This is a genomic window from Spartobacteria bacterium UBA695 (assembly GCA_002298145.1).
Lineage (GTDB): Bacteria > Verrucomicrobiota > Verrucomicrobiia > Chthoniobacterales > Chthoniobacteraceae > UBA695.
This window is the reverse complement of record DBMP01000023.1, coordinates 115,343-218,008: the sequence shown is the minus strand read 5'-3', so window position 1 is coordinate 218,008 and position 102,666 is coordinate 115,343. Positions and strand designations below refer to the sequence as shown.

Genomic DNA, 102,666 nt, shown 5'->3' with positions numbered 1-102,666 from the left:
CGCCTCGGGCCGAAATAGCTCTCATCGATTTCGACTTCACCGGCAAAGGGTCTGAATTCCTTGATGCTCAGAACCAGCAAACGCTGGCGCAAAAGGCCGTAGATGCGGCTCACGCTCTGGCGGCGAATCCCCAGCAAGGCCGACGTTTTGAGTACGCAAATGTCGTGAGCGAAATGATGCAAAATCGCCCTAAATTTCCTCTCGGAAATGTGCGCATGCTCGATATATCTGTTTTTCATTGTCCGCTAGCACTTTACGTTTATGGATTCGTGCTAAAGCGGACATTACCCTCAGAGATTCCCAGACAAGGGGCGTTACGAATCTGGAGATTCGTAACGAGGGAACGAGGAAATGAGGGGGTGCCCGGGGGCCCCTTTAAATCTCGAAATCGAGCCCGAGGAAGTCCTGCACGAAGGCGTTGGCCGGTTCGGTCTGGATTTTCTTGGGCGCGCCGATTTGCTGGATGGAGCCGTGGTTGAGGATGACCACTTCGTCGGCGACCTCGAAGGCTTCTTCCTGGTCGTGGGTTACAAAGAGGCTCGTGATGTGCGTTTCGTTGTGGAACCGGCGCAGCCAGGCGCGGAGTTCCTTGCGCACTTTGGCGTCGAGCGCGCCGAAGGGTTCGTCCAAAAGCAGCACGTGCGGCTCGATGGCCAGCGCCCGGGCGAGCGCCACGCGCTGCCGCTGGCCGCCGGAGAGCTGGGAGGGGAAGCGCTTGGCCAAGTCCTCCAGCTGGATTAACTGCAAGAGGCAGTGGACGCGTTCGCGGATTTCGTCCTTGGAGGGACGGGTCGCCCGCGGGCGCACTTCGAGGCCAAAGGCGATGTTGTCGAACACGCTCAGGTGCTGAAAGAGGGCGTAGTGCTGGAAGACGAACCCGGCGCGGCGTTCGTAGGCGCTGTGCTCCGTGACGTCTTTGTCGTTGAAAAAGACGCGCCCGGAGTCGGCGAATTCCAGCCCGGCGATGACCCGCAGGAGCGTGGTTTTTCCGGAGCCGCTGGGGCCGAGGAGGGCGACGAGTTTGCCGGTATGGACCTCCAGGGAGACGTCCTTGAGCGCGGTGAAATCTTCGAAGTTCTTGTTCAGTCCATCAATGCGGATGCTCATAAAACAAAGAGTCGGGTTGCAAAAAAAGTCGGGTTTAGGAAGGCCGCCCTCCGGCGCGCCATTCGATGTAGGTTTTGAGCGCCAGCGTGGCCAGGCCCAGGAGCGAGAGGAGCGAGGCGAGGGCGAAGGCTGCGGCAAACGAGTATTCGTTGTAGAGGATCTCGATCTGGAGCGGGATGGTGTTGGTAAGGCCCCGGATGTGCCCAGAGACGACGGAGACGGCGCCGAATTCGCCCATGGCGCGGGCGTTGGAGAGGATGACGGAGTAGAGCAGGCCCCACTTGATTTTTGGGATCGTGACGCGGAAAAAGACCTGCCAGCCGTGTGCGCCCAGGGTGAGGGCGGCTTCTTCCTCGGCGACGCCCTGGTTCTGCATGAGGGGGATCAGGCCGCGCGCTACGAACGGGAAGGTGACAAAGACGGTGGCGATGATGATGCCCGGCGTGGCGTAGACGATCTTGATATGGTGCGCGATGAGCCACGGCGAGAAGGGGGACTGGGTGCCAAAGAGCAGCACGTAGATCAGGCCGCCGATGACCGGGGAAACCCACAGGGGCAGGTCGATGAGCGTGGAAAGGAACTGTCTGCCGCGGAAACTAAAGCGTGTGATGGCCCAGGCGGCGGCGAGGCCGAAGACGGTGTTGAGCGGCACGGCGATCGCGGCGGTCACGAGCGTCAGCTTGATGGCGCTCCAGGCGATCGGGTCGGAGAGGGCTTTGAAGTAGTATTCGGTCCCCTTCCGGAAGGCCTCTACGAAAACGGTCACTAGCGGCAGGACCAGGAAGGCGGCGAAAAAGAGGACGGTGATGACGATGAGCGTCCAACGGATGAAGGGCCCTTCCTCCGTGGCTCGGCGGGGCCGGACGGCGGGGCGGACGGCGGGGCGGATTAGGGTTAAATCTGGTACGACTCCGGCCATAGACTAAAGCGAAGAGGAATTAAAGCGCCGCGTGTTCCACCACTGGATGGCGTTGACGAAAGCGAGGATGAGAAAGGAGGCCAGCAGCATGACGAGGCCGATGCCCGCCGCGCCCTGGTAGTCGTACTGTTCGAGCTTGGCGATGATGAGCAGCGGGGTGATCTCTGTTTTGAACGGAATATTACCCGATATGAAGACCACTGAGCCGTATTCGCCCACGGCGCGGCCAAAGGAGAGGGTGATGCCGGTGATGAGCGCGGGCAGCGCAGCCGGGAAGATGACGCGCCGGAAGGTCTGGAAGCGGCTTGCGCCCAGGAGCGCGGCGGCTTCCTCCACGTCGTTGGTCAGCGCAGCGAGCACCGGCTGGAGCGTCCTCACGACGAAGGGAAAGCCGATGAACACCAGCGCGATCAAGATGCCCAGGCGGTTGAAGGCCACGGCGATGCCGAGTTTCGCAAGCGGGGCGCCGACCCAGCCGTTGGGCGCGTAAAGCGCGGTGAGCGCGATACCGGCCACGGCGGTCGGCAGGGCAAAGGGCAGGTCGATGAGCGAATCAATGACCCGCCGCCCCGGAAAACGGTAGCGTGTGAGGACCCATGCGGTGATGAAGCCGAACACGCCGTTGATGAGCGAGGCCACCAGCGCCGTCCCGAAGCTGAGCTGATACGATACGATGAGCCGATGGGAGGTGACTACCCCCCAGACGTGCGCCCACGTTCCGTTGAAGGCGCGGGCTGTCAACGCGACGAACGGGATCAGCACGATCAGCGTCAGATAGATCACGGAATAGCCGAGCGTGAGCCGGAATCCGGGAAGAATGCGTCGTTTCATTCAGCTTTCGGGATGGGGCGCTAACGGCTCCGAATTACTTGGCGTAGATCTGGTCGAAGGTGCCGCCGTCGGCGAAGTGCGTGGCTTGGGCTTTTTTCCAGCCGCCAAAGACGTCGTCGATGGTCACGAGCGAGACTTTGCCAAACTGGCTGGCATATTTCGCGGCGACCTTGGGATCGCGCGGGCGGTAGAAATTCTTGCCCGCGATGTCCTGGCCTTCTTCGGAGTAGAGGTAATTTAGGTAGGCCTTGGCGAGATCCTCTGTCTTGTGGCGTTTGGCCACGACGTCGACCACGGCGACGGGCGGCTCGGCGAGGATGCTGATGGACGGGGTGACGATCTCAAACTTCTCGGGCCCAAATTCCTTCAGGGCGAGGTAGGCTTCGTTTTCCCATGCTATGAGGACGTCGCCCAGGCCGCGCTGAACGAAGGTCGTCGTCGCGCCGCGGGCGCCGGAGTCGAGCACCGGGGCGTTCTTGTAGATTTTACCGATGAAGTCCTTCACCTTGGCTTCGTCCTTGTTGAGCTTCTGCTCGGCGTAGGCCCATGCGCCCAGGTAGTTCCAGCGAGCGCCGCCGGAGGTCTTCGGGTTGGGCGTGATCACTGCGATGCCCGGTTTGGCAAGGTCGTCCCAGTCTTTGATGCCCTTCGGGTTGCCCTTGCGAACCAGGAAGACGATGGTGGAGGTGTAGGGCGAGCTGTTTTCCGGGAAGGCTTTCTGCCAGTCGTCGGGAAGGAGCTTTTTCTCGGCCAGCGCGTCGATGTCGTAGGCGAGGGCGAGGGTGACGACGTCCGCCTCAAGGCCATCGAGTACGGAGCGGGCTTGCTTGCCCGAGCCGCCGTGGGATTGGTTGACGGTGACGTCCTGGCCGGTCTTGGATTTCCAATACTTGGCAAAGGCCGCGTTGTATTCCGTGTAAAGCTCCCGCGTGGGGTCGTAGGAGACGTTGAGAAGTTCCGCTCCGCTCGCAAGGCCGATCGAGGCCAGGAGCGCCAACACTGCTGCGATTTTCTTCATGGGTGTGGTCGGGTGAATGTTCGGTTGTTGTTTTGAAATGTTCACAAACCCGATAGAGTTTGTCGATAAGTAATATCTACTGGCTGAGTGGGGGATTGGTCAATTCAAATTAGCGGAAATTTTTGAGGAATTTCAAGGCGCTGGGGTGGAGTAAGTTATGGTGTATTTGTTAGCTATAGATAGGAATTAAAACGGACGTTCTACTTAAACTCGATTGACAAAATGGGGTTTGTAGCTAGCCTCGGTTTTATGACTCAACCAGCCTCACCGTCCTCTCCTTCGGCGAACGAATTGTTGAAGCTCGCCAGCCCGACGCTGGCTGGCAACATTGCGGCAACCCTTGCCGACGGGACGGCGGAGCGTTTTTCGGACGATGACACCCAGTTCCTGAAATTCCACGGCATCTATCAAGAGGATGACCGCGATCTGCGCAAGACGGGCAAGAAGTACATTATGCTCATCCGCATCCGGATGCCGGGCGGGGTGATCTCCCCGGCGCAGTACTTGGAGCTGGACCGGCTCTCGGATGTCTACGCGAACCAGACGCTGCGGATTACCTCGCGCCAGACGATCCAGTTTCACGGGGTGCTCAAGTCGAACCTCGGGGCGACGATCAAGGGGATTAACGAGACGCTTCTTACCACGCTGGCCACCTGCGGCGATGTGGTGCGTAACATCACGGTGCCTGCGTCGCCGGGGATCGGGGCCGTGGGCCGGGAGCTGCTGGCGCAGGCGAATGCGTTGGCGGATTTTCTTTCGCCCGCGACGCCCGCGTATCACTCGATCTGGATCGACGGCACGGAGCTGAACCTCAAGAGCGAGGAAAAGAGCAAAGACTTTATTGATCCGCTTTACGGCAAGACTTACCTGCCGCGCAAATTCAAATTCGGCTTCGCGCTGCCGCCTTCCAACGATACCGACGTGCTGACGAATGATGTCGGGCTCATTGCGATTGTGGAGGAGGGCAAACTCGTCGGGTACAACCTCACGGCGGGCGGCGGCATGGGGCGCAGCCATAATAACCCCGCGACGTTCCCGCGCCTGGGGGATGTGATTGGGTTTGTTACTCCGGAGCAGTTGCAGCAGGTGGCGCTGGCGGCGGTGACGGTTCACCGCGACTTCGGCGACCGCTCCAACCGCAAGCATGCCCGGCTCAAGTACCTGCTGGCCGAGCGGGGCGTGGAGTGGTTCCGCGCCGAGGTGGAGAAACGCTCGGGTGTGACGCTCGGGGCGGCCAGGCCCTTCCAGTTTACCAGCGTGAGCGATCCCTTTGGCTGGCACACGCAGCCCGACGGCCGGAAATTCCTGGGCCTCTCGGTGGCCACGGGGCGGATCAAAGACACCGAAAGCCAGAAGCTCAAAACGGCGCTGCGCGTGGTGGTGGAGCGCTTCCAGCCGGAAATCCGCTTTACGCCGGGCAACAACCTCATTTTGGCGAATATCGCTCCGGAGAACGAGGCGGCCCTCACGGTGGTCCTAAAAGAGCACGGGGCGATCCTGCCCGAGCAGGTCTCGGCGGTGCGCCGGGCTTCGACGGCTTGCGTCTCGCTGCCGACCTGCGGCCTCGCCTTGGCGGAAAGCGAACGCGCCTTCCCGACCTTGATCGGCTATGCCGAAACGGCGCTGGCGGAAGCGGGGATCCCCGGCGAGGAGATTATCATCCGCACCTCCGGCTGCCCGAACGGCTGCTCGCGCCCGTATGTGGCGGAGATCGGCCTTGTGGGCAAGGCTCCGGGCAAATACCAGCTCTACCTCGGCGGTAATGCCACCGGCACACGACTCAACCGGGTCTATAAAGACGTCATTAAGGCCGATGAACTCCCGGGGGAATTCCGGGCGCTCTTTACTCGCTTCGCCCAGGAGCGCGAGGCGGGCGAACGCTTCGGTGACTGGGCCAACCGCATCCTTTTTGCATAATATCCAATCCTAGTAATGAGTTCTAACCAGCAGCTCTCAGAATGGAACGAAGCTTTGCGTTCCAAGTCGCCGCTCGAAATCATCCAATGGGCCATTGCCCGAGGGGGTGGGCGCGCGATTGTATCCACTAATTTCAGGCCCTACGAAGCCGTCATCCTTCACCTCGCCACGCAGGCTCAGGCGGACATCCCCGTCCTATGGGTGGACCACGGCTTTAACCGCCCGGCCACCTACCGCCACGCCGAGGTGCTCCGCGATTCGCTCGGGCTGAATATTAAAGCATATCTGCCCGCGATCACCGCGGCGCACTACGAGGCGGTCTACGGCAAGCTGCCGAGCCTCGATGATGAGGAGGGCTTGAAAAAATTCAGCGCGCTCATGAAGCTGGAGCCCTTCCAGCGCGGCATGCGCGAACTGGCTCCGGCGGTCTGGATTACGGCGTTGCGCAAGGTACAGAACCCGAACCGGGCCGGGCTCGACATCGTTTCTGCCGACCCGAACTTCGGCACGCTGAAAGTCAGCCCTGTTTTTTATTACACCGATGCGGAGATGGAAGCCTACCTCTCCGCTCATCATCTTCCCAATGAATGGGATTACTTCGACCCCGCCAAGGCCGATGAAAAGCGCGAATGCGGCCTGCACGCCGCATGGGGAGGAAAGGCCGTCCAGTCATGAGTCCGATACCAGAAAAGAAAAACTACCACATCGATCACCTTCAGTATCTCGAAACGGAAGCCATCCACGTTATGCGCGAGGTGGCGGCGGAGTTCGAGCGCCCGGCGCTCCTTTTCTCCGGCGGCAAGGACTCGATCTGCCTCCTGCGCCTGGCGGAGAAAGCCTTTCGCCCGGCGGCCATCCCGATGCCCTTTCTCAATATCGACACCGGGCACCATTTCCCGGAGCTCAACGAATTCCGCGACCGTCGCGCCGCCGAGCTGGGCGCGAAGCTGGTGGTGCGCCGGGTGGAGGACGCCATCGCGAAGGGCATCGCCGTTCCCTCGCCGGGGGAGGTGAGCCGCAACCGGCTGCAAATCCCGACGCTGCTGGCCGCCATCGAGGAGTTTCAATTCGACTGCTGCATTGGCGGGGCCCGCCGCGATGAGGAGAAGGCCCGCGCCAAGGAGCGTTTCTTTAGCTTCCGCGACGCCTTCGGCCAGTGGGACCCGAAGAACCAGCGCCCGGAAATCTGGAACCTTTACAACACGCGCGTCAACCAGGGCGAGAGCATGCGCGCCTTCCCGCTCAGCAACTGGACGGAGATGGATGTCTGGGAATACGTCCGGCGCGAAAAGCTGGAGGTGCCCAATATCTATTTCAGCCACAAGCGCTGCTGCGTGCGCCGCGGCGGCCAATGGCTGCCAGTCAATCACCTCGTCCCGCCGAAGCCGAACGAGGAGGTCCAGGAACTCGTGGTGCGCGTTCGGACCATCGGCGACATCATTAGCACCGGCTGCGTCGAATCCCCGGCCGAGACGATCGATGACATCCTTGCCGAGATCGCCGCCGCCCGCGTCACCGAACGCGGCTCCCGCGCCGATGACAAATCCTCCGAAGCCGCCATGGAGGATCGCAAAAAAGCCGGATATTTTTAGAAAAACAGCCCATGTCTCTTTCCACCATTGAACACCCCGTTGATCTGCTCCGCTTCAATACTTGCGGCAGCGTTGACGACGGAAAATCAACCCTCATCGGCCGCCTGCTCTACGACTCGAAGTCGCTGATGGAGGACCAAATCGCCGCGCTGAAACGCTCCGCCGATATCACCGGCGGCGGCAAGATCAACCTGGCCAACCTCACCGACGGCCTGCGCGCCGAGCGGGAGCAGGGGATCACCATTGACGTGGCCTACCGCTACTTCGCCACGCCGAAGCGCAAGTTCATCATTGCTGATACGCCCGGGCACGTGCAGTACACCCGCAACATGGTCACGGGCGCCTCCTCGGCGAACCTCTCCATCGTGCTCGTGGACGCGCGCCAGGGGGTCATCGAGCAGAGCCGCCGTCATACGTCGATTGCCTCGCTGCTGCGCATCCCGCATTTGATCGTGGCCGTCAACAAGATGGACTTGGTGGAATGGAGCCAGGAGCGGTTCCGGGAGATTCGCGATGAGTTCGAGAAATTCCTGCCGCGCCTCAACATCAAGGACGTCCGGTTTATCCCCATCAGCGCGCTCGACGGCGACAATGTCGTGAGGCCCTCCAAGCACATGCCGTGGTACGAGGGGCCGACGCTGCTCGATCACCTGGAGGCCGTCCACATCGGCAGCGACTGGAACCTCGAGGGCTTCCGGCTTCCCGTGCAGTGGGTTAACCGGCCAGAGAACCCGAGCGACCCCACGTTGCACGATTTCCGCGGCTTCAGCGGGCAGATCGCGGGTGGCGTGGTGCGCGTGGGCCAGCGGGTGATCCACTTGCCGAGCCTGCTTTGCAGCCGCGTGAAGGCGATCCACGGCAGCGATGGCGAGGTGGAGGAGGCCTTCTGCCCGCAGTCGGTGACGGTGGTGCTGGAGGATGACCTGGATATTAGCCGGGGCGATATGCTGGCGGATCTCGAATCGGCTCCCGGGCTCAGCTCGGAGTTCCACGCGAAAATCTGCTGGATGCACCAGCGCCCGCTCGTACCGGGCCGCCGCTACTTGCTCAAGCACACGACGCAGACCGTGCAGGCGATGGTCACCGGCATCGAGAACCGGCTCAGCTTCACGGATCTGGAGCGGATTCCCGCGCCCTCGGAACTGGCGCTCAATGACATCGGCGAGATTCACCTCAAGACGGCTAAGCCGCTCTATTTCGACGGCTACGCGAACAACCGCCTCACCGGCTCTTTCATTCTGATCGAGCAGGGGACCAACGCGACCGCCGCCGCGGGGATGCTCTTTCCTCCGAACGAACTGGTGAAGCCGGAATACGACGATTTCGCCATCTGAGGCGGAATCATCCCACCGGCCCAACCCTAAAAATAGAGATTTGACAACGAGTACCCCTAGCGCCTAATATTTCGTTGTTTGGCGAAATAACGATTTATGCGCGATTTTATGACCCTGGCTAAAGCGTTGGCAGATCCCAATCGGGTGCGGGTTCTCCTCGCGTTGCGACGCGGCGAGCTTTGTGTTTGCCAGATCACCGAACTCTTCGGTTTCGCGCCCTCCACGGTTTCCAAGCATCTTTCCATTCTACACAACGCCGGGCTGATTTTGTCACGCAAGTCGGAACGATGGGTTTACTACCGGCTGCCAGACGCAACCGCGCCTGTTGCTGTCCGCGAGGCACTCGCCTGGGTTCACCAATCGCTCGGCCAATGCGCCGAAGCCGAGGCGGATGTTAAGAAACTGGACAAGATTTTGAAAACCGAACGCTCGGTCATTTGCCGCCGCCAGATAAGTACAAAAACTCTACTATGAAAACTCCATCGACCCACCCGCAAAGCCACTTCATTCGCAAAACGGTGCGCGAGGGCTACGCGAAGATTGCCCGCAAAACTTCCACCGGCGGGTGCGGCGGAGGGGGCGTTTCCTGCTGTGGCTCCGCGCCTCAGGCCGCCGACAAGCTGGCTGCGGAACTAGGCTACACGGTCGAGGAACTCGCGGCCCTGCCCGAAGGCGCGAACATGGGGCTCTCCTGCGGCAATCCCGCCGCGCTCGCTGCGCTCAAACCGGGCGAAACCGTCCTTGATCTCGGCAGCGGCGGCGGCTTCGACGTCTTCATCGCCGGTCGCAAAGTCGAGGCCACCGGATGCGCCATCGGCGTGGATATGACGCCGGAAATGCTCGGCAAGGCCCGCGCCAACATCGCCCATTACCTGAAGGAGACCGGCTTGGACAACGTCGAGTTCCGCCTCGGCGAAATCGAGCATCTGCCCGTCGCCGACCAGAGCGTGGACGCCATTATTTCCAACTGCGTCATCAACCTCTCGCCCGATAAAGCGCAGGTCTGGCGCGAAATCGCCCGCGTCCTAAAGCCCGGCGGCCGGGTGGCCGTCTCCGACATGGCGCTGCTCAAGCCGCTGCCGCCGGAGGTCTTGAAAATCGTCGAGGCGCTGATCGGCTGCGTTGCGGGCGCGGTACTTGTAAGCGAGACCGAGCGCTATGCGCGCGAAGCGGGCTTGACGGAGATCGTGCTTCAATCCAAGCCCGTTTACATCGATGCGATGAGCCATTTTAAAGACCCGCTTTACCAGAAAATTGCCGAAAGTTTGCCTGCGGGCGCCAAGACATCGGACTATATCACCAGTCTCGAAGTCCGGGCGCGCAAGCCGGTATCAGCGGTGGGCTATTCTGCCGCCGTGGATGAACTGGTGGCCGTCGGCGCTGCCATCGCGGCGAACTGCGAGCCATGCTTGAAGCACCACTACCACCAGGCGCAGCAACTTGGCGTCTCAAAAGCGGACATCGCGCATGCGGCCAAAACCGGTGCAGCCGTGAAAGACTCGCCCCATCAGGCCATCCTGCGGTTGGCAGACCGGCTGACCGGGGCGGGATTGGGTAAAGCCGCTGATGTCAGTGATCCGTGCTGCGGTTCAAAAACTTGCGGGTAATATTCTATCCTATCGGCTCCGCGGAGGGGCCTGAGAGGGGCTCGGGCGGGGCGGAGGGTGTTGCCTCGGCTGCTTCGCGCCAGTATTTGTGCGCCATCCAGGCGGTGACGGCCTGTACGACGATAATGAGGCCGATGCACCCGGCCCAGCCGGTCCATTTCCAGATGAAGCCGGGCAGGATCGAGCCGGTGCAGCCGCCGAGGTAGTAGAAGGCGACGTAGAGCCCCGAGGCGGAGGAGCGCGCTTGCTTGGCCGCCCGGCCGACGAAGCTGGAGGCCGAAGCTTGGCTGGTAAAGGCGCTTGAGGCCAGGATGGCCAGGCCGAGCACGATGACGGGCAGCGAGGGGACGAGCGTCAGGAGGCCGCCAAAGGCGAGGGCCCCGGCGGCCCGCATGAGCGCCCGGCGATGGCCGATCCGGTCCAAGATGCGGCCCGCCACCGGGGTGATTACGGCCCCGATCAGGTAGACGCCGAAGACCGAGGCGAGCGCCGTGGGGCCGAGGTGAAACGGGGCGTCGGCGAGGTGAAAATTAATGTAGGTGAACGCGCCGACCAGCGAGAAGAGGCAGTTGAAGCCGACGCCGTAGGTGGCCAGTAAGCGGGGGTTGCGCAGATGGCTGCGCATGGATTTAAGCGAAGCGCCGATGCTGTTTTGGCGGACGAATTTCTCCGATGCCGGGAGTAGCCACCACGTTAGCAGGGCGCCCGCGAGGGCCAGCGCGCCGATGACTTCGAAGGCGAGCGGCCATTCCCAGCGGGAGACGATGAGGCCGGTGAGGAAGCGCCCAGAAAAGCCGCCCACGACGGTGCCGGTGACGTAGATGGCCATGGTGGAGCCGGTGAGGTGGCGCGGGGTCTCCTCGCTGATGTAGGCCATGGTTACCGCGATGATCCCGGGGATGAAAATCCCCTGGCAGAAGCGCCAGAAAATGAGCTGGCCGAGGCTGTGCGAGAACCCGGCGAGGAGCGTCGGGATGGCCGCGCCGAGCAGCGCTGCTACGATGACGCGTTTGCGCCCGAGGGTGTCGGCGATGAGGCCCTCGATGGGGGCCAGCAGCGCGATGGCGAGCACGGGGGCCGTGACGGTGAGGCTGACGGCTACTTCGCTGGTGTGGAAGATTTCACGGAACCGGGGCAGCATCGGCTGCGTGGCGTAGAGGGTGATGAATGCGGAAAAGCCGGTGACGAAAAGGGCAAATAAAAGTCCCGCTCGGCTGGTCTGGCCGGGCTTGTGGCTGGTGCGATGGGGACCACGCTTGGAGGTCGTGGTTTTTTTAACGTTCATGAGTTGCTCAATCTACCACCGGGAGGCATTTTCACTCCAATAGATTAAACTGGAGGCTGTGATCACTTTTCGTTATCACTGGAAGGCATGGAGCTTCGCTATTTGAGGTATTTTGTCGCCGTGGCGCAGGAGCTGCATTTTGGCCGCGCGGCGCAGCGTGTCGGCATCGTTCAGCCTGCGCTTAGCCAGCAGATCAAGGCGCTGGAGGAGGAGCTTGGGACGCCGCTTCTGCGCCGCAATAAGCGTCGTGTGGAGCTGACCCCGGCGGGCCGGGTGTTTCTGGGCGAGGCCCGCAAGACGCTGGCTCAGGCGGAGCAGGCTGTGCAGGCGGCACGGCAGGCGGGTAGGGGGGAGACGGGGCATCTGGCCATCGGGTTTGTGAGCTCGGCGGCCTACGGCCAGTTGATCAACGCCTTCCGGGTGATGCGCACGCGCTTCCCTGGGGTGACGCTGAGTTTGCAGGATCTCACCAGCGAGGAGCAGGTGGGGGACCTCCAGGCGCAACGGCTCGACGTGGGGCTGGTGCGGCCGCCGGTTCAAAACGCCGAGGCGCTGGCGATGCGCATTCTCTGGCGCGAGCCGCTCATGGTGGCGCTTTCGCAGCGGCATCGGCTGGCGCGGGAAAAGGCGATTCCGCTCGCCGCGCTCAAGGACGAGCCGTTCCTCCAGGTTCCGAGGGAGCTTGCGCCCGGGTTTTACGACCAGATTTTGCAACATTGCGCCCGGGCGGGATTCGTTCCGGTGGTTTTTCAGGAGGCTCGCACGTTCCAGACGATCATCAACCTCATTGCCGCCGGGATGGGGCTCGCGCTCGTCCCGGAGTCGCTGCGGGAACTCCGGCACCGCGGGGTGGTCTACCGGCCGCTGAAGGCTCCCGCGCCAACAAGCGAGCTGGCCGCGCTTTGGCGGCGCGAAGACACCTCTCCGGTGCTCCAGCATTTCCTGGAAATACTCTGGCAAATCGCCGCCCTCAAGCCGCCGGGCGCGAGGCGTTAACCGGTTTTTAAGGCCCGTTCGGGTAAAAAATAAAAGCAATATAGGTAAAGAAATTAGCAATATTCATACTTGTCATTGAGAACGAGTCTCAATATCAAAGTGCGCATGAAAAAACACCTGACCTGCTGTGGGCGCTCGGAAAGGCCGCTCACGCTGACCAATGCGCGCTGTAGCAGACCGCTGCGCGTGATCCGGATCAGCTCCAGCTCGCCCGCTTCGTTGCGGCTCAAGGAGCTGGGGCTTTGCGAAGCGGCTGAGATCCGCAAGCTCGTGGACGGCAATGCGCTCATCTGCTCCATCCAGGGGACCCGGCTCGCCATCGGGCGCAGCCTGGGAACCCACATCGAGGTCGAGGAGGTGCTCGCATGAGTGCTGAATTACTGAGCCAACTGGCCCCCGGGGACAAGGCCCGTATCGCGGGGTTCAGCCTCCCGGGCGAATCGCTTTCGCGGCTTTTCGAAATGGGCCTCACCACTGGAGCCGCCGTGGAGGTGGTCCGGTTCGCGCCGCTGGGCGACCCGATTGACATCAAAGTTCGCGGCTACCATCTCTCGCTGCGCAAACGCGAGGCGGCGGGCATTCAAATCGAAAGAATCTAGGTTTTATGGATCATCCCCAAGTCTCAGAAACGCCCCGCGCCGTCGCCGCATCGTCCGTGCGGCACATTGCCATCGCGGGCAACCCGAACTGCGGCAAGAGCACGATTTTCAACGCGCTTACCGGCCTGCGCCAGAAAGTTGGCAACTATCCCGGCGTGACGGTGGAGCGCAAGACCGGCCGCTTCTTTGGTACCCATGGCGAGCCGATGGTGCTGGTGGATCTGCCCGGCAGCTACAGCCTGCAAGTCCACTCGGCTGACGAGGCCGTCGCCCGCGACGTGCTGCTCGGGCGCACCGATATGCCCCGGCCCGAGGCGGTGGTCGTGGTGGTGGACGCCTCCAACCTGGAGCGCAATCTTTACCTGGCCGCGCAGCTGCTGGATCTCCAGATCCCGATGGTCCTGGCGCTCAACATGGTTGACGTGGCCGAGCAGAACGGCACCCGCATTGATAAGGCGGCGCTCGAACGGGAGTTCGGCGTGCCGGTCGTCCCGATGGTGGCATCCAAGGGGATCGGGTTGCTGGAGCTCAAGCAGACGCTTTCCCGGGAGGTGCTGCCCGCCCCCGATAAGCGGCCGCCGGTTCCCGAGGCGATTGAGAAGGAGGCCCAGGCTCTTGCCAAACGGCTTCGCGCCGACCAGGGCTCGCCGTTCTCGGAGGCGCTCCTCCTTTTGACGTTGCAGGAGAGCGGGCTGGAGGAGCTGGCCCGGCACGAACCGGCGATCCTGACGCCTACGATGGAGGCGCTGGCTCGCCTGCGGGCAGCCGGGGTCGAGCCGCTGGCGACTTTGGTCGAGGCGCGCTACGAGTGGATCGGCGAGCTTTGTTCGCGGGTGGTCCATCAGGAGGGGGAGGTGTCGAAGCTGACGCTTTCCGACCGGATCGACTTGATTGTGACGCATCGCGTCTGGGGTTGGGTGGCCTTCCTGGGGGTGATGGCGATCATGTTTTTCTGCATTTTCACCGTGGCGCAGTACCCGATGGAGTGGATCGAGGGGGGCTTTGGGTGGCTTGGCGAGCAAGCGAAGGCGCTGATCCCGGAAGGGCATTTCCAGAGTTTGGTTACCGATGGCGTGATCGCCGGTGTGGGCGGGGTGGTGGTCTTTTTGCCGCAGATTTTGATCCTCTACTTTTTCCTCGGGTTGCTGGAGGACAGCGGCTACATGGCGCGCGCTGCGTTTATGATGGACCGGGTGATGTCGTCGGTGGGGCTGCACGGAAAATCGTTTATTCCGCTGCTGAGTTCCTTCGCCTGTGCCATTCCGGGCATCATGGCTTCGCGTACGATTGAGAACCGCAAGGATCGCCTGGTGACGATCCTGGTGGCTCCGCTGATGAGCTGCCCGGCGCGGTTGCCGGTCTACGCGCTGATGATCGCGGTGATGATGCCGGTTGCCTCGGCGGCGGCCAAGGCGGGCATCATGCTTTCGATGTATGTCCTGGGGGCGGTGACGGCGTTCTTGATGGCCTGGATCTTCAAGAAGACGCTGCTCAAAAGCGAAAAGCCGATGCTGCTTCTGGAGCTGCCGCCTTATCGGATGCCTGCTCTGAAGTCGATCGGGCTGCGGATGTGGGAGCGCTCGGGGATCTTCCTTCGCCGCGCGGGAACGGTCATCCTTTCCTTTTCGGTCATCCTGTGGGCGCTGCTGAAGTTCCCTGAACCGGTGAACCCCGAAACCAGCAAAGCCGACGCGATTTCGCAAAGCTACGGGGGCCAACTGGGGCACTTCATCGAACCGGTCATCCGGCCGCTGGGGTATGACTGGAAGATCGGCATCGGCATCATCGGGTCGTTTGCGGCTCGCGAGGTGTTCGTCGGCACGATGGCGATTGTCTACAACCTCGAAAGCGAGGATGAAGCGCCCGCCAAGGCCGAGGACGGCGGGAAGCCCAAAGACGAGGCCAAGCCCGCGGCGGAAGCCAAGGACGGAGCCGAGGCAAAAGCGGCCGGTGAGGGCGAAAGTGTGGACAAGGAGGAGAAGGAAAAGGATGAAGTTCGCGATGCCATGCTGGCCGAGAAACACGCCGACGGCACGCCGGTCTTTACGCCGCTGGTCTGCGTGAGCCTCATGGTCTACTACGTCCTGGCCATGCAATGCCTGGCGACGGTGGCCGTCGTGCGCCGCGAGACGAACTCCTGGCGCTGGCCGCTCTTCATGGTCGGCTATATGTCAGTGCTCGCCTGGGGCGCTTCGTTTGTCATTTATCAAGCTGGGCGGCTGCTCGGTTTTTAGTAAGTTTCAGTAATCGTTTCTATGTACCCAAAAAACAACCTCCTCAACGCTGTTCTGTTGGCTGGAATGGCGCTTACTTCCATTGCCAATGCGGGAGAAACTGCGCCTCCAGAGCCGGAAGCGGCGAAGTGTGCGCTGACCCTGGGCGGCTTGTCATTCCCGGTTTCCTATACCGGGGAAACTTTCGGTAATGTTTCTGGCGGCTATCGGCGCGGCGCGATTTACGAGGGCCTCCTCAATATCGGCGTGCAGGGCGACCTGGAGAAGCTGCTGGGCTGGCAGGGCGGCAGCTTCCTGGTCAGCGGGATCAATACCCACGGCTCCAGCCTTACGGATAAGTATACCCGGGACTTTAATGCCGTCAGCAATATCGATGCTTACGATACCACGCGGCTCTACGAGGCCTGGTTCCAGCAGGACATCGGCCAGTGGTCGATCCGGCTTGGGCAGATCCTGGCCGACGCGGAGTTCTTTGTTTCCGATAGTGGTGCGGTGTTTATTAACGGTGCCTTCGGGGCGATTCCGCTCATCAGTCAGAACTACGGGGCCCCGGTTTATCCGGTGGCGGCTCCGGGGGCTCGCGTGCGCTATACGTTCAATGATTCCTTCTCCGTGCAGGCCGGAATTTTTGACGGCAGCGCTGGGGACCAGGGCAGCGATAACAAGTACGGCACGCACTGGAAGTGGAACGGCAACGACGGGGCGCTCGCCATTGCCGAGGGCGCTTACACGACCAAGCTGGGTTCGGAAGGGCTGCCGGGCACCTACAAGGTGGGGGCGTTTTACTTCCGCTCGGACGAGACGGACCTCTTTCCCAAGGAAGGGCGTCGCTCAAGTGGCGGCGGCTATTTCATCGCCGATCAGCAGGTGTGGCGCGAAACCGGCACGGAGGACCAGGGGCTGAACGCCTTTCTGCGGATCGGCGGAGCGCCCAGCGACCGGGCTCTGGTGCCGTTTTATTTTGACGCCGGTGTGAACTACAAAGGACTGATCCCGGGCCGCGATAGCGACATCACGGCGCTCGGGCTCAGCTATACGCACATCAGCTCCGACGCTCGCGATGACGAAGGTGCGGCGCTGGAACGGCATCACGAGACTATTGTAGAGCTGACGTACAAAGTCCAGGCCACCGAGTGGCTGACGGTGCAGCCGGATATCCAGTACATCTTTAACCCCGGAGCCTCCGAGAAGCAGGATAACGCGCTCGTGGCCGGGCTGCGGTTTAATGTCAGCTTTTAGTTGAAGGACAGGCCATAGCAAGCAAACACAGACTGCCGCCGTACTTAGCAGAGTGCGGCGGCAGATTTGTGAAGACCGATAGGCACAGGCTGGAAGCTAAATGATCCGATGCGTTTCGTGACCCTCAACGTAGATGGCGCTCAGCGGGCGCGACGGGCAGAGGTTCTCGCACGCGCCGCAGCCGATGCACCGCTCGGGGTTGACCACGGGGAATTTGAGCGATTTTTCGTTCGCCGCGTCGGTAAGCACCATCTGGATGGCACCCACCGGGCAGTGCCGAGCGCAGTTGTCGCACCGGACGCCCTCTTTGGTGACCAGGCAGCGGTCTTTGACCCAGACGGCGTTGCCGAGCTGCGTGGCTGATTTCTGTTCGCGCGTGATGGGCCGGATGGCTCCCGTGGGGCAGACTTTGGAACACCGGGTGCATTCCGGGCGGCAGTAGCCCCGCTCGAAGGACATCTCCACCTGCGTCAGGTGGGCCGGGTCCGAGGAGGGGCGCAGGACTTGGTTGGGGCAGAGCGAAATGCAGAGCTGGCAGCCGGTGCAATGCCGGGAGAGGTTCCGGTGGCCTTGCGAGCCGGGCGGGGCGATGAATGTGGCGCGTTTGGGCGCTTTTTTCTCCTCGATGAAGGCCAGGCCGCCGTCGACTTGGTTGGCTTTCACTGTCGCCCCGAGGGCAAACAGCGCACTGATCGACAGAAATTTTTTCCGGGAAATCCCCGATTGGCTGCGAATGGGTTCCATAAAATTTCTAGCGGTTAACGGTTGATGCGGGCTGGTTCTTGTGGCCAAAGCCGAGCGCGCCCTGCGGGCAGACTCCCACGCAGTTCATGCAGGCCACGCAGCGGCTGGTGTCGATCTGATGCGCCCGGGCGTCGATGCAGGAGGCCTTGCAACCGCGCTCGCAAATGCGGCAGCCGTTGCACTTCGAGACGTTGACGACGGGCTTGAGCAGGGCGAAGCGGCTTAAAAAACCGAGCACCGTTCCCACCGGGCAGACGGTGTTGCAATAGGTGCGCCCGTTGCGCCAGGCCAGGAAGCCGACGATGCCCAGGGTCCCGAGCGCCACGGCGAAGGTCGCCACGCCCCGGATCCAGATATCCACGGTGATGTAGTCGAAGCTGTTGGCCTGGATGGCACGGGCGGCAAGCAGGTTATTGCCCCAGCGGTAGAGCGGAGAGAGGAGGTTCGTAGCCATGCGGCCGTAGGAGCCGTAGGGGTCCAGCAGCGCGACCAGCGGCGCGAGCCCGGCGAAAAACGCGATGACGCAGAGCGCCAACAGGGTGTAACGCAGGACGTTGAGTGGCGGGAGGTAGGTGTAGCGTTTCTTTTTGCCCTGGACCTTCCGGGAGATCCACGCCACGGCGTCCTGGAATACCCCGAGGGGGCAGAGGACCGAGCAGTAGACGCGGCCCAAAAGCAGCGTGACGATGAGCAGGGCCGCGAGGACGGCGAAGTTCGCGGCGAAAAGGGCGGGGACGAATTGAATCCTGGAGAGCCAGCCGAAGTTGACCCGCGCGGTTCCCGTGAAATCGAGGAAAAGCAGCGTGATCAGGATGAAAGAGACCGCGGCGAGCAGGATGCGGATGATGCGCAATAGACGATTCATTAACGATTCCTCTTCAGTTGTTCAACGAACTGGTCGATCTTCCGCAGCTCTCGCGGGATGGCGATGCCCTGGGGACAGGCCGGGACGCATTTGCCGCAGCCGATGCAGTGATTGGCCTGCCGGAGCTTGGGGACGCTGCGATCCATGCCCAGCAGGAAGGCCTGGCGGGCTTGTCGGTAGTTCTGGTCCTGGGCCTGGGAGGGGAAGTTCCCCTCGTTGAGGCACTTGTTGTAATGCATGAAGAGGCCCGGGATGTTGACGCCGTAAGGGCAGGGCATGCAGTACTGGCAGTTGGTGCAGTTGATGTTCTTGAATTCGAGCATCGTCTTGGCCACGCCGACGAGCATTTGCTGCTCCTTGTCGGAGAGGGGGACGAGGGGCGAATAGGTGCGCAGGTTGTCCTGCAAGTGCTCCATGTAGGACATACCGCTCAGGACGGTCAGGACGTCGGGGAAGGAGCCTGCGAAGCGGAATGCCCACGAAGCAAAGCTGGCGTCGGGGTTGGTCTGCTTCATGAGGGCCTGGGCGACGTGGTTGGGGCTGGCGAGGCGGCCGCCCAGGAGCGGCTCCATGATGAGCGCCGGGACTTTCAGTTTCTCCAGCACTTCGTACTGGTAGCGGGCGTCCACGTTGCTGCGGCCTTTATCCTGTGTGATGTCCCAGTCAAAGTAGTTGAGCTGGATGAGGACGAAATCCCACTTCACGCCGGATTCGAACATCATGTAGTCGAAGAATTCCTTTTTGCCGTGGAACGACCAGCCGAGGTTGCGGATGCGCCCGGCCTCGCGTTCTTTGAGCATGAAGTCGAGCATGCCGTTGTCGAGGTAGCGCTTCTTGTAGGTGGCGAAGTCCCCCACGGCGTGGATCATGTAATAGTCGAAGGTGTCGACCTTGAGGAGTTCCATCGAGCGGCGGTAGATGGCCAGGGATGCCTCCTGGCTCGGCTCGGTCTGGTTGGAGAGTTTGGTGGAAACGAAGAACTTGTCGCGCGGGTGGCGGCTGAGCGCGATGCCGAGGGCGGCCTCGGAGAGTCCCTCGCAGTAGCGGGGCGAGGTGTCGAAGTAGTTGACGCCATGTGCGATGGCGTAATCGATGAGGCGGTTGGTCTCTTCCTGGTCGATCTCGTTGCCTTTGCCGGAGGGGGAGTGCTCCTTGGAGAGGCGCGGCAGGCGCATGGCTCCGTAGCCGAGGAGCGAGACTTTGTCGCCGGTTTTGGGGTTGATCCGATAGGTCATCCGGTCGGTCGGCACGTCGCCCGCGGGTTTGTGGCTCGGGGCCTGGGCGGCTTGTTTCCCCTTGCAGGCGGCCAGAAAGGCCGAAAAAGCCAGGGCTCCGCCGCCCAGCTTGTTCAGGAATTGCCGCCGGTCCAGACCGTCAGATTGGGGACTGCTGTTCATAGGTGGAAAGTCTCACAAAAATCCGTTCACAGAAGGGATTGGCCCCATGAACGGATTTTCTTCTTATACGGCAGATATCGCGGCAAAGATACTAAGAATTCGCCGCGAGGCTCCGCCGCAAAGAGGCGATCGACTCGAAACGGGCACAATACGAGCCAGTTACGGAGCGCGCGATTTCTGCCGGAGGGGGCCTTTAAAGCCGGATTGGCCCGGGCGGGTGCTTGCAATCCCGCTTTCCGGCGGGCAAAGTACTGCGCCCATCCCAAAGCCGTGAAGAAAGCCGTTCTGATTCAGAAGATTATTGCCAGCCTCGACGCCGAACTCGCCCTCTATGCCCAATCCGCCCGCGCGGCCCATGAGGAGGCGACGCACGAGCAAAGTAAGGCCGAGAATAAATACGATACGCGGGGGCTGGAGGCCTCCTACCTCGCGCACGGTCAGTCCCGCCAGGCGGCGGAGACGCTCCGGGCCCGGGAGGAATACGCCGCGATGGAGCCAAAGGACTTCCGGCCCGGCGCGGGTATTGACGTCGGGGCGGTGGTGGAGCTGGAGGAGGGAGGCGAGGCGGAGTTCTATTTTATCGGACCCCGGGCGGGGGGCCGGGAGATTGTGCACGAAAAGAAGACTTTCCTGGTGATTACGCCGCAGTCGCCGCTCGGCAGCCAGCTCCTTGGGCGCAAGGCGGGGGAGCAACTGACGCTTGAGATTGGCCGGGCGCGCCGCGCCTTGCGGATTGCGAGCGTGCTATAGGGTTTGGCGCCTTTTTGCCCGCCACGGATAAACAAGAGCGTGCGCGGGGAGGGAAAAGAGGCCACAATGCCCTTTTTCCCATGGCTTCTTCGCTTTCCAATTCTCTTTCGCCCAATGCTGCGGCTCCCAGCGCCGATGTTTTGCTGGAGCACTTCCTGGCGGGCATCGCGCGCAAGGGGTTGACGCTTTACCCGGCGCAGGAGGAGGCTCTCCTGGAGGTCTTTGAGGGGCATCATGTGATCCTCAATACGCCTACGGGATCGGGAAAATCGCTGGTTGCCGGGGCGCTCCATTTCCTGGCGCTCGCGCAGGGGCGGCGCTCGGTCTATACCTGCCCGGTCAAGGCGCTTGTTAATGAAAAGTGGCGCGCGCTGTGCCGGGAATTCGGCCCGGAAAACGTGGGCCTGAGCACCGGCGACGCCACGGTGAACCGCGACGCGCCCATTCTCTGCTGCACGGCGGAGATTCTGGCCAATATGGCCCTGCGCGAGGGGGCCGCCGCCCGGGTGGACGATGTGGTGATGGACGAGTTCCACTACTACTCGGACCGCGAACGGGGCGTGGCCTGGCAGGTGCCGCTGCTCACGCTGCCGCAAACGCGCTTTCTGCTGATGTCGGCGACGCTGGGCGATACCGCTTTTTTCGAAGAGGAGCTGACCCGGCGCACGGGGCGGCCCGCGGTGACGGTGGCTTCGTCGGTGAGGCCGGTGCCGCTGGAGTTCTCCTACAGCCAGACGCCGCTCTCGCAGACGCTGGAGAACCTCGTCACGGAGGGAAAAGGGCCGGTGTACGTTGTCCATTTCACGCAGTTGGAGGCGGCGCAAAGCGCACAGGATTTTACGAGCATCAACGTCTGTACGCGCGAGGAAAAGGCGGCCATCGCGCAGGCGCTGGAGGGGACGAAATTCCAGAGCCCCTACGGTCCGGAGGTGAAAAAATGGCTGCGCCACGGCATCGGGCTCCATCACGCGGGGCTGTTGCCGAAATACCGTCTGCTGGTCGAGCGGCTGGCTCAAGGCGGGCTCCTCAAGGTGATCTGCGGCACGGACACGCTCGGCGTCGGCATTAACGTTCCCATTCGCACGGTGCTCTTTACCAAGCTCTGCAAGTATAGCGGGCAGAAGACGGGCATTCTTACCGCGCGGGATTTTCACCAAATCGCCGGGCGGGCGGGCCGGAAGGGCTTTGATGATCTCGGCTGGGTCGTGGCGCAGGCCCCGCAGCATGCCATCGAGAATCTGCTGCTGGAGGCGAAGGGGAAAAAATTCGTCAAACGCAAGCCGCCGGAGAAACATTACGTCAACTGGGACAAGACGACCTTTGAACGCTTGATCGGCGCACCGCCCGAGCGGCTGGTGAGTCAGTTCCAGGTGAGCCACGGAATGTTACTCAATGTGCTGAGCCGCCCCACGGATGGCTGCGCCGCGATGCGGGAGCTGATCACGGAATGCCACGATTCGGCCCGGGCAAAGAAGGACCACACGCGGCGTGCGTGGCAGCTTTTTCGCTCGCTCGTGGAGCGGAAGATTATTGAGTTCATTCCGCGCACGGAGGCGGGGGCGAAGGTGCGCGTGAACGCTGCGTTGCAGGACGATTTTTCGATGAATGAGGCGCTTTCGCTCTATCTCCACGAGACGCTGCCGCAGTTGGATCGCCAAGCGCCTGACTACGCGGCGCGGGTGCTGACGCTGGTGGAGTCGATCCTCGAAAACCCGGACGCGATCTTGCGCAAGCAGCTCGACCGGGTGAAAGGTGACGCGCTCGCCGACATGAAGGCGCAGGGGATGGAGTACGACCAACGCATGGAGGAACTGGAAAAGCTGGAGTACCCGAAGCCGGACCGCGAATTCGTCTACTCCACTTTCAACGCCTTTGCCGACCGGCACCCGTGGGTGGGGCAGGAGAATATCCGGCCCAAGTCGATCGCGCGGGAGATGTTCGAGGATTTCCGCTCCTTTGCTGATTACATCAAGCTCTATGAATTGCAGCGGGCCGAGGGGGTGCTGCTGCGTTATCTTTCCAACGTGGAGAAGGTGCTGGCGCAGACGGTCCCCGACTTTGCGAAGAACGACGAACTGCGCGACATGGAGCTCTACTTGAGCGCGATGATCCGGCAGGTTGATTCCAGCCTGCTTGACGAATGGGAGCGGATGCGCGATCCGGATTACCAGCCGGGCGAGACCGCTGAAGTGCGCCCGCCGGGAGCCGACGAGGCCGCGCGCGATATTACGCGGGATAAAACGGCCTTTACGGCGGCCATCCGGCACCAGGTCTTCAGCTTCCTGCGCGCCTGGACCAACGGCGACGACGAGGCGGCGCTGGCGATGCTCGTCGCGCCCGAGGTGGTGGCGGATGCGGAGCCTTGGACCGCCGAGCGGCTGGCCGGGGCCCTGGAGGGCTACCACGCATCGGGGCACCGTTTTCTACGGCTCGACCCCGAGGCGCGTAACCTTCGGCACACCTATATTGCTCCCTCCGAGGACGGGTGCCAGTGGACCGTGGCTCAGATGCTCGTGGACCCGGATGAGCTCAACGACTGGGTGGCGGAATTCACTGTCGACCTCGCGGCTTCGCGCGACGCCGGTGCGCCGGTGCTGCGGCTTGGGAAGCTGGCTGCGCTGAATCCTTAAGCTAAGGCTAAGCCATGGGCGTCACCGAGGCCTTCTGAAAAGCCGTTTCCTTCCGGCTCCAGCGCTGCCAGCAGGCTGGGTCGGTTAGCGCCTCGTGCAGGGCCGAGCCCAGTTCGTAAACCGTGCCGTCGTACCCAAAGTATTCATAGACTGCGCCATGCAGGCCCATGGCTTCTGTCAATTCCGTGAATAGCTCGCGGCTGTGGGCACCGGGAAATTCCAGGTCGTCCGGGTGGTCATACGTAAACTGGCAGGCGGCGAGGTCCTGCGAGTGATGCCTGCGGCAGGTATGGGGGCGCACGCTATAGACACTGCACCAGCCCTCCCGCGAGAGGGGACACGCGACGTTTCGCGTGGCGTGTTCAAAGACCGTCATCCCGGTTACCAACTCCGCGTGTGTGGCCAAGCGCCCGAGTAGTTCATCAAGCTGGGGCGGTGGCAATTCCTTGCGCAAGGTCTCCGCGATCAAGAAAACTTCCGGCGCGTAAACGTCCACCCGCAGCCAGCAACAAAGAGAGCACCCGGCGCGGCATACCAATGAAAGGCCCTCTTTTTCAATCCGTGATTGATTGAGCTGATCATACGCCCCAAGCGCCCGTTGTAATGCGGAGTGAAATGCTCCGGATGACTTGGCGCAAGCGAGGTCGTCGGCGAGTTGGGTGATTGATGCTGAATTGGCGGAAGGCTCGGTGTCCACGGATCTCCCAGCCTAGCGCACATTTCGCCGCAGGAGAACCCCGTTTCTGCGTTGGCGGCTAATTACTCCTTCGCCCTGCGGGTTAAGGCCCACCGCACGAACGGCATCGGCATTGTGGCGGCGAGAGATAGCACGGCGGAGATGTACCAGCCCGGGACGACGCGGGCGCGGTCTCCGGCGACGGCGGCCAGGGCATCCCGCACTACTTTCTGGGCGGGTGTCTTAAAAAACGGAGGCGGGTTGAGCGACTTCGTTTTTTCATGCCTCCGGGAGGCGACCTCCTTAAACTCTGTTGGCACTGGGCCCGGACAGACGGCGGTCACGCGAATGCCGGTACCGCGCAGTTCGCACCGGAGCGCTTCCGAGAGGCTAGTGACATAGGCTTTCGATGCGGCATATACTGCCGTCTTGGGCACTGGAAGGAATCCGGCGATCGAGGAGACGTTGAGAATGGCGGCGCTCGGCTGTTTGCGCAAAGCCGGTAAGGCCGCAAGGGTAAGCTTTGTCAGGGCGCGGATATTGACTTCCAGCATTTGGTCGACGCGTTCCCACTCGCTACGCGCGAACTCGCCGTCATCCCCTAATCCTGCGTTATTGATCAAAAAGCTAAGCGGGGTATCCATCGCCGAGAGCCAGGCGATCAGTCGATCGAGGTCCCCGGGATTGGCCAAGTCCACTTGTCGACAATGAATCGTCAACCCGGGCCGGAGGAGCTCACATCGAAGCGCCTCGAGACGTTCCAAGCGACGGGCGACAAGAATCAGAACGGAGGCGCTCGGAGCAAGTTGCCGCGCGAACTCCATGCCGAGGCCGGACGATGCGCCGGTTATCAGGCAACAATTTTCCGTGGAATGCATTTGGTTGTCACATCGTGGTTCATGGGTTCCATGGACGCGTTGTAAAATGCCGTATTAAGGTAACGGGGGAACTCTGTGTCCATGGAGGGGTGGGGGTGGGGGAGTTGTTTGCGCTGCGGGTGGTTTCTCCGGAGGCCTTACAGAGTGGCACTCTGAAGGTTGGCTGTTTTTTTATCCGGTGGGGCGGGGTAGGCGCGGAATATGCTTCGCAGGCGCTCCCCAAAAACCATGTCTACTGGAATGCCCTGCCGTCCCGCTGTTTCCCCCTGAAGCAGCCCTGGCGCAAGCCGCCTCGCCGATGTCCCTCTCGCCCATATTAACCTATACTCCCGAACAGATCGCGAATCTGACGGTGACGGAGCTTCAGAGCCTGTCCGCGACGGAGTTTGCGATGCTGCTGTCGTCGCAGATTGCTGCGTTGACGCCGACGGAGATCGGGGCGTTGACCACTACGGAGGTCAGCGGGATGGATACGACGCAGATTGATGTTCTCTCGACGACCCAGGTGGACGCTCTGGAGACGACTGAGATGCAGGCGCTCTCGACGACGCAGTTTGTCTCCTTCAGCATTACGCAGCTGTCTATTCTAAGCAGCGCCCAAGTGGAAGTTTTGGCCGCGGATAAGTTTGCGTCTCTGGAAGCGGATCAGATCGCGGGCCTTACGAGTACCGATATTGGCGAACTGACGCCGACTCAAATTGCCGCGCTGACGCCGACGGAGATCGCGGCATTGACACCGACGGAGATCATGGGCCTGTCCTCGGAGCAGATGGAGGTGTTGACGCTCGATCAGTTGGCGGCGCTGACGACTTCGCAGTGTGGCGTGCTTAATTCCACTCAGATGCGGCATTTATTGCCTACCCAGCTGGCGGTGTTGGCGGCCACGCAGGTCGCGGCGCTGAGCGTCACCGGGATCAGCGGATTGGCGGATACCCAGGTGGCGGCGTTGACGCTTACGGAGCTGGGGGCGCTCTCCGCGGCTCAGATCGGGGCGATTTCCACCTGGGCCATTTCCGGACTGACGCCGACGGAGATTGCGGTGCTCTCGACGGTGCAAATCCAGGGGCTTAGCAGCACGGCCATCGGCTGCCTTACGGATTCGCAAATCGATGCGTTGCAGGCCACGCAGCTGGGCGCGCTTTCCACGCTTCAATGTGAAGGGTTCACCAGCGGGGCTGTTGGCAACCTGGACGCGACTCAACTTGCCGGGCTGCTGGCCACGCAGATTGCCAACCTTACCACGACGGCTGTGCGCGGGTTCCTGGGCACCCAGCTGGGCGTGTTGACGGCCACGCAGATGAAAGGCTTTACGAGCACGGAGATCGGGGCGCTGACGACGACGGCCATCAGCGGCCTTACCGCCACCCAGCTCACGGCGTTAAGCGGTACGCAGATGCTCGGCTTCAATAGTTCGGATGTCGCCGTCCTGACGCTGAGCCAGATCGCGGCGATGACCTCCGAGCAAATTGGCGGCCTCAACACGACGGCGGTGGCTGGCCTTTCCTCGACGCAGATTGCCGCGCTGACCACCCGGCAGATGCGGGGCTTCAGCAGCGTCGAGGTGGGGGCGTTGACGATCTCGCAAATGGATCAGTTTACCTCGGAGCAGCTCGCTATGCTGACGGTCACGGCCATGGCGGGCTGGACGACCACGGGGGTCCATGAACTGAGTGCGACGCAGCTTTCGGGGCTTACCGCGACGCAGCTTGCGGGGATCGGCTCGAAGTCGCTCGCCGGGTTGACGGAAACGCAGATCGAGGGCTTGACCACGGCGCAGCTTTCCGGCTTTACCTCGACTCAGTTCGGCGGGCTGACCACGACGGCGCTCGATGGGTTAAACGGAACGCAGGTGGCGGCGATTTCCACCACGCAGATGATGGGGATCACCAGCACTCAGATTAAGGGGCTGGAAAGCCAGCTGGTGGCCCTCTTTTCCACGACGCAGCTCGCGATGCTGACGACGACCCAATGCCAGGGGTGGTCGTCCACGAGCATCAGCGGCCTGACGACGACGCAGCTCGCGGTCTTGACGGCGACGCAACTCGGGCAGCTTCCCTCGGGCGCGATGGCGGGGCTGAATTCCACGCAGCTTGCCGCGCTGACGACTACCCAGCTTCGCGGGCTCTCCGGGGCGGATATCGGCGCGCTGGCCGAGACGCAGCTCGACGCTCTGGCGCTAACGCAGCTTGCTTCGCTGACCACTACGCAGATGCGCTCCATGACGAGCACGCAGGTGAGCAATCTTTCCTTTTCGCAGCTGGGGGCACTGACCTCCACCGAGCTGGGTGCGTTGAATGTATCGGCGGTGGCGGCGCTGGTTGATACGCAGGTGGCGGCGCTGACCACGACGCAAATCGCGGGCTTCACGAGCACGGAGATCGGGGCGCTTACCACGGATGCGCTGGGCGCTTTGACGGCCGCGAAGCTTCAGGCGTTGACGACGACGCAGATTCAGGGCCTGACCAGCAGCGGCGTTGGATCGCTTTCGGTCACCGCGTTCGCGGCGTTGAGCGGTGTGCAGATCGCGGCGTTGACCACCCGCCAAATCAAGGGCCTGAGCGGCGAGGAGATCGACAGCCTCACGGCGACGCAACTGGCGGCGCTGACTTCCACGCAGATTAACGTGTTGACCTCCACTCAGCTCGGGGACTTCTCCGCGATGCAGCTCTCGATGCTGACCTCCACGCAGGTCAAGGGGCTCTTAACGATTACGGGCATTGACGCGCTGACCTCCACGCAGGTCGCGGCTTTGACGACGACGCAAATCCGCACGCTCAACTGGACGGGCGTTGGCGAGCTGACGGCCACGCAGCTCGAGGCGATGTCCTCCACGCAGCTCAGCGCGATAACGGCCACGGCGGCGGCTGGATTCTCGGAAGACCAAATTGCGGTGCTGACGTCCACGCAAATCCAGGGGTTCGCCAAGGTGGCGATGGCGGGGCTGACGACGACGGCGCTTGATGCGTTAACGGTGGATGACATCGGCGTGCTGACGGCCACGCAAATCCAGGGCATCACCAGCACGGGGATCAACTCTTGGACGACGACCCAGGTGGCGGCGCTTTCGGAAACCCAGCTGGCGGCGCTGACCTCGACGCAAATCAAGGGGCTGACGGCGGACCAAATCGACATTCTCTCCGGCACGCAGTTGGCGGCGCTGACCTCCACGCAGATCGGTGCGTTGACCACGACGCAGTTGGACGAATTTTCTGAAGCGCAGGTCGGGGAGTGGACGACGACGCAAATCCGAGGGCTTACCAGCACCGAAATCCGGAGTCTCGATGACACGCAGGTATCGGCTTTGACGGCCACGCAACTCGCGGTCATGGCGGCCACGCAGATCCGGGGCTTTAGCGCCACGCAGGTTGGGGAATTGACGGAGGAGCAGCTCTCGGCGCTGACTTCCACGCAGCTTGGCGGGCTGGCTGCTTCGTCGGTGAGCGGATTGAGCGAGACGCAGATTGCTCTTTTAAGCGCGACGCAGGTTCAGGGGCTGGTCAGTTCGGGCCTGGGGCAGTTGAGTACCGCGGCGGTGGCGGCCCTTTCCGGGGAGCAACTGGAAGCGCTGACGACTACGCAGCTCAAAGGGCTTAGCAGCACGGGCGTCGGGGCGCTTTCTGTCGCGCAGTTGGAAGAGCTGAACTCGACGCAATTGGCGGCCTTTACTACTACGCAGATCAAGGGTTTGAGCGAGGATCAGCTCGCCAGCCTGACGGGAACCCGCCTGGCGGCGTTGACTTCGACGGAGCTGAGCGCGCTGACAACGACGCAAGTGGGGCAGCTGTCCGAGGAGCAGCTATCCGGCTTGAGCATCACGCAGATCCAGGGCCTGACGAGCACTGGGCTTGGCGCGCTTTCCGAAGCCCAGGTGGCGGCGCTTTCGACCACGCAAGTTGCCGCGCTGAGAACGACGCAGATTTCCGGGCTCACCGGTACGGAGGTTGCAAACCTGAAGGCGGCTCAGCTCTCCGTTTTGAGTTCCACGCAGCTCTGGGCGCTGACCACGACGGCCTTGGGCGGCCTGACTGATACGGAGGTGACGCAGCTTACTACCACGCAGATCCGGGGCCTTACCAGTACGGCGGTGGCGGCCCTGGCTGATGCAAAATACGCGGTGCTTTCGGCGGCACAAATCGGGGCGTTGACCCCCGCGCAGGTCAAGGGGCTCAATAGTACTATCGTGGGCGAATTAAACACCATGCAGGTCTCGGCGCTGTCATCGTCGCAACTCGGGGCCATGGCGGCTTCGGCGCTGCGCGGGTTGAGCGATACGCAGGTGGCTGCATTGACGACGACGCAAATTCGGGGGCTCACCAGCGCGGGGTTTGCGGCGATGACGACGACGGCGGTTGCGGAGTTGTCGTCGAGCCAGTTGGCCGCGCTGAGCACGACTCAGCTTCAAGGCATCACCAGCTCGGGCATTGGATCGTTGTCTCAAGAGCAGCTCGCGGGACTGACGGTGACGGAAATTGGCGTGTTGACGACGGCCCAGATGAAAGGACTTACCGAGGAGCAGCTCGGGTACTTGACGGCGACTCAGTGGGGGGCGTTTTCTTCCACGGCGCTGGGGGCGTTGACCTCGACTCAGGTAGGCGAGATTGCCGGAACGCGCCTGGCCGCGCTCTCCACGACGCAGATTCAGGGCATTGCCAGCAGCGGCATCGGCGCGTTGAACGATACGCAGCTTGGCGAGCTGAATTCGACGCTGCTGGCGGCGTTGACGGTGACGCAGGTCGCGGGATTGACGAGCACGGAGATCCAAAAACTGACGGTCGCGCAAATCAGCGCCTTGACCTCCACGCAACTCGGCGCGCTGACCACGACAGCCCTCGGGAGCCTTTCCACAACGCAGTTGGGTGCCCTGAACGCGACGCAGGTGAGGGGACTGACCAGCACCGGCCTTGCTGCGCTGACCACGACGGCGGTGGAGGCGCTTTCGACGACGCAGCTCGCGGTGCTGACGGGGACGCAGATCAAGGGATTGACGAGCACGGCTATTCAAGTGCTGTCAGCGGCCCAGCTTGCGACGTTGACGGCAACGCAAATCGGTGCGTTGACGATGACACAGGTCAAGGGGCTTACGGAGGACCAGTTTGGCTTGCTTACGACGACTCAGTTTGCGGCGTTGACGTCCACGGAGATTCGCGGTTTGACTGCCACGCAGATCGGGCTGCTGACGCTGACGCAGCTTGGGTCCCTGACGGTGACGCAACTAAAGGGCCTGACCAGCGACGGCATTGGCGCGCTGGCGGCGACCCAGCTTGCGGTGCTCGGGACGGCCCAGCTTTCCGTGCTCACGACGACGCAACTCGGCGGCCTGACGAGCACGGAGGCGGCCGATTTGAGTCTGGAGCAGCTTGGCGCGCTGAGCTCCACGCAGCTTGGCGGCTTGACGGTGACGGCGCTGGGCGGGTTGACCAATGCGCAAATCGAGGCGCTGACGGCGACGCAAGTTCAAGGGTTTTCCAGTACCTCGATCGCGGCTTTGAGTGACGCCCAGTTCGAGGCGCTTGCATCCAGTCAGATCGGCGCGTTGACGACGACGCAAATGACGGGGCTGACTTCGACGCAGGTCGGGGAGTTGACCTCGCGGCAGCTTGGCGCGCTGAGTTCCACGCAGCTCGGGGCGCTGACTGCCACGGCGCTGTGCGGGCTCACCGACGCGCAGGCTGAACTGCTGACCACGGCGCAGGTCCAGGGCTTTACCAGCACCGGGCTGGGTGCGCTGACAACTACTGTGATCGCGGAGCTTCCCTCGGGGCTGTTGAGCATCCTGAGCACGACCCAGCTCCAAGGCCTTACGAGCACGGGCATCGGGGCGTTGACGACGACGCAGATCAAGACGTTGACGCCCCTGCAAATCGCTTCGCTGACGACGGCGCAAGTAACGGGGCTAACTGAAGATCAGTTCCAGAATTTGACCTCCGCGCAGCTCACCTCGCTGACGGCCACGGAATTGGGCGGCTTGACGACGGCTCAGGTGGGCTGGTTTACCGGGACGCAGCTCGCGGCCTTGGGCACGGCGCAGGTGCAAGGGTTGACCAGCGAGGGGCTGGGCGCGCTGGCCAATACGCAGCTTGCAGCGTTGAGCGTCACGCAGCTTGCGGCGCTTTCCGCGACGCAAATGAGCGGGCTGACCTCGGCGCAGGTCGGCGGCATTACAACGACGCAGCTGGCAGGCCTCTCTTCCACTCAACTCGGGGCGCTGACCGCCACGGCTGTTGCGGGATTACTCGATACGCAGGTGAATGCTCTGAGCGCAACGCAGTTGAAGGGTCTTACCAGTACGGGCCTTGCGGCGCTGACAACTACGGCCGTGGCAGAGCTTTCCGCTACGCAGCTTGGGGCGCTCTCGACGACGCAGGTTCAGGGGGTGACGAGTTCCGGCATTGGAGCGTTGAAAACGAGCCAGCTTGTCGGCTTAACGGCCACGCAGATTTCCGCGCTAACGACTACGCAGATCAGTGGGTTTACCGAAGCGCAGTTTGGTGTTTTGACGACCACGCAACTGGCGGCGTTGACCTCGACGGCATTGAGCGCGTTGACGATGACGCAGGTCGGTGACTTGACCGCCATGCAGCTTGCGGCCTTGAGTTCCACGCAGGTCAAGGGCCTCAGCAGCACGGGCATCGGTGTGCTGACCGAAACCCAGGTGGCGGCGCTGGCGTCCACGCAGATTGGCGCGTTGACGACGACCCAGGTGAGCGGCCTTACCTCCACGGAGCTGAGCGAACTGACGGTGACGCAGGTGCAGGGGCTGACGTCCACGCAGCTCGGCGCGCTGACGACCACGGCGATGGGCAGCCTCACTTCTACGCAGATTGCCGTGCTGACGGCGACTCAGCTGCGGGGCCTTACCAGCGCCGGGCTGGCGGCGCTTACCACGACGGCGGTCGATGCCTTGAGCGCCAGCCAGCTTGCGGTGTTCACGGTTAGCCAGATCAAGGGCCTGACGGGAACCGCCTTGGGGACGCTGACGGCCACGCAGCTTGCGGCCTTGTCCACGACGCAATTCGCGGCGCTAGAGAGCACGCAGATGACGGGCCTGACGGCTACGCAGCTTGCCTCGCTGACGGCGGCGCAACTGACCGCGATGTCCTCGACCGCCATCGGGGCGCTGACGACTACGCAATTCCGCCAACTCGACGTCGCGCAGGTGGCCGCGTTGACGATCACGCAGATCAAGGGGCTGGGCAGCTCGTGCATCGGGGCGCTGACGACGACCCAGCTTGGTGCGTTGACGGCAACGCAGCTTGCGGCGCTGACGACGACGCAGGCGCAGGGCTTCACGAGCACGGGCATGGGCGCGCTCACGACAGTCCAGATTGCCGCGTTGGATACGACGCAGCTCGCGGCGCTCTCCACTGCGGCGATCCGCGGATTAAGTGCCACGGAATTGGACGCGCTCTCCTCGGTTCAATGGGCTGCGCTGACGGCCACCCTGGTTGGCGCGCTGGAATCCACGCAGCTCTCTTCGCTTGATTCCACCCAGATTTCCTTGCTGACGACGACCGAGATTTCGGGATTACTGGATACCCAGATCGCTGCTATGGCGCTCACGCAGCTTGCCGCGCTATCCACGAGCCAAGTGGCGGCGCTGACTTCCACGGCGATGGGCGGCTTCACGATTACCCAGCTCGACGCCTTGACGTTCGCCCAGTTTACGGCGCTGACTTCCACGGCCATCGGCAGCCTCAGTGACCGTCAGATCGCGGGCTTGACGACGATCGACGTCGCGAGCCTGACCTCCACGCAGCTTGACGGCCTGACGCCGACTCAGATGGGGGATCTGACGGCTAATCAAATTGCGGTGCTAACGCTCGCTCAACTTACGACGCTCAGCACGACGGCTCTCGGCAGCCTGACTTCCACGCAAATCTCCGCGTTCCTTACGACGCAGTTGGGCGTCCTGAATATCACGCAGATTTCTGCCATTTCCACCACGGGGGTCGGCGGACTGACGGTGGACGAGATTGGCGCGCTGAGCACCCGGCAGATCGGCGCGCTGACGGCGGCCCAGGCGGGTGCGTTGGCTACCACGCAGTTGAAGGCGCTGAGCGCTTCGCAAATGGCGGCCTTGAGCACCACGGGCATCGGCGGTTTGACGAGCACGCAGGTCGCGGCGATGGCATTGACGCAGATTGAAGAGCTTTCTGCAAGCCAGGTTGCGGCGTTCTCCGCGAGCGCGGTTCCCGGTCTTTCCACGACTGCTTTGGCGGTGTTGACTGCCACGCAGTTGGGGGCGCTGACGGCCGCCGAGTTTGGCGGGCTCACGAGCACGCAAATCGCCGCATTGGCACCGGAACGGCTCGGTCTGGTGACCACGATGCAACTTGCAGCGCTTTCCACCACGGGGATTACCGGGTTGACTGCGGCGCAGTTGCAGACGCTGAGCACCACGCAGCTCTCGGCGCTGACGGAGACGCTGTTTGGGGCGTTGACGGAAACGCAAATCCAGTCTCTGTCGGTCACGCAGATTGCTGGACTCAGTAATACCCAAATCAGCGGCATGGCTTCCACTCAGGTCTCGGCGCTAACGGCGGCTCAGTTGGGCGCTTTATCGGATACGCAGTTGGTCGCGATATCGGTTGCTGGTGCGGACGGGTTCACAACGACGGAAATGGCGGCGTTGACCGCGGTGCAGATCGCGGCGTTGACGACGACTTTGGTAGCGAGTCTCTGCGATACGCAAATCGCCGCGCTAACTGCGACGCAAATTTCCAACCTAACGACTACGCAGCTTCGAAGCCTGGATACAGAGGCCTTTGCGGCGCTGACGGCGTCGCAGATTAGTGCGCTGACGACTACGCAAGTGGCCGGGCTTACGACGACGGAAATGGGCGTTTTGACCACCGCGGCTGCCGCTGCGTTGACGACGGCCCAGGTGGCTGCTCTTTCCTCGTCTCAAATCGCCGCGATTGATTCCACGGCGATCAGCGTTTTGACTGCCAGCGAACTTGCGGCGCTGACGACGCGCCAGCTGGCGGCGTTGACTTCGGCGCAATTTGGCGCGTTGACGACCACTCAGCTTTCGTCGTTTACGGCTGCCCAATGGGGCGTGGTGACGAGTACTGAACTCGGCGGTATGAGCGATAGCCAGCTCGCCTCGCTGAGCACCACGCAGCTTGCGGCGTTGAATACGACGCAGGTTGCCGCGCTCTCTACGACGGCTTTCAGCGGCTTGACGGCGACGCAACTGGGGGCGCTCTCCGCGGCGCAGCTTGGGGCGTTGACGTCCACAGAGCTCGGTTCGTTGAACACGACGCAGCTTGGCGCTTTGACGACTTCGCAGCTTGCTTCGCTGACGACGACGCAAATTCAGGGGCTTCCGACTACGGGCATCGCGATCCTCGCGGCCACGCAATTGCAGGCGCTGACCACGGATCAAATCGCGGCGTTGACGACGACGCAAATTGCCAGCTTGAATGCCACGACGGTCGCGGCATTGGCCACGAGTCAACTTGCCGCGCTGACGATTTCTCAAATGGCCGCGCTCTCGACGACGGGTGTGAGCAACTTGACGACGAGCGAACTTGCGGCGCTGACTACGAAACAACTTGCGGCGCTGACCTCGACGCAGGTCGGCGCGCTGACGACAAAACAGGTGGCTACGCTGACATCCACGCAGTTGACCTGCCTTACGACGGGGGAGATTGCCGGGATGACTTCGACGCAGGTTTCCACATTGACGACCACGCAGCTGGCGGCGTTGACGACACAGCAAATCGCCGCGTTTTCCGCCACGGCGATCAAGGGAATGAGCGAGACCCAGTTTGAATCGCTATCGAGCACGGCTTTCAGGGCGCTGACTGCCACGGAGCTTGGCGGCTTGACGACCACGCAGGTTCAGGCGCTCTCTACGACGCTGCTGAATGCGTTGACGACAACGCAACTACAAGGCCTGACCACAACGGAGATTGGTGCGCTGACTATCACGCAGATTGCGGCATTGAGTACGACTCAGCTACTATCGCTGAAGACCACGGAGATCGCGGGGCTGACATCGAGCCAGGTTTCCGCTTTGTCCAAGGAGCAGCTTGCGGCATTCACGACGACGCAGATTGCCGCGCTTTCCACGACGGGCGCGACTGGTTTGACGGCCACGCAGTTTGCCTCGCTTACCGGGAAGCAGCTCGCCGCATTGACGCAAGAGCAAGTGGGGGCGTTGACGACGACGCAGGTCTCGGCGCTAACGACGACGGAACTAGGTAATCTGACGACGACCGAAATCGCTGGGTTGGTTTCGACCCAGGTCGGGCAGTTGAGTTCCACGCAACTTGGCGCATTGACGACGGACCAGGTCGCCGCGCTTTCCACTAACGGGGTATACGGTCTGACTGATAAACAGATCGGGTACCTCTCCGATGATCAATTTGCGGCGTTGACGGTGACGCAGGTGGCGGGGCTTTCGACGACGGCGCTTTCGGGGTTGACGACCGATGAACTTGCTCAATTGACTGAAACCCAGCTGGCGAGCCTTTCGGCAAAGGGTATCGCGGCGCTGACGACCACGCAGATTGTCAACCTGACCACGACCCAGATCGGCGTTTTGACCGCCACCGAATTGGGCGGGTTGACTTCGACGCAGGTGGCGGCGCTGACGTCCACCCAACTTGCCGCGTTATCGACTACGCAGCTAACGGAACTTTCCACCACGGGCGTTAGCGGCTTGAGCGCGAGCCAGGTGGAGTCGTTGACGACGACGCAGGTAGTGTCGCTGACGCCAGCGGAATTGATGGCGCTGACCGACACGGCGGTTTCCGGTTTGACGGCGGCACAATTCGCGCAGCTGACGACGATGCAGTTTGGCAGCCTTTCGGCTACCGGGATTACGGGGTTGACCACGACGCAGATCGCGGGCCTGACGACGACGCAAATCCTGCTCCTGACGGCTACGGAACTGAGCGGCCTGGCGGCGACGCAGATCGGTGCGTTGTCGCTGGAGCAATTTGAGACGCTGACTTCGCGGCAGCTTGCGGCGCTCTCGTCTTCTGGGATCAGCGGTTTGACGACGAGCGAGATTGCGGATATGACGCTGACTCAGTTGGCTGCGCTGAGCGATACGCAGATTGCCGCGCTGACGATCACGGCCATTGATGCGTTTTCGACGGCGCAAATCAAGGCGCTTACCACGGGGCAGGTGGGCGGCTTGCAGCGGATGCAAATCCGAGCGTTCGATACCGGTCAGCTCAATGCGCTTTCCACCACGCAGATCATGGCGATGAGTGGAACTCAAATCGGCAGCCTTACTAGCACGGAGTGGAATAGTCTTTCGACGACGCTGCTTGCGTCGATGACCTCGGATCAAATCGGCGCGTTGACGGGCGTGCAGCTCGGCATCGTGGTTCCGACGTTGATTGCCAATATGTCTGCGACGCAGTTCGGGGCTATTACCACGACGACCATGACGGAGATTACCACGACAACGCTTGCCGCGCTGACGACGACGGCGATTGCGATGTTCAATGGGACGGAGCTGGGGGCGCTGACTTCGGAGCAATTGGCCGTGATGAGCACGGAGCAGCTTGAGGCGATTAAAGACGCAATTCTGTAATTTTTTTTAAGCGAGTATGACCAACGATATTCTTACGACAGCGATGCTGGACTCTATGTCGCGCAAGATGAGCGTGGCGGACCTGATGCGTGCGGCGGAAACCTTCAAGCAAAGCGGGCAAACGCAGTCCGTGGAAACGCTTTATGCGACATGGATCGAGCATAACCAGGATAACCCGCTGCTCTATGCGATTCTTTTCAACTATTCGGTGATTCTCTCGGACGCGGAAAAATTGCAGCCCGCCCGTGAGTGCCTGGAGCGGGCCATTGCCATCAACGTGGAGTTTATGCCTGCCTATATTAACCTTGGGCGCATTTACGAGCGGCTGGGTAACTCCGGGATGTCCATTGTGCAATGGTCGGCGGTTTCGGCAAAGCTTGCGACGCTCAACGGCTCGAATGTTACTTATAAAACAACGGCTCTTAACCAGAGTGCGCGGGTGCTTGAGGCGGCGGATCAGGATGAACCCGCCGAGGAGATGCTGCGGCAGAGTCTTGAAATTGATCCGCGCCAAAGGGATGTTGCTCAGCATTACGTCGCGCTCCGGCAGCGGCAATGTAAATGGCCGGTGGTGGCACCGTGGGAGCGGGTGGACCGGGAGACGCTCATGGGCGGGATGTCGCCGCTCTCCGCCGCGGCATATACGGATGACCCGCTGTTGCAACTGGCGATGTCGTGGAACTACAACAAGCTCGATGTGGGGATGCCGGTGGGGGCGTTCGATGCTTGGCCAAGGGCGGCCAGCGCCACCGGGCCGCTCAAGATTGGCTACCTTTGCTCGGATTTGCGTGAACATGCGCTGGGTTACTTGATGACGGAGGTGCTCGGATTGCACGACCGCACCAAGGTGGAGGTGTTCGCCTATTACTGCGGCCCGGAGGCGAAAGACCCGCTGCATGCGAACTTCCAGGCGACCTCGGATCACTGGATTCCCATTACAGGCCTGGACGATGCTGCTGCCGCCCGGCGCATGCGGGAGGACGGTATCCAGATTCTTGTGGATCTCAATGGTTATACGCGAGAGGCCCGCGTCAAGCTGATTGCGCTGCGGCCCGCGCCGGTGATTGTGAACTGGCTGGGGTACCCGGGGAGCATGGGCAGCCCGTACCATCATTATGTGATTGCAGATGATTGGATCATTTCAAAAGATCAGGAAATCTACTACTCCGAAGAGGTGCTGCGGCTGCCGTGCTATCAGCCGAGCAATCGCAAACGGAATGTCGCGCCGCATACGCCCACGCGCGCCGAGGCCAGGCTGCCGGAGGATGCGTTGGTGTATTGCTGTTTCAACGGTGCGCACAAGATCACCCGGTCGACCTTCGAGCGTTGGCTGATGATTCTTAAGCAGGTTCCCGGTAGCGTGCTCTGGCTTTTAAGCAGTACCGAGGCGGCCAACAAGCGCTTGAAGGAACACGCCGCTCAGCACGGCATTGCGCCGGAGCGGGTGATTTTCGCGGAGAAACTGGCGAACCCTTTTCACCTGGCCCGTTATGTTCTGGCGGATTTATTCCTCGATACGACGCCTTACGGCGCGCATACCACGGCATCGGATGCTTTGTGGATGGGGGTGCCGGTTCTCACGTTGAGCGGTCGCTCGTTTGCCTCCCGCGTCTGCGGCAGCCTGGTGCGCTCGGCGGGAATCCCGGAGCTCTGCTTTACCTCGGCACGCGAATACGTTAACTGCGCCGTGGTCCTGGGCAACACGCCTGCGCTGCTCCATCCTTTGCGCGAGAGGTTGCGTGCGGGGCGCGATACCTGCACGCTTTTCGATATGCCGTTGCTGGTGCGCAGCCTTGAGGGTTTGTACTCCACGATGTGGGAGCGGTTCTTGAATGGGGATATGCCCCGGCCGGACCTTTCGAATCTGGATGTCTGCCTGGAGGTTGGCAGCCAGGTGAATCACGACGAAATCGAAGTGCAGACGATCGGCGATTACGAAAAATGGTGGGCCGAACGGCTGGCGGCAAGGGATAAGCTCCGGCCTATCTATCCCGGTGGCAGGTTGGAGCGTTTGCGCTGATTCGCGCTGCCGGGGTGAATTGTCTCATGGACGGCCTTGAGAAGCTCGGTGACGTTATAGGGTTGAGAAAGAAAATATCTGACGCCAAGTTTCCGAAGCTCCAGTTCGTTTTGGGGAAAATCCTGCCTGCCTGAGACGATGATTTTCGCCCTGGGGTTAATGTCCACGAGCTTCCGGCTCAGGGTAACGCCGCCGATGGCCGGCATCGACCAGTCCAGGAGAACGGCGTCGATTTTCTTGCTCTGTTTGTGGTAAATTTCAAACGCCTTTGCCGAGTTGTCGGCGGTGATGACCTTGTAACCGGCCAGACCAAAGACGATGGAGGCCATTTCGAGCACTGATTTTTCGCTGTCCACCAACAAAAGCACCTCGCCTTTTCCCTGGGGTGGAAAAGTTTCGTCTTGCGGAAAATTCAGAGGCTTTTCGTTCATTCTTGACCTTGGGAAAGCATAAACCAAGCTTCAGGGAAGATGCAATCCTCCGGTTTTCGGCCTCCGGGGACGGGCCGGTGGCACATGGGGTGCTATGCAACATGACGATATGTTTCCCTTTGCCATACCTGCCATTACCTCCCTGGCCACATCGGCTCTCCAACGTTGGAACCGCGCGGCGGATGCGCAGGCGCAGGCTGCCGAGGCGTCCCAGACGACGGACTTCCAGACATTGCTCAACCATGCTGCCTCGGGTGGAAAAAACAGCGCGGGTGCGATCCAGCAAAATGTGGCGGCGCTGCCCGAGGTCCAGTCCCTCTTGGCTTCCGCAGGTTCCGGGGCGACGGTCCGGTTATCGGTTTCCCGCGATGGAAGTTTGTCGCAGATCTTGCCCGGAGGGGAAAAAGTGACCGTTCCGCTGAGTTCGCAAAGCCATGCGGTGGTTCGGCAATGGGCCGCTGCCACTCCCGAGGCGTCCACGGCGATTGCGTTGGTTGCATAGCGGGACGCGGCAAATTTTGCCTCCCGGCAACTTCAGTCCTGTCAGCTCGAGTGTGGCTTTGCCCGATGAATGCGTCATTTCGTGGGGAACCTGGGGGTTCAAACGAATTGGCGCTTTTGCTGGCATATGGGTTGCTTAGATGGGCGCAGCCATGATCGACGGGCTTTTTTCCAATACCAACTACCTTGCCTCCAAGCGGCTGCTGGATATTACCCAGATGCGGCATGAAGCCCTGGCGTCCAATATCGCCAACGTCGAGACGCCGAACTACAAGCGGGTCGATCTGCCCAAAGACTTTTCCAAGGAATTCGCCACCCACCTTCAGTCGAGGACGCTGGATGAACTCGGTACGCCTTCGCTCGCGACGGATACCCAGGCTACCAGCCAGCGCCTCGACGGCAACAATGTCGAGATCGACAAGGAACTGACCGCGATGAGCTCCAATACCCTGCAATACAACGCTCTCACGGAGTTTGTCAGCGCGTCACTCAAGCAACTCAAAGTGGCGATCACCGGTCGTTCATAGTCTCGAATCACTCCATGAACCTGATCTCCGGTATCAACGTCACCTCCAGCGCGCTCAATGCGGAAAAAGTCCGCATGAACATCGTGGCCGAGAACATTGCCAATGCGCAGACGACGCACGATGTGGACGGGGCGCCTTATCAGCGCAAAATGGTGTCGTTTGAATCCGTGCTCGACGGCGCGGAAAAAGGGGTGCGCGTTTCCCGGGTCTCTACTGATACCACTCCTGGCGAAACGGTCTACAACCCGGCCCATCCCGATGCCAACGAGAACGGAATGGTTCAGATGCCCAACGTTAATCTCGCTACAGAGATGGTCGATCTGATGAATTCCTCCCGGGCCTACGAAGCGAACCTCGCCGTGGTCCGCAATGCAAAGCAACTGGCTTCCCAAGCGCTTTCCATCGGCAAATAGCACGCTATGTCCATCATCGGCCCCATCGGTAATACCAGCTACTCCAATCTCCTTGGGAGATCCCAGGAGATCGCGGAGCGTGCCGCTGCGTCGCCGGGTGCGGGTGGGCTGGAGGGGGTTTCCCTGCCCTCGTCGCCTCGTTCCTCCGACGCATCGGGCGAGTCTTCATCGGCCACTTCGTTTTCCAAGGTTTTGGAGCAGGCGGTTCAGGACGTGGACGGCAAAATGAAGGCTGCCGAGGCGGATCAAAATAAGCTGCTTTCCGGCGAAACCAATAACTTGCATCAGGCGATGATCTCGATTCAGGAATCGAGCGTGGCTTTTTCGCTGATGGTCGAGGTGCGCAACAAGCTGGTGGAATCCTACCAGGAGCTGATGCGGATGCAGGTTTGAGCGTGGGGTAATTTTTTATGAACGATTTCGCCAAACAGTTCAGGATGTTTTGGAGTCAGTTGTCGACCGGCCAGCGGCTGACGCTCGGTGCGGCGATGCTGGCTGTCGTGGCCGGGATCATCGCGGTAACGATGTGGTCGGGCCATCCGCAGATGCAGCTTCTCTACGGGCGGTTGGGGGAGAAGGACGTCGCGGAGGTGCTCACGCTGCTCCAGGAACAAGGCGTGAAGTACGAGATGGGCGCGGGCGGAAACTCCGTTTATGTGCCTGCCGAAAAAGTGCACCAATTGCGCGCGGCGCTTGCGGCCAAGGGGGTCCCGTCAGGCGGCGGGATAGGGTTCGAGATTTTCGACCGGACGAACTTCGGCATCAGCGACTTTGTGCAACGCACCAATTACCTCCGGGCCGTGCAAGGGGAGCTTTCGCGCACCATTGCGCAGATCCAGGGCGTTCGCTCGGCGCGGGTGATGATCGTTCTGCCGGAAAACCGCTTGCTCTTTTCTGAAACTAAGACGAAGCCGACGGCCTCGGTCTTTGTCGAGCAAGGCTCGGGCGCCATGACGCAAGAGGCCGTTAATTCGATCCGCTTTCTAGTGGCGAACTCGGTTGAGGGGCTGAATGTGAACGACGTGGCGGTCGTGGACAGCCATGGTAGCGTGCTGACGGAACATCTCAAGGACGATCCCTCCCTTGGGAATGCCTCCGCGCAGATGAAATACCGCAAGAGTATCGAGGATTACTTTGCGGGGAAGGTCGAAACAATGCTCTCCAAGGTGCTGGGGGAAAACAATGCCGTGGTGCGGGTATCGGCCGATGTGGATATCGAGAGCTCCACTTCTGTGAAGGACGTTTATGAACCCGATGGGCAGGTTGTGCGCAACGAGGTGGTGACGGAAGACAGCGTTATTACGACCGAAACGGATGGCTCCAGCCAGCGGCCCGCCGTGGGCGTCTCCTCCAATACTCCCGCCACCCCCACCGGCGAAGGCAACGGCAAGCCGGGTGGTAAAAACAGCGAGGAAACTCGCAAAAATAAAACCAATAGCTACGAGATTAACCGGACGACGATTAATTCGGTGAAAAGCCCGGGTAAAATTACGCGTGTCTCAGCTTCGGTATTTATCGCGGCAAAGGAGAAAGCGCGCACGGTGCAGGAACTTGACTCGCTCCGGCAGATGGTGGCCAACGCCCTTGGCATCAAGCCCGAGAGCGGACAGGATCTTTCGCAGATGATCTCGCTCCAGGAGGTGCCGTTCGTGGCTCCGGTGGGCAGAAAGACGGAATTTTTGGACCTCCTTTACGCCAATCCGGAGTGGGTGCGTAATGGCTTTGGCTTGCTGATTGCCGTGGTTGCCGTGATGGCTTTCCTCCGGCTTTTGAAGCGCACGAAGCCATACGAGATCCCCATCGAGATCCTGGATCCCAATGTGAACTTCGAAGCGGAAAAACCGCAGCTTTCCCCGGAGATGCTTAATGAAATGATCCGGCAAAAGCCGCAGAATGTAGGCGCGGCCTTGCGTGGGTGGATGTCGGCATCGAACGGTAACTAGCCATGGCGCGCATTGATTACAGCCAGTTGACCAAGATCCAGAAGATCGCGGCGTTTCTGATTTTCATCGGCCCGGACGCCGCCTCGGAGGTTATGAAGGGCTTCGATACGGCGCAGTTGGAGCTGATTTGCCGTGAAATGGCCAGCCTGCATGTTGTCGATGACGCAATGCAGCAGAAGCTGTTCGAGGAGTTTGGTGATGTAATTGTCAACGGGATGCAGGCAAAGCTGGGCGGCGTGGGCTATGCGCAGAATGTTCTGGCGAAAGCGAAAGGGGAGTACACGGCAGCCTCTATTCTCAACCGAGTGGTTCCTGCGCAATTACCCACGGAGGCGGGGGAGGACATTCGGCAGATGGATGGTCGCCAAGTCCTTAACCTAATGAAAGCAGAGCAGCCGCAGACGATTGCGTTTATCCTATCCTACCTTGATACTTCCAAGGCTGCCGAGATTGTCATGATGCTTTCCTCGGAGTTGCGGGAGGACGTCGTGGAGCGGCTTGGCGCTATGGAGCCGACCTCCCACGAGGTATTGATGAAGATTGCCAAGAACCTCAACCGGCACTTTGACAAAAAGGCGCTTCACCGGGGGCTGCATCACAACGGTGGCGTGAAGAATGTCGCGGATATCCTCAACGCCCTCGATAAAGACATGCGCAAGCATCTCCTGACGCGCATCGAAGCGCGCAATGCGGCGTTGGGCGCGGCCATTCGCAAAAAGGTTTTCAGCTTCGAGGATCTCGCGCGCCTGGAGCGGGTCGATTTGCAGCGGGTGCTGCGCGAAGTGGATATGGGCGAACTGGCCATTGCGCTAAAGACTGCCAAGCCGGTGCTTGTCGCCGCTGTCATGGCGTCCATTTCGAAGCGCGCCGCCGAGAGCCTCAAGGAGGATATCGAGTTGCTGGGGCCGACCAAGATGAAGGATGTGGAAGCCGCGCAGGACAAGATTATCCAGGTGGTGCGGCGGTTGGAGGAGGCGGAGGAGATCACTCTCGACTCAGGAGGCGACGATCGTGCTTTCGTGTAAGTTCAGCCATAGGCCCAGGGCCATCCGGTTGGCAGGGGGAGATCCCGTTCTTTTGTATACTGGGGAAGGGCTTCAAGCGGCGCGCGAGGAAGGCTATTGCCAAGGACACGACGCGGCTTTGTCCGAGTTGGAGGCGCAGTTTGCAAATCAGCGGATGGAGGTGGCCGAAATACAGCACCAGACGCTGGAACGGCTGGCTCAGGGGCACGAGGCGCTGGTCGAACAATGCTGCGGATTGCTCCCGGGCCTGGTTATGGAGGGCATTCGGCGCGTTCTGGCCACGGTGGAGCTGGACGAGACGGTGATGAGAAATATCGTAGGCGAAATGATTGCCGAGGTGCGCCCGGGAACTTCTGGATTGGAGGTTATGCTCAACGAACACGATCTGGAGTTTTTCCAGTCCGCTGACGAAAATCTGGGGCAAAAATATCCCGGGATTCAATTCGTTGCCGATCCGGATTTGCGCCATGGCGACTGTATGGTACGAAGCCGCTTTGGAACGCTTGATGGAACGCTCACTACCAAGCTCGATAATGTGGAGGCGCTGTTGGAATGAGCCTTTCTTCTCCACCGGCCAGTGCCAAGCTCGCGCAGTTTGGCGAACGTTTCCGCCAGCGGTTGCGCACCTATCCGCTGGTTGAAAAAGTGGGCCGCGTTGCGCAAGTCAGCGGACTTGTCATCGAATCGGATGGCCCGACAGCGGCGCTGGGCGATGTTTGTCGCATTGAGTCGCCGCGCTTTAGAACGGAGCTTTATGCGGAAGTGGTGGGCTTTCGGGATCACCGTATTTTGCTGATGCCGCTGGGGGATATGCAGCAGATTTCGGCGGGGGCAAAAGTTGTCGCGTCGCTGCATGCCGCCGCGATGCCGGTGGGGCGTGGGCTCGTTGGCCGCGTGATTGATGGGCTTGGGCGGCCGCTGGATGGGCTCGGCCCGCTGAACGTGGACCGGACGCAACGCCTTCACAACAGCCCACCCAACCCGCTGCGTCGCCAGCGGATTCACGAGCCGTTCCAGACGGGAGTCAGAGCCATTGACGTATTTACTCCGATGGGGTGTGGTCAGCGCATGGGGATCTTTGCGGGTAGTGGCGTGGGTAAATCGACGTTGCTGGGGATGATGGCACGCGGTGCGGAGGCGGACGTGAATGTCATCGCGCTGGTGGGCGAGCGGGGCCGCGAACTGCGGGAGTTTGTGGAAAAAGATCTGGGCGAGGAGGGGATGGCGCGTTCGGTGGTGGTCTGCGCGACCTCCGAAACGCCCGCGCTGGTGCGGCTTCGCGCGGCGATGCTTTCGACGGCAATTGCTGAATATTTTCGCGATCAAGGTTTGAAGGTGCTCTTTATGATGGATTCGGTGACCCGGTTTGCCATGGCTCAGCGCGAGATCGGCCTGGCTATCGGAGAGCCGCCGAGCAGCCGGGGATATACGCCGTCTGTTTTTGCGCTGCTGCCGCGTCTGCTCGAACGAACGGGGACGGGGGAGACCGGCTCCATCACGGCGTTCTACACTGTATTGGTTGAGGGCGATGATATGAATGAGCCGATTGCCGATGCCGTGCGCGGTATCCTCGACGGGCACATCGTCCTTTCGCGGGCGCTGGCTACCGCAAACCATTTTCCGGCTATCGACGTGCTGGAGAGCGTAAGTCGATTGGTGCGTGAAGTGACGACGCCGGAGCAGGGCGGGCGGATCGGCAATGCGCGGGATTTGCTCGCGGTTTATCGCAAGAACGAGGACTTGATCAATATTGGCGCCTATACCAAAGGGAATAACGCGCGGATTGATCATGCCATTGAGAAATACGATGCGTTGAACCAATTCCTTCGCCAGAAGGTGGATGAAAAAGTGACTCGCATCGAAAGCTTTGAACGATTGGCCGCCTTGCTTAAATGAAACCGTTCGCTTTTAGTCTCGAAGCCGTTTTGCTGGTGCGTACTCGGGAGGAGCAGGCCGCCAAGGAGGCCTGGGGCGTCGCGATGCAGGCCTTTACCCGCGCGGAACAGAATCTTGTTGCCGGAAAGTGGGAACTGGAGCGGCAGCAGACGGCCCTTTGCGACTTGCGTGGAGACTGTTTCCGGCCGGGCGATCAATCCATGTATCTTAATGCGGTGGCTTTTCAGCGCAGTGTGTGTGAGCGGCTTGCCATGGAGCTGAAGAAGGCTGCGGAGGTGGCCCGGGCGCGGCAAACTGCGTTGTTACAGGCCCGGATGAAGTGTGAAGTGCTAAGGCGGTTGAAGGAAAATAAAATGAACGAATACCAGAGCGACCTGCGGGCCCGGGAGGAAGCGGCCATTGACGATCTGATGATTTCACGGCATGGCCGGAGGGGAATTTAGCGATGTCTTTTTTTAAATCACGGTGGTTTCCAGTCATCCTTGCCATATTGCTGAGTTTTGGTACTTCGGGCTATCTGCTGATGTCTCAGTGGGGGGCGTTATTCTACAATTTGCCGAAGGTCAATATCGAGGCCCCTCCGCTTCTGTGGTCTTTTAAAGACGCTGAGGTTGAAAGATTGGTTAAGGAACTGCGCGAAGAACGAAAAAAGCTGGATGCGCGTGAAGCCGACCTGGAAAAAACGAGTGCGCAGATCAATGTGGAGCGCGAGGAGTTGGCCAAAGTTCAGAATGATATTCAGGCCTCGCGCGATCAGCTCAGCGCGGCGATTGTGGAAATGCAGGAGACCGAGGCGAAGAATCTCAAATCTCTGGCGGCCACGTATTCCACGATGGCGGCTCCATCGGCGGTCAATATTTTGGCGGAAATGGATGAGACGCTGGTGGTCAAAATTATTTCACTGATGAAGACGGACAAGGTCGCGGCGATTTTTCAGGAAATGGGGCGGCGCAGTCCTGATAGTGACATGCCTAAGCGGGCCGCGCGGCTATCGGACAAGCTGCGCCTGGTCAAGGCCAATAAGGAGACGCCCGCGCCATGAACCCCGTTCTTCCAACTCCGGTGAGCGTTGTTTCCGAGGGAGCGCAAGCGCAGGGGCAGGAGTCAACTGCTGGCGATTTGCCAGGTGGTTTCGAGATGCTTCTTGCGCAGCCGGGAAAGCAAAATGTCTCCATTCTGGAACCGTCGCGGGTAGTTGATGACGCGAAAGGGGAGACAAGCTCATCGAATGTGCCGAAGGCTAATGGCCTATCGGCATCTATTGGAACGGTGGATGTAAGCTCGATTTATTTGGTTCCGTTTCAAGCGCTTCAGGTAATACCCGCGGCTCAAGTGCCTGCGGGGAATGATGGTGGTGTGGTAACTAGTGAGCCATCAAACGAAAGTGCCGCGCTGCCGGTGCCGGAAAATGCGGTTGCAGTCAACGGACAAACAGCAACGAAGCCGAATAACCTGTTAGTTGAAAATTCCCTTGCGCAGCCAGCGAAGCAAAATCTCTCCATCCCGGAACAGCCGCTGGTGGTCGATGACTCGGGAGAGAATGCAAGTTCATCGGACGAGCCGAAGGCTACCGACCCATTGGCATCTGCTGGAACGGTGGATGTCAGTTCAATTTATTCGGTTCGGTTTCAACCGCTCCAGGCGATCCCCGTGGCCCAAGTGTCTACTAAGAATGATGATCGTGATGGCGCGGCATCTTGGGCTCAATTGAACGAAGGCGCAGCGCTGGCGGGGCTGGAAAAGGCCAATGTCGCCGACGGGGAAAGAGTGATGACGACGAATAATCCTTTGATAAAGAAGGTTTCGGTGTTGAGTGCGGGAGCGCAATCGGATGAAAACGTCGGATCGAAGATGGACGTGCTTCCCGGGGATTGGGATTGCGATGTTGATCAAGAAACGGGCGGGGCAATCCCCTCGGGTTATGTTGCTGACAAGAACAGGTCGCCATCGATGCCTGCTCTTGACGTTGCGGTTGGGGCGGCTCCGTCGCTTTCTGCTCCGGTTGTGGAGGGCGCTTTGGGTGGCACGGTCGATGAAAAAAAAACGCAGGCATTGAAGAGGGGCGTGTCTGTTGGGATCAAGTCGGGCGGTGGATTTCTAAACAAGGCGCTGAGTGAAAATTTTGCCGCGACAGTCCCTCCAGCCAGTGTTGTTGCAGGGGTTGAGAAGATCGGCGAGGCGGCAAATATTGCCGCTGATGGGCCCGTGACTGAAACCCGCACCGAGCCATCGACGTCCAAGGATGCAGAATCCTCGACTCCCGATATCATTTTGCCTCGCAGTGGCATGTCTGCTGCTATGCAGGGCGATCCAATGCCTGCTGTGTACGCACAACCTGAAAAGATGGGATCATCCGCCAACAAGGTGGTCTCGGCTGTTTTGGCGGATGCAAAGGCCTCGACTGATTCCGGAGCGGCGACGGAAGCCGATAATCGGCAGCACGGTGCCTTGACCGGTTCCGCTTTGCCTATGCCTTCGCTTTCGATTCCTATGGCAACACAGGATGCCGGGCGCGGGGCGACAATAGCCCCGCCGGAACCCTCAACAAATGCGGGAAATTCCCAGCAGATTGCCGCGCTCGTTGATCACACCGTGGACATAGCCGGTAAAATGCGATCGGATGGAAAGAGTCACGTCGAACTCCAAGTGCGCCTGCATGACGGACAGCAGGTGACGATTCAGCTCAGGATGAATGCCGGGGAAGTCCAGCCGGTGTTCAAGACCGATTCCGCCGATTTGCGCAGCGCCCTGGAGCAGCACTGGGAGCAGTTTAATGCCGCGTCAGGCGATCGCGGTGTGCGTATTGCGGCGCCTGTTTTTGAGCCAGGGCAATCCGGGATGGGCGATTCCCAGCATCGGCAGCAACAATCTTCCGGGCAACAGTCCGCCTTTTGGGGGGATGAAGACTCGCCGTTGCCTGTTCCGTTAAAAACGTCTCCGGAGACTTCATCTCGGGGCGAAACCGCGCCCTCATCCGCGGCGTCCCTTCTTTCCTTGTTCGCATAAACTCAAACGTCATTTGGGATATGTCTGTTACCAGCACCACTTCCACATCATCCAGCAACAGCGCCACGCTTGCCCTTCTTAATTCAAAGAACGGTGCCAAGGGGGATTCAACGCTGGACGAAGGTGATTTCTTGAAATTGCTGACGGCACAGCTTGCGGCTCAAGATCCGCTCAACCCGATGGACGATACCGCGTTTGTTTCGCAGATGGCCACATTCAGCCAACTCACTCAAATGCAAAATATCGGCAATGACATGTCTGTGATGACCGCCAGTAACTATATTGGTAAGACTGTCATCGCCGAGGATTCTTCGGGGAAAAAAGTGACGGGTGTTGTTTCATCGGTAACCATTAGCGATAACGAACCGTCGCTGGTCATCAATGATACGACTTGCGCGCTAGACACCGTGACCAGTGTCTCTACCACCTCCACTTCATCCTCCTCAACCGCCACAGAATAGGCACAACAAAGAAAAGCACCCTATGTCATTCGGATCATTAACTTCGGGCGTCAGCGCGCTCAAGAGCTTCGAGAAAGGAATCGAGGTCATTGGCAATAACGTTGCGAATGTGAACACTACGGCCTACAAAGGTTCGACTACTGAGTATAGCGATTCGTTTAGTACGGTATTGAAGAGCGCGACGGTAGCGTCTTCGGACGGCAGCGCTTCGAGCAGGTCCGGGCAAGAAGTGGGAACGGGGGTGCAAATCGAGAGCATCACGACCGACTTCACGCCGGGAAAGCTTTCGACGGCGAGTTCGGAATCGGACCTCGGTATTTCAGGCAACGGTTTCTTTCAGGTGGTGGACCCTTCCTCGGGGACCGCATACGCTACCCGCGCTGGGAATTTCACCATCGACAGCAATGGCTATCTTGTCACCCAGAATGGCTATCGCGTGCAGGGACTCTGCGACGGTTCGACGAATTTTACGGTTACGGAGGTAGATGGAAAGCTTGTATATACTCAGGATACCAGCACATCGGCCTCCACCGTGGGCGATGTCAATATTTCGTTCACGCCGAATCTGGATTCATCCAATGGCCCGGTGAATTTGACGATCGATTCCAGTGTTACGGATTTTACTGATGCCGAGGTGTTGGCTAGGGCCCCCTCGATGAGTTCCTATAGTATTGATACGTCGGGGAATGTGGCGATCACTCTTAGCAACGGTGGTTCGTATGTGGCGGGCCGGGTGTTGCTGCAAAACTACAAGGACACTTCAATGCTCCAGAGCGCAGGTAATAATCTGTACACTAATCTGGAGGCTGCGGGGCCCATTGGCGGGATTACGTTGACTGCCGCTAAAAACACTGCGGATACCAATGGGCTGGGGTTGATCGAGTCCAAATCGCTGGAAGGCTCCAACGTGGATCTTAGTAGCGAATTCGCGGAACTGATCACCGCACAGCGCGCCTTCCAGGCGGGGTCGCGCATTATCACGGTTACCGACAGCATTCTTGAGGAAACCATCAACCTGAAGCGGCAATAATGCCCCCTTATCCCGCTGAAGAAGAGATCCCGGTGAGCGCCCCGCCGGTGCCAGTCAAGGCGCCGAGCCCTTGGGGCCCGGTGCTTCTTGTGATAATTTTGATGCCGCTGATTTCGTATGTAACAACCCAATTCGTGCTCATCCCCAAAATGAGGGAATCGCTGGTTAAAGCAGCCATTGACGGAGTGGTCCTGCCCGGAAACGGCAAGCCAGGAAACGATGCCGCATTGTTGGCGAAATCTGGCCGGAAGAAAGACGAGGCCTCCACTTCCTTTGAGTATTCGTTCGATAACATTGTGGTGAATCTTTCCGGGAGTAAGGGAACGCGTTACTTGAAGACGGGTTTTACGGTTTTCAGTACCAACCCGGAGCTAAAGGCGATCATCAATCGCCATCGGAGCGAGTTGCAGAACCTTACCCTGAACATTCTTTCGTCAAAGACGTTGACTGACCTGGAGCTGCCCGGCGCGAAGAATGCGCTACTTGGCGAGCTGCAGGAGAACTTTAACCACGCCCTGAACAGCAGCATTGTAGACCAGGTCTACTTCAACGAGTTTGTTGTGCAATGAGCGAGGGAGAGTCCAGGATATTCCCGCCGACGCGCTCTGCGGTTACCGCTGTATATAAGTGGGACGGCTCCCGAGTGGAGCCGCCGGAAATTGAGCCCGATATCTATAACTTTCGCAACCCGGGTTTTTTGAGTCAGGCCGATTTGAGACAATTGGCGATGACTCATGAGAAGTACGTTCAGCATTTATCGGCGCGGCTTTCGACGTTTTTGCGGATGGAGTGTATGATCAAGATCCGCAAACTAAATAGCTCCACGTTTGCAAAGTTCTGCGATGGGATTCAGAGCCCGACCCATGTGACGCTGTTTGAGGTGGAACCGTTGCGGGGTGTTGGCGTTTTGGATATGAGTCTGCCGCTGGCGCTGGCAATCGTCGATCGGTTGCTGGGCGGAAAGGGAAGGGTTATTGAGGCAGGGAACAATCTGACGGAAATGGAAACCGCGTTGGTGGAAGACGCGGTTCAACTCATTTTGACTGAATGGTCCAACCAGTGGCACGACAATAACTGGAACTTTCAGCCGCGCTGCATTGGAACAGATACGAGCGGGCGCTTTCTGCAAACCTCGGCGGCGGAAGCGGTGACGTTGATGGTTGATTTGGAGGTGACGCTGGGCGAGTGCGTGGAGCATATGCAGATGGGCGTGCCGTTCTCAATGATCGAGGTGATCGTCAAGAAAATGCAGCAATCCCGGCTCAAGGGAAATGAATCGCGAAACAAGCAGCTGGAATGGCGCGCGCCGTACGAGGCGATTGATGTGCCGGTCACGGCGGACTGGGTCGTGGCGCAAATGACGGTAGAAGAAGTGCTCAACTTGCGTCCGGATGACATGATTCCCGTGCCGATGACGCTCATCGAGAATACGCGAGTTCGGCTTTCCGATACGCCCCAATTTGTGGGTACGGTCGGCATTGAGAACGGACATGTCGCCGTGGAGCTGACCTCCCGGATCAAATCGGATCATTGATTTATGGCAAACCCTTTGGATGATAAGAAACTCGGCATTGTGCTGGATGTTAAAGTGCAGCTTACGGCGCGGCTTGGATCGTGCCAGATGGCGATGCGCGATGTGCTGGAACTCGGGCCAGGCGTTATTATTCAGCTGGACCAGCGAGCGAATGACCCGATTGGGGTTTACGTTAATGACAAGCTGATTGCGGTGGGGGAAGTGGTGGTATTGGAGGAGAACTTCTGTATCAAGATCACCGAACTAATCGGAGATAAATCGTGAATCCTGCCCTCGGCGGAATGTTGCAGATTGCTGTCTATTGTTTTCTGCTCGTGGGGCTCCTGGCGGGCGGTTTGTTTTTTTATCGCAACGGTTTTGGCGCATTGGCGGCGAGGAACAAGACGGCGCGAAAACTTGATATCAGCGAAACGCGAATGCTGGGCAACCGGCAGTATCTGGTAGTGGCTGAATACGAGGGGCGCAAGATGCTCATTGGGGTTTGCCCCGGACGGATCGAATACTTGTGCAACTTGGGAGGCGGTGATGAGGACGGGGGGCGGTTTTCGTCGCTTCTTCCGGAGAAGCCTGAATGAAATCGCTGGTTTCCTTCCTATTCTTTTTAATGTTGGCTCTACCGCTATCGGCACAGGTTCCGGCGGGGCAGGCAACGCCTGATGCTGTCGCCTATGTGTTGCCTACGCCTTCGCCACGCACGTCGGCTTTGCAGGTGCCTTCGGTGGGGGCTCCGCTATCGGCCCCGGCGGTTGCTGCGGGTTCCGCGTTGCCTTCGTCCGGGGGGCCTTTCAACCTTACGATTGGGCTCAATGGGCAGGCGACGGAGCAGGGGAATGTTTCGACCGCGATTCAGATTGTTTTCGCGATGACGCTTTTGACGCTGGCCCCGTCGTTCATCATGCTCATGACGAGCTTTACGCGAATCGTGATTGTGCTCGGTTTCCTTCGATCGGCGATCGGCGTACAAAGCGCTCCCTCGAACCAGATCATTATTGGAATGTCGATCTTCCTGACGATGTTCATCATGGCTCCGGTGGCGAATCGCATCAACGCGGACGCCCTTCAGCCCTACATGGCGAAGCAACTGACGCTGGAAGCCGCTTGCGAAAAAGGCTCCATGCCGATCAAGCAATTTATGCTGAAGCAGACCCGGCCAAGTGAGATCGACTTTTTCCTGGGGATCGCGGGCTATGGGCCGACAAAAGTCGCCGATCTTCCGATAACGGTTGTGGTGCCCGCTTTTGTCATTAGCGAGCTGCGGACTGCATTCCAGATGGGCTTCCTGGTTTACATTCCCTTCCTGGTGATTGATTTCGTGGTGGCGTCCACCTTGATGTCGATGGGAATGATGATGATGCCGCCGGTAATGATTTCGCTGCCATTCAAGCTGTTGCTTTTTGTATTGGTGGACGGCTGGCACCTCGTGGTTCAGTCGCTGGTGAAGAGCTTTGGCTTATGAATATCGAGCAAGCTATCGAGATATTGCGGCAGTTGGTGACGCTGTCGATGCTGGTGGTGGGACCGATCTTGATTTCGACCATGGTGGTGGGCGTTTTGGTGAGCTTGTTTCAGGCTGTTACCAGTATCCAGGAGCAGACGCTCTCTTTTGTGCCGAAGCTAGTGACGGCGGGTTTTGTCATGATTTTTTCCGCGCCGTGGATTTTGCGCAATGTGATGGAGTTTACCATTACGTTCCTTTCCCGCTTACCGGAAATGACGAAATAAAACGGTGATCTCGGTACAGCCCATCTATGTCTGGATGATGGTTTTTGTTCGCGCGGGCGGGCTGATCAGTCTGATTCCCGTGTTCTCGGGGCAAAATATTCCGGTGCGGGTGCGGATCGCCATCGCGGCCATGCTGGCGCTGGTTGTCACGGGCTTTGCCCCGGCGGTGTCGTCGTTTCCGCCCGATGTCCTTTGCTTGATTTTCGTGGCGGGACGTGAACTATTGATCGGGCTCATGATGGGGGCTGTGGCCCGGCTGATTTTTTATGCCATTGAGTTTGCAGGGCAGCTCATTTCCACGGAGATGGGGCTCATGATGAGCTCGCAACTCGACCCGGTTTCGAACACGAATACCTCGCCGGTTGGCATTGCGCTGTTTAATCTTGGCGTGTTGCTTTTCCTATTTTCCGGATCGCATCACGCCGTTTTCGTGGCGTTTCTGCGCAGCTTTGCCATTGCGCCCATTGGGCAACTAGGCTTTACCCGCGAGATAGCGGAACTTTTTGTTACTAATACCGGCAAAATTTTCCTTATTGGTGTTCAGATGGCGGTTCCATTGATGGCGGTGAACTTCGTGGTGACTTTTACCTTTGCCATTCTTGGAAAGGCTGCGCCAAGTATGAATGTCTTTTCGGAGAGCTTTTCCGTCAGAATTTTGGCGGGTATGGCAATCTTTGGCGTTGCTTTGGGGCTGACGGCACAACTCGTGCTTAGCTCCATGCGCCAATCGCCGGAGTTGATGTTGCACCTGGTCCCGTAGGATGACGCGGTGCGACCGGCGTGATGGCGATTGATTTTCCATAATGGCTAACGACGGCGATAAATCCGAACAACCTACTGAGAAGCGGCTGCGCGAGGCGCATGCCGAGGGGCAGTTCGCGCGCTCGTCCGAGATCAATATTGTGTTTGTGCTCATCGCGGCGCTCGGGGCGACGATGTTTACGCTGCGCGAGCAGGTGGTGCGGATTGTGGAGATTGCGGTTGCTATATTTTCTCATCTCGGGCAGTACAGTTTTGAGCCGCAGTCCGTGGCGGAATGGAGCCGGGTCTCCGTGACGACGATTTTTCAGCTCGTGCTGCCATTGGGAATTGCGTGTGCGGTTGCGGGGACGCTTGCGGGCGGGCTTCAAAGCCAGTTTCAACTGACGCCGAACGCGCTGGAGCCAAAGCTGTCACGGCTCAATCCTGCCGCGGGATTTGAGCGTGTTTTTTCCCCACAGGGGTGGCTAAAGCTTGGAAGTGAGGCTTTCAAGCTGGCGGTCGTGGGGCTGGTTGTTTGGGGGGCGGTGAAGAGTATTCTTGTTGATCCGCTTTTTTATATGCCGGTTTCGCTCACGCGGCTTGGCTCGTTTTTTCAACAATCTATTTTGACGCTTCTTGGGCGGTTTGTTTTTGCCCTGGGGGCAATTGCGGCGGCCAACTATATTTACCAACTGCGCAAGGTCAACCGGGACCTGATGATGACCAAGCAGGAGGTGAAAGAGGAGTTCCGCTCCACGGAAGGTGATCCGAATATCCGGTCTGCTCGGCGCACGATGGCTCGGCGGCTCTTGCAGAAGCAGATGCTCGGCTCGGTGCCGAATGCCGATGTGGTGGTGACGAATCCGACGCATTTTGCCGTTGCTCTCCGCTATGAACGGGGTACGGACAAAGCGCCGATTGTTCTTGCCAAGGGGATGCAGATGTTTGCGCAGCGCATCAAGGCGATTGCCGCGGAGAATGAAGTGCCGATGGTCGAGAACCGCTCCGTGGCACGGATGCTTTTCAAATATGGACGGGTAGGCAAGCCGATTCCTGTCGAGCTATACAAGACGGTCGCGGAGATCTTGGCGTTTGTTTACAAAACGCATCGCTACTATTTCCATAACCTTAAAAGTCGGCGGGCTGCGGCTACTTCCGCCGCTGTCGAGGCTCGGCAGGGGGCCCAAGAATAATGGCTCCGCTCGCGACGCTTACTAATAATCAATTTGGCGCGCTCTTGAAAAAGGGCGATCTGCTATTTGTTGCGGCGCTTTTCGGAACGGTGCTGATTTTGGTGTTTCCCGTTCCGTCGGTGGTGCTTGATTTGCTTCTCGCGGCGAGTATAGGGATTTCGCTCCTGCTGCTGCTCATTATCATTTATGTGAAGGAGCCGGCGGAATTTTCGGGTTTCCCGACGTTGTTGCTATCGGTCACGCTTTATCGGTTGGCGCTTAATGTCGCGTCCACGCGGCTGATTCTTGTGGATGGCTTCGCGGGGCATATTATTGAATCTTTTGGTCATTTTGTCGTGCGCGGCAATTACGTGGTGGGGGCGGTTGTGTTTCTTATCCTGATCGTGATCAACTTCATGGTTATCACGAAGGGCGCGGGGCGTATCGCGGAGGTTGCAGCCCGTTTCACTCTGGATGCAATGCCGGGTAAACAGATGGGGATTGATGCGGAACTAAACGCCGGAATTATTAACGAAATTGCGGCGCAGAAGCGGCGGCAGAAGATCCAGCGGGAAGCGGAATTCTATGGCGCGATGGACGGCGCGAGCAAGTTCGTGCGTGGTGATGCGGTGGCGGGCATTCTCATTACGCTGATTAATGTTGTGGGCGGTTTTGTGATTGGCGTTATCCAGAAGGGCATCCCGATGGCGGACGCGTTGCAGAAATATACGCTGCTTTCGATTGGTGACGGCCTTGTGGCGCAGGTTCCGGCGCTGATTGTCAGCGTGTCTGCCGGTATCCTGGTCACGCGGGCGTCGGGCGACCTGAACTTAGGTGCGCATATTAGCAAACAGTTGACGCTTTATCCCCGCGCGCTGGCGATTGCCTCGGGGATGCTTTTCGTTTTCTGCCTTGTGCCGGGAATGCCGATTGCGCCTTTCCTTCTGCTTTCGACGCTGACGGGATTTACGGCTTATCATTTGAAAAAAACGCCCTCCCAGCAAACTGCAAAGGCGCTAGCGGGGGAGGCCGGAGCGGCGGGTAGCGCGGGAGGGGATGCGGGGGCGGCGATTGGCAAGACGACTACGGAGGATTTTCAGAAGCTGATTGACGTGAATGTGTTTTCTGTCGAACTCGGCTATGGGTTGCTTCACCTGGCGGAGAAGAAAAACGGAGGTGATTTGCTGGATCGCGTTACGGGTGTCCGCAAAACGTTCGCCCGCGAGATGGGGATTATCGTTCCCCCCGTGGCCATTCGCGATAATCCGGAGCTGAGCGCGAACGAATACCGCTTTCTTCTACGCAACAAGCAGGTTGCCAAGGGCGAGATTCTTTCCAAACGCTGGCTGGCGATGAATGTGACCAACAGCCCCGTGAAGCTGAAGGGGACGGAGACGGTGGAGCCGGTGTTTGGCATCAACGCGATTTGGATTGGCGAGGGCGAAAAGCGCAACGCGGAGATCAATGGCTATACGGTGGTCGATCCTTCATCGGTCTTGATTACGCATCTTTCGGAGTCGCTCAAGCAGGTGGCGCATCTTATCCTTTCGCGTCAGGACGTGCAGACGATGATCGAGCATGTCAAAGAGTCCAACGCTGCGCTGGTTAACGAACTTGTCCCGGATTTGGTCAATGTGGGGGTGATCCAGCGAGTCCTCAAAAATCTGTTGCGCGAGGGTGTGGCGGTCAAGAATCTGCCGGTTATTCTTGAAGGTATTGCTGATTGCGCATCGCTTTCCAAGAATCCTGATGACCTCTCGGAGCAGGTCCGAAAGCGCCTGGGACTCTATTTTATTTCAGATTACGAATGCGACCAGGGGCTTTTGAAGGCGATTACGTTCGATCCTCGTTTGGAGCAACTGCTCATTACCAAAGTTCAGCGTACGCAGTATGATGTGGGTTTGGTGATTGATCCCCAGCTTGCCCATCACGTTATGGGCGAATTGACGCGCCGGATGACGGAGATGTCGGAGCAGGGACTTACGCCGATTCTCATCACCACAAGCGACCTGCGTTTACCGTTTAAGCGCTTTTTTGAGCCGTCGCTGCCGAAGCTGGTTGTTTTGTCATACCAAGAGCTTCCCGCTCAGACTCAGATTCAGAGCGTCGGCATCATCCTGCTCCCTCAACCGAACCGCGCTGCCGCGTAAACGTATTCCATGACGTCCTCCAAAGAACAACACTTCAAATTTGTTGTCAGTTCCGCCGAAGAGGCTGTGAAAGCGATTCGCGAGCGCCTGGGGGAGACGGCGCGTGTTATTTCGGTTCGGCAGGTGGAGGGCGGGGGAATATCGCGCTTTTTGAGTGCCCCCAAACTTGAAGTGGTTGCTGCGGTTGGAGGGGAGGTGGCTGCGCCTGCTGAAACAAAGGAGCCCGAGTCAATAGCTCCAGCGGCTGCGCCTGGATTTGAGTCGATTCTGGGCGCACAGACTGAGAACGCGGGCCGGGGAGATCCTTTGGCGCGGTTGCTATTGCGCGGCGGTATTACCGAGGCGATGCTTGCGCGGCTGCGGGGCCGGAGAGATTGGGAGACGCTGAGCCGAAGGCCGCTTTCCGAAGCGCTCACGGAAGTCGCCGTCTGGCTGCGTGGCGAATATCAGCGCGGGCCGAAAAGGCCTCTTGGCCAATGTGCCGCCTTTATCGGGACCCCGGGTTCGGGAAAGACCACGGCGCTTTGCAAACGGCTTGCAATGGAGGTCTTTTTTAAAAAGCGCCAGGCGGTTGTATTGAAGCTTGATATGGACAAGGCGAACCCTTGCGATGGCTTGGCAGTGTTTTGCGATGTTTTGGGGGTGCCTCTAGTTCGTAGCGCGAGCGGGATTCCAGAGCTGGGACCGGACGGGGCTTTGTTTATTGACCTCCCGGGAATTTCAGCTGGCAGCCGGGGGGATATTGCCGAGGTTGCCAATCTGCTGGAGACGGTCCCTGAATGCAGCCGCGTCCTGGTGGTTAATGCCGCTTATGAAGCGGAGCTGATTCGGCAGGCCTTCCGCATGGGCGGGGCGTTAAGGGCGTCGCATTTGGTATTCACCCATCTCGACGAGCTTTTCCATTGGGGTAAACTTTGGGAGTTTATTCTCGACCCTACGCTGACGCCTCTCTTTTTCAGTACCGGTCAAAACATTGCGGGAGACTGCAACGAAGCGGTGTTCGATGCGGTTTTACAACATTCATTCCGCCGGGTTGGTAAGGAAAATGCTACGCAGCCCAGCGCACTATGAAATTCTTTCTCTTGATCGGTGGAGGCTGCGGCTTCTTGTTGTCGTTCGGGGCGGGACTTATCGCCGGCAACGATCTGATGATTGCGTTACGCGACGGCGCTATTGGCTGTGTTGCCGCAGCGTTGCTGATGAGGGGCTTTTTTTCCATTTATATGGGCGCGGTCAAGGATCTAGCGGCCGGGCGGGCTAGAGAACGGATGCGGAAGAACGAGGAAGTAAGTGTGAACTAATATGTCAAAGGCTCCTCCCCATTCGATCGCGGCCAAGGCCTTTAAGGCCTACACCGAGGCGTCGCCCGAGACGCAGCAGCAGTTTATTGAACGTCATCTCCCGTTGGTAAAGACGGTGGTGGATCGAATCTATGCCACCTTGCCGCCAACGGTGGATGTGGAGGATCTGCGCAGCAGCGGTCTTGCGGGCCTGATTACCGCGGTTCACAAATACGATCCGGCACAAAGTTCCACCTTTGTCGCGTTTGCAACATTACATATTCGAGGTGCGGTGATGGATGAACTGCGCCGGATGGACTGGATGTCTCGCGGTTGCCGTGAAAAGGCTAAGAGGCTCAAGGAGGCCATCGCGCTCATTGAACAACGGGAGGGGCGGCCCGCGACGGAAGAGGAGATTTGTCTGGCCATGGGGATGACGATGCAGCAATACGCGGAGTTGCTCGAAGATGTGAAGCCCATCACGTTCGTGCAGCTTGATAGCGAGGTCTATTCCGAGGATTCCGATAGCATTTCGCTGCATGAAATGATCCCTGATGAACTGCAAGTGCCCGCTCGCGAGGGATTGGAAAGAAAGGAACTCCTTCATTTGATGGCTGAGCGCATTGGGAAGCTTCCCTCTATTCCGAAGAAGGTCTTGGCGATGTACTATTATGAAAACATGCGGATCGCCGAGATCGCGGCGGCATTCGGTGTGACCGATGGTCGGATTTCTCAAATTCATACCCAGGCGGTCATGAGCCTGCGGATCTACCTGGAGCAGGTCCTTAAAGGCACCTATGTATCGACATGCTGCTAATTATTGGATTTCTCATTGTTCTGGCGGCGACGGTTGGCGGCTTTATGATGGCCGGGGGCGAGCCGTTGGTGTTGCTTCATCTGTCGGAGTTTGTAGTTATCGGCGGGATCGGGCTTGGAATTTTGGTGATTTCGAGCCCGTGGGGAACAATCAAGGCGGTGGTTGAAAAAGTGCAAATTGCCCTTACCGGCAAAGGTACGGGCAAAGAGGATTTCGTGGATCTGCTCAAGATTCTCTACGAGATCTTTATTGTCGCACGGCGTCATGGCTTGATTGCGCTGGAAGATCACATGCTTGAACCGGCGGGTAGCGTTCTCTTTCAGAAGTATCCCTCCTTTTTAAATGCGCCTTCGCGGGTGGAATTTCTCACCAACGGACTGAAGCCGCTGATCGACGGTCGCATTAAGCCGGAGCAATTGGAAGGGTTGCTTAAGGCGGAGTTGGATTCTCGGGAGAAGGAAGCGGAAGCTCCGGTCGGGATTCTTATGCTCATCGGCGATTCTCTTCCCGGGGTCGGGATTGTCGCCGCCGTGCTGGGGATCATTAATACCATGGCGGCGATCGCTGAGGGGCCCGCGAAGGTCGGTGAAAATGTCGCGGCGGCGTTGACGGGAACGTTTCTAGGCATTCTCAGCGCCTATGGTTTTGTCAATCCGCTGGCCAACCGGATACGCGTCAATAATTCGATGGAGACGCAATATCTCACTGCGATTTTAAAGGGACTCTCGGGGTTTGCTAATGGGATGGCACCGATCATGGCCATCGAGATCGCGCGGCGTTGCCTTGAAACACGGGTGCAGCCGAATGCCGATGAACTGGAAGTGATGTTGAAGGCGTTGAACGTGCATCAGCCGAAGTAGTTATGTCTCAAAAGGGAGGGAGCGCTCACGGAGGATCATGGAAAGTGGCCTACGCCGACTTTATGACGGCGATGATGGCGCTGTTCATGGTCCTCTGGATTACGGCGCAGGATAAAGACATTCTTCTGGAAACTTCCAAGTATTTCAAACAGCCCTTCAATGCATTGACGGGGCGTCCGGTGGGCGTATTGCCTGGGAAAGACGGGAGTGGGCAAGGCGATGAAAAGAATCGGGAGAAGGCATCTGCCGCAAATCTTGCTTTCCTGAATGCCATGGCCAGTGAACTGAACCGGATGCTGAACGTCAACGATGTTTCGCAGGAGAGCCCGGTGGATGTCGAGGTCACCTCGGATGGTCTGAAAGTGACGCTGTATGATCATAGTAAGCATCCGCTGTTTGATAATAATTCAGCGAATATTACCCCGTGGGGGAAATTCGCGCTGCAAAGCCTTGCCTGGATTATTGAGCGCAATGGGTTGCGGGTGGTGATTGATGGACATGCGGCGGCGGGGACGGTGATGCCAAATAAGGAGTATGGTCTGTGGGACCTGACGGCGGACCGGGCCAATATGGCGCGGCGGCTGCTGGAACGGTACGCGGTTTCGCCTGATAAAATCGAACGTGTTTCGGGATATGCGGATACCCGGCCTCTTCCCAATGCGCCCGCCAATTCTCAATCCAATCAAAGGCTTACGGTTAGCCTTTTGCTTAACTGACTAGTTGATCTATGGAAAATTTTCTTTCAGGCCGATCCTTCGGCAATACGGACAGGCCTACTGTGGGGAGGGAGCCGATGGGCGGGTTCCAGCCGCTGTTTGCCAAGCCTGCGCTACCCGCCATTCCTGATGAAACCACTATTGACTGCCAGAAGGAAACGCAGCCGCAACTCGAAATCGTAAATGGAAAGAATGGTGTCGAACGCATTATCGTTATTTGCACCTGTGGCAAACGGATTGAAGTGAACTGTGAGTATGAGTAAAAGGGGAATTTATTGCCCGGCAAAATATTCCGTAGCGCGCGGGCGCTATTTCTCGCGCATGGATTTTGGCGAGGCTAGTGCCGATGGCACACACATTGCTTAGCAACGGCTCTGAATGAACATCGCTAGCTACAGAAGCGCGGCATCGCTGGCAGCCTATGAAAAATGGCAGGAAGTGACGTCGCAGAATATCGCGGCTAGCTCCATGCCGGGATATAAGAAGAGCGATGTCTCATTCGAGAGCGTTGCGGGTGACATAATGCGGCTTGGGCAGCAGTCTGGTACGGCTCGTAATGACTCGCGAGGCGTCATGCCCAAGGTCAGTGTTCAAACCAACTTTACCCAAGGCGAATTGCATCGGACTGGCAGTGAGCTTGATTTTGCGATTCAGGGCAATGGGTTCTTTCAGGTGCAGCGGGAGAACGGCGAGATGGGATATACCCGCAACGGCGAGTTCCAGGCGGGTCCTGATGGTAAGCTGCTCACCAAGGAAGGCTTGGTGGTCATGGGCGAGGGGGGGCCTATTACGCTGAACCCGGCGGGTGGGACGCTATCTGTCAATAACGAGGGGACGCTGACGCAGGGCGATCAAGTGATCGGAAAGCTGGCGCTTTATGATGCGAAAAATTCACAAAATCTGAAACGCCTTGGAAACGTGATGTTCGGCGCTGCGCCCGGGCAAAAGCTCGAACGCGTCGATACCCCCGCCATGATTAATGGCTACGTGGAGGAGAGCAACGTCTCGCCGCTCACCGAAATGGTGAATCTGGTGGCTGTGTCGAGAGCGTATGAGGCCTGCCAGAAAACAATGACGAGCGATGGCGACGAAACCGACAAAGCCATTCAAATTTTAGGCAACCCCCAAGCGTAACAGAGCATGATTCAATCCCTCTACTCCGGTGCAACAGGCATGGCTGCTCAGCAGTTGAATCTCGACAACATTGCCAACAACCTGGCGAATGCTAATACTACTGGATACAAGCGAAGCAAGATTGAGTTTCAGGATTTGCTTTACCAGAAACCGCGGGTTGCGGGAACTGATTCCGGTGGTGGAAATATGGTTCCAACCGGGGTGGAGGTTGGCAACGGCAGTCGGGTGGTTTCAACGTCGAAAATCTTCACGCAGGGTGAGCTCAAGGAGACGAATAGCGAATATGATATGGCCATCAATGGGGAAGGGTTCCTCGAGGTCAAACGGCCTGACGGGACGAGTGCCTATACTCGCGATGGCGCTTTGAAGGTAGACAGTTCCGGCCAGGTCACCACGAGTGACGGGCTTCCCGTGTTGAGCGGATTTGGAACGATTCCCTCGGGTACTACCTCGATTTCCATCGCCACGACGGGGGAAGTGACTGTGACAACCGCAAACGGATCCAACACGTTCCGGATTCATCTCGTGCGGTTCAATAATCCGAGTGGCTTGCATAGCTGCGGCGGAAATCTCTATGAGGAGACGGCCGCCAGTGGAACTCCGCAGCAGGGTAACCCCGGGGAGAGCGGTTTTGGCACAGTGATTCAGAACTACCTCGAGAGCTCCAATGTCAACATCGTTGACGAAATGGTAAATATGATCCAGGCACAACGCGCGTATGAGATCAATTCAAAAGCTATCCAGACTTCCGACGAGATGCTTGGTAAAATCAGTGAATTAAAACGATAACCGATGGCAAACCTTTCCTTTCAATTTGGCGATCGGTTGCTTGCATGGATGCGTGTCTCTGCTTTTTTATTAGCATTCATTGGTGTTACGAAATGTGCAAATGCTCAGTTGGATCGCCTTCTTGCGCCAGTTGAAAATATCCCTCCGGCGTCAAGGCAACCTGCCGTGCGTGAGGAGACACCGGTGGCTGTACCGGCTGTAGGCGCGGCAGTTGCGGAGGAGAAAGCGGCCGATGCCCGAATGTATACGAGCGATGATTTGTTGCGCGATATCAAGGCGCAGGTTCTTGAACATTATGGGGTGTCGGGCGATTTGGTATTGGATTTGGCTCGTCCATGGGGGGCTGTCAAAGTGCCTGCGTCTGGCGCTGATCTCAAGGTGACGGAATATCCCCGTGATGGCTTGGCTAATGTGATAAATATCGGATGCAAGGTGACCGTCGGCGAACAGACGGTGGGGGAATGGAACGTTACCCTCAAGGCCAGGTTGTGGCAGGAAGTGTGGGTTGCATCGACTCGACTGGAGCGAGGACGTGATTTGGATGAATCGGTGGTGAATGTCCAGAAAGTGGATATTTTGCAAAACCGAAATGCGCTGCTGGGCAGCGATGAAAAACTTTCGGGCTATCAACTGGCGCAAAACGTCAATGCGGGAGCCCCGCTCATGAAGCGCGACGTCGTGGGAAAGCCGGTCATTCGAAAAAATCAGATTGTCGAGGCGGTGATCCGGCGCGGGGCACTATCCATTACAGTAAAGGCCCAGGCGTTGGAAAACGGAGCGCCCAAAGCGCTGATTCGGATGCGTAATTTGGATAGTAAGAGGGAGTTCAATGCACAAGTGCTCAATGAAAGTCAGGTCAATGTCGTATTTTAGGTGGATTGTCATCGGTTTGGCGATCGCTCCGGGAATGATTCACGCGGGTTCGCTTTGGCGTGATGGCATTACGGACGAACGGGGGATGTGCGCGGATAAGCGTGCAAAAAATATCGGCGACATTGTCACGATTGTGGTTAGCGAGACTGCTTCGCTGAAGAATACGCTGAACCTGACTACCAACAAAACCAGCACGGGCCTTGAGGGGTTGGCCAGTAATCTCCTTAACCAGGTCATCACGGGGATTCCCAATGCGCTCATTAACAGGAAAAATGAGGCTTTGGCGAAGAGCGGCAGCAATAGTATTGTGATCCCAACGGTTCCAACGGTATCGACCACCGGAACGAATGCCTATACAGGTGGGGGAACGATCGAAAACAGTCAGACGGTTACAGCAAAGCTTGCCGTGCAGGTGACGGACGTTCTGCCTAATGGCAATCTGGTGGTCGAGGGACTGCGGCAGGTCAGCTTTTCTAAGGAACGGCAATTTGCTTGTGTTCGCGGCACGATTCGGCCGTACGATATCCAGCCGGATAATACGGTTGCTTCGGTGAATGTTGCCAATGCGCAAATCGAGATTGTCAGTGAGGGAACGCTGACGGATGCGCAGAAAAAGGGCTGGCTGTTGAGGTTCAACGACAAAATCAACCCCTTCTGAGAATGAACGGCGTTTTACATTTCACGTCAGGAAGCGGGAGGGTAAGCCATTGGGTCGTGCGGTTCGCGGTATTATTGGGGGTGTTGTTTTTAACGACGATGCAGAGCCATGCCACGCGGATCAAAGATATGGTGCTGATCGAGGGCGGGCGCGATAACCAGTTGGTCGGTTATGGGCTGGTTACGGGCTTGGCGAACAAAGGCGACAGCCAGCTCAACTATACGGTGCAGAGCATTGCCAATGCCCTTCAGCGCTTTGGGGTCCAGGTTTCTCCTAGCACGCTGAAATCGCAGAACGTGGCTGCCGTGATGGTAACGGCTGACATTCCCGCGTTTGCAAAACCAGGGAGTCGGATCGATGTAACGGTTTCGGCTATCGGTGATGCGACGACAATTCAGGGAGGCGTCCTCCTGCAAACGCCGCTGCTGGGCGCGGATGACGTGGTTTACGCGGTGGCTCAAGGGCCGCTGGCGGTTGGCGGGTTTTTGGCCGGGTCGTCGTCGAGTGGCGGAGGATCGAGTGTGCAGAAAAACCATCCCACGGTGGGGGTGCTCAGCGGCGGGGCGCTCGTTGAACGCGAGGTCGCGGCTAATATTGTCAACAACAACAGTGTTAATCTTCTGTTGCTGAATCCGGACTATGCTTCGGCCGCGCGCATCGCGGAGGCTGTAAATAATGTCTTCCCGAGGACGGCGGTGGCCAAGGATGCCTCGACGGTTAATGTCTGCGTGCCGAAGGACTACTGCGGGTACGAGGTGAACTTCATTGCGTCGCTGGGGGCGATTGAAACGATTCCCGACAACGTTGCGCGGGTGGTGATTAACGAACGCACTGGAACCATCATTGCCACTTCCAATGTCCGGATTTCCACGGTCGCCGTGAGCCACGGTTCGCTGACAATTAGCATCGTTTCAACTCCGGTCATCAGCCAGCCCGCGTCCTTTACGTCGGGGCAGACGGTGACTTCGCAAACGAGCGAGACGCAAGCTAATGAAAAGAAGGGCGGCTTCAAGGTTGTCGAGGAATTGCCGACGATCCAGGAGGTGGCCGCGGCGCTCAATGCGCTCGGGCTTTCGACGCTCGACATGATGGCGATTTTCCAAACGATGAAAAAGGCGGGTGCGCTTCAGGCGGATTTGATCTTAAACTGATATGGACGCGATCAACGCTATAATGCCAAGCGTGACCACGGGGAATTTCAACACCGTGGACGCTTCCTCGAAGGTGAAGGGGAAAAGCTCGGAAGACGACGGCGTGCAGACGGCTGAAGTATCGCGGCAGTTTGAGGCGATTTTGCTGCGGCAGTTTCTTGGCGAATCGATGAAGCCGTTGCTGGAAGGCGGACCGGCAGGGCAGGTCTATGGATATTTGCTGACCGACTCCCTCGCGGATACCATGACCAAGGCGGGCGGACTCGGTCTTTCGAACATTTTGCAGGCACAACTTACTCAATGACTACCGAATGGGAATTATTAGCGGATGCGTTTCGTAACGAAGTCCAGGAATACGGCGGCTTGCTCAATCTTTTCGATCGGCAGCAGGGGGCGATTTTGGAACGCGATCCGGAGCTGGTTTTGGCGGTAACGGGGATGCTGGAGGAGCAGGCAAAGACGGTCGATCGCTGCTTGCATGAGCGGGAAGCGTTGGTCAAAAACTTGGCTGCCAGCTGTGGTAAACCGCCGGATACGCCGGTTCGCGAGCTGATATTAAAGGCCTCGGAGCCGATGCGCCTTCTCCTTTCAGCGTTGATTGACGAAATCAATAACCTGGTATTTCGCTCCAAGCGCCGGGCCCGGCAAAACCAGATGCTTCTATTTCGGTCCATCGAGGTTTTGCAACAAATTCTCCAGCGGCTGAATCCCGGCGAGGTCGTGCAGACGTATTCCAAGGAGGGAAAACCTAACCTTTCGGTTGTGAGCTCATTCATGCGTTCGATCGCAAAGAGTTGATCCGCCTATGTCTGGCCTGTTTAGCGCATTATCCAGTTCGGCTCAGTCCCTCTCCACCCAGAGCCAGGGTGTCCAGATCGCGGGCAAGAATATTGCCAATGCATCTACAGATGGGTACGCGAGGCAGCGGTTAAATATTGGCAGCCAGGGCCCGGCGGACAATGGGGCGGGTGGGGCCCAATCTGTGACTGTTCAGCAGCTCCGCGACAAGTATCTCGATGTTCAGGTTTCGCGCGAGATTTCGCAGACGAGCTACCTCAAGGCTCAAAATCAGAATTTGCTCAAGGCCCAGGCGGATCTCGGCGAGGAGATCACTAATGCATCGGGGGCATCGTCGATCACTGATGACACCTCCACGACGAGCGGCATTGGCGCATCTATCACTGACTTTTTCAACGCTTTTAGCAGCCTTGCGTCCAGCCCGTCGGATACGAGCGCCAAGCAAGTGCTACTGCAAAAAGCGGATCTGCTCGCTAATCAGATCAACGTTGCCGATACGCACCTTGATTCGCTTCAAGACGATATTATTGCACAGAACACCGACGATCTCAGCACGGTCAACGACCTTCTGGGGCAAGTGGCGAACCTCAATGGGCAGATTCAGAAATCCGAGGTGAACAGCCCCGGCTCAGCGGTGGATTTGCGCGACCAGCGGCAGACGGCCTTGGAGAAACTGTCGCAGTACATGGATTTCACAACGAAGGAAATCTCCGGTGACAACGGGCAGATTCAAGTAATGGGGCAGGACGCGGATGGCAACGATGTGCTGTTGGTCGATAAGGCAAGCGCGCTGGGCGAGGTGACGTATAACGCGGATGAAAAGACCTTCTCCGCTGGATCTCCTTCAACAGTGCTGGAACTGAAAGGAGGCTCGCTCCAGGGCAATGTGGATGTGCGCGATGGTGAGATCCAGGATCTCCGGGATAGCCTCAAAAGCTTGGCCGATCAGCTCACCACCTCGGTGAACGAAGCCTACAATACCGGCGGAACGGCTGGGGATTTCTTTTCCACTGCGCCGACGTCGGGGCTGATCGCCGTGGATTCCAATCTAACCTATTCCACGCTGAAAACGGCTTCCAACGGCGACTCGGGCGGAAACGATATCGCGCTGGCTGTTGCCGCCGTGGCCAGTAAGGATTTCTCTACATCGAGCGGCGATGGCATTGACGGAACTCTCAGCGGCTTTTACGGCAAGGTGGCCAGCGGCCTGGGCGAATCGGTTTCCTCGTCGGAAAGCAAGCTCAGTGATCAGCAAACGGTTGAAAAGCTGATTACCAGCCAGCGCGATGCGGTAAGCGGGGTTTCGCAGGATGAAGAACTGACGGATCTGATGAAATACCAGCGGGGTTTTCAGGCTTCGTCGCGGGTTATTAATGTGATTGATAAACTTCTGGATACCGTGGTCAACGGTCTCATTCAGTAGCCGCGAACGCTGTGCCGAACGATAGGCATTGAAAGAAACGCAAACCTTTATTAGAAATACAGGACATGCGAGTACCTTCCAGTGCATTTTCCGACACCTTAAGCTCGCAGCTTCAACATTTGGGGCAGCAGCAGGCGCAACTTCAGAACCAGGTGTCCACCGGGCTGCGCATTACGAATTTGAGCGACGACCCGGCGGCCGCTGGGCGCGTGCTCGGCCTCCAGACCGAGACGAAGCGGATGCAGCAATACCAGCGCAATAACGGCCAGGCCACGGAACTGACCCAGGCCGCCTATTCCGCGCTGAACTCCATCAAGACGATTTCCGACCGCGCCGGGGAGCTTGTTACTCTGGGCAGCGGAGCATCGAGTGCTGATTCCACGCAGGCCTATGCCAAGGAGTCCAACCAGATGCTGGAGCAGTTCCTTCAGGCGGCCAATACCAAATACGACAACGCCTATTTGTTCGGCGGCACGGTGACGGACACTACCCCTTTTGTTGCCGAGCGAGATGCTTCGGGAAATATCACTTCGATTTCGTACCAGGGCGGGGCGAATTCGCCGGAATTTGAAGTGGGTGAGGGGGCAACCATTTCGCCCTACACGAGCGGGGAATCCAATCAGGAGTTGGCTGATTTTGGCAATGCGCTGGTGAGCTTGCGGGATGCGCTGACTCATCAGGACTCCTCCGCCCTTACCTCCACGGTGCAGAGTTCACTGCAGAACTCCGAGGATGATATTCTCAATACGGTCAGTACCATTGGCGCGGTGCAGACTCGGCTGGCGGCCACCAGCACGCAAAATCAGGCCCGTTTCAGCAGTCTCCAAAACCTGACTTCCACTGATACTGATGCGGACCTGGCCACCACGACGGTCAAGCTGTCCCAGACGAACAATGCCTACCAGGCAGCGTTGGAGAGCGGTGCGAAGATTATGCAAATGTCGCTGCTCGACTATTTGTCGTAGTTAAAATGTGTGGTATGGAAGAATCGTCTGGCGTGGCACGCGATTAGCTTTGCATCCCTGCCGCTCAATGAATTTATGAAACTTGCCACGGAAACTGGATCGGGTATCCAGCCTTGTCAGATATCGCTGCCGTTCGGATTGATCGGGCTCGCCGACTTGCAGCGGTTCGACCTTTTCCCCATCGAGGGGAGCTGGCCGTTCCTTACCATGCGTTCGATGGGGAACGAGCCGATCAGCTTTGTGGTGATGGAGCCGCAAGGTGCCGTTGCCGATTACGAGATCGAGCTGAACGAGGAAGACGCCGACGGGCTTCAAATCCACAGCCCGCAAGACGCACTGGTGCTGAATATCGTGACGATTCATACATCGAGCCCGCTATTTGTCACCGTGAACCTTGCCGGTCCTGTCATCCTGAATCGGCGGAGCCTGACCGGCAAACAAGTGATCGTCGGACGTTCGAGCAAATACTCGGTGCGGCATGTGCTGATCGACGAGCGCATGGCGGCACCTCAACCCAACGCCTAAGGCCATGCTAGTCATTACGCGAAAAGCAGGGGAGGGGGTTATGATTGGCGACGAAATTGAAATTCGGGTCAACCGGATCGAAGCCGATTTTGTAAAGCTGGCCATCCGCGCTCCTCGCGATCTGGGGATTTATCGAAACGAGGTTTACAAGCAAATCAAAGAGAGCAATCTGGCGGCGGCTCGCAAACCCGGTGGAGAAATCCCAAAATTGTCTTTGCCGCCAGGTTTGGCGAGGAAAGATCCGATGCCCTAATCCTTGCGGTTTCTTTGGTTGTTACTGAACGGCCGACCGATGTTTCTGTCGGAGCCGGATGTCTATTTTTAGGTTTGCATGAATTCCCAAAAAGCAGAAGCGCTCGCTGAGCCGCCGCTGACAGATCGGCTCGCTCCCAATGCAAAGATCATGGGAGGACTGGCTCCCGGTGAATCCGCGGACTGCCCGCCTCGGATCGAGCCGGTGGCGGATAGTGGAGACCGTCCGTTCTGGTCGGTCATGATTCCTGCCTATAATCCCGACGCGGATTATTTGGCCAAGGCTCTGCGCGGTGTGCTCGCGGCGGGAATCGAGGAAGGGCAGATGCAGATTGAAGTGGTGGATGATGCTTCGACCAAGGGGGATGTTGCCGCCATGGTTCGCTCGATTGCGGGAAGTCGTGTGTCGGTTTACCGGCAGCCTGAAAACCTGGGGCAACGCCGCAACTGGAATAGTTGTATTACGCGGGCCCGGGGGGAGTGGGTACACCTATTGCATGCCGACGATGTGGTTCTGCCTGGCTTCTACGCCCGGATGCGGGAGGAGATCTCAAAGGTTGACGGCGTTGGTGCGGCTTTCTGTCGTTATGCGCATATCCGGGGCGACGGCCAGCCGTTTTATGTTTCTGAAACGGAGCGTCCTACTCCTGGAATCCTGGAGAACTGGCCCCGGCGCCTCGCCGTGATGCAGCGCATCCAGCCGCCTTCAATCGTTGTGCGTCGTTCGGCTTACGAGGACCTCGGCGGATTTTGGAGCGCCGCGGGGAGCTGTGTTGATTGGGAAATGTGGATGCGGATCGCGGCGCGGTATCCTGTTTTGTATCATCCCGAAGTGATGGCTTGCTACCGCTTGCACGCTAGCTCGGGGACATCGTTTTTACGCCAGACGGCGGCCATGACTGCCGATGCGGGCAAGGCGATTGAACGATTCAACGCTTATCTTCCGCAGGAGCAGCGCGGGGAGTTGATGAGGCTGGGAAAACAGCATTATGCAAGGAGCGCCTATCGTAGCGCATTGCATTTGATTGACGAAAAGAATTACGAAGCCGCGATTCACCACGTGGAGGCGGCGTTGAAATTGGACCCATCGCCCGAAAGTGTGAAGCTGGCGGAAGGCGTCATGGCGCGGCTCCCTACAGTACCCAATCCGGAGAGACCGGCGGACGTTGCTCCCTGCGACTTTTTCGGTGCGGATGAAGTTGTGAATATTCAAGACATCGTTGCCGCTTATCGCGAAAATCCGTCGGATGCAACGGTGGCGGATCATCTGCGGGCGCTGCGGCGTGGGCTTGGCGATTTTCTGCTGCACGCTGATTCCGCCGGTTTTGAAAAGTTGTTTAGCGGAAACTTTGGCACGGTCTACCGGCTATATCTCAAGAGCGGCTTCCAAAACGAACCGCTGATTTCCGATGAGGCGGATCGGGTGGCGAAAGCGGCTGCGGCATTGATCGGGGAGCTGTTTGATTTTCCAAGTCTGCTGATGTTGATGCTTTACCGGATGGCGCATCACCAGTTCGTGCCGCTGGATTTGGAGCGCATTCCGGAATGGTTTCTTGATGATTATCTTGGCTACGTTCTTTATGCGCCGCAGCTCTTCTTCCATAAGGGCGAAGTCGAGGAGTATGCGACGCACCTTTGGGGATGGGTGCGCGGGATTCATCGGCGAACGCGCAAGCTGCCGGGTGCTGCGCTGACTTATCGTGTGGCTAAATATTTTGCGCTTCATGCGAACTTTATTCCGCTCTATTTCGTTGCTCGAAACACACGGGAGTGGATGACTCGCCGAGCGGGTATTTTGGAATTCTTTTTGGAAAAATCCGGCGCGGCGCTTAATGCTAAACTGTATGCCTCCACGCCCCACCGTCGGAGAATAAAGGTAGGCTTTCTCAATGCGCATTTTGCTTCGCAAACGGAGACCTATTCCACCCTGCCCACGCTTGGTCTTGACCGGTCGCAGTTCGAGGTGTCTGTCTTCATCCTGGCCTCTCATCCCGGGCCGTTGGAGGATGCCTGTAGAGCGCGCACCGATCATTTCACGGTTTTGCCGCCGCGTTTGGCGGATCAGGTAAACGCGATTCGCAAAGCGGCGCTGGATGTGATTCTCATCGGCACCAATGTTACGGCGGTTACAAATCAAGTCGCCCTGCTGGCCGCTCACCGGTTGGCTCCGGTGCAATGGATTACCAATTCCTCGCCCGTTACAAGCGGTATGAAGTATGTGGATGGCTATGTTTCGGGAACCTACTCGGAAGCCGATGACGCGTCTGGGCACTATAGCGAAAAACTGCAATTGCTCGACGGCCCCGCGCATTGCTTCGACTATACTGTGGACGCTTGCGCTCCTCGGGTGCATTTCGACCGGGAAGCGTTGGGTATCCCGAAAGAGGCCGTTGTGTTTGTAAGCGGCGCGAACTGTTTTAAAATCTTGCCGGAGCTAATGGATGCGTGGGCCCGGATTCTGCGGGATGTGGAGGGGGCGCGGTTGCTATTGCACCCCTTTAATCCGAATTGGTCCAGCGCCTATCCCATTCGGCAGTTTGAACGAAGCGTGGCGGCATGCCTCGCGCGGCATGGGGTAGATCGTAGCCGCCTCGTTATTTCCACCGAGCGCCTGCCGTCTCGCGCAGATGTGAAGGAGTTGCTGCGTTTGGGAGACGTCTACCTCGATTCGTACCCGTTCGCTGGTGTTAACTCCACGGTCGATCCGCTGGAACTAGGCATCCCCACGGTTGTGTGGGATGGTGCGACTTTTCGCTCGCGCATGGCCGGTTCGCTGTTGCGTGAGTTGGGGATCCCCAGCCTCATCGCGACGGACGAGGCGGGGTATATCGGGCTGGCTGTCAAGCTTGGAACAGAGGCTCGGTGGCGCGCTTCGCTAAGCGAGGAGATTACCCGTGCGATGGCTCGAGGCCCTCGCTTTTTGGAAACGAGTCAGTACGCCAAGAATCTTGGTGAATTAATCGAAGGACTCTTTCCGCACCGGAAGGCGATGGAGTCTGTTCGTGAAAAATCGGAAACGAAAACGGCGCCTGAGCTGAGCGGGGATCCTTTGCAAGCGGCCATCCGTTTCCATAGTCGCGGGCAATTCGCAGAGGCCGAGGAATGCTATCGGCAAATCCTCCTTGCAAACCCTCAAAACGCCGAGGCGTGGCATTTGCTGGGGGTGCTGGCCCACCAGTGCGGCAAGGATGAGAGCGCCGTTGAGTGGATTGAGCAAGCTCTGCAATTTGAGCCGGAGAATGCTGTGTTTTGGAATCACCTCGCGGAAGCTTGCAACGGAATGGGGGCGTTGGAGAAAGCACGAGTGTGCTGTCTTCGCGCGTTGGAATTGCAACCGAATTTTGCGGAGGCAATGGTGACGCTGGCTGGGGTACACCGGGGCGCGGGTGAGTTGGACGAAGCTTTGGGGTTGCTTGCGCGGGCGTTGAAGCTCAAGCCAGGTTATGGTGAGGGGCTCTTGCAATATGGGCTGGCCCTGGCTGCAAAGCGGGATTTTAAGCAGGCCATTTCGATTTTTAAGAAAGCATGTGCTGCTGTGCCGGATTCTGTGGAGGCCCGCTATCATCTTGGCGTGGCTTGGGAGGAGAGTGGTCGTTACCCGGAGGCGCTGGGGTGCTACGAACGCGCCGCGAAGTGCAATCCCAAAGTGGGCGAAGTGTGGCACCGTTGGGGGATGCTCCTCATCGGGCTTCGCGACTATGCCAAGGCGGAGGCGATTCTGCGCAAGGCGGTGGGTTGTAATGAAGCGGACCCTGAATACCATTACCAACTCGGACGGGCGTTTCAACTGAGCAACCGTTCCCAGGAGGCGCTTGCGGAGTTCAATCTGGCGATCGAGCGTGGCGGCAATACGCCGGAACTTCACAATAACCGTGGCATTCTCTTTAAAGAGCAAGGACGGGGCTTCGATGCGGTGGAATGTTTTTATCGGGCGTTGAAGCTCAAGCCCGATATGATCTCTGCGCTCAACAATCTCGGGGCAATTTGTACGGATATAGGGATGACGAGCGAGGCGCTCGAATGCATTCGGTTGTTGATTGCCCGGCGGCCCGATCTTCCCAGTGCGCATAACAATCTGGGCAAGCTCCTAAAAGATAGCGGGCGGGCCGCCGAGGCGTTGGCTTCGTATCGCCGCGCGATGGAACTGGATCCTAAGATGCCTGAGTTCCAGCATAATTATCTGCTTTGCCTCAACTATGTGCCGGGGCTCCATCCGCGCGAGGTCTTCGAGGCTCATCGTGCCTGGGGTGAACGGACGGTCAGGAATATTGCGAGGCGTTATAAGAGGCAGAGACCAATGGGATCGGCGGGAAGGAAGCTGCGTATTGGGTATGTTTCGGCGGATTTTTGCCAGCACCCGGTTGCGGCGTTTATTGAGGCTCTTTTCGAGCGACAGGACCGGGAGCGCTTCGAGGTGACGGCTTACTGTGATGCGAAACGACTGGACAACGTTACGGAACGTCTCCGGGGGCTGACGGATCGCTGGCGGCTTACGGCCGAGATGTCCCACAGCGAGCTGGCCCGCAAGATTGAGGAGGATCAAATAGACATCCTGGTGGATCTGAGCGGGCATACCGCGTGGAATCGCCTTGAGCTGTTTGCTCTCAGACCCGCGCCGGTGCAGGTGAGCTATCTCGGCTATCCCGCGACGTGCGGGCTTTCGGCCATTGATTACCGAATTACGGACTCTTTTGCCGATCCAGAGGGAACCACGGAACAATGGCATACCGAGCGGCTTGTGCGCCTTGCCTCGTGTGCTTGGTGCTACCAGGCTCCGGCGGACGCCCCCGCCATTGTCGCGAATCCATCGGCCCAAACGGGCTACGTGACTTTCGGCTGTTTCAATCAGCTCGCGAAGCTCAATCCTGGCCTTTTTGAACTCTGGATTCGCCTGCTAAAACGCGTTCCGGGTTCCCACTTGACGCTCAAGGCCAGGACGCTGCACGATCCGGCTGTAAAGCAGGAGATTATCGAATTTTTCTCAAAGCGTGGCATCGATGAAACGCGTCTAGATATGATTGGATACGCACCGTCGGTGGCAGGGCACCTAGGGGCTTATCGGCAGGTCGATATTGCCTTGGATAGCTTCCCCTACCATGGAACCACAACCACGTGCGAGGCGCTCTGGATGGGCGCCCCGGTGGTAACATTGGCCGGAGGGACGCATGTATCGCGGGTGGGTGTCAGTCTCCTTAATGCGATGGAATTGCCGGAGTTGGTCGCCTCCAGCGAGGATGAGTACCTCGCGATTGCGGCTCATTTAGCCGAAGATGAACCACGCCGCGTTTCTCTCCGGGAGGGGATGCGCGCGAGGATGCAGGCGTCGCCGTTAATGAATCCGGGGGCGTTCGCCGCGTCGATGGATGAGGCTTTCCTCAGGATGTGGAGGGAGTACGCCGGGCAATGGAACTAAGGCCAATGGAACGGGGGCCTAATGGCACGGGACCGAGGTGGCCTTGGGCTCTCTATAGTTGTACTCGTTGAGCTTGTTCCGAAGGGTGCGGATGCTGATTTTAAGTATTCCCGCAGCGTGGCTCCGGTTGCCTTTTGTCAGCGTCAATGCATGAAGAATGTGGCGCTTTTCCAGTTCATCCAGCGAGGATAGGATGGGCTCGGGCTTGGATTCGGTGGATTTGACTTCGACGGGCGCGGCGGCCTTGGCTGGCGCATGCACGGAATTCGAGATGATGAATCCGAGCGCTTCCGGCAAAATGGGGTCCTCTTCCGGGGAGAGAATGACGGCGCGCTCGATGCAGTTTTGGAGTTCGCGGACGTTGCCCTTCCACGGCCATTGTATCATGGCATCGAGGGTTTCCAGAGCGAAGCCAGGAATATTCCGATTGTAGCGCTTGCAGGAGGTGTAAAGAAAATGCTCCGCCAGCTTTGGAATGTCTTCTTTCCGTTCACGCAGTGGGACGATGTGGACGGGGAAGACGTTCAGGCGATAGTAAAGGTCCTCGCGAAAGTCGCCGTTGGCCATCGCTTGCTTCATGTTGCGATTGGTGGTGGCGATGATTCGGACGTCCACTTTAACGGTCTTGGTGCCGCCCACGCGCTCGAATTCGCGCTCTTGCAGTACGCGGAGGAGCTTGGCTTGGAGCCTGGGCGGAATTTCGCTGATTTCATCAAGGAGAAGGGTTCCTCCGTCGGCCATTTCAAACCGACCGATGCGGCGTTCCAACGCTCCGGTGAAGGCTCCTTTTTCGTGGCCAAAAAATTCGCTCTCCATCAGCGTTTCTGAAACGGCCGCGCAGTTGATTTTGATGAAGGGGGCGTCGGCCCGGGAACTGAGGTTGTAAATATCCTGTGCGACCAGTTCCTTGCCGGTGCCGTTTTCACCGGATACCAGGACGGTGGCTTCCGTGGGGGCTACTTTATGGATGAGTTGCTTGAGTTTGAGCATCGCCGGGCTTTCGCCCAGGAGGTTGAGGCTCTTGCTGACGTCGTTGCTCAAGTTGCGGTTCACCTTCATGATGCGCGAGAGCATTTGCGCTTTTTTGAAGGTGCCTTCGACCTGCTCGATGGTAAATGGCTTGATGAGGAAATCGAATGCTCCTAAACGCATGCATTCGACGGCGCTTTCGATGTTTACTTCGCCGCTCATCATGATGACTAGAGGGCGATCCGGCATGTTCGATAGCTTCTGTAGCAGCTCAATACCGTCCCCATCGGGTAGCCTGACGTCAAGAAACATGACGTTGATCTTGCCACGCTGGATCTGCCTTTCCGCTTCGGAAATGGTACCAGCGAGTATTACGGAATGTCGTTTGGCTCGAAGAGCGTCCGCCATGCTTTTGCGGATAATCGCTTGGTCGTCAACAATTAAAATGCGGTCGAACGGCATACTCCATGCTTCAGGGGAGATAAAATATTATTGGGAAAAATGCGATGTTTAAACTTTCTCACTGCAAGCATGTTGTACACATATCATATATAAATACTGAATATTAGAACTTCTATATTATAACCTGTTGGACTGACAATACGTTTTTATACGGCTTTTTGTTAGTAATATATCTCAGTTGTGGAAAATGGGGGGGTATTCAGGCTGTTTTTGTAGTGTGGCAAACGCCAGCAAAGTACGATGGAAAGAGGGTTGCGGTGCGGTAGCTTGGGTAAGTAGAGCTCTGCGGAAGCGGAGGAATACTATATTATCTAGAAAATTAATGTAGATCGCGGAGTAAGTGTGCTCAAAGATATATTTAGTAATATAAAAAATAGCTTGCTTCGGTGGTTTTTTCGAATGGATGGGATGAGGATTTCAGCTGAATACCAGGAACCGTTGCGTTACGGAGCAGAGCATGTTGTGATTTCTGATCTTGGCGATGACGGCTTCGGTCAGTTCCATTCCTTCTGGAAATAGCAGCAGGCCAGCGGTGTTGCTAATGGCGTTGGCTAGGCGCATCCCGGGGGCGAGGTCGTCCGCCATGACTTCCCGAACCCGGAGGGGGAGGCTTCCGGCCTGAGTCATTTGGAAAAATAGTCGGACGGCTTCGGGATCGAAGGCGCTTCCAGCCTGGTTTTGAATGGTTTCGAGCGCTTGTTCCTTGGGCAGGTTGCAGTCTACGAAAAATACGGCGATCGCGAGGCAGCGTGCGGGCCAGGGGATGGTTTCTCCGGCGAAACCGTCGGGATAGCCGTGACCGTCAAAGCGTTCATGATGGGCGCGGATGATTTCGCCAACACGCCGCATATTGTCGGCAAAGAAGACCAACTGTTGGCCCCGGGCTGGGTGGTGGCGGAAGGCTTTTTGTTCGTCGTCGCTGAGGGATGCCGGGTCGCTATGCATCCGGTGTAGGAGGCTGCGCGGATAATTGATGAGGCCTAGGTCGTGCAGCCAGGCCGCGCTGAGGAAGGAAGCCTTTTCCTCGGGGGGAAAATACCGGCTTTTGGCCATTCGGGCGCAGATATCCACGACGGCGCGGGCTTGGTCGCCCAGCAGGGGATCGAAGGCGTTGAGCAACTGGTAGCAGAATCTGGTGGACTGCTCGAAGGTGGAGTCCAGGGCATCGCGCAGTTTTTTAATCTCGGCGGTGGCAATGACCATGGCCTCCACTCGTGTTTTGAGTTCTTCCTCTTTTTGGTAAAGCTGGGCGCGGAGGTCGGCCGCTCTTGCCTCCAAGAGGGCGAAATCTGGGGAACTGGAGTTGTCGGGGGATGTTTCGGACATGGATCAACCGTGGATGCGGAGGGTTTCGGCCTTGGTGCCGTTGTGGTAGACGTGTTCCACTGCCTTCAGGCGTTTGGATGCGGATTCGAGCCTGCGGGCGGTGCGCTGCGTCTCCTGAAGCTTTTCGTTAGTGAGCTCGATGTTCCGCTGCACCATTGCCTTCAATGCTTCCAGGCGGACCTGGAGCGAGGGATGATCGCTGATCCGGCCCGCGCTGGCGTTGATCTGTGCCATGGCGTTAAGAATGGCGGTCTTGGTGGCGTGAAGGGTCTCTACGAGGACAAAATTCCCTTCCCTGATCGCGGTGTGCTGGTGTTGCGTCAGGTCTTCGTAACTGGCGAAGAGGCGCCAGAATTCCGGTTCTGGGGGGGGCGCTGTCATGCGACTTGCACTGCCGATTTATCCAGCATTTCGGCCCAGGCGTCGCGGATTTGCCCCAGCAGGTCGCTGACGACCGCGATGGGCGCGGGATCTTTTTTCAGGTTCCCCTGGTGCAGTTGGGTGATCATAAAATCGTACAAAGCGTACATTCGGGGCGAAAAGTCGCCTTTGATTTTCATGTCCAGGCTGGCCTGCAATTCTCTGAGGATGTCTTGCGCGCGGACGATGTTATTGTGGATGGTCTCATTGCGCTTCATGAAGTCTTCGATTTGGAAACCGGCTTGGGCGGTGGCCATGAACCGGAGTGCGCCGTCGAAGAGCATCAGGATCAACTGGCCGGGTGTAGCGGTGTTGATGGCGGCGGTTTGATACGATTTGGCGAATCGCGCGAGTTGCATGGTTTATTTCCCCGCGCTGGTTAGGAAGGTGTCGGCTATGGATTCGATCACGTCTTTGGGCGGATAGCCGGAGTCGGCTACGAGCTGTTTGGCTCGTTCCAGCACCTCGGGGCGCACGTTGGGTTGATTCCGGAGGGCCTCCAGGAGGTCCTCGTTTTGTTCCGGCAGATAGCTGTCGCTGACCGTCCTGGAGGTCTGCGTATCATTGTCCACACTTTTGGTCCCTGGTTTTGAGTTCGCGGCTCCCACCACGATTTCTGGTCTAACGCTTTGAATGTTCATTGGATGATTGGCGATACTCGTTGTTTATTGTTTCCCTATATCGGCGGGATGCGGGACCAGTTTAGTGTTTTTTTTCGAGACGAAGTGTCGTGGCTGGAATGGAATGAGGAAAAGGCCGGGCTTTTTACTGGGGGACGGGGATTGGTTTGTTGATGAGGCTCCGGTAGGTTTCCCAAGCGGCGTAGCCTGCGAATTTCCGGGGGCTCTGGAGGACCGCGCCGCCGTCGTTGCCGATGGGGAGGTTGGTTTGGATCTGGGTCATGTAGAAGCAGCGGGTGGCCTGGGCAATCGCGGGGTTGCCGGAATCGAAAAGGTGATCGAAGGCCCAACGGATGCCGCCGGTGCGGATATCGACGAGTTTGCTGCGGACCCCGATGGAAATTGGCTGGTAGGGGAAGTAGTGCGTGACGTCGGTGAATAGCACGGCGTTGGCGCCGGTTTGCGCGGCCACGGTGAGGAGCAGGTTGGCAGGGAGGTTTTCAGCGGAGGAAATCTGGCCGCGGCCGGTCCATGCTTTCAACTGCGCGCGGTCGATCCATACGATTTCGAAGAGGGCGGTTTTGCCGAGTTCCTCATGGAATGCGGCGTCGATTTGTGTTGCGGGGCTGCCGTCTTCCCGCTCGTAATAAAAGGGCAGCATGGCCACTCGGCGGATGGGGATGCCCGGCTGGAGGTCGTGATAACTCGGCAGCGGCAGGGTGACGACGCGCCGCCAGCAGCAGGTGCATCCGAAGACCGAAAGCGCCCCGGCTAGGCAGAGCAGCCATTGCGCAAGGCGGCGGAGGGAGGAGGACGGTTTCATGAAAAGGAAGACTCTAGGCGACCGTGGAGGAGGCGGACGAGGAGGTGCCAAAGGTGCTCTGTAGGGATTGCAATTCGCTTTTCAGGCTGCTTTGCGCGGATTCCATTTGCACGAAGGAGTTTGTTAAGCGGGTGCGCTCGGCGTCGAGTTGGGAGTTGAGGCGTTCGATCTGTTTGTCCAAGTCGGTGTTCTGTTTGTTGAGGGCGGCGGTTTCCGAGGAGAGGGTGCCGCCATAGCCTGTGATTTTATTGACGTAGGCACTGAGCGCGGTTGCGAGGCCGTCGGTACTATTGGTGAAGAGGGTGGCTACGTCCGATGCGTTGGTGTTCAACGCGTTTTCGAGCTTGGTGGAATCGGCGATTTGCAGATCGGAGCTGCTGCTCTGAAAGTCGATGCCGATATCCGCAAGGCGCTTGATTGAGCCCGACAAGCCGCTTGCGGAGTGGAATACAAGGTTGCGCAGTTTGCTGCCGATGGCGCTGATGTCGAGGTTGCCGGAAAGCGTTGAGGTGCTGACGCTGCCATCGCTGTTGGTGGAGATTTTGGTCTGTTGCGAGAGGTAGTCCTGCACCGTGTTGTATTTTTCGATGAAGTCGTTGAGCTTGGTGGTCAGCGCCGTGTTGTCGCTGGAGACGTTCACGGTCTGGCTGCCTGCCGTGGCGGCAGTGACGGAAAGCCCCGTGATCCCCGTTACATCGGAGCCGAAGGTGTTGCTGGTGCTTATAATGGAACTGCTGCCGTTGATGGTAAACTTGGCGTTCTGACCGCTGGTGGGAGTGGCTGTGGCATTGAGCCCGAGTGCTTCAAGCACCCCGCCGGTGCTCTCGCTGACATTCAACCCGACATTGCCGGTGGTTTTGTTGGTGAGCGTGAATTGGTCGTTGGCGCGGTCGTAGGCGGCCAGCACTCCGGCGCTGGAGGCGTTGATTCGGCCGATGACGGCCTGAATGCTGTCGGTCTTGGCGTTGAAATTAATCGTGACGCCGTTGATGGAAAAGCTCCCGTTGCCCTTGAGGTCCACCGCGGAGATTGCTGTCTTGAGTTTCGCGTTCTCCAGGGTTGCGGTGAGAACGGGAACGCCCAGTTTGCCTTGGGTTTGCAGTGTGTAGCCCGAGCTGGATGTTCCGGACGCGGTGCTGTTGTAAAGCTTGAGCGCGGTGAGAAAATTGCTCGTGTCTCCGGCGCTTCCCACGGTGATGGCGCTGGTGCTCTTCAGGCTGATGGTATCGGTTTTGGCATCGTAGGATGCGGTGACCGCGCCGCTGGTTTTGTCCGAGATTCTTTGAAAAACGCTGGAAAGGGAATCGGTGACGGCGACGTCGATCTTTACTCCGTTGATGGAAAAATTGCCTGCTGTGATGGCCGTTCCGAGGTTCATCGTTGCCAGCGTTACGTTGGTGACGGTATTGGTGGAGCTGATCGGCGCGCCCAGGCTGGCTGAACCGGTGCGCGCGGCCTTGGTGGCCAGTTGGCTGACGTTGAAAACGTAATCGCCGGTTTCAGTTCCCGCCGAGGCCGTTGCCGACCAGGTGCTTCCGGAATCGGCAAATTTTGCCGCTCGCTGGGCAAAACTGTCTCCATCGTCCAGGGCCTTGACGGAGGTTTGCAGTGCCGAGAGATCATCCTGGAGCGCGGTGAGTGCGTTCAGCTTGGTCGTGTTGGTCGTTTTTTGGGCCTTGGCATTGTTTACCGGCGTGGAATCCGCGGCGATGAGCTGGTCGACCGTGGTCTTCCAGTCCATTCCCGAAGCGAGGCCTGAGGTTTGAATGCCGGACATAGAGGTAAAAAAGGGCGGGCTCTTCTAAGCAGGTCGCATGCCCATCTGAAAAACCGGCGCGCCGCAGAATGTTTAAAAAATCCGCTAAACGAATTTTCCGTTTGGCCGAATGAAATAGGTGTCGGGGCGAACAGCCCTGGTGGGTGAGGTCAGACACCCGATTCAAAGTGGCCCGACGCGATACGGACTCGCAAACTCCAAGAAAGGCAAATCAATGTCAGTACTCATCAACACCAACACCGCGGCGACGAACGCGGCTCTCAACCTCAGCCACAACAACGACGCCCTCCAGAAGAGCCTGGAACGGCTCTCCAGCGGCTCCAAGATTGTCAACCCGGCCGATGACGCGGGCGGCCTCGCGGTTTCGATGCGGATGCAGTCCGCCATCAAACGCACGGCGGCGACGAACACGAACATTTCCAACGCGGTCTCGTTCCTGCAAACCCAGGACGGCGCGCTGCAAACTGCGTCGAAGATCCTCGACCGGATGTCGGAACTCAAGACGCTCTACACCGATATTACCAAGTCCACCACCGACAAGGCCAACTACGACAAGGAATTCACCGCGCTGAAAACCCAGCTTGGCGATTTGAGCAGCGCCCAGTTCAACGGCGTAAATCTCTTTGCCGCGACCGGTGCCACGGGCGACACCTCGCTGACGGTTCTGACCACGGAAGACGGCGGCCAGACGGCGACGATCTCCCAGTCCGCGCTCGATACCGAGAATACCACGATCACGAGTGCCAACAGCCTTGGCGATATCACCGTGCAAGATCTGATCGATTCCACCACGGCCGTCGCGGCTTCCCGCGCTCAGAATGGTGCGGAGGCGAGCAACCTCAACTTCGCCAGCGACATGCTCTCCACCAACAAGACCAATTTGGAAGCCGCCAACAGCCGCATCATCGATGTCGATGTGGCCCAGGAAGCCACGCAACTGGCCCGCAACAATATCCTGGTGCAATCCAGCACCTCGATGCTTTCCCAGGCCAACCAGAGTGCGCAGGTCGCCCTCAAGCTCCTCCAGAGCTAGGCAATAATAACAACTACTGAGTAGAGCCAAAGAGCCCTTCCGAGAAATCGGGAGGGCTCTTTTTTTGTGATGACGCCGGGCCGGGCGTTGTTCTGAGGGGGCGAAATATTTTTGAGAAAAGCGCTAAAGAAAAAGGAAGGGCTGCCGATTATAACCCATGCGGGAGTCTACGATTTCCTGCGGGTGAGGTCAGCCACTCTAGAAAAATGGCCCGTCGCGGCACGGACGCCGCACTCAACCAAGAAAGGCAAATATGTCAGTAGTAATCAATACCAACACCACGGCGAACAACGCCGCGCAGAACCTCGACAAGAGCAATGCCGCGCTCCAAAAGAGCCTCCAGCGTCTCTCCAGCGGTTCCAAAATCGTCAGCCCGTCGGATGATGCAGGTGGCTTGGCCGTGTCCATGCGGATGCAGTCGGCCATCAAGCGCACGGAAACGGCCAACAACAACATCGCCAACGCAACCTCCTTCCTGCAAACACAGGACGGCGCGTTGCAGACCGCGGCGAAGGTGCTTGACCGTGTCTCGGAACTCAAGACGCTCTTCTCGGACGTCACGAAATCCACGGCAGATACCGCCAACTACGACAAGGAGTTCACCGCTCTAAAGTCGCAGTTGACCGATATCTCCAGCGGCAAGTTCAACGGCGTTGATCTGTTCAGCACCAGCACGGACGGCTTAACAGTCTCCACCTCGGAGGACGGCTCGCTCACACAGACTGTCAGCCAGTCTGATCTTGCGACCAAGACCGCGGGGGTCACAGGCGCGGCCAGCCTGGGCGATTTGAAGCTCTCCGGCGGTGGCACGACGGACATCACCCAAGCCATCACCGATGTCGCCGCGATGCGCGCTCAGAACGGTGCCGAGTCGAGCAATCTCGGCTTCGCCAGTGACTTGCTCTCCACGAACAAGACCAACCTCGAAGCCGCCAACAGCCGCATTGCCGACGTTGACGTGGCCCAGGAGTCCACGCAGATGGCCAAGAACAACATCCTCGTCCAATCGGGTGCGTCGATGCTGTCTCAGGCAAACTCCAGCACGCAGGTTGCCATGAAACTGCTGCAATAAACCTAAGCTTTGTTTAGGGGAGGCTCTCCTGGAAAACCGGGAGAGCCTTTTCCTTTTTCCAATGTGGTAAGGAAATTGCTTTGCACTCGCGCATGTCGAAAATCTACGCCGTACTTTTTTGGATGCTTGCGCTGAGCGTCTGGGCCGGAGACTCAGGGCCCTCGGCTCCCGCGCCCCGGCGTGAATTCCGGCAAAGTAAAACCACACCGTATATTTTCATCCCCGTCGCCTACCTGGAAAACGGAGCCCCCGTGCCCTTGCGCTTTGAGTGGAGCTGCTCCGATGGGGTGCGCCCCAATCCGCCCCGCGTCCCCAAACCCACCCCGACGCCCACGCCGCTTGCCACCCCGAGCCCCTCGTCATCGCCCACGCCCGAGGCCCGGCACACGCCGGAGCCTTTGCCCGTCCCGCCCATTCAGGAGCCAGTGCCCGCCTTTCCGCCTCCCGAAAATGCGCAACCCGTTCCGCAGGGCGAGGCCCTCGATCTCACTCGATACCCGGCCGAAGTCGTCAATATTTTCAAAAATCCCTACAACATCCCGAAAGCGCGCAAAAAATTTCTGGAGCCAGTCTTCGAACCCGCGCAACCACCGTCCACCCAGCAATCCGGTAAACCGGGTGGCAGCAAAGCCACCTATCGGCAAAACTAGCGGATCTGAATGAAGCCTATCGTTCTCATCCTCTTGTTTGCCGCTGGCGGTGCCTTGGCCCAGCAGCCAACGCCCAGCCCCGCGCCGCGAGCCGAGCTCGACCAAGCCAAAGCTGCGCGCGATGCCGTTCTGAGCTACCTCAAGCTGGCCCGGAAAGCCGTCGCAAACCATAACCTTTCCCTTGCCGAGGGATTTTTTGAGCGGATGCTCAACGTCCCTGCACCCGATAGCGACAAGCGCGACGGCCTGCTCATCATGGCCCAAGCCTACGAAGAAGCTTGCGTTTATACCAAGGCGATCGCGGTATACGAAAAATTCGTACATCTCTTCCCTAGGGATAACGAAGCGCCCGCGATACTGCTCAAACTAGGCCGTCTCTATCGCGAAACCGGCGCCTACCAACTCGCTCTCGATCGCTTCTACAACGTCCTTAACATCGTTCTGAAAATCAGCAGCAGCGAAGTATCGCCTTACAAAAACGCGACCCTCACCGCGCAGTTTGAAATCGCCGAAACCTACTTCACCACCGGTGATTACCAGCAGGCTAACAAATTCTTTAACCTCATCAAACTCCTCGATCTCACCCCAGAGGATCGGGAACGCGCCAACTTCCGCTCGCTCTACTGCCTCTTTCTCCTTAACCAATACGACGACGTCATCAACGCCGCGAAGCAGTTCATCGAGCAATACTCCTCCAGCCCTAATCTGCCGGAAGTTCGCTACATCACGGCATCATCGCTCAAAGCCGCCAACCGCCCCCAAGAAGCCCTTACCTACACGCTCGACCTGTTGCGCAACGGAAAAGCTAACGCGGCCAAAGATCCCGAAAGCTGGATTTTCTGGAAACGCAAAACCGGCAACCAGATCGCCAATGATTTCTATAAAGATGGCGATTTTCTCAAAGCCCTGACGATCTATCAATCCCTGGCCACCTTGAGCGAAGCCCCCGATTGGCAATGGCCCGTCGTTTACCAAATGGGCATCTGCTTCGAACGTTTGCGCCTGCCCAACCGCGCCATCGAAGCCTACCAGTTTATTATCCAGGAATACAAAAAAAACCAGGATGCCGCAACCCTTCCCGAGAACGTCACCGCCTGCAACCAAATGGCCCAATGGCGGATCAACTATTTGAAATGGCAGGAAAAGACGGAGATGCAAATGGCCTCGCTCTTGACCCCGCCGGACGTTGCGGACCTTAAAATACCTTCCATAACCGCGCTGCCGGAAGCCAAGCCCGCCGCCATATCGGCTTCAACTCCGTCTGCTTCCGGGACTCCGATCCCCGCCGCAACGCCCATTCCATCAGCCACGCCAGCGCTAACCATTCCGCCCACGCCTCCCGTTCCAGCTCCTCCTCAGGCCACTGCGGTTCCCGCCGTTTCACCCGCACCAGCTGCCACTCCGGCTCCCTCGGCCACCCCGACGCCAGTTCCCACGCCAGAACCCTCCGCCGCCCCTTCTCCCGCCGTAACGCCAGAACCCGCTTCCACGCCCGACGCCAAACCCGGGGGCGGGGAGCCATTCCTTTCTTCAACTCTGGTGATCTCCGACGCCCTGAAATTGCCCATCCAACCCTCGATGGGAACGCTAGAGACCTCCATTGTTGCTCCATCCCCTTCGCCCAAGCCCAAAGCTCGCCGAAAGCCGACCCCACGCCCAAGCGCGACTCCTGCCCCGACGCCGCAATCCACTCCGTCGCGGTCTTGGATCTCCCGCATATTCTAGCCCCCCTTGAACATGGAAAACCTTCTGCAAAGCCACCTTGCTCTTTGCGAGCGCATCTACGAACTGATTTTGGAGGAAAACCAAATCCTCAAAATTACCGGCAAGGCGCCGGAGGCACTCTTTCTCGAACGAAAACGCGCTCTGCTTTGCCAAATCGAAGCATCGCTGGAAAAACTTCGCGGAGCCAACGGCATTCCCGGGTCTCGCACCCAGCCTGAACGCACCCTGATCGACAAAACGCAGCAGATGGTGATGAAAACCCTTTTGCTCGACCGCGAAAACGAGCAACTGCTCCTAAAAAGCGCCCTTTCCGGCAATCTTCCGCCGATCACGCCCAAACCGCCCCTCGGTCATTTGCAACGCATTTACGGGAAGCAGATGGCTGCAAAGTCAGCGGTTTGGAAGTGCGGATAAGCGGTCGAAAATTGCAGCGCGCATTGACCCCTTATAGACTTGCGGGGCTGGGGGTGGGGGAGATGATTTGCCCGCGACGACTAGTCGTTATCGGAGCAATGGTTGGCGTGATTGGGGGGATCGTCAAAATGCCCCCGGTAATCTCCAGAGCTTGAAAAAGCTCGCCCACAACATCGAGCTCGGGATCCACCTCGCCATATCTGTTGGCTTCGGCGAGGAGTTGGGCTTCCTCTTCCGCTCCCAAAAGCTTCTTCGTTGCGATTGCGGTCGCTACGATCAGACGGCCCATTGATGGAGGAGCTGCCTTTGTCGCTGCTTTCACGATAGCAACAATGGCATCCGGCTGAAGCTCTACGCCGATCCGAACCAGTGCGGTAACCATAGCGGCTTCTGCCTCTGGCCCCAGGCCTTCAATCGCAGCGCCAACCAACCGCCCGGCGATCGCCACTTGGTCACGCCGTTTCACAGAGAGTGTCTCCGACAGAATGGACGCCGCCCCTGCTGGATTTGCCGCACATGCTTGTTTGACCGCCAAGACCAGCGCATCGGCCTGTGCCGTCGCGATGGGGCCGCCTCCCAGTTTGGCTTGAACCTGTGCGACCGGCGACCCCGTCACGGTATTGTGTTCGATTGCTTTTCCTTTTTCGCCACACCACACCAGGGCCAAGGCAAAAAGCACGGTATAGCGCAAGCCGCGCCATCCGCTGTCGGAAACTGCCTGGGCAACATCAAGCCATCTTAAGTTTAGTTTCATAACGTCCCCTAGTCTTCGAAATTCAAAAGTCTTTTGCTTCATTTTTTTAATAGCGAGGACACATAATTTTCGCCCGCCTCCCCTTCCGAACCAAAATTAGGTATGCATTCGCACGCTAATTTCCTGAGGCCACCAGTCGCCCATTTTCTCTGGTAAAAGGCTTCCGGAGTTCACGTCTCCCGAAACGTTCCAAACTAAACACCTATGGCACGCTAAGAAAAGGACCGACAAGCAATACATTTTCCAACCCGATTGTAACAACGCTCGGAATTCCATATTCTGCGACAGATGCCGGAATTCAAAAAGGGGAAATTAGTAACGTATTCAACAGGGAAAGAATAGCCATATGGCTAATACTAACTTACGCGACCGGCTATCAGCGGCATCGGTGTATTGCCTCCGAGTTTCGAAGGCTATAATTTCCGGCACCGGAAAAACATGCAGGCATGAATCTTTAATAGCGGCGATATGCCTCTTATGCGCCATCTCTGCTTCCGCACAAGATTTCTTGTCTCAAGGGTCTGGTCGCCCATCTATGGCCGGAGTTGAGGCTGCGACGCTTCGAAGTAATCGAAATCTGGACATGCCCTATAACTTCCGCCTGGGGGCGGTGCGTTTTTCACTTAGTACAACCATCCTCGTGGAATACAATGATAATACCAACATTTCCGATCAGTATCCCCAACGTGACCTTATCCTGGAACCCTTTCTAAGTATCCACGGTATCTGGCCGGTGACACCCGTCAATGACCTGAATTTCAACCTAGGGCTCGGCTACAGATCTTACCTCACCCATATCAAACAGTATGGAAGCAATACCCCTGAGGTTACTCCTGATTCTTACCTAAGCTTCGATATCTATGTTAACGATATCGTAAAGATCAATCTTCATGATCTCATCCATATCAGCTATGATCCCACGGAGCAACCTGCCCTAAGTAACGTTCGTGCTTTTGGGCATCTTGAAAACACCGTTGGCGCGACCACCACGTGGGATATGAATGAGCTCGTCGTCCAGAGCACTTATGACCACTTTACTTATGTTTCGCTTACAGGCGAGTTTGATTACCTCGACCGCAACGCCGAAATAAATCGAACCTCCATTGCGTATAAAACCACCGAACGGTCAACGGTCGGTTTGGAAACAAACGTGATGTATAGCTATTACAACCAGAACTATCAGAACGATTCCACGATAGTTTCCGGCGGTGTGTTTTCTGAGACCACGATCAGTCACTTCCTAAAATTGCGCACGGCTGGTGGATTTCAAGGCGGCTACTTCGACCGCGGCGGTGGCAATGGCGATGATTCAAACGCAAACGGATGGTATGCCAACGCCATGCTGGCAAACCGTCTGAATTCCTATTGCACTCAGACATTAGCTGGCGGACACGAAATTCAACTGGGGCTTACCTCCAACTATGAAACAATGAACTTCGTGCGGTATGACCTTAATCTTTCCGTCATTCGAGACGTTCCCATTAGCTTGTATGGATTCTACCAGCATGTGAGCGACTCGCCTTCCATACAACAGGAAACACTCAATCGTTACGGCGTCGGTATCCACTTCAGTTACCAGTGGAACCGGGCGACAATCCTCGGGCTTGATTACCAGATTATCAAAAAGGACTCAGATCTTCCGGACATGAACTATACGCAAAATAGAGTGTTCGCTACCATCACCTATCGTTTTTAGAAGAATCAGCTATGACCCTAAAATTCGCATTGTTGGAAGTGTTGTTTGGTATCTTTTGCCTGTCTGCTCAAGCTCAAGGCACAGCGAGCCAATCGCCCAAGGGAGATGCCTCCCCCTTTGCGCCTGCTTTTGCCTCAGCCGCCGCGACCAATTCAATGGAGGCGCTTGACACCAAACGGGAACTGACAGTGGGGGACCGGGTGAGTTACCGCGTGGTCGAAGAACGCAGCGAAGCCCGCCCGTTGGTCGTGACCGATTCGGGGGAGATCGAGGTCCCGCTAATCGGGCGTGTCAAGGCGTCCGGCAAGAGTTGCGCTAGGCTTGCAAAGGAAATCAAGGCGGAACTGGAGAAGGACTATTTTTACCGCGCCACGGTCATTGTCGGTCTTGATTCGGTGACACAAAAATCGCGCGGATTCATCTACGTTACTGGGGCCGTACATAATCAGGGCGCGATTGAAATTCCGCAAGTTGGAGCCTTTACCGTTAGTAAAGCCATTATGAGGGCCGGTGGCTTTTCTGACTTTGCCAACAGGAAAAATGTTCGGCTTATAAGAAAAGGAAAAGAGGCCGTCCCCGTTGATGTGAAAGCTCTATTTGAAGGAACCGCCTCGGAAGATCCCGTTCTTAACTCGGACGATGTCATTATCGTATTGGAAAACCGCGTAAACTTTTAGCGGCACCTCATATCCATGAACCAGACTGATTCAAACGAAAATAAATCGCCAAAGGTAGAGTTCGCCAGGTCACGTATGGCGATGCATATTAAATGGCCTCGTTACAAGCGGATCCTGTGGACGCACTGGTGGGTGCTGGTTCTCACGATCGGTCTCGCCATGGCATATGCGGGATGGCATAATCTAATTGCTGCGCCAGAGTTCGAATCCAAAGGGATTATGATGGTAAGTGGACAGATTTCGTTGCCCGGCAGCGCTGTTTATAACGAAGATGTTGGGAATTTTTTTGGCACTCAAATCTCGCTCATGGAGAGCCAGATGATTCGTTCTCAAGCGGAGGCAACGGTCCAGGCCAAACGGCCGGATCTTACTCCCTGCCCAGTAAAAATTACCGCAAATCAGAAACCCCGATCCGCGCTGTTTGTATTACAAGCGATTGGCGCTGAGCCGAACTACGTTCAGGCATTGTTAGGTACGGTGATGCAGGAATACATCAATGCAAAAAAGAATATGCAGTCGCAGAAGTCGGATACAACGATCTCTGCGATTTCCGAGCAACTTGATACACTTGAAAAGAAAATCAAAGCCGGTGAGGATGAATTGCTAAGTTTCCAAAAGGTAAATAATATTACATTTCTTCAAACTGAAAACAGCAGTACAGGAGCCTACCTTAATCGTATCGATCAAAAATTAGCTGCCTTCAATACAGAGTATCAACTTCTCAATCTCCTGAGCGCCGATGCTTATATGAACCGGCAGCGCAACGATCCTTCGGAACAAGGAACGGCTGCCCCAGATTCCGATGCGGTGTTGCTATCTTCTTCTTCCAGCGCGCAAGCGGATTACCTTAAGGCTAAGCAGCAAATTAAGCTCTTAAAGGCGAGTCTGGAAGATTTCTCCAAATACCTGCGGCCAAAGCATCCGATCGTTATTCAATTGAGTAACCAGATCACGCTTCAGGAGATTCTCATCAAAATCTGCCAAGATGAGAGCAAATCACAACTGAGCAACCAACGAGAGTCGATTCGCCTCCAGATTGAGAATTTAAAGAGTGAGCGGAATCTGTGGAATGCCAAAGCATTGGATCTCAGCGGGAGAACCGCTCAATATGATTCGATCAAAGCGAAGTTGGACCGCCTGAAAGCCCTTTACGAGCACCTGCTTATGAGCATGCAGGCTGTGGATGTAAATAAAGATATCAACCAAGGCAGCGTGGCCATTTTGGAAATGGCGTCAAAACCCGCTAAAGTAAATTCTGGCGTCAAAAAAGCGATTTTCACAGCATTGGCTATTGGTCTCATCGTCGGGATTGGCATTTTCCTCGTTATTGAAAAGTTGGATGACAGAATCGTGTCTTCGAATGAATTTCATGCGCTCTTCCAGGGAAACGTCCTCGGGTATATTCCGAAAATAGCTAACAAGAATAATGAAGGCTTGCATATGGATAGCCTGCCGATTTCAAAGGCATTCCAGGGTATTCGGTCATCGCTGCTATTTGGCTCTGGGAGAAGTGCCACCCCGCGAATCATTCTGGTAACAAGTGCTGTTCCTGGCGAGGGCAAAACCACGATTGCATCGCACCTTGCCGCGATCCTTGCTTCTGACGGAGCAAAAACATTGCTAATCGATGCCGACATGTACCGAGGAATACAACATACCATCTTTGGCCTCAAAAATGAGATTGGCTTTTCCGATATTATGAGGGGTGTCGTTTGCTGGCGGGACGCGGTTTTGACTTGCGGTATCGACAATCTAGCAGTCATTCCGCGTGGCAAAGTCAGCGCAGAGCCAGGAAAGTATTTTCTCGGAAATATCGCTGATGATTTCCTGGAAGAAGCGTCCCGCACCTATGAATGGGTCATCCTAGATGGAGCTCCATTGCTTGCCATTGACGACACGGCCGTGTTAGCCTCTAAGGTAGATAGCATCATTAAAGTGGTTCGGCTTGGTTTTAGCCGTGCCAGAGGGATAGAGTCAGTCAACGAGCTGCTGGAAAGTCGCGGAATCAATTCCGCCGGTGTTGTCCTAAATGGAGTGGATTCAATATTCGAGGGAGACAGCGATTATTTCTATCGATGCGCTTCCTATTACGACGATCCCATTAAATCCTAAGAGAAGTCCAGGCGAACCTCATGAACTCTCGCACTGCAAGCTTACCAAAAGCAGAATCCGTTACAGGTTATCCCTGGTATTGCCTTCGTTCACAGCCAAAGCACGAACATATAGCCGCCGCGCACCTTTGCCTTTTGGATGATGTGGATGTTTATTGTCCACGTATCCGGGTTCAGCGCATGACCCGCCGGGGTCTCGTATGGTTTATCGAAGCACTATTCCCGGGCTACCTATTTTGCCGATTTGACCGGGAATTAAGCCAGAAGGCCGTTATGTATGCCTGTGGAGTAAGCGGCATCGTTCGGTTTGGGGTCGAACTAGCGTTTGTGCCTGATACCGTGATCGCTGAACTGCGAAGTCATATCGCTGGAGAATCTGTGTATACGATCGTGGTTCCGGAGATTGAAGAGGGCGATAGCGTCGTCATCACCGAGGGACCGTTCCGGGGAATCAAGACGCTTGTAACCCAGGCGCTTCCAGCGCTAGATCGCGTGCGGATTTTGCTGGATATTCTCGGCGAAGCGCGCGAAGTCGTCATCGCCCGGCATCATCTATTCAAAGAAACGGTGGATGTCCTTGACTCTCAGAAGCGTTATTGAAAAGCCTCTCCTGGGCCCGCGAGTTTTCGCGGTGTTCGCGTTATTGCCAGCATTTCTTGGTGGCGCTACGGAACGCTGGAGCCAAGGCGTGATACTTTTGATTCTTGGAATAGTTCTGCTAATTTTTCCGCCGAGATATTCGTTGGGAAGGCAGTTCAACCTTGTTTTTGCGGCATTGGTTTGCCTGGTCGCAGCAGACTTTTTACCAGTGAGTTGGTTCGCGGTTCCCGCGTGGAGGGTCACGGCTGTACAAGACTATTCATTTCATCTCGGTCCGTGCCTTACTCCACAACCATGGGTTACCGCGGAGGCTTTTGTTCTGCTGGTTGCGGGGTTAAGCTGGTGTTACATAGTCAGTGTCGGTGCTAGTAAATGGGATAGCCGCGCGGCATTGCCGATTTTTTGTGCTGGAGTCATCCTGCTCGCGGCGCTGTCGATTTGTATTTTCCTGACGGGAAGTCGTTGGCCGTTTGGAAATACTAGCCAAACAATCTTTGGTCCTTTTCCCAATCGCAACCAGACCGCCAATGTTCTCGCCGTTGGGGCGATCCTATCGGTAGGCCTGCTGTATGAACAATTCCGAAATGGCTCTCGAAGCTGGCCTTTTTGGTTCTGCGGTTGTTTGATTCTCTATTGGGGGCTTGCCCTGGTGGGGGCCAGAGCTGGCATTGTCATCTATTTTCTTGGAAGTACCATTTGGTTCGGTTGCGTTGCGGTGGCGAGGAAACAATACGCATGGCTGGCTGTGGGGGTGGGTCTATTGTTTTCCGTGCTGGGTGGATTTCTGTTCACCGGTGGGCCAACGGTTGCACGATTTCTCTCCGAAGTAGGCGGGCGGGGGCACGGGGTAATAGATCGGCGCTGGTTAATCCAAAGTGATGCATTTGATCTTGCAAATTCTGTGCCATGGTTCGGAGCCGGGCTTGGAAATTTTGATAGTGTCTTTGCGTTGACGCCTCATCGAGCTTTGGGTTCAGTCAACTTGCCCATTATTCACCCAGAGAGTGACTGGCTCTGGCTTGCTGCGGAAGCTGGATGGCTCTCCGTATTAGTTGTAATCACGGGCATTTGCTTGTGGGGACGGCGTATCCTGCCGTTGACCATTGGCCCTGACGGGCGTTTGCGTGCTGCCGCTGGCTCAGCTGTAATCGTTTTCGCACTCCATAGTTTCGTCGATGTACCCGCACATCGAATCGGATCTGTTTTTCCTATTATCTTTGTAAGTTCACTTGCGCTATGTGCCAGAAAGGAGGCGATTGCGCCATTGTGGCTCCCGACATTATTTCGAGCATTGGGCGGAAGCTTTTGCCTGATTGGATGTCTCTGGATAGCGGCAGTAGCTTTCGATGTGCCGTTTCCTGGGACGATTGGCGCACTGTTGGCGGATCGACATGCGGATAGGGTGGAACGCCTCGAGGAGTACGACAAAGCATCCCGTCTATCGACAGCGGCTATTGGATGGGCTCCTCTCCTGTGGCAGCCTTACTATCACCGGGCCGTATCACTAGTGTTTGGTTCATCTAATAGTGAGTCTGCAATGGCGGATTTTCGACGCGCCCGTTTCCTAAATCCAACGAGTCCAGAGCTTCCCTTCGAAGAAGGATTTATTTGGCTAGATAGGAATTCTCCACTTGCCCTTGCTGCATGGCAGGAAGCGATTCGACGGGCCGGTCCATCTCGCGCCATCTATTACCGACGATTACTTACGTCTTCTCTGCCATCGGATCTTCAGGATGGGCTAATTGAAACAGCGGCAGGGGATTCCCAACTCCTTCTGATTGCGGCGTTACAAATGCCCCCGGCAAAATTCCGAGATGCGCTTAGTCGACTTCTTCTTGTTGATCCCAGCCTCGAAACCCTGTCAAAGCTACAGCTGCGTGAACTATTCTATGTCTGGAGATTGCGCTGTGGTCCGTCCGATTTTTCCGCACAAATGGGGCGACACGAAGCGTGGATGGAGGCTGGCTGGGTATTTGTGGCCGAGGCTTATGCGACAAATGGTGATTATCAGCGAGCCTATCAGCTTGCCCTGCGATATTTTCAGCCGCCAACAATGCCTCCTGCACCGATGCAAACCGCTGCGCCCGACCTTAGACGGAGAATATTTCTATCCCCAAATGACTTTTCTGCGGGCTATGCCCTCTATCTTGACGCTATCGACAAAATGGACACTGGCACTGCACTCTCAATACTTCATAAAATGACCGTCCAACAAGACTGCCCAAAATATTTTCATTACTTGGAAGCGAATATTCAGGCCCAGGCTGGACAGTGGAAGTACGCATGGCAATGCCTGGTTCTTGCTGGAATTCACTAGTCCCCCGATGGGGGGCAGCGGCATCACATTAACCGCCGGTCAGGTTGTATTTATCGAGGTGCACTTGTAAAGTCGGTCTCACTGTTTCAGAGCCTGCCGAACGGACATGAAAGTTGCGTTCATCCAAGCTCGCTAGGCAACGAAACTCAAAATAGGATCGCGAAACTAAGGGGCGCAAAGACTGTTTCTGGACAGGATAGCCGCCAAAGGTTTGTAGGCATTTCCGGACCGTTTATCGAAGGCTTTGAGATTGGATTTGCCGGGGATTTCCCGCGAATGACCAAGTGCGGCAGCATTTGCCTAAACGCCCAACTGGACGCGATATGGAGCTTAAAAAATACACTACAGCGGGTTTTGATCGTGGTGCGGATCGGTGGAAAAGCGCTTCATGGTTTTTGGTGAAATGTGTGTTTTTTTTGAACCCGGTACCGTGGCCTTCTTTCATCCGGGTGTGGTTCCTGCGAATGTTTGGAGCGCAGATTGGAAAACGGGTGACGATACGATCCAATGTGCATATTACATTTCCATGGCGATTGAGCGTAGGTGATGACGTGTGGATCGGAGAGGAGGTCCTGATTATCAGCGCCGGGCCAGTACGCATTGATTCGGATGTTTGTATTTCCCAACGCGCGTTTCTTTGCGCTGGATCACATAAATTTCATTTGCCCACATTTGACGTGTTTGCGAAACCAATATGGATCAAGCGGAGTTCCTGGATTGCCTCGCAAGCGTTTATCGCGATGGGTGTGGAAATTGGCCCAAACAGTATGGTTGGCGCGGGGAGTGTTGTTTTGGGAAACGTAGAGCCAGGGACCAAGGTGATTGGCAACCCTGCAATCAAAATTGGATCGTAGATGTGCGTACGTGGAGATGCATATTCTCTTCCTAAATCAGTATTTCCCGCCTGATCCAGCTCCGACTGGATTACTCCTGAAGGACGTTGCCTCAGCCCTGGAGAGCGATGGACATACTGTGGACTTTGTTGCCACCCGTGGAGACTACCATGCCAGCCAACACAAAGGGAGACGCATATTCCGCGAGGCAAAGGCACTGGCGGGGATCCTGCTCACCGGTATCTTCCGGAGACGGCCGGACGTTGTGATATCGGCAACTTCCCCTCCATGCTTGCTCGTGGTTGCGAGCCTGATTGCGAGACGCTATCGCGCTAAATCGATCCACTGGATCATGGATGTCTATCCGGAGATCGTTGTTGCGTCGAAAAAGCTGCGCCAGGGAGTTATTGTATCAGCTATTGAGCGGCTGATGAGCAGGTGTTACCAAAAGTGCACCCATGTGGTGGTTCTTGATACAGATATGGCGCACGTACTTCGGCGATATAGGGTAGATGCAAGAATAATTCGGCCTTGGGTAGTGAACTCCGTTCCTAGTGTGCAAAACAATATTGCGAGACCGAGTTCGCCATGGGTTTGGATTTACTCTGGGAATCTTGGACGTGGGCACGAATGGAAGACGATATTGCAAACCCAAGCGTTGATCGAACAACAATGTCCTGATATTCGCTTGCTATTTCAGGGAGGCGGGCCGATGTGGCCGGCGGCACAGGCACGCGCGCGGGAACTTGGACTGAGGCATTGTGAATGGAAACCCTACGTGCCATCGGAAAAATTATACGAATCTTTGCTTTGCTGCCATTGCTGTGTGGCGTCACAAGTTCCGGAAACTAAAGGTCTTATTTGGCCGAGTAAACTGAGCCTTTTGCTTACACTCCAGCGTCCGCTGATCTGGATCGGTCCGATTGACGGCGCTATTGCCGCGGAATTGCGTGCGTTAGGGCATGTTGGCGTGTTCGCTCCTGGAGAGGAACAAAAGATTGCAAAATGGATCCTCGATTTGCGAAGCAACGGGAGGATGCCTATTTCGACAGGGGGAATTTTTGATGCAGAATCTTTTCGTGCTGCGTCGATTGAAATGTGGAGAAAACTGGTAGCTCAAGCGTAACAGAGCCTACTACGTAACCTAACCACATGTATGGATACAGCATTAAATCAGGAACTGTTGCACCAAGGCAGTGTATTTAGCAAATCGCGATTTGCCGCAACCAAGCGAAGGCTGCCCATTGAACGGATTGCTCCTGTGCTTCTTTTTGCTGTAGACGTGCTTAGCTGGATTCTAGCGGTGGCCGGAACGATAACGCTGTTAACGGATAACGCGACGCATCATATTTTTGTTTTTACGGCTCCTTCTATAGGAATGTTTATGCTCTATATAATTGGAGGCTATGATCGGCGAACCGATTTGCTCACGCTGAGATATGCAAGTGAACACTTGATATCACTTATCATAGCCGCCGCCGTTTCGATGCTTTTTGTGTATGTCTTTTCGGCGTTTAACCAGATCGTTAAGCCGAGTCGTGCATTTGTGCCACTCTTGTTTGTGATATTCCTTGTTTCTTCGCTATATCTGCGGCGGAGAGTTGGTGCGTATATTCGGCGGCGTCAATCCGCCCGTTCGCTTCTTGTTTTGGGAGCTGGCCCTGAGGCGAGACGTTTCAACCGAGATTACAACAAATTTGGCGGGAATTGGAACCTGGAGTTTGTTGATCCATCCAATACGCTCAATGGCTGCCACCTCGACGGAGAAAACTCTCCGATTATCGAAGGAGACGCGGAGGGGAAACTGAGAGATACTGAGCAGAACTATGCAGCGGTAGTTTTGGCCTGTGTTACGAGGAATCTTTCACAGGGGCTGCTCCAACAGCTTGTCGATATGCATTGTTCGACAGTTCCTGTATCTACGCTAGAGGCATTTCGTGAACAGCAGTGGTCTCGAGTGATAGTGAACTCGGTGGGGCCCGAGTGGCTGTTTAGTTCAGAATTTCGTTTGTCCGATGGGTCCGCTTACCGCTATGTAAAGCGATTGTTTGATATTGTGTTTTCGGCTGTTGGTTTGATTTTGGTAAGCCCAATGCTCTTGCTCGCATGCGCTTTGATTCGTATAGAAAGCTGCGGGCCATCCATTTTTAAACAAGAACGAGTGGGGCGAGCGGGGCGTTTGTTTATAATGTACAAGCTGCGGACAATGTATGAGAATGACGGAGATATATATACGAGGGATGGCGACAAACGAATTACTCGGATCGGTTACTGGCTGCGGTTGACCCGCTTGGATGAACTCCCTCAGCTTTGGAATGTGCTGAATGGCGATATGAGTCTTATCGGTCCCCGGGCAGAATGGGTAAAGTGTGTGGAAATTTATGAAAAGTCCATTCCTAACTATCACCTTCGGCACTTGGTGGATCCTGGTATAACAGGATGGGCTCAGGTAAAATTTGGATATGGCGAGAGCGAACGTGATGCAATCGAGAAATTCGAATTCGATCTCTATTACATCCGACACTTTTCACTCAAGTTGGATGTAAGTATTGTGCTCAAGACTATCTATACAATGTTTGAAGGCAATGGAAGATAATCCATGCGTATTGACTCTGAAATACAAGTGAATCAGGTGGGGTTTACCGAAACTCGCACTCCGGAGAAATGGGATCTCATCATCGAGCCTGAGGCCCAATGGTGGAATATTCATCTCAGGGATATTTGGAGCTATCGTGATCTTCTCTGGTTGTTTGTATGGCGTGACTTTGTCTCCGTTTACAAGCAAACGGTGCTTGGGCCACTTTGGTTTTTTATTCAACCCCTGCTTACGACCCTTGTGTTTACGGCAATCTTTAGCGGCGTGGCAAATATGCCCACCGATGGCGTGCCCGCGATGCTATTCTATCTCGCGGGAACCACCCCGTGGAATTATTTTTCAACCTGCCTCAACAAGACATCGAATGTTTTTATCGCCAACTCTGCCGTGTTTGGCAAGGTCTACTTTCCCCGGCTAATTGTACCACTTTCGATTGTGACATCTAATATGGTCCAATTTGGGATTCAATTTCTGCTCTTCATGGGGTTCTTTGTCTATTATCTAGCAAAAGGAACACTGCTTCACCCCAACTGGGTCGGTATTGCAATTCTTACTCCGTTACTCTTGATGCTCATGGCCGGTCTTGGGCTTGGAATGGGCATTATTATTTCCTCGCTCACCACAAAATATAGGGATCTCTCATTTCTTGTGGGTTTTGGGGTGCAGTTGATGATGTATGCCACCCCCGTCATTTATTCGATTTCGTCGCTGCCTCCGAAGTATCGGATGATTATCCTGGTTAATCCGATGTCTTCGCTTATCGAAACCTTTCGGTCAATCTATCTTGGTGGACCAATTCCCTGGTTTTACTTAAATATTTCGCTCGTGACAACAAGCGTGCTGTTGTTGATAGGTGTTCTAATATTTAACAGGATCGAGAAGTCATTTGTGGATGTTGTCTAGATCGTTATATATGCCTGATACTGCCATAGATGTTGACTCTGTATCGAAACTTTACCGCCTTGGTGAAGTCAGCACTGGTACACTTTCACACGATCTGAACCGGTGGTGGCATAAGATACTGAATAAACCCGATCCCTATGCAAAGCTTGGCGAGTCCAACGATCGCACGAGGGGCGGTGGAAGTGATTACGTTTGGGCATTGAAAGATATTAGTTTTGACGTCAGAAGAGGTGATATTCTTGGAATTATTGGAAGAAATGGAGCGGGAAAATCTACACTTCTCAAAATTCTATCTCGCGTTACATCCCCTACATCTGGTGCGATCCGAGTAAGGGGGCGTATTGCCTCGCTTTTGGAAATTGGCACTGGTTTTCACCCGGAACTCAGTGGGCGCGAAAATATTTTTCTCAACGGAGCTATTCTGGGAATGCGCAAAGCGGAAATTGATAGGAAGCTGGACGAAATTATCGATTTCTCGGGTTGCGAACGCTATATCGACACCCCGGTTAAGCGCTACTCGTCTGGTATGTACGTTCGTCTTGCGTTTGCTGTGGCTGCGCACCTTGAACCAGATATCCTGATCATTGATGAGGTGCTTTCAGTAGGTGATGCAGAATTCCAAAGAAAATGCCTTGGAAAAATGGGTGAGGTTTCGCGTGACGGGCGTACTGTGTTATTTGTAAGCCATAATCTTCAAGCAATTACGACGCTAACACATACCGCTATACTTCTCTCCCAGGGGCGTCTAGTGGCCTCTGGCCCAACGTCTGCCGTTGTAACTAGGTATCTAGATGGACTAAAGGTAGACTCTCCAATCTACAATGCGAATTCGGCTCCAGATAGCCCGAAAGTTACTCGTGTCGAGGTGGAAACATCGGAGCCCAATAATATCCATGTTTTCGGAAAGCAGTTAAAAGTCCGATTCCGAGTCAATTCGGCGGAACCGGTTCGCGGCCTATGTCTGTCGTTTCAGATAGTCAGCTCCCGGCAATGCCCGATCGTGCATATTTGGACGTTTGACTCCGAACGACCTGTTATGAGAGATGGTGGAGAATATGAAATGACCTGTGTGATTCCGAACCTTCGGCTTTACATGGGGTCTTACACCCTGAAATATTTTCTCTCAGAGCCTCCCGGTGGAAGGATGTTTGACAGTGTGGACAATATCTGTCCATTCGAGGTCGTTATGCATAACCATAGTCGGGAGTTTTCGTGGCAACCGGAGACATGTGCTTATTTGGAGTGCTATGATTGGAATATTAGCAAAGTTATTTGATGCTTATGTTTGATGCCATCTATTTTCTCATTGCTTCGTTATTGCGTAAACACGGGTATCTGTTGCAGCGTCTTCCGCAAGCTCAGGATTTTCAGGAAGATATCCCGTTTCCGGAACAGTATGCGGGGCCGGAGCATTTTTTGCGGTTCTATCGACCGTGGCTTGCACCAGAATTCGATAGATTGCTGACACCGGAAATCACTGAAAATACGATGCTTCCAAAGGTGAAGCTTTACATGTTACTGAGCCTTTTGAAGCAAACCCGCTCAGTGGAAGGAGATATTCTGGAAGCGGGTGTTTGGAAAGGAGGGAGCTCCCGCTTAATGGTCGACTATCTTAACTCTGTTTGCTCAAAAAAGGACGCGTGGCTTCTAGATACTTTTTCCGGGTACGATGGAATTAGCGAGGACAAAGACTGTCACAGAGCTCGCGATGGAATTATGTTGGGCAAAAGTGCCGATGAGATCCGTGAGGTGTTCTCAAACGAACAAGTCCGTGTTCATGTAGTGGAGGGCTCAATTCCGCAATCACTTCGAGATGTATCCGCGAAGCAGATAGCTTTTGCTCATATTGACGTTAACTTGTACACTCCGACTTTTGCTGTAACGCAATTCTGTCTTGAGCGCATGCCGAAGGGGGGGATCATTGTTTTCGATGATTACGGTTGGCCTGCTACCTACGGTGCTCGCGTGGCAATCGATGAAGTGTGCGCGGATTTCGGACATGAGGTAATTACGGTGCCAGAAACGACACAGGCTTTTCTTATTCGTTTGTAAATAGATTTGGTGACCAGTATTTCCCCTAGCACACGATCATATTGTTCAATGCAATGGTTACAAATTCTACATTTCAAAATCCGCCGAGTATTTCTGAAGGCGCCGATATTGAGGGGCTGATTGTTAACCCGGAATATCAGCGAATGCGATTAGCCCCAGGTCTTGACGATGCATTATATCTGCACCTTTCTGACTTGCGGCTAGCTCTTGAATGCTATACCACAAATGAGGCGCTCCGGGTGCTTGATTTTGGATGTGGATGTTCGCCGTATCGGTCGCTATTTCCTGGTGCGGATTATCGGCGTGCGGATTATATAAATATAGATAAGTTGGATTATCGTATTGGAGAAGACGAACGCATTCCAGAGGAGGATAATTCGTTTGATATTGTTTTGTCTACCCAGGTTCTTGAGCATATCGCTAAACCAAAACTATACCTAAAGGAGGCGCGGCGCCTACTCAAACCTGGTGGCCGACTGATCTTGTCAACTCACGGAATCTTTGCAGAACACGGCTGTCCGTTTGATTTCCACCGCTGGACAGCAGATGGTTTATGCAAGGAAGTGGAAGCAACGGACTTTACGGTGAACAAGCTAAGCAAGTTAACGGTTAATGGGCGAGCTCTTGCGTTTCTTCTGGATCAAATGGGAACCGAAGTATTTGGTTCGAGAGGGGGATGGTTTGGATTTCTGTTTTGGTTTATGAACTGGCAGCTTTATAAACGACGCTCGGATTTTCATCGTTGGTGCGACATATATCAGGCTGCGAATCGGAATGTGGACAGCCACATCCCCGGGGCGTTGCTATATGTCGGATTGCTCCTTGAAGCAAAAAAAAGCTGTTGAAATCGTTCAGCGTTTCCCTAGCAGAAGATTTGACTTCCTACCAGATTGCCTATGAAAAAGTTGATTAGCCGTCTACTTTATCCCGTGCGCTCTATTTGCGCCCGCTTTGTGAATATTCATCCAGCTTGCATCTCTTGGGAGGACAGAATCTGCTGGAAAGCTGCTAATCTCAACGCACTCGAAAAAATCTCCGGAGATTATTTGGAGTTTGGCGTGTATCGTGGGGGATCGATAATCGAAGCATACGGCGCGATAAAGCAGGCATTTGAGAGACATCAGGAATTGAATGAAGGTTGCACGCGGGAGGATGCATTTGAAGTAAAGTGTATCTGGGAAAACATGCGCTTTTTTGCCTTTGATTCGTTTCAGGGGCTTCCCGAGCCTGTTGGGGTGGATAAGGAATCAGGCTTTTTTGCTGGGGGAAAGTATGCTTTCGAGGAAAGCCGATTTAAAGGCAATTTGGAATCAGCAGGAATACCGCTTGAGAAGGTTGTTACGGTGCCTGGCTGGTTTCAGGATACTTGCAGACCGGAGACGATCAATAAATTTGGGATAAAGCATGCGGCTATTATTCATGTGGATGTTGACTGGTATTCTTCAACGCAGACGGTGTTGGAATTTATTACTCCATTATTGACCGATGGAACCGTCATAATTTTTGATGACTGGTATACCTTCCATGGTAATCCTGATATGGGCGAGCAGAAAGCATTCAATGAGTGGAAGGCTCAGCTGACTGATTGGCTATTTGTTGAGTACCATAAAGAAGGGCCGTGGCGAAATAGTTTTATAGCAACGAAACGAAAGAGCGCCAAAGCAATTGCTCAAGATCTAGATACACCCTTGGAGTGAAGATGTCCCGAATCGCGTTTATTTCAACAATGTATGGTGCCACCTGGGGCGGCAGCGAGCAATTGTGGGGAATGGCTGCTTCTTCATTGATGAAAAGAGGACACAAGATTGCTGCAGGAGTCAATGATTGGCCGGGGCCTCATCGGGAATGGGATGCACTTCGCGCAGGCGGTTGCGACCTGCAGATTCGAGAGTATGTTCCACGACTTCCCGGACGCATTATTAACCGTTTTCTCACCACCGGATGGAAGATAGATGCTCGAAACGCAGCGTACGGCTGGTTACACCGTTTCCGTCCTGATCTTGTTGTTGTATGCCAAGCTTGGTCGGACGATGGCCTTAACGTGATGGAGATATGTCAACAGAACGGCTGGAAATATGCCAGTATCGTGCAGGCTGCGTCAGAATTTCATTGGCCCGACGATGGATGCGTTCCTCGTCTGCGTTGTGCGTACATAGCTGCGTCCGCCGCCTTTTTTGTTTCCAAGCACAATCTACATCTGACCGAAAGACAGATTTCAGCCAGGATTCCACGCGGGGAGATTGCCTGGAATCCATTTCGAGTGGATCATCACCAACCTTTGCCGTGGCCGGATGAACGTAATGGAATCAAACTCGCGTGTGTCGGCCGCCTTCAACCCGATGCGAAAGGGCAGGATATTTTGTTGCGGATTTTATGTCGTGATTGTTGGCGTCAGCGGCCTGTTGAGTTGACATTCTTCGGAGATGGCGTTAATCGCC

90 protein-coding genes and 2 pseudogenes (1 of these 92 running past the window's edge) are annotated in these 102,666 nt (G+C 57.1%); 74 read left to right on the top strand and 18 right to left on the bottom strand.

What is annotated here, in order from left to right:
- Positions 1 to 393 precede the first annotated feature (393 nt).
- The 4 genes and pseudogenes from B2828_RS13445 to B2828_RS13430 all read right to left on the bottom strand — a co-directional run.
- Positions 394 to 1,107, bottom strand: a pseudogene (locus tag B2828_RS13445) (sulfate/molybdate ABC transporter ATP-binding protein); the annotation flags it as partial.
- A gap of 34 nt (positions 1,108 to 1,141) precedes the next feature.
- Positions 1,142 to 2,026: a sulfate ABC transporter permease subunit CysW gene (gene cysW / locus B2828_RS13440; protein WP_479634272.1), complete on the bottom strand. Its 885-nt coding sequence runs from the start codon at positions 2,024 to 2,026 to the stop codon at positions 1,142 to 1,144.
- Positions 2,027 to 2,029: 3 nt separating this feature from the next.
- Positions 2,030 to 2,857, bottom strand: coding sequence for a sulfate ABC transporter permease subunit CysT (cysT, locus tag B2828_RS13435; RefSeq protein ID WP_479634271.1), 828 nt, complete (start codon positions 2,855 to 2,857; stop codon positions 2,030 to 2,032).
- 34 nt (positions 2,858 to 2,891) lie between these two features.
- Positions 2,892 to 3,875, bottom strand: a complete 984-nt coding sequence (locus B2828_RS13430) for a sulfate ABC transporter substrate-binding protein (RefSeq protein WP_479634270.1) — start codon at positions 3,873 to 3,875, stop codon at positions 2,892 to 2,894.
- A gap of 249 nt (positions 3,876 to 4,124) precedes the next feature.
- Here B2828_RS13430 and B2828_RS13425 point away from each other — a divergent pair, with 249 nt between their 5' ends.
- The 6 genes from B2828_RS13425 (at position 4,125) to arsM (ending at position 10,325) form a co-directional block, all read left to right on the top strand.
- Entirely contained in the window at positions 4,125 to 5,792 is a 1,668-nt protein-coding gene (locus B2828_RS13425) for an NADPH-dependent assimilatory sulfite reductase hemoprotein subunit (protein WP_479634269.1), read from the top strand.
- A 15-nt stretch (positions 5,793 to 5,807) separates the two neighbouring features.
- On the top strand, positions 5,808 to 6,467 hold the full coding sequence (locus B2828_RS13420; RefSeq protein WP_479634268.1) for a phosphoadenosine phosphosulfate reductase domain-containing protein: 660 nt from the start codon (positions 5,808 to 5,810) through the stop codon (positions 6,465 to 6,467).
- Positions 6,464 to 7,384 carry a sulfate adenylyltransferase subunit CysD gene (gene cysD, locus B2828_RS13415; protein WP_479634267.1) on the top strand — a complete coding sequence of 307 codons (921 nt, stop codon included), beginning with the start codon at positions 6,464 to 6,466 and terminating at the stop codon, positions 7,382 to 7,384. Before B2828_RS13420 ends, cysD begins: the two co-directional genes overlap by 4 nt.
- Positions 7,385 to 7,395: 11 nt before the next feature.
- A complete protein-coding gene (locus B2828_RS13410; protein ID WP_479634266.1) occupies positions 7,396 to 8,718 on the top strand; it encodes a sulfate adenylyltransferase subunit 1 in 1,323 nt (440 codons plus the stop codon).
- A 108-nt stretch (positions 8,719 to 8,826) separates the two neighbouring features.
- On the top strand, positions 8,827 to 9,192 hold the full coding sequence (locus tag B2828_RS13405; protein ID WP_479634265.1) for an ArsR/SmtB family transcription factor: 366 nt from the start codon (positions 8,827 to 8,829) through the stop codon (positions 9,190 to 9,192).
- On the top strand, positions 9,189 to 10,325 hold the full coding sequence (gene arsM, locus B2828_RS13400) for an arsenite methyltransferase (RefSeq protein WP_479634264.1): 1,137 nt from the start codon (positions 9,189 to 9,191) through the stop codon (positions 10,323 to 10,325). Before B2828_RS13405 ends, arsM begins: the two co-directional genes overlap by 4 nt.
- Positions 10,326 to 10,329: 4 nt before the next feature.
- Here the strand turns inward: arsM and B2828_RS13395 are convergent, their stop codons facing one another.
- On the bottom strand, positions 10,330 to 11,610 hold the full coding sequence (locus B2828_RS13395) for an MFS transporter (protein ID WP_479634263.1): 1,281 nt from the start codon (positions 11,608 to 11,610) through the stop codon (positions 10,330 to 10,332).
- An 87-nt stretch (positions 11,611 to 11,697) separates the two neighbouring features.
- Between B2828_RS13395 and B2828_RS13390 the strand changes: the two genes are divergently transcribed.
- The 5 genes from B2828_RS13390 to B2828_RS13370 all read left to right on the top strand — a co-directional run bounded on the left by B2828_RS13390 (position 11,698) and on the right by B2828_RS13370 (position 16,678).
- Positions 11,698 to 12,606: a LysR family transcriptional regulator gene (locus B2828_RS13390; protein ID WP_479634262.1), complete on the top strand. Its 909-nt coding sequence runs from the start codon at positions 11,698 to 11,700 to the stop codon at positions 12,604 to 12,606.
- Between the two features lie 105 nt (positions 12,607 to 12,711).
- Positions 12,712 to 12,975, top strand: coding sequence for a FeoA family protein (locus B2828_RS13385; protein ID WP_479634261.1), 264 nt, complete (start codon positions 12,712 to 12,714; stop codon positions 12,973 to 12,975).
- Positions 12,972 to 13,205 (top strand): FeoA family protein, encoded by a 234-nt coding sequence (locus B2828_RS13380; RefSeq protein WP_479634260.1) that lies wholly within the window; start codon positions 12,972 to 12,974, stop codon positions 13,203 to 13,205. The genes B2828_RS13385 and B2828_RS13380 overlap by 4 nt, the downstream gene beginning before the upstream one ends.
- A 5-nt stretch (positions 13,206 to 13,210) precedes the next feature.
- A complete protein-coding gene (feoB, locus tag B2828_RS13375; RefSeq protein WP_479634259.1) occupies positions 13,211 to 15,439 on the top strand; it encodes a ferrous iron transport protein B in 2,229 nt (742 codons plus the stop codon).
- Positions 15,440 to 15,505: 66 nt separating this feature from the next.
- Positions 15,506 to 16,678: a carbohydrate porin gene (locus B2828_RS13370; protein ID WP_479634258.1), complete on the top strand. Its 1,173-nt coding sequence runs from the start codon at positions 15,506 to 15,508 to the stop codon at positions 16,676 to 16,678.
- Positions 16,679 to 16,774: 96 nt separating this feature from the next.
- On the opposite strand, the pseudogene B2828_RS13365 reads toward B2828_RS13370, so the two are convergent.
- Positions 16,775 to 18,287, bottom strand: a pseudogene (locus tag B2828_RS13365) (4Fe-4S binding protein).
- Complete coding sequence (locus B2828_RS13360; protein ID WP_479634257.1) at positions 18,287 to 19,684, bottom strand: aldo/keto reductase; 1,398 nt, start codon at positions 19,682 to 19,684, stop codon at positions 18,287 to 18,289. Before B2828_RS13360 ends, B2828_RS13365 begins: the two are co-directional and overlap by 1 nt.
- A gap of 270 nt (positions 19,685 to 19,954) precedes the next feature.
- Here B2828_RS13360 and B2828_RS13355 point away from each other — a divergent pair, with 270 nt between their 5' ends.
- Both B2828_RS13355 and B2828_RS13350 read left to right on the top strand, forming a co-directional pair.
- Positions 19,955 to 20,434 carry a GreA/GreB family elongation factor gene (locus B2828_RS13355; RefSeq protein ID WP_479634256.1) on the top strand — a complete coding sequence of 160 codons (480 nt, stop codon included), beginning with the start codon at positions 19,955 to 19,957 and terminating at the stop codon, positions 20,432 to 20,434.
- 80 nt (positions 20,435 to 20,514) lie between these two features.
- Positions 20,515 to 23,064, top strand: coding sequence for a DEAD/DEAH box helicase (locus tag B2828_RS13350; RefSeq protein ID WP_479634255.1), 2,550 nt, complete (start codon positions 20,515 to 20,517; stop codon positions 23,062 to 23,064).
- Positions 23,065 to 23,071: 7 nt separating this feature from the next.
- Here the strand turns inward: B2828_RS13350 and B2828_RS13345 are convergent, their stop codons facing one another.
- Both B2828_RS13345 and B2828_RS13340 read right to left on the bottom strand, forming a co-directional pair.
- Positions 23,072 to 23,761 carry a YkgJ family cysteine cluster protein gene (locus tag B2828_RS13345; protein WP_479634254.1) on the bottom strand — a complete coding sequence of 230 codons (690 nt, stop codon included), beginning with the start codon at positions 23,759 to 23,761 and terminating at the stop codon, positions 23,072 to 23,074.
- Between the two features lie 62 nt (positions 23,762 to 23,823).
- A complete protein-coding gene (locus tag B2828_RS13340; protein WP_479634253.1) occupies positions 23,824 to 24,618 on the bottom strand; it encodes an SDR family NAD(P)-dependent oxidoreductase in 795 nt (264 codons plus the stop codon).
- A gap of 298 nt (positions 24,619 to 24,916) precedes the next feature.
- On the opposite strand from B2828_RS13340, the gene B2828_RS13335 reads away from it, so the two are divergent.
- Complete coding sequence (locus tag B2828_RS13335) at positions 24,917 to 36,172, top strand: beta strand repeat-containing protein (RefSeq protein WP_479634252.1); 11,256 nt, start codon at positions 24,917 to 24,919, stop codon at positions 36,170 to 36,172.
- Between the two features lie 16 nt (positions 36,173 to 36,188).
- Positions 36,189 to 38,192, top strand: a complete 2,004-nt coding sequence (locus tag B2828_RS13330) for an O-linked N-acetylglucosamine transferase, SPINDLY family protein (protein WP_479634251.1) — start codon at positions 36,189 to 36,191, stop codon at positions 38,190 to 38,192.
- Here the strand turns inward: B2828_RS13330 and B2828_RS13325 are convergent.
- Complete coding sequence (locus B2828_RS13325; RefSeq protein WP_479634250.1) at positions 38,159 to 38,623, bottom strand: response regulator; 465 nt, start codon at positions 38,621 to 38,623, stop codon at positions 38,159 to 38,161. The two genes, B2828_RS13330 and B2828_RS13325, sit on opposite strands and share 34 nt — an antisense overlap.
- 94 nt (positions 38,624 to 38,717) lie before the next feature.
- Here B2828_RS13325 and B2828_RS13320 point away from each other — a divergent pair, with 94 nt between their 5' ends.
- The 40 genes from B2828_RS13320 (at position 38,718) to B2828_RS13125 (ending at position 74,398) form a co-directional block, all read left to right on the top strand.
- A complete protein-coding gene (locus B2828_RS13320) occupies positions 38,718 to 39,125 on the top strand; it encodes a hypothetical protein (RefSeq protein WP_479634249.1) in 408 nt (135 codons plus the stop codon).
- Positions 39,126 to 39,276: 151 nt separating this feature from the next.
- Positions 39,277 to 39,651 (top strand): flagellar basal body rod protein FlgB, encoded by a 375-nt coding sequence (flgB, locus tag B2828_RS13315; protein ID WP_479634248.1) that lies wholly within the window; start codon positions 39,277 to 39,279, stop codon positions 39,649 to 39,651.
- Between the two features lie 14 nt (positions 39,652 to 39,665).
- A complete protein-coding gene (gene flgC / locus B2828_RS13310; protein WP_479634247.1) occupies positions 39,666 to 40,064 on the top strand; it encodes a flagellar basal body rod protein FlgC in 399 nt (132 codons plus the stop codon).
- 6 nt (positions 40,065 to 40,070) lie between these two features.
- The gene (gene fliE, locus B2828_RS13305) at positions 40,071 to 40,457 is read left to right on the top strand and encodes a flagellar hook-basal body complex protein FliE (RefSeq protein ID WP_479634246.1); all 387 of its coding nucleotides are present in this window, start codon (positions 40,071 to 40,073) and stop codon (positions 40,455 to 40,457) included.
- Between the two features lie 17 nt (positions 40,458 to 40,474).
- Positions 40,475 to 42,007: a flagellar basal-body MS-ring/collar protein FliF gene (gene fliF, locus B2828_RS13300; RefSeq protein WP_479634245.1), complete on the top strand. Its 1,533-nt coding sequence runs from the start codon at positions 40,475 to 40,477 to the stop codon at positions 42,005 to 42,007.
- Positions 42,008 to 42,009: 2 nt separating this feature from the next.
- Positions 42,010 to 43,032 (top strand): flagellar motor switch protein FliG, encoded by a 1,023-nt coding sequence (gene fliG / locus B2828_RS13295; RefSeq protein ID WP_479634244.1) that lies wholly within the window; start codon positions 42,010 to 42,012, stop codon positions 43,030 to 43,032.
- Between the two features lie 52 nt (positions 43,033 to 43,084).
- Positions 43,085 to 43,588, top strand: coding sequence for a FliH/SctL family protein (locus B2828_RS13290; RefSeq protein WP_479634243.1), 504 nt, complete (start codon positions 43,085 to 43,087; stop codon positions 43,586 to 43,588).
- Positions 43,585 to 44,928, top strand: a complete 1,344-nt coding sequence (gene fliI / locus B2828_RS13285; protein ID WP_479634242.1) for a flagellar protein export ATPase FliI — start codon at positions 43,585 to 43,587, stop codon at positions 44,926 to 44,928. Before B2828_RS13290 ends, fliI begins: the two co-directional genes overlap by 4 nt.
- The gene (locus tag B2828_RS13280; protein ID WP_479634241.1) at positions 44,925 to 45,371 is read left to right on the top strand and encodes a flagellar export protein FliJ; all 447 of its coding nucleotides are present in this window, start codon (positions 44,925 to 44,927) and stop codon (positions 45,369 to 45,371) included. Before fliI ends, B2828_RS13280 begins: the two co-directional genes overlap by 4 nt.
- A gap of 2 nt (positions 45,372 to 45,373) precedes the next feature.
- On the top strand, positions 45,374 to 45,970 hold the full coding sequence (locus B2828_RS13275) for a MotE family protein (protein WP_479634240.1): 597 nt from the start codon (positions 45,374 to 45,376) through the stop codon (positions 45,968 to 45,970).
- Complete coding sequence (locus tag B2828_RS13270) at positions 45,967 to 47,934, top strand: hypothetical protein (protein ID WP_479634239.1); 1,968 nt, start codon at positions 45,967 to 45,969, stop codon at positions 47,932 to 47,934. The genes B2828_RS13275 and B2828_RS13270 overlap by 4 nt, the downstream gene beginning before the upstream one ends.
- Before the next feature lie 20 nt (positions 47,935 to 47,954).
- Positions 47,955 to 48,395, top strand: a complete 441-nt coding sequence (locus tag B2828_RS13265) for a flagellar hook capping FlgD N-terminal domain-containing protein (RefSeq protein ID WP_479634238.1) — start codon at positions 47,955 to 47,957, stop codon at positions 48,393 to 48,395.
- Positions 48,396 to 48,417: 22 nt separating this feature from the next.
- Positions 48,418 to 49,425, top strand: coding sequence for a flagellar hook-basal body protein (locus B2828_RS13260; RefSeq protein ID WP_479634237.1), 1,008 nt, complete (start codon positions 48,418 to 48,420; stop codon positions 49,423 to 49,425).
- A complete protein-coding gene (locus B2828_RS13255; RefSeq protein WP_479634236.1) occupies positions 49,425 to 49,994 on the top strand; it encodes a flagellar basal body-associated FliL family protein in 570 nt (189 codons plus the stop codon). The genes B2828_RS13260 and B2828_RS13255 overlap by 1 nt, the downstream gene beginning before the upstream one ends.
- 74 nt (positions 49,995 to 50,068) lie before the next feature.
- Positions 50,069 to 50,959: a flagellar motor switch protein FliM gene (locus B2828_RS13250; protein ID WP_479634235.1), complete on the top strand. Its 891-nt coding sequence runs from the start codon at positions 50,069 to 50,071 to the stop codon at positions 50,957 to 50,959.
- Between the two features lie 3 nt (positions 50,960 to 50,962).
- The gene (gene fliN / locus B2828_RS13245) at positions 50,963 to 51,223 is read left to right on the top strand and encodes a flagellar motor switch protein FliN (RefSeq protein WP_479634234.1); all 261 of its coding nucleotides are present in this window, start codon (positions 50,963 to 50,965) and stop codon (positions 51,221 to 51,223) included.
- Positions 51,220 to 51,534 (top strand): flagellar biosynthetic protein FliO, encoded by a 315-nt coding sequence (locus B2828_RS13240; RefSeq protein ID WP_479634233.1) that lies wholly within the window; start codon positions 51,220 to 51,222, stop codon positions 51,532 to 51,534. The genes fliN and B2828_RS13240 overlap by 4 nt, the downstream gene beginning before the upstream one ends.
- Positions 51,531 to 52,415, top strand: a complete 885-nt coding sequence (gene fliP, locus B2828_RS13235) for a flagellar type III secretion system pore protein FliP (RefSeq protein ID WP_479634232.1) — start codon at positions 51,531 to 51,533, stop codon at positions 52,413 to 52,415. The genes B2828_RS13240 and fliP overlap by 4 nt, the downstream gene beginning before the upstream one ends.
- Positions 52,412 to 52,681, top strand: a complete 270-nt coding sequence (locus B2828_RS13230) for a flagellar biosynthetic protein FliQ (protein ID WP_479634231.1) — start codon at positions 52,412 to 52,414, stop codon at positions 52,679 to 52,681. Before fliP ends, B2828_RS13230 begins: the two co-directional genes overlap by 4 nt.
- Before the next feature lie 4 nt (positions 52,682 to 52,685).
- On the top strand, positions 52,686 to 53,441 hold the full coding sequence (gene fliR, locus B2828_RS13225; RefSeq protein WP_479634230.1) for a flagellar biosynthetic protein FliR: 756 nt from the start codon (positions 52,686 to 52,688) through the stop codon (positions 53,439 to 53,441).
- A 43-nt stretch (positions 53,442 to 53,484) separates the two neighbouring features.
- Positions 53,485 to 54,615 (top strand): EscU/YscU/HrcU family type III secretion system export apparatus switch protein, encoded by a 1,131-nt coding sequence (locus tag B2828_RS13220; protein WP_479634229.1) that lies wholly within the window; start codon positions 53,485 to 53,487, stop codon positions 54,613 to 54,615.
- Complete coding sequence (gene flhA, locus B2828_RS13215) at positions 54,615 to 56,744, top strand: flagellar biosynthesis protein FlhA (protein WP_479634228.1); 2,130 nt, start codon at positions 54,615 to 54,617, stop codon at positions 56,742 to 56,744. The genes B2828_RS13220 and flhA overlap by 1 nt, the downstream gene beginning before the upstream one ends.
- 9 nt (positions 56,745 to 56,753) lie before the next feature.
- Positions 56,754 to 57,815 carry a flagellar biosynthesis protein FlhF gene (locus B2828_RS13210; RefSeq protein WP_479634227.1) on the top strand — a complete coding sequence of 354 codons (1,062 nt, stop codon included), beginning with the start codon at positions 56,754 to 56,756 and terminating at the stop codon, positions 57,813 to 57,815.
- Entirely contained in the window at positions 57,812 to 58,045 is a 234-nt protein-coding gene (locus B2828_RS13205; protein ID WP_479634226.1) for a hypothetical protein, read from the top strand. The genes B2828_RS13210 and B2828_RS13205 overlap by 4 nt, the downstream gene beginning before the upstream one ends.
- Position 58,046: 1 nt before the next feature.
- On the top strand, positions 58,047 to 58,841 hold the full coding sequence (locus tag B2828_RS13200; RefSeq protein WP_479634225.1) for a sigma-70 family RNA polymerase sigma factor: 795 nt from the start codon (positions 58,047 to 58,049) through the stop codon (positions 58,839 to 58,841).
- A complete protein-coding gene (locus B2828_RS13195) occupies positions 58,832 to 59,701 on the top strand; it encodes a motility-associated protein (protein WP_479634224.1) in 870 nt (289 codons plus the stop codon). The genes B2828_RS13200 and B2828_RS13195 overlap by 10 nt, the downstream gene beginning before the upstream one ends.
- A gap of 2 nt (positions 59,702 to 59,703) precedes the next feature.
- Complete coding sequence (locus B2828_RS13190; protein ID WP_479634223.1) at positions 59,704 to 60,417, top strand: flagellar motor protein MotB; 714 nt, start codon at positions 59,704 to 59,706, stop codon at positions 60,415 to 60,417.
- Between the two features lie 11 nt (positions 60,418 to 60,428).
- A complete protein-coding gene (locus B2828_RS13185; RefSeq protein ID WP_479634222.1) occupies positions 60,429 to 60,680 on the top strand; it encodes a hypothetical protein in 252 nt (83 codons plus the stop codon).
- 115 nt (positions 60,681 to 60,795) lie between these two features.
- Positions 60,796 to 61,551: a flagellar hook-basal body protein gene (locus B2828_RS13180; protein ID WP_479634221.1), complete on the top strand. Its 756-nt coding sequence runs from the start codon at positions 60,796 to 60,798 to the stop codon at positions 61,549 to 61,551.
- Positions 61,552 to 61,557: 6 nt separating this feature from the next.
- Positions 61,558 to 62,340: a flagellar basal-body rod protein FlgG gene (gene flgG / locus B2828_RS13175; protein WP_479634220.1), complete on the top strand. Its 783-nt coding sequence runs from the start codon at positions 61,558 to 61,560 to the stop codon at positions 62,338 to 62,340.
- A gap of 3 nt (positions 62,341 to 62,343) precedes the next feature.
- The gene (flgA, locus tag B2828_RS13170; RefSeq protein ID WP_479634219.1) at positions 62,344 to 63,213 is read left to right on the top strand and encodes a flagellar basal body P-ring formation chaperone FlgA; all 870 of its coding nucleotides are present in this window, start codon (positions 62,344 to 62,346) and stop codon (positions 63,211 to 63,213) included.
- Positions 63,185 to 63,871 carry a flagellar basal body L-ring protein FlgH gene (locus B2828_RS13165; protein ID WP_479634218.1) on the top strand — a complete coding sequence of 229 codons (687 nt, stop codon included), beginning with the start codon at positions 63,185 to 63,187 and terminating at the stop codon, positions 63,869 to 63,871. The genes flgA and B2828_RS13165 overlap by 29 nt, the downstream gene beginning before the upstream one ends.
- A gap of 2 nt (positions 63,872 to 63,873) precedes the next feature.
- Entirely contained in the window at positions 63,874 to 65,022 is a 1,149-nt protein-coding gene (locus tag B2828_RS13160) for a flagellar basal body P-ring protein FlgI (RefSeq protein ID WP_479634217.1), read from the top strand.
- A gap of 1 nt (position 65,023) precedes the next feature.
- The gene (locus B2828_RS13155; protein WP_479634216.1) at positions 65,024 to 65,326 is read left to right on the top strand and encodes a rod-binding protein; all 303 of its coding nucleotides are present in this window, start codon (positions 65,024 to 65,026) and stop codon (positions 65,324 to 65,326) included.
- On the top strand, positions 65,323 to 65,820 hold the full coding sequence (locus B2828_RS13150; RefSeq protein WP_479634215.1) for a flagellar protein FlgN: 498 nt from the start codon (positions 65,323 to 65,325) through the stop codon (positions 65,818 to 65,820). Before B2828_RS13155 ends, B2828_RS13150 begins: the two co-directional genes overlap by 4 nt.
- Positions 65,821 to 65,827: 7 nt before the next feature.
- The gene (gene flgK / locus B2828_RS13145) at positions 65,828 to 67,243 is read left to right on the top strand and encodes a flagellar hook-associated protein FlgK (protein ID WP_479634214.1); all 1,416 of its coding nucleotides are present in this window, start codon (positions 65,828 to 65,830) and stop codon (positions 67,241 to 67,243) included.
- Positions 67,244 to 67,308: 65 nt separating this feature from the next.
- Positions 67,309 to 68,208 carry a flagellar hook-associated protein FlgL gene (flgL, locus tag B2828_RS13140; protein ID WP_479634213.1) on the top strand — a complete coding sequence of 300 codons (900 nt, stop codon included), beginning with the start codon at positions 67,309 to 67,311 and terminating at the stop codon, positions 68,206 to 68,208.
- 75 nt (positions 68,209 to 68,283) lie between these two features.
- Positions 68,284 to 68,733 carry a flagellar assembly protein FliW gene (gene fliW / locus B2828_RS13135; RefSeq protein WP_479634212.1) on the top strand — a complete coding sequence of 150 codons (450 nt, stop codon included), beginning with the start codon at positions 68,284 to 68,286 and terminating at the stop codon, positions 68,731 to 68,733.
- A 4-nt stretch (positions 68,734 to 68,737) separates the two neighbouring features.
- The gene (gene csrA, locus B2828_RS13130; RefSeq protein ID WP_479634211.1) at positions 68,738 to 68,986 is read left to right on the top strand and encodes a carbon storage regulator CsrA; all 249 of its coding nucleotides are present in this window, start codon (positions 68,738 to 68,740) and stop codon (positions 68,984 to 68,986) included.
- A gap of 240 nt (positions 68,987 to 69,226) precedes the next feature.
- Positions 69,227 to 74,398 carry an O-linked N-acetylglucosamine transferase family protein gene (locus B2828_RS13125; protein WP_479634210.1) on the top strand — a complete coding sequence of 1,724 codons (5,172 nt, stop codon included), beginning with the start codon at positions 69,227 to 69,229 and terminating at the stop codon, positions 74,396 to 74,398.
- Positions 74,399 to 74,416: 18 nt separating this feature from the next.
- On the opposite strand, the gene B2828_RS13120 is transcribed toward B2828_RS13125, so the two are convergent.
- The 7 genes from B2828_RS13120 to fliD form a co-directional block, all read right to left on the bottom strand.
- A complete protein-coding gene (locus B2828_RS13120) occupies positions 74,417 to 75,829 on the bottom strand; it encodes a sigma-54-dependent transcriptional regulator (protein ID WP_479634209.1) in 1,413 nt (470 codons plus the stop codon).
- A 417-nt stretch (positions 75,830 to 76,246) separates the two neighbouring features.
- Entirely contained in the window at positions 76,247 to 77,155 is a 909-nt protein-coding gene (locus B2828_RS13115; protein WP_479634208.1) for an HD-GYP domain-containing protein, read from the bottom strand.
- Positions 77,156 to 77,158: 3 nt separating this feature from the next.
- Positions 77,159 to 77,536 carry a hypothetical protein gene (locus B2828_RS13110; RefSeq protein WP_479634207.1) on the bottom strand — a complete coding sequence of 126 codons (378 nt, stop codon included), beginning with the start codon at positions 77,534 to 77,536 and terminating at the stop codon, positions 77,159 to 77,161.
- Positions 77,533 to 77,934 carry a flagellar export chaperone FliS gene (gene fliS / locus B2828_RS13105; RefSeq protein ID WP_479634206.1) on the bottom strand — a complete coding sequence of 134 codons (402 nt, stop codon included), beginning with the start codon at positions 77,932 to 77,934 and terminating at the stop codon, positions 77,533 to 77,535. The genes B2828_RS13110 and fliS overlap by 4 nt, the downstream gene beginning before the upstream one ends.
- A gap of 3 nt (positions 77,935 to 77,937) precedes the next feature.
- A complete protein-coding gene (locus B2828_RS13100; RefSeq protein WP_479634205.1) occupies positions 77,938 to 78,147 on the bottom strand; it encodes a hypothetical protein in 210 nt (69 codons plus the stop codon).
- 193 nt (positions 78,148 to 78,340) lie between these two features.
- Entirely contained in the window at positions 78,341 to 79,018 is a 678-nt protein-coding gene (locus B2828_RS13095; RefSeq protein WP_479634204.1) for a hypothetical protein, read from the bottom strand.
- A gap of 13 nt (positions 79,019 to 79,031) precedes the next feature.
- Entirely contained in the window at positions 79,032 to 80,795 is a 1,764-nt protein-coding gene (gene fliD / locus B2828_RS13090) for a flagellar filament capping protein FliD (RefSeq protein WP_479634203.1), read from the bottom strand.
- Between the two features lie 214 nt (positions 80,796 to 81,009).
- On the opposite strand from fliD, the gene B2828_RS13085 reads away from it, so the two are divergent.
- The 5 genes from B2828_RS13085 (at position 81,010) to B2828_RS13065 (ending at position 85,689) form a co-directional block, all read left to right on the top strand.
- Positions 81,010 to 81,828, top strand: a complete 819-nt coding sequence (locus B2828_RS13085; protein WP_479634202.1) for a flagellin — start codon at positions 81,010 to 81,012, stop codon at positions 81,826 to 81,828.
- Positions 81,829 to 82,081: 253 nt separating this feature from the next.
- Entirely contained in the window at positions 82,082 to 82,900 is an 819-nt protein-coding gene (locus B2828_RS13080) for a flagellin (RefSeq protein WP_479634201.1), read from the top strand.
- 92 nt (positions 82,901 to 82,992) lie between these two features.
- Entirely contained in the window at positions 82,993 to 83,550 is a 558-nt protein-coding gene (locus B2828_RS13075) for a hypothetical protein (protein WP_479634200.1), read from the top strand.
- A 9-nt stretch (positions 83,551 to 83,559) separates the two neighbouring features.
- Entirely contained in the window at positions 83,560 to 85,275 is a 1,716-nt protein-coding gene (locus B2828_RS13070) for a tetratricopeptide repeat protein (RefSeq protein ID WP_479634199.1), read from the top strand.
- Between the two features lie 12 nt (positions 85,276 to 85,287).
- Positions 85,288 to 85,689 carry a hypothetical protein gene (locus tag B2828_RS13065; protein WP_479634198.1) on the top strand — a complete coding sequence of 134 codons (402 nt, stop codon included), beginning with the start codon at positions 85,288 to 85,290 and terminating at the stop codon, positions 85,687 to 85,689.
- A 31-nt stretch (positions 85,690 to 85,720) separates the two neighbouring features.
- On the opposite strand, the gene B2828_RS13060 is transcribed toward B2828_RS13065, so the two are convergent.
- Positions 85,721 to 86,443, bottom strand: a complete 723-nt coding sequence (locus B2828_RS13060; protein ID WP_479634197.1) for a hypothetical protein — start codon at positions 86,441 to 86,443, stop codon at positions 85,721 to 85,723.
- A gap of 535 nt (positions 86,444 to 86,978) precedes the next feature.
- Between B2828_RS13060 and B2828_RS13055 the strand changes: the two genes are divergently transcribed.
- The 14 genes from B2828_RS13055 to B2828_RS12990 all read left to right on the top strand — a co-directional run.
- Entirely contained in the window at positions 86,979 to 88,139 is a 1,161-nt protein-coding gene (locus tag B2828_RS13055; protein WP_479634196.1) for a hypothetical protein, read from the top strand.
- 11 nt (positions 88,140 to 88,150) lie between these two features.
- Positions 88,151 to 88,816 carry a polysaccharide biosynthesis/export family protein gene (locus B2828_RS13050; protein ID WP_479634195.1) on the top strand — a complete coding sequence of 222 codons (666 nt, stop codon included), beginning with the start codon at positions 88,151 to 88,153 and terminating at the stop codon, positions 88,814 to 88,816.
- A gap of 15 nt (positions 88,817 to 88,831) precedes the next feature.
- A complete protein-coding gene (locus tag B2828_RS13045; RefSeq protein WP_479634194.1) occupies positions 88,832 to 90,928 on the top strand; it encodes a GumC family protein in 2,097 nt (698 codons plus the stop codon).
- Positions 90,929 to 90,948: 20 nt separating this feature from the next.
- The gene (locus B2828_RS13040) at positions 90,949 to 91,527 is read left to right on the top strand and encodes a transcription termination/antitermination NusG family protein (RefSeq protein WP_479634193.1); all 579 of its coding nucleotides are present in this window, start codon (positions 90,949 to 90,951) and stop codon (positions 91,525 to 91,527) included.
- Positions 91,499 to 93,844: a hypothetical protein gene (locus B2828_RS13035; protein ID WP_479634192.1), complete on the top strand. Its 2,346-nt coding sequence runs from the start codon at positions 91,499 to 91,501 to the stop codon at positions 93,842 to 93,844. The genes B2828_RS13040 and B2828_RS13035 overlap by 29 nt, the downstream gene beginning before the upstream one ends.
- Before the next feature lie 323 nt (positions 93,845 to 94,167).
- The gene (locus B2828_RS13030; protein WP_479634191.1) at positions 94,168 to 94,698 is read left to right on the top strand and encodes a WcaF family extracellular polysaccharide biosynthesis acetyltransferase; all 531 of its coding nucleotides are present in this window, start codon (positions 94,168 to 94,170) and stop codon (positions 94,696 to 94,698) included.
- 16 nt (positions 94,699 to 94,714) lie between these two features.
- Complete coding sequence (locus B2828_RS13025; protein ID WP_479634190.1) at positions 94,715 to 95,803, top strand: glycosyltransferase; 1,089 nt, start codon at positions 94,715 to 94,717, stop codon at positions 95,801 to 95,803.
- Positions 95,804 to 95,833: 30 nt separating this feature from the next.
- Entirely contained in the window at positions 95,834 to 97,273 is a 1,440-nt protein-coding gene (locus B2828_RS13020) for an exopolysaccharide biosynthesis polyprenyl glycosylphosphotransferase (RefSeq protein ID WP_479634189.1), read from the top strand.
- A gap of 3 nt (positions 97,274 to 97,276) precedes the next feature.
- Positions 97,277 to 98,176, top strand: coding sequence for an ABC transporter permease (locus B2828_RS13015; protein WP_479634188.1), 900 nt, complete (start codon positions 97,277 to 97,279; stop codon positions 98,174 to 98,176).
- A gap of 10 nt (positions 98,177 to 98,186) precedes the next feature.
- The gene (locus B2828_RS13010) at positions 98,187 to 99,452 is read left to right on the top strand and encodes an ABC transporter ATP-binding protein (RefSeq protein WP_479634187.1); all 1,266 of its coding nucleotides are present in this window, start codon (positions 98,187 to 98,189) and stop codon (positions 99,450 to 99,452) included.
- 5 nt (positions 99,453 to 99,457) lie between these two features.
- Complete coding sequence (locus B2828_RS13005; protein WP_479634186.1) at positions 99,458 to 100,228, top strand: TylF/MycF/NovP-related O-methyltransferase; 771 nt, start codon at positions 99,458 to 99,460, stop codon at positions 100,226 to 100,228.
- A 53-nt stretch (positions 100,229 to 100,281) separates the two neighbouring features.
- Positions 100,282 to 101,073, top strand: coding sequence for a class I SAM-dependent methyltransferase (locus B2828_RS13000; RefSeq protein ID WP_479634185.1), 792 nt, complete (start codon positions 100,282 to 100,284; stop codon positions 101,071 to 101,073).
- A gap of 51 nt (positions 101,074 to 101,124) precedes the next feature.
- Positions 101,125 to 101,925, top strand: a complete 801-nt coding sequence (locus tag B2828_RS12995) for a TylF/MycF/NovP-related O-methyltransferase (RefSeq protein ID WP_479634184.1) — start codon at positions 101,125 to 101,127, stop codon at positions 101,923 to 101,925.
- A gap of 2 nt (positions 101,926 to 101,927) precedes the next feature.
- Positions 101,928 to 102,666, top strand: partial view of a glycosyltransferase family 4 protein gene (locus tag B2828_RS12990; protein ID WP_479634183.1) — the 5' portion only. Its footprint extends 404 nt past the window's final position; only the first 739 of its 1,143 coding nucleotides appear in the window; it begins with the start codon at positions 101,928 to 101,930; the stop codon falls past the right edge of the window.

Bases quoted from the DNA above. Each gene is read 5' to 3' on its own strand.
- B2828_RS13395 (WP_479634263.1), bottom strand. From the start codon at position 11,610: ATGAACGTTAAAAAAACCACGACCTCCAAGCGTGGTCCCCATCGCACC.
- B2828_RS13360 (WP_479634257.1), bottom strand. From the start codon at position 19,684: ATGAACAGCAGTCCCCAATCTGACGGTCTGGACCGGCGGCAATTCCTG.
- B2828_RS13115 (WP_479634208.1), bottom strand. From the start codon at position 77,155: ATGTCCGAAACATCCCCCGACAACTCCAGTTCCCCAGATTTCGCCCTC.
- B2828_RS13110 (WP_479634207.1), bottom strand. From the start codon at position 77,536: ATGACAGCGCCCCCCCCAGAACCGGAATTCTGGCGCCTCTTCGCCAGT.
- csrA (WP_479634211.1), top strand. From the start codon at position 68,738: ATGCTAGTCATTACGCGAAAAGCAGGGGAGGGGGTTATGATTGGCGAC.
- B2828_RS13035 (WP_479634192.1), top strand. From the start codon at position 91,499: ATGTCCTTGACTCTCAGAAGCGTTATTGAAAAGCCTCTCCTGGGCCCG.
- B2828_RS13425 (WP_479634269.1), top strand. From the start codon at position 4,125: ATGACTCAACCAGCCTCACCGTCCTCTCCTTCGGCGAACGAATTGTTG.
- B2828_RS13280 (WP_479634241.1), top strand. From the start codon at position 44,925: ATGAAACCGTTCGCTTTTAGTCTCGAAGCCGTTTTGCTGGTGCGTACT.
- B2828_RS12995 (WP_479634184.1), top strand. From the start codon at position 101,125: ATGAAAAAGTTGATTAGCCGTCTACTTTATCCCGTGCGCTCTATTTGC.
- flgC (WP_479634247.1), top strand. From the start codon at position 39,666: ATGAACCTGATCTCCGGTATCAACGTCACCTCCAGCGCGCTCAATGCG.
- B2828_RS13065 (WP_479634198.1), top strand. From the start codon at position 85,288: ATGGAAAACCTTCTGCAAAGCCACCTTGCTCTTTGCGAGCGCATCTAC.
- B2828_RS13025 (WP_479634190.1), top strand. From the start codon at position 94,715: ATGCATATTCTCTTCCTAAATCAGTATTTCCCGCCTGATCCAGCTCCG.
- arsM (WP_479634264.1), top strand. From the start codon at position 9,189: ATGAAAACTCCATCGACCCACCCGCAAAGCCACTTCATTCGCAAAACG.
- flgA (WP_479634219.1), top strand. From the start codon at position 62,344: ATGGCAAACCTTTCCTTTCAATTTGGCGATCGGTTGCTTGCATGGATG.
- fliW (WP_479634212.1), top strand. From the start codon at position 68,284: ATGAAACTTGCCACGGAAACTGGATCGGGTATCCAGCCTTGTCAGATA.
- feoB (WP_479634259.1), top strand. From the start codon at position 13,211: ATGGATCATCCCCAAGTCTCAGAAACGCCCCGCGCCGTCGCCGCATCG.
- flhA (WP_479634228.1), top strand. From the start codon at position 54,615: ATGGCTCCGCTCGCGACGCTTACTAATAATCAATTTGGCGCGCTCTTG.
- B2828_RS13270 (WP_479634239.1), top strand. From the start codon at position 45,967: ATGAACCCCGTTCTTCCAACTCCGGTGAGCGTTGTTTCCGAGGGAGCG.
- B2828_RS13320 (WP_479634249.1), top strand. From the start codon at position 38,718: ATGCAACATGACGATATGTTTCCCTTTGCCATACCTGCCATTACCTCC.
- cysT (WP_479634271.1), bottom strand. From the start codon at position 2,857: ATGAAACGACGCATTCTTCCCGGATTCCGGCTCACGCTCGGCTATTCC.
- B2828_RS13260 (WP_479634237.1), top strand. From the start codon at position 48,418: ATGTCATTCGGATCATTAACTTCGGGCGTCAGCGCGCTCAAGAGCTTC.
- B2828_RS13210 (WP_479634227.1), top strand. From the start codon at position 56,754: ATGACGTCCTCCAAAGAACAACACTTCAAATTTGTTGTCAGTTCCGCC.
- B2828_RS13125 (WP_479634210.1), top strand. From the start codon at position 69,227: ATGATTCCTGCCTATAATCCCGACGCGGATTATTTGGCCAAGGCTCTG.
- B2828_RS13370 (WP_479634258.1), top strand. From the start codon at position 15,506: ATGGCGCTTACTTCCATTGCCAATGCGGGAGAAACTGCGCCTCCAGAG.
- B2828_RS13350 (WP_479634255.1), top strand. From the start codon at position 20,515: ATGGCTTCTTCGCTTTCCAATTCTCTTTCGCCCAATGCTGCGGCTCCC.
- B2828_RS13390 (WP_479634262.1), top strand. From the start codon at position 11,698: ATGGAGCTTCGCTATTTGAGGTATTTTGTCGCCGTGGCGCAGGAGCTG.
- B2828_RS13055 (WP_479634196.1), top strand. From the start codon at position 86,979: ATGGCCGGAGTTGAGGCTGCGACGCTTCGAAGTAATCGAAATCTGGAC.
- B2828_RS13060 (WP_479634197.1), bottom strand. From the start codon at position 86,443: ATGAAACTAAACTTAAGATGGCTTGATGTTGCCCAGGCAGTTTCCGAC.
- B2828_RS13335 (WP_479634252.1), top strand. From the start codon at position 24,917: ATGTCCCTCTCGCCCATATTAACCTATACTCCCGAACAGATCGCGAAT.
- cysD (WP_479634267.1), top strand. From the start codon at position 6,464: ATGAGTCCGATACCAGAAAAGAAAAACTACCACATCGATCACCTTCAG.
- flgG (WP_479634220.1), top strand. From the start codon at position 61,558: ATGATTCAATCCCTCTACTCCGGTGCAACAGGCATGGCTGCTCAGCAG.
- B2828_RS13005 (WP_479634186.1), top strand. From the start codon at position 99,458: ATGTTTGATGCCATCTATTTTCTCATTGCTTCGTTATTGCGTAAACAC.
- B2828_RS13405 (WP_479634265.1), top strand. From the start codon at position 8,827: ATGACCCTGGCTAAAGCGTTGGCAGATCCCAATCGGGTGCGGGTTCTC.
- flgB (WP_479634248.1), top strand. From the start codon at position 39,277: ATGATCGACGGGCTTTTTTCCAATACCAACTACCTTGCCTCCAAGCGG.
- B2828_RS13340 (WP_479634253.1), bottom strand. From the start codon at position 24,618: ATGCATTCCACGGAAAATTGTTGCCTGATAACCGGCGCATCGTCCGGC.
- cysW (WP_479634272.1), bottom strand. From the start codon at position 2,026: ATGGCCGGAGTCGTACCAGATTTAACCCTAATCCGCCCCGCCGTCCGC.
- B2828_RS13020 (WP_479634189.1), top strand. From the start codon at position 95,834: ATGGATACAGCATTAAATCAGGAACTGTTGCACCAAGGCAGTGTATTT.
- B2828_RS13200 (WP_479634225.1), top strand. From the start codon at position 58,047: ATGTCAAAGGCTCCTCCCCATTCGATCGCGGCCAAGGCCTTTAAGGCC.
- fliG (WP_479634244.1), top strand. From the start codon at position 42,010: ATGGCGCGCATTGATTACAGCCAGTTGACCAAGATCCAGAAGATCGCG.
- B2828_RS13410 (WP_479634266.1), top strand. From the start codon at position 7,396: ATGTCTCTTTCCACCATTGAACACCCCGTTGATCTGCTCCGCTTCAAT.
- B2828_RS13195 (WP_479634224.1), top strand. From the start codon at position 58,832: ATGCTGCTAATTATTGGATTTCTCATTGTTCTGGCGGCGACGGTTGGC.
- B2828_RS13070 (WP_479634199.1), top strand. From the start codon at position 83,560: ATGAAGCCTATCGTTCTCATCCTCTTGTTTGCCGCTGGCGGTGCCTTG.
- fliN (WP_479634234.1), top strand. From the start codon at position 50,963: ATGGCAAACCCTTTGGATGATAAGAAACTCGGCATTGTGCTGGATGTT.
- fliF (WP_479634245.1), top strand. From the start codon at position 40,475: ATGAACGATTTCGCCAAACAGTTCAGGATGTTTTGGAGTCAGTTGTCG.
- B2828_RS13000 (WP_479634185.1), top strand. From the start codon at position 100,282: ATGGTTACAAATTCTACATTTCAAAATCCGCCGAGTATTTCTGAAGGC.
- B2828_RS13165 (WP_479634218.1), top strand. From the start codon at position 63,185: ATGAAAGTCAGGTCAATGTCGTATTTTAGGTGGATTGTCATCGGTTTG.
- B2828_RS13420 (WP_479634268.1), top strand. From the start codon at position 5,808: ATGAGTTCTAACCAGCAGCTCTCAGAATGGAACGAAGCTTTGCGTTCC.
- B2828_RS13040 (WP_479634193.1), top strand. From the start codon at position 90,949: ATGAACTCTCGCACTGCAAGCTTACCAAAAGCAGAATCCGTTACAGGT.
- B2828_RS13325 (WP_479634250.1), bottom strand. From the start codon at position 38,623: ATGAACGAAAAGCCTCTGAATTTTCCGCAAGACGAAACTTTTCCACCC.
- B2828_RS13275 (WP_479634240.1), top strand. From the start codon at position 45,374: ATGTCTTTTTTTAAATCACGGTGGTTTCCAGTCATCCTTGCCATATTG.
- fliE (WP_479634246.1), top strand. From the start codon at position 40,071: ATGTCCATCATCGGCCCCATCGGTAATACCAGCTACTCCAATCTCCTT.
- B2828_RS13045 (WP_479634194.1), top strand. From the start codon at position 88,832: ATGAACCAGACTGATTCAAACGAAAATAAATCGCCAAAGGTAGAGTTC.
- B2828_RS13095 (WP_479634204.1), bottom strand. From the start codon at position 79,018: ATGAAACCGTCCTCCTCCCTCCGCCGCCTTGCGCAATGGCTGCTCTGC.
- B2828_RS13075 (WP_479634200.1), top strand. From the start codon at position 82,993: ATGTCGAAAATCTACGCCGTACTTTTTTGGATGCTTGCGCTGAGCGTC.
- fliD (WP_479634203.1), bottom strand. From the start codon at position 80,795: ATGTCCGGCATTCAAACCTCAGGCCTCGCTTCGGGAATGGACTGGAAG.
- B2828_RS13160 (WP_479634217.1), top strand. From the start codon at position 63,874: ATGAACGGCGTTTTACATTTCACGTCAGGAAGCGGGAGGGTAAGCCAT.
- fliP (WP_479634232.1), top strand. From the start codon at position 51,531: ATGAAATCGCTGGTTTCCTTCCTATTCTTTTTAATGTTGGCTCTACCG.
- B2828_RS13120 (WP_479634209.1), bottom strand. From the start codon at position 75,829: ATGCCGTTCGACCGCATTTTAATTGTTGACGACCAAGCGATTATCCGC.
- B2828_RS13030 (WP_479634191.1), top strand. From the start codon at position 94,168: ATGGAGCTTAAAAAATACACTACAGCGGGTTTTGATCGTGGTGCGGAT.
- B2828_RS13085 (WP_479634202.1), top strand. From the start codon at position 81,010: ATGTCAGTACTCATCAACACCAACACCGCGGCGACGAACGCGGCTCTC.
- fliI (WP_479634242.1), top strand. From the start codon at position 43,585: ATGAGCCTTTCTTCTCCACCGGCCAGTGCCAAGCTCGCGCAGTTTGGC.
- B2828_RS13255 (WP_479634236.1), top strand. From the start codon at position 49,425: ATGCCCCCTTATCCCGCTGAAGAAGAGATCCCGGTGAGCGCCCCGCCG.
- fliS (WP_479634206.1), bottom strand. From the start codon at position 77,934: ATGCAACTCGCGCGATTCGCCAAATCGTATCAAACCGCCGCCATCAAC.
- B2828_RS13430 (WP_479634270.1), bottom strand. From the start codon at position 3,875: ATGAAGAAAATCGCAGCAGTGTTGGCGCTCCTGGCCTCGATCGGCCTT.
- B2828_RS13265 (WP_479634238.1), top strand. From the start codon at position 47,955: ATGTCTGTTACCAGCACCACTTCCACATCATCCAGCAACAGCGCCACG.
- B2828_RS13220 (WP_479634229.1), top strand. From the start codon at position 53,485: ATGGCTAACGACGGCGATAAATCCGAACAACCTACTGAGAAGCGGCTG.
- B2828_RS13150 (WP_479634215.1), top strand. From the start codon at position 65,323: ATGACTACCGAATGGGAATTATTAGCGGATGCGTTTCGTAACGAAGTC.
- B2828_RS13080 (WP_479634201.1), top strand. From the start codon at position 82,082: ATGTCAGTAGTAATCAATACCAACACCACGGCGAACAACGCCGCGCAG.
- B2828_RS13205 (WP_479634226.1), top strand. From the start codon at position 57,812: ATGAAATTCTTTCTCTTGATCGGTGGAGGCTGCGGCTTCTTGTTGTCG.
- flgL (WP_479634213.1), top strand. From the start codon at position 67,309: ATGCGAGTACCTTCCAGTGCATTTTCCGACACCTTAAGCTCGCAGCTT.
- B2828_RS13155 (WP_479634216.1), top strand. From the start codon at position 65,024: ATGGACGCGATCAACGCTATAATGCCAAGCGTGACCACGGGGAATTTC.
- B2828_RS13185 (WP_479634222.1), top strand. From the start codon at position 60,429: ATGGAAAATTTTCTTTCAGGCCGATCCTTCGGCAATACGGACAGGCCT.
- flgK (WP_479634214.1), top strand. From the start codon at position 65,828: ATGTCTGGCCTGTTTAGCGCATTATCCAGTTCGGCTCAGTCCCTCTCC.
- B2828_RS13385 (WP_479634261.1), top strand. From the start codon at position 12,712: ATGAAAAAACACCTGACCTGCTGTGGGCGCTCGGAAAGGCCGCTCACG.
- B2828_RS13230 (WP_479634231.1), top strand. From the start codon at position 52,412: ATGAATATCGAGCAAGCTATCGAGATATTGCGGCAGTTGGTGACGCTG.
- B2828_RS13190 (WP_479634223.1), top strand. From the start codon at position 59,704: ATGTCTCAAAAGGGAGGGAGCGCTCACGGAGGATCATGGAAAGTGGCC.
- B2828_RS13010 (WP_479634187.1), top strand. From the start codon at position 98,187: ATGCCTGATACTGCCATAGATGTTGACTCTGTATCGAAACTTTACCGC.
- B2828_RS13180 (WP_479634221.1), top strand. From the start codon at position 60,796: ATGAACATCGCTAGCTACAGAAGCGCGGCATCGCTGGCAGCCTATGAA.
- B2828_RS13050 (WP_479634195.1), top strand. From the start codon at position 88,151: ATGACCCTAAAATTCGCATTGTTGGAAGTGTTGTTTGGTATCTTTTGC.
- B2828_RS13330 (WP_479634251.1), top strand. From the start codon at position 36,189: ATGACCAACGATATTCTTACGACAGCGATGCTGGACTCTATGTCGCGC.
- B2828_RS13380 (WP_479634260.1), top strand. From the start codon at position 12,972: ATGAGTGCTGAATTACTGAGCCAACTGGCCCCCGGGGACAAGGCCCGT.
- B2828_RS13015 (WP_479634188.1), top strand. From the start codon at position 97,277: ATGCGTATTGACTCTGAAATACAAGTGAATCAGGTGGGGTTTACCGAA.